Origin of the sequence: Sedimentimonas flavescens, from assembly GCF_019264375.1 — a bacterium.
Classification (GTDB): domain Bacteria; phylum Pseudomonadota; class Alphaproteobacteria; order Rhodobacterales; family Rhodobacteraceae; genus Rhodobacter; species Rhodobacter flavescens.
Window position 1 is genome coordinate 1 of the sequence record NZ_JAHVAI010000008.1, and the last position, 112,298, is coordinate 112,298.

Annotated in this window: 108 protein-coding genes, 1 tRNA gene, 1 pseudogene and 1 riboswitch (1 of these 111 running past the window's edge); of the genes and pseudogenes, 50 read left to right on the forward strand and 60 right to left on the reverse strand. The window is 64.4% G+C overall.

What is annotated here, in order from left to right; all coding sequences use genetic code 11:
* The first annotated feature begins 350 nt into the window (after nt 1–350).
* The 5 genes from cysD (at nt 351) to KTQ37_RS09135 (ending at nt 6,224) form a co-directional block, all read left to right on the forward strand.
* Nucleotides 351–1,268 (forward strand): sulfate adenylyltransferase subunit CysD, encoded by a 918-nt coding sequence (gene cysD, locus KTQ37_RS09115; protein ID WP_218630205.1) that lies wholly within the window; start codon nt 351–353, stop codon nt 1,266–1,268.
* Between the two features lie 46 nt (nt 1,269–1,314).
* Nucleotides 1,315–3,216, forward strand: coding sequence for a sulfate adenylyltransferase subunit CysN (gene cysN / locus KTQ37_RS09120; RefSeq protein WP_218630206.1), 1,902 nt, complete (start codon nt 1,315–1,317; stop codon nt 3,214–3,216).
* A 102-nt stretch (nt 3,217–3,318) separates the two neighbouring features.
* Entirely contained in the window at nt 3,319–4,440 is a 1,122-nt protein-coding gene (gene gmd, locus KTQ37_RS09125) for a GDP-mannose 4,6-dehydratase (RefSeq protein ID WP_218630207.1), read from the forward strand.
* A 7-nt stretch (nt 4,441–4,447) separates the two neighbouring features.
* Nucleotides 4,448–5,404 carry a GDP-L-fucose synthase family protein gene (locus KTQ37_RS09130; RefSeq protein ID WP_218630208.1) on the forward strand — a complete coding sequence of 319 codons (957 nt, stop codon included), beginning with the start codon at nt 4,448–4,450 and terminating at the stop codon, nt 5,402–5,404.
* 58 nt (nt 5,405–5,462) lie between these two features.
* A complete protein-coding gene (locus tag KTQ37_RS09135; protein ID WP_218630209.1) occupies nt 5,463–6,224 on the forward strand; it encodes a hypothetical protein in 762 nt (253 codons plus the stop codon).
* A gap of 5 nt (nt 6,225–6,229) precedes the next feature.
* Here KTQ37_RS09135 and KTQ37_RS09140 read toward each other — a convergent pair whose 3' ends face one another.
* Nucleotides 6,230–7,309: a PLP-dependent cysteine synthase family protein gene (locus tag KTQ37_RS09140; protein ID WP_218630210.1), complete on the reverse strand. Its 1,080-nt coding sequence runs from the start codon at nt 7,307–7,309 to the stop codon at nt 6,230–6,232.
* Nucleotides 7,310–7,595: 286 nt separating this feature from the next.
* Here KTQ37_RS09140 and KTQ37_RS09145 point away from each other — a divergent pair, with 286 nt between their 5' ends.
* A complete protein-coding gene (locus KTQ37_RS09145; RefSeq protein WP_218630211.1) occupies nt 7,596–9,263 on the forward strand; it encodes an AMP-binding protein in 1,668 nt (555 codons plus the stop codon).
* 115 nt (nt 9,264–9,378) lie between these two features.
* Here KTQ37_RS09145 and KTQ37_RS09150 read toward each other — a convergent pair whose 3' ends face one another.
* From KTQ37_RS09150 to KTQ37_RS09165, 4 genes are read right to left on the reverse strand one after another with little or no spacing between them, the layout of a single operon-like run.
* On the reverse strand, nt 9,379–11,535 hold the full coding sequence (locus tag KTQ37_RS09150) for a serine/threonine protein kinase (protein WP_218630212.1): 2,157 nt from the start codon (nt 11,533–11,535) through the stop codon (nt 9,379–9,381).
* A gap of 28 nt (nt 11,536–11,563) precedes the next feature.
* A complete protein-coding gene (locus KTQ37_RS09155) occupies nt 11,564–12,598 on the reverse strand; it encodes a TAXI family TRAP transporter solute-binding subunit (protein WP_218630213.1) in 1,035 nt (344 codons plus the stop codon).
* 34 nt (nt 12,599–12,632) lie between these two features.
* On the reverse strand, nt 12,633–13,580 hold the full coding sequence (locus tag KTQ37_RS09160) for a TAXI family TRAP transporter solute-binding subunit (RefSeq protein WP_268921070.1): 948 nt from the start codon (nt 13,578–13,580) through the stop codon (nt 12,633–12,635).
* A gap of 10 nt (nt 13,581–13,590) precedes the next feature.
* The gene (locus KTQ37_RS09165) at nt 13,591–14,931 is read right to left on the reverse strand and encodes a CmpA/NrtA family ABC transporter substrate-binding protein (protein ID WP_218630215.1); all 1,341 of its coding nucleotides are present in this window, start codon (nt 14,929–14,931) and stop codon (nt 13,591–13,593) included.
* 40 nt (nt 14,932–14,971) lie between these two features.
* Here KTQ37_RS09165 and KTQ37_RS09170 point away from each other — a divergent pair, with 40 nt between their 5' ends.
* The gene (locus KTQ37_RS09170) at nt 14,972–15,277 is read left to right on the forward strand and encodes a hypothetical protein (protein WP_218630216.1); all 306 of its coding nucleotides are present in this window, start codon (nt 14,972–14,974) and stop codon (nt 15,275–15,277) included.
* Between the two features lie 316 nt (nt 15,278–15,593).
* Nucleotides 15,594–16,025: an RrF2 family transcriptional regulator gene (locus tag KTQ37_RS09175; RefSeq protein WP_218630217.1), complete on the forward strand. Its 432-nt coding sequence runs from the start codon at nt 15,594–15,596 to the stop codon at nt 16,023–16,025.
* Nucleotides 16,026–16,031: 6 nt separating this feature from the next.
* Here the strand turns inward: KTQ37_RS09175 and rpe are convergent, their stop codons facing one another.
* The 10 genes from rpe to KTQ37_RS09225 are packed head-to-tail and all read right to left on the reverse strand — an operon-like array spanning nt 16,032 to nt 26,861.
* Nucleotides 16,032–16,706 carry a ribulose-phosphate 3-epimerase gene (gene rpe, locus KTQ37_RS09180; RefSeq protein WP_218630218.1) on the reverse strand — a complete coding sequence of 225 codons (675 nt, stop codon included), beginning with the start codon at nt 16,704–16,706 and terminating at the stop codon, nt 16,032–16,034.
* Between the two features lie 11 nt (nt 16,707–16,717).
* Entirely contained in the window at nt 16,718–17,650 is a 933-nt protein-coding gene (gene cbbX, locus KTQ37_RS09185) for a CbbX protein (protein ID WP_218630219.1), read from the reverse strand.
* Between the two features lie 58 nt (nt 17,651–17,708).
* Complete coding sequence (locus KTQ37_RS09190; RefSeq protein WP_218630220.1) at nt 17,709–18,128, reverse strand: ribulose bisphosphate carboxylase small subunit; 420 nt, start codon at nt 18,126–18,128, stop codon at nt 17,709–17,711.
* A 24-nt stretch (nt 18,129–18,152) separates the two neighbouring features.
* Nucleotides 18,153–19,610, reverse strand: a complete 1,458-nt coding sequence (locus KTQ37_RS09195; RefSeq protein ID WP_413243720.1) for a form I ribulose bisphosphate carboxylase large subunit — start codon at nt 19,608–19,610, stop codon at nt 18,153–18,155.
* A gap of 33 nt (nt 19,611–19,643) precedes the next feature.
* The gene (gene fba, locus KTQ37_RS09200; RefSeq protein WP_218630222.1) at nt 19,644–20,723 is read right to left on the reverse strand and encodes a class II fructose-bisphosphate aldolase; all 1,080 of its coding nucleotides are present in this window, start codon (nt 20,721–20,723) and stop codon (nt 19,644–19,646) included.
* Between the two features lie 11 nt (nt 20,724–20,734).
* Nucleotides 20,735–21,943: a phosphoglycerate kinase gene (locus tag KTQ37_RS09205; protein ID WP_218630223.1), complete on the reverse strand. Its 1,209-nt coding sequence runs from the start codon at nt 21,941–21,943 to the stop codon at nt 20,735–20,737.
* Nucleotides 21,943–22,944, reverse strand: coding sequence for a type I glyceraldehyde-3-phosphate dehydrogenase (gap, locus tag KTQ37_RS09210; protein ID WP_218630224.1), 1,002 nt, complete (start codon nt 22,942–22,944; stop codon nt 21,943–21,945). The genes KTQ37_RS09205 and gap overlap by 1 nt, the downstream gene beginning before the upstream one ends.
* Nucleotides 22,941–24,959 carry a transketolase gene (tkt, locus tag KTQ37_RS09215; protein ID WP_218630225.1) on the reverse strand — a complete coding sequence of 673 codons (2,019 nt, stop codon included), beginning with the start codon at nt 24,957–24,959 and terminating at the stop codon, nt 22,941–22,943. The genes gap and tkt overlap by 4 nt, the downstream gene beginning before the upstream one ends.
* 10 nt (nt 24,960–24,969) lie before the next feature.
* The gene (locus KTQ37_RS09220; protein ID WP_218630226.1) at nt 24,970–25,842 is read right to left on the reverse strand and encodes a phosphoribulokinase; all 873 of its coding nucleotides are present in this window, start codon (nt 25,840–25,842) and stop codon (nt 24,970–24,972) included.
* Between the two features lie 11 nt (nt 25,843–25,853).
* Nucleotides 25,854–26,861, reverse strand: coding sequence for a class 1 fructose-bisphosphatase (locus KTQ37_RS09225; RefSeq protein WP_218630227.1), 1,008 nt, complete (start codon nt 26,859–26,861; stop codon nt 25,854–25,856).
* A gap of 103 nt (nt 26,862–26,964) precedes the next feature.
* Between KTQ37_RS09225 and KTQ37_RS09230 the strand changes: the two genes are divergently transcribed.
* A complete protein-coding gene (locus tag KTQ37_RS09230; protein WP_218630228.1) occupies nt 26,965–27,891 on the forward strand; it encodes a LysR family transcriptional regulator in 927 nt (308 codons plus the stop codon).
* A 7-nt stretch (nt 27,892–27,898) separates the two neighbouring features.
* Here KTQ37_RS09230 and KTQ37_RS09235 read toward each other — a convergent pair whose 3' ends face one another.
* The gene (locus KTQ37_RS09235; RefSeq protein ID WP_218630229.1) at nt 27,899–28,630 is read right to left on the reverse strand and encodes a heparan-alpha-glucosaminide N-acetyltransferase; all 732 of its coding nucleotides are present in this window, start codon (nt 28,628–28,630) and stop codon (nt 27,899–27,901) included.
* 179 nt (nt 28,631–28,809) lie between these two features.
* Here KTQ37_RS09235 and KTQ37_RS09240 point away from each other — a divergent pair, with 179 nt between their 5' ends.
* The 4 genes from KTQ37_RS09240 to KTQ37_RS17000 all read left to right on the forward strand — a co-directional run bounded on the left by KTQ37_RS09240 (nt 28,810) and on the right by KTQ37_RS17000 (nt 33,236).
* Nucleotides 28,810–29,844 (forward strand): SH3 domain-containing protein, encoded by a 1,035-nt coding sequence (locus tag KTQ37_RS09240; protein WP_218630230.1) that lies wholly within the window; start codon nt 28,810–28,812, stop codon nt 29,842–29,844.
* Nucleotides 29,845–30,148: 304 nt separating this feature from the next.
* Complete coding sequence (gene nirB / locus KTQ37_RS09245) at nt 30,149–32,596, forward strand: nitrite reductase large subunit NirB (RefSeq protein ID WP_218630231.1); 2,448 nt, start codon at nt 30,149–30,151, stop codon at nt 32,594–32,596.
* On the forward strand, nt 32,593–32,913 hold the full coding sequence (nirD, locus tag KTQ37_RS09250; protein ID WP_218630232.1) for a nitrite reductase small subunit NirD: 321 nt from the start codon (nt 32,593–32,595) through the stop codon (nt 32,911–32,913). The genes nirB and nirD overlap by 4 nt, the downstream gene beginning before the upstream one ends.
* Before the next feature lie 59 nt (nt 32,914–32,972).
* Nucleotides 32,973–33,236, forward strand: coding sequence for a hypothetical protein (locus KTQ37_RS17000; RefSeq protein ID WP_236021160.1), 264 nt, complete (start codon nt 32,973–32,975; stop codon nt 33,234–33,236).
* 52 nt (nt 33,237–33,288) lie between these two features.
* On the opposite strand, the gene aroQ is transcribed toward KTQ37_RS17000, so the two are convergent.
* Entirely contained in the window at nt 33,289–33,732 is a 444-nt protein-coding gene (gene aroQ, locus KTQ37_RS09260; protein ID WP_218630233.1) for a type II 3-dehydroquinate dehydratase, read from the reverse strand.
* A 148-nt stretch (nt 33,733–33,880) separates the two neighbouring features.
* On the reverse strand, nt 33,881–34,192 hold the full coding sequence (locus KTQ37_RS09265) for an ETC complex I subunit (RefSeq protein ID WP_218630234.1): 312 nt from the start codon (nt 34,190–34,192) through the stop codon (nt 33,881–33,883).
* Between the two features lie 167 nt (nt 34,193–34,359).
* Here KTQ37_RS09265 and uvrB point away from each other — a divergent pair, with 167 nt between their 5' ends.
* Together uvrB and KTQ37_RS09275 are read left to right on the forward strand one after the other, a co-directional pair.
* Nucleotides 34,360–36,543 carry an excinuclease ABC subunit UvrB gene (gene uvrB / locus KTQ37_RS09270; RefSeq protein WP_218630235.1) on the forward strand — a complete coding sequence of 728 codons (2,184 nt, stop codon included), beginning with the start codon at nt 34,360–34,362 and terminating at the stop codon, nt 36,541–36,543.
* Nucleotides 36,544–36,605: 62 nt separating this feature from the next.
* A complete protein-coding gene (locus KTQ37_RS09275) occupies nt 36,606–37,289 on the forward strand; it encodes a DUF6782 family putative metallopeptidase (RefSeq protein WP_328799711.1) in 684 nt (227 codons plus the stop codon).
* A gap of 12 nt (nt 37,290–37,301) precedes the next feature.
* Here KTQ37_RS09275 and KTQ37_RS09280 read toward each other — a convergent pair whose 3' ends face one another.
* The 6 genes from KTQ37_RS09280 to KTQ37_RS09305 all read right to left on the reverse strand — a co-directional run bounded on the left by KTQ37_RS09280 (nt 37,302) and on the right by KTQ37_RS09305 (nt 41,893).
* A complete protein-coding gene (locus tag KTQ37_RS09280) occupies nt 37,302–37,901 on the reverse strand; it encodes a rhodanese-like domain-containing protein (protein WP_218630237.1) in 600 nt (199 codons plus the stop codon).
* Nucleotides 37,902–37,967: 66 nt separating this feature from the next.
* Nucleotides 37,968–38,591, reverse strand: coding sequence for a ParA family partition ATPase (parA, locus tag KTQ37_RS09285; RefSeq protein ID WP_218630238.1), 624 nt, complete (start codon nt 38,589–38,591; stop codon nt 37,968–37,970).
* A gap of 63 nt (nt 38,592–38,654) precedes the next feature.
* Entirely contained in the window at nt 38,655–38,972 is a 318-nt protein-coding gene (locus KTQ37_RS09290) for an antibiotic biosynthesis monooxygenase (RefSeq protein WP_218630239.1), read from the reverse strand.
* 63 nt (nt 38,973–39,035) lie between these two features.
* On the reverse strand, nt 39,036–40,340 hold the full coding sequence (locus KTQ37_RS09295) for a TRAP transporter large permease (RefSeq protein ID WP_218630240.1): 1,305 nt from the start codon (nt 40,338–40,340) through the stop codon (nt 39,036–39,038).
* Nucleotides 40,337–40,876: a TRAP transporter small permease gene (locus KTQ37_RS16750; protein ID WP_218630241.1), complete on the reverse strand. Its 540-nt coding sequence runs from the start codon at nt 40,874–40,876 to the stop codon at nt 40,337–40,339. The genes KTQ37_RS09295 and KTQ37_RS16750 overlap by 4 nt, the downstream gene beginning before the upstream one ends.
* Nucleotides 40,877–41,893: a TRAP transporter substrate-binding protein gene (locus KTQ37_RS09305; RefSeq protein ID WP_218630242.1), complete on the reverse strand. Its 1,017-nt coding sequence runs from the start codon at nt 41,891–41,893 to the stop codon at nt 40,877–40,879. It lies immediately after the preceding gene.
* Nucleotides 41,894–42,231: 338 nt separating this feature from the next.
* On the opposite strand from KTQ37_RS09305, the gene KTQ37_RS09310 reads away from it, so the two are divergent.
* From KTQ37_RS09310 to KTQ37_RS09325, 4 genes are all read left to right on the forward strand, one after another.
* Nucleotides 42,232–43,335 carry an ABC transporter substrate-binding protein gene (locus tag KTQ37_RS09310; RefSeq protein WP_218630243.1) on the forward strand — a complete coding sequence of 368 codons (1,104 nt, stop codon included), beginning with the start codon at nt 42,232–42,234 and terminating at the stop codon, nt 43,333–43,335.
* Between the two features lie 89 nt (nt 43,336–43,424).
* Nucleotides 43,425–44,300, forward strand: coding sequence for an ABC transporter permease (locus tag KTQ37_RS09315; protein ID WP_218630244.1), 876 nt, complete (start codon nt 43,425–43,427; stop codon nt 44,298–44,300).
* Nucleotides 44,297–45,079 (forward strand): ABC transporter permease, encoded by a 783-nt coding sequence (locus tag KTQ37_RS09320; protein ID WP_218630245.1) that lies wholly within the window; start codon nt 44,297–44,299, stop codon nt 45,077–45,079. Before KTQ37_RS09315 ends, KTQ37_RS09320 begins: the two co-directional genes overlap by 4 nt.
* Entirely contained in the window at nt 45,076–46,122 is a 1,047-nt protein-coding gene (locus KTQ37_RS09325; protein WP_218630246.1) for an ABC transporter ATP-binding protein, read from the forward strand. The genes KTQ37_RS09320 and KTQ37_RS09325 overlap by 4 nt, the downstream gene beginning before the upstream one ends.
* Before the next feature lie 68 nt (nt 46,123–46,190).
* Here KTQ37_RS09325 and KTQ37_RS09330 read toward each other — a convergent pair whose 3' ends face one another.
* Complete coding sequence (locus KTQ37_RS09330) at nt 46,191–47,075, reverse strand: MurR/RpiR family transcriptional regulator (RefSeq protein WP_218630247.1); 885 nt, start codon at nt 47,073–47,075, stop codon at nt 46,191–46,193.
* Nucleotides 47,076–47,204: 129 nt separating this feature from the next.
* Here KTQ37_RS09330 and KTQ37_RS09335 point away from each other — a divergent pair, with 129 nt between their 5' ends.
* The 9 genes from KTQ37_RS09335 to KTQ37_RS09375 all read left to right on the forward strand — a co-directional run bounded on the left by KTQ37_RS09335 (nt 47,205) and on the right by KTQ37_RS09375 (nt 57,926).
* Nucleotides 47,205–47,969, forward strand: coding sequence for an N-formylglutamate amidohydrolase (locus KTQ37_RS09335; protein WP_218630248.1), 765 nt, complete (start codon nt 47,205–47,207; stop codon nt 47,967–47,969).
* A complete protein-coding gene (locus KTQ37_RS09340; protein ID WP_218630249.1) occupies nt 47,969–48,475 on the forward strand; it encodes a TRAP transporter small permease subunit in 507 nt (168 codons plus the stop codon). The genes KTQ37_RS09335 and KTQ37_RS09340 overlap by 1 nt, the downstream gene beginning before the upstream one ends.
* Nucleotides 48,475–49,800: a TRAP transporter large permease gene (locus KTQ37_RS09345; protein WP_218630250.1), complete on the forward strand. Its 1,326-nt coding sequence runs from the start codon at nt 48,475–48,477 to the stop codon at nt 49,798–49,800. The genes KTQ37_RS09340 and KTQ37_RS09345 overlap by 1 nt, the downstream gene beginning before the upstream one ends.
* 50 nt (nt 49,801–49,850) lie before the next feature.
* Nucleotides 49,851–50,888 (forward strand): TRAP transporter substrate-binding protein, encoded by a 1,038-nt coding sequence (locus KTQ37_RS09350; protein ID WP_218630251.1) that lies wholly within the window; start codon nt 49,851–49,853, stop codon nt 50,886–50,888.
* Between the two features lie 80 nt (nt 50,889–50,968).
* Nucleotides 50,969–52,333, forward strand: coding sequence for a glutamine synthetase family protein (locus KTQ37_RS09355; protein WP_218630252.1), 1,365 nt, complete (start codon nt 50,969–50,971; stop codon nt 52,331–52,333).
* A 73-nt stretch (nt 52,334–52,406) separates the two neighbouring features.
* A complete protein-coding gene (locus KTQ37_RS09360) occupies nt 52,407–53,795 on the forward strand; it encodes an aldehyde dehydrogenase family protein (protein ID WP_218630253.1) in 1,389 nt (462 codons plus the stop codon).
* Nucleotides 53,792–54,946, forward strand: a complete 1,155-nt coding sequence (locus KTQ37_RS09365; RefSeq protein ID WP_218630254.1) for an iron-containing alcohol dehydrogenase — start codon at nt 53,792–53,794, stop codon at nt 54,944–54,946. The genes KTQ37_RS09360 and KTQ37_RS09365 overlap by 4 nt, the downstream gene beginning before the upstream one ends.
* A 182-nt stretch (nt 54,947–55,128) precedes the next feature.
* The gene (locus tag KTQ37_RS09370) at nt 55,129–57,240 is read left to right on the forward strand and encodes a YjbH domain-containing protein (protein WP_218630255.1); all 2,112 of its coding nucleotides are present in this window, start codon (nt 55,129–55,131) and stop codon (nt 57,238–57,240) included.
* Nucleotides 57,237–57,926, forward strand: coding sequence for a YjbF family lipoprotein (locus KTQ37_RS09375; RefSeq protein ID WP_218630256.1), 690 nt, complete (start codon nt 57,237–57,239; stop codon nt 57,924–57,926). Before KTQ37_RS09370 ends, KTQ37_RS09375 begins: the two co-directional genes overlap by 4 nt.
* Before the next feature lie 98 nt (nt 57,927–58,024).
* Here the strand turns inward: KTQ37_RS09375 and KTQ37_RS09380 are convergent, their stop codons facing one another.
* Nucleotides 58,025–58,210 (reverse strand): hypothetical protein, encoded by a 186-nt coding sequence (locus tag KTQ37_RS09380; protein ID WP_218630257.1) that lies wholly within the window; start codon nt 58,208–58,210, stop codon nt 58,025–58,027.
* Nucleotides 58,211–58,507: 297 nt separating this feature from the next.
* On the opposite strand from KTQ37_RS09380, the gene KTQ37_RS09385 reads away from it, so the two are divergent.
* The gene (locus KTQ37_RS09385; protein ID WP_218630258.1) at nt 58,508–59,812 is read left to right on the forward strand and encodes a UDP-glucose dehydrogenase family protein; all 1,305 of its coding nucleotides are present in this window, start codon (nt 58,508–58,510) and stop codon (nt 59,810–59,812) included.
* A 6-nt stretch (nt 59,813–59,818) separates the two neighbouring features.
* Here KTQ37_RS09385 and KTQ37_RS09390 read toward each other — a convergent pair whose 3' ends face one another.
* From KTQ37_RS09390 to KTQ37_RS09400, 3 genes are read right to left on the reverse strand one after another with little or no spacing between them, the layout of a single operon-like run.
* Nucleotides 59,819–60,604, reverse strand: a complete 786-nt coding sequence (locus tag KTQ37_RS09390; RefSeq protein WP_218630259.1) for a metal ABC transporter permease — start codon at nt 60,602–60,604, stop codon at nt 59,819–59,821.
* On the reverse strand, nt 60,597–61,397 hold the full coding sequence (locus KTQ37_RS09395) for a metal ABC transporter ATP-binding protein (protein WP_218630260.1): 801 nt from the start codon (nt 61,395–61,397) through the stop codon (nt 60,597–60,599). The genes KTQ37_RS09390 and KTQ37_RS09395 overlap by 8 nt, the downstream gene beginning before the upstream one ends.
* Nucleotides 61,394–61,888, reverse strand: coding sequence for a Fur family transcriptional regulator (locus tag KTQ37_RS09400; protein ID WP_218630261.1), 495 nt, complete (start codon nt 61,886–61,888; stop codon nt 61,394–61,396). The genes KTQ37_RS09395 and KTQ37_RS09400 overlap by 4 nt, the downstream gene beginning before the upstream one ends.
* A gap of 80 nt (nt 61,889–61,968) precedes the next feature.
* Here KTQ37_RS09400 and KTQ37_RS09405 point away from each other — a divergent pair, with 80 nt between their 5' ends.
* The 3 genes from KTQ37_RS09405 to KTQ37_RS09415 are packed head-to-tail and all read left to right on the forward strand — an operon-like array spanning nt 61,969 to nt 64,642.
* The gene (locus tag KTQ37_RS09405; protein ID WP_218630262.1) at nt 61,969–62,889 is read left to right on the forward strand and encodes a zinc ABC transporter substrate-binding protein; all 921 of its coding nucleotides are present in this window, start codon (nt 61,969–61,971) and stop codon (nt 62,887–62,889) included.
* 47 nt (nt 62,890–62,936) lie between these two features.
* Nucleotides 62,937–63,656, forward strand: coding sequence for a 2-dehydro-3-deoxygalactonokinase (locus tag KTQ37_RS09410; protein ID WP_218630263.1), 720 nt, complete (start codon nt 62,937–62,939; stop codon nt 63,654–63,656).
* A complete protein-coding gene (locus KTQ37_RS09415; RefSeq protein WP_218630264.1) occupies nt 63,653–64,642 on the forward strand; it encodes an aldose epimerase family protein in 990 nt (329 codons plus the stop codon). Before KTQ37_RS09410 ends, KTQ37_RS09415 begins: the two co-directional genes overlap by 4 nt.
* Here the strand turns inward: KTQ37_RS09415 and KTQ37_RS09420 are convergent.
* The 21 genes from KTQ37_RS09420 to miaB form a co-directional block, all read right to left on the reverse strand.
* Nucleotides 64,628–65,149: a helix-turn-helix transcriptional regulator gene (locus KTQ37_RS09420; RefSeq protein WP_328799712.1), complete on the reverse strand. Its 522-nt coding sequence runs from the start codon at nt 65,147–65,149 to the stop codon at nt 64,628–64,630. The genes KTQ37_RS09415 and KTQ37_RS09420 overlap by 15 nt on opposite strands.
* 33 nt (nt 65,150–65,182) lie before the next feature.
* Entirely contained in the window at nt 65,183–65,695 is a 513-nt protein-coding gene (locus tag KTQ37_RS09425; protein WP_218630266.1) for a PepSY domain-containing protein, read from the reverse strand.
* Between the two features lie 35 nt (nt 65,696–65,730).
* Nucleotides 65,731–66,210, reverse strand: a complete 480-nt coding sequence (locus KTQ37_RS09430) for a PepSY domain-containing protein (RefSeq protein ID WP_218630267.1) — start codon at nt 66,208–66,210, stop codon at nt 65,731–65,733.
* A 192-nt stretch (nt 66,211–66,402) separates the two neighbouring features.
* Complete coding sequence (gene trpB, locus KTQ37_RS09435; protein ID WP_218630268.1) at nt 66,403–67,635, reverse strand: tryptophan synthase subunit beta; 1,233 nt, start codon at nt 67,633–67,635, stop codon at nt 66,403–66,405.
* 94 nt (nt 67,636–67,729) lie between these two features.
* Nucleotides 67,730–68,404 (reverse strand): phosphoribosylanthranilate isomerase, encoded by a 675-nt coding sequence (locus tag KTQ37_RS09440; protein ID WP_218630269.1) that lies wholly within the window; start codon nt 68,402–68,404, stop codon nt 67,730–67,732.
* A gap of 1 nt (nt 68,405) precedes the next feature.
* Nucleotides 68,406–68,762 (reverse strand): LapA family protein, encoded by a 357-nt coding sequence (locus tag KTQ37_RS09445; protein ID WP_218630270.1) that lies wholly within the window; start codon nt 68,760–68,762, stop codon nt 68,406–68,408.
* A gap of 3 nt (nt 68,763–68,765) precedes the next feature.
* Entirely contained in the window at nt 68,766–69,053 is a 288-nt protein-coding gene (gene ihfB, locus KTQ37_RS09450) for an integration host factor subunit beta (RefSeq protein ID WP_218630271.1), read from the reverse strand.
* A 265-nt stretch (nt 69,054–69,318) separates the two neighbouring features.
* The gene (gene rpsA, locus KTQ37_RS09455) at nt 69,319–71,001 is read right to left on the reverse strand and encodes a 30S ribosomal protein S1 (protein ID WP_218630272.1); all 1,683 of its coding nucleotides are present in this window, start codon (nt 70,999–71,001) and stop codon (nt 69,319–69,321) included.
* Nucleotides 71,002–71,191: 190 nt separating this feature from the next.
* Entirely contained in the window at nt 71,192–71,743 is a 552-nt protein-coding gene (locus KTQ37_RS09460) for a hypothetical protein (RefSeq protein WP_218630273.1), read from the reverse strand.
* A gap of 50 nt (nt 71,744–71,793) precedes the next feature.
* Nucleotides 71,794–72,741, reverse strand: a complete 948-nt coding sequence (locus KTQ37_RS09465) for a hypothetical protein (protein ID WP_218630274.1) — start codon at nt 72,739–72,741, stop codon at nt 71,794–71,796.
* Nucleotides 72,738–73,346 carry a (d)CMP kinase gene (locus KTQ37_RS09470; protein WP_218630275.1) on the reverse strand — a complete coding sequence of 203 codons (609 nt, stop codon included), beginning with the start codon at nt 73,344–73,346 and terminating at the stop codon, nt 72,738–72,740. Before KTQ37_RS09470 ends, KTQ37_RS09465 begins: the two co-directional genes overlap by 4 nt.
* Before the next feature lie 3 nt (nt 73,347–73,349).
* Nucleotides 73,350–74,693: a 3-phosphoshikimate 1-carboxyvinyltransferase gene (aroA, locus tag KTQ37_RS09475; RefSeq protein ID WP_218630276.1), complete on the reverse strand. Its 1,344-nt coding sequence runs from the start codon at nt 74,691–74,693 to the stop codon at nt 73,350–73,352.
* Nucleotides 74,694–74,761: 68 nt separating this feature from the next.
* Nucleotides 74,762–75,490 carry a tRNA (guanine(46)-N(7))-methyltransferase TrmB gene (gene trmB, locus KTQ37_RS09480; RefSeq protein ID WP_218630277.1) on the reverse strand — a complete coding sequence of 243 codons (729 nt, stop codon included), beginning with the start codon at nt 75,488–75,490 and terminating at the stop codon, nt 74,762–74,764.
* 42 nt (nt 75,491–75,532) lie between these two features.
* Nucleotides 75,533–75,979: a DMT family transporter gene (locus KTQ37_RS09485; protein WP_218630278.1), complete on the reverse strand. Its 447-nt coding sequence runs from the start codon at nt 75,977–75,979 to the stop codon at nt 75,533–75,535.
* 79 nt (nt 75,980–76,058) lie between these two features.
* Nucleotides 76,059–76,523, reverse strand: a complete 465-nt coding sequence (gene queF / locus KTQ37_RS09490; RefSeq protein ID WP_218630279.1) for a preQ(1) synthase — start codon at nt 76,521–76,523, stop codon at nt 76,059–76,061.
* A gap of 159 nt (nt 76,524–76,682) precedes the next feature.
* Nucleotides 76,683–77,849 (reverse strand): methionine adenosyltransferase, encoded by a 1,167-nt coding sequence (metK, locus tag KTQ37_RS09495; protein WP_218630280.1) that lies wholly within the window; start codon nt 77,847–77,849, stop codon nt 76,683–76,685.
* Between the two features lie 7 nt (nt 77,850–77,856).
* Nucleotides 77,857–77,905, reverse strand: a riboswitch (SAM-SAH riboswitch).
* A gap of 11 nt (nt 77,906–77,916) precedes the next feature.
* Entirely contained in the window at nt 77,917–79,458 is a 1,542-nt protein-coding gene (gene lnt / locus KTQ37_RS09500) for an apolipoprotein N-acyltransferase (RefSeq protein ID WP_218630281.1), read from the reverse strand.
* A 2-nt stretch (nt 79,459–79,460) separates the two neighbouring features.
* Complete coding sequence (locus KTQ37_RS09505) at nt 79,461–80,351, reverse strand: hemolysin family protein (RefSeq protein ID WP_218630282.1); 891 nt, start codon at nt 80,349–80,351, stop codon at nt 79,461–79,463.
* Between the two features lie 35 nt (nt 80,352–80,386).
* Nucleotides 80,387–80,899, reverse strand: coding sequence for an rRNA maturation RNase YbeY (ybeY, locus tag KTQ37_RS09510; protein WP_218630283.1), 513 nt, complete (start codon nt 80,897–80,899; stop codon nt 80,387–80,389).
* Entirely contained in the window at nt 80,880–81,899 is a 1,020-nt protein-coding gene (locus KTQ37_RS09515; protein ID WP_218630284.1) for a PhoH family protein, read from the reverse strand. Before KTQ37_RS09515 ends, ybeY begins: the two co-directional genes overlap by 20 nt.
* A gap of 212 nt (nt 81,900–82,111) precedes the next feature.
* Nucleotides 82,112–83,437 (reverse strand): tRNA (N6-isopentenyl adenosine(37)-C2)-methylthiotransferase MiaB, encoded by a 1,326-nt coding sequence (miaB, locus tag KTQ37_RS09520; RefSeq protein ID WP_218630285.1) that lies wholly within the window; start codon nt 83,435–83,437, stop codon nt 82,112–82,114.
* A gap of 116 nt (nt 83,438–83,553) precedes the next feature.
* Between miaB and KTQ37_RS09525 the strand changes: the two genes are divergently transcribed.
* Entirely contained in the window at nt 83,554–84,426 is an 873-nt protein-coding gene (locus tag KTQ37_RS09525) for a glycosyltransferase family 2 protein (RefSeq protein ID WP_218630286.1), read from the forward strand.
* Between the two features lie 119 nt (nt 84,427–84,545).
* Here KTQ37_RS09525 and KTQ37_RS09530 read toward each other — a convergent pair.
* A tRNA-Gly gene (locus KTQ37_RS09530) sits at nt 84,546–84,619 on the reverse strand.
* 327 nt (nt 84,620–84,946) lie between these two features.
* Here KTQ37_RS09530 and KTQ37_RS09535 point away from each other — a divergent pair.
* Nucleotides 84,947–87,202: a sulfatase-like hydrolase/transferase gene (locus KTQ37_RS09535; RefSeq protein ID WP_218630287.1), complete on the forward strand. Its 2,256-nt coding sequence runs from the start codon at nt 84,947–84,949 to the stop codon at nt 87,200–87,202.
* Here KTQ37_RS09535 and ppsA read toward each other — a convergent pair.
* Entirely contained in the window at nt 87,199–89,589 is a 2,391-nt protein-coding gene (gene ppsA / locus KTQ37_RS09540; RefSeq protein WP_218630288.1) for a phosphoenolpyruvate synthase, read from the reverse strand. The genes KTQ37_RS09535 and ppsA overlap by 4 nt on opposite strands.
* A gap of 305 nt (nt 89,590–89,894) precedes the next feature.
* Here ppsA and KTQ37_RS09545 point away from each other — a divergent pair, with 305 nt between their 5' ends.
* From KTQ37_RS09545 to KTQ37_RS09595, 11 genes are all read left to right on the forward strand, one after another.
* Nucleotides 89,895–91,217 (forward strand): serine/threonine-protein kinase, encoded by a 1,323-nt coding sequence (locus KTQ37_RS09545; RefSeq protein WP_218630289.1) that lies wholly within the window; start codon nt 89,895–89,897, stop codon nt 91,215–91,217.
* 24 nt (nt 91,218–91,241) lie between these two features.
* Entirely contained in the window at nt 91,242–92,456 is a 1,215-nt protein-coding gene (locus KTQ37_RS16755) for an FHA domain-containing protein (RefSeq protein WP_236021161.1), read from the forward strand.
* A complete protein-coding gene (locus tag KTQ37_RS09555) occupies nt 92,446–93,378 on the forward strand; it encodes a PP2C family protein-serine/threonine phosphatase (RefSeq protein ID WP_218630290.1) in 933 nt (310 codons plus the stop codon). Before KTQ37_RS16755 ends, KTQ37_RS09555 begins: the two co-directional genes overlap by 11 nt.
* 5 nt (nt 93,379–93,383) lie before the next feature.
* On the forward strand, nt 93,384–94,670 hold the full coding sequence (locus KTQ37_RS09560; RefSeq protein WP_218630291.1) for a P-loop NTPase family protein: 1,287 nt from the start codon (nt 93,384–93,386) through the stop codon (nt 94,668–94,670).
* A gap of 149 nt (nt 94,671–94,819) precedes the next feature.
* A complete protein-coding gene (locus KTQ37_RS09565; protein WP_218630292.1) occupies nt 94,820–96,910 on the forward strand; it encodes a dynamin family protein in 2,091 nt (696 codons plus the stop codon).
* Nucleotides 96,907–97,785 carry a dynamin family protein gene (locus tag KTQ37_RS09570; RefSeq protein WP_218630293.1) on the forward strand — a complete coding sequence of 293 codons (879 nt, stop codon included), beginning with the start codon at nt 96,907–96,909 and terminating at the stop codon, nt 97,783–97,785. Before KTQ37_RS09565 ends, KTQ37_RS09570 begins: the two co-directional genes overlap by 4 nt.
* Nucleotides 97,786–97,810: 25 nt before the next feature.
* A complete protein-coding gene (locus tag KTQ37_RS09575; RefSeq protein WP_218630294.1) occupies nt 97,811–98,191 on the forward strand; it encodes a hypothetical protein in 381 nt (126 codons plus the stop codon).
* Nucleotides 98,188–98,961: a hypothetical protein gene (locus KTQ37_RS09580; protein WP_218630295.1), complete on the forward strand. Its 774-nt coding sequence runs from the start codon at nt 98,188–98,190 to the stop codon at nt 98,959–98,961. Before KTQ37_RS09575 ends, KTQ37_RS09580 begins: the two co-directional genes overlap by 4 nt.
* A gap of 75 nt (nt 98,962–99,036) precedes the next feature.
* The gene (gene acuR, locus KTQ37_RS09585; protein WP_218630296.1) at nt 99,037–99,669 is read left to right on the forward strand and encodes an acrylate utilization transcriptional regulator AcuR; all 633 of its coding nucleotides are present in this window, start codon (nt 99,037–99,039) and stop codon (nt 99,667–99,669) included.
* 25 nt (nt 99,670–99,694) lie between these two features.
* Complete coding sequence (gene acuI / locus KTQ37_RS09590) at nt 99,695–100,687, forward strand: acrylyl-CoA reductase (NADPH) (RefSeq protein WP_218630297.1); 993 nt, start codon at nt 99,695–99,697, stop codon at nt 100,685–100,687.
* Between the two features lie 30 nt (nt 100,688–100,717).
* Nucleotides 100,718–101,293 carry a peroxidase-related enzyme gene (locus KTQ37_RS09595; RefSeq protein WP_218630298.1) on the forward strand — a complete coding sequence of 192 codons (576 nt, stop codon included), beginning with the start codon at nt 100,718–100,720 and terminating at the stop codon, nt 101,291–101,293.
* Between the two features lie 58 nt (nt 101,294–101,351).
* Here the strand turns inward: KTQ37_RS09595 and KTQ37_RS09600 are convergent, their stop codons facing one another.
* From KTQ37_RS09600 to KTQ37_RS09620, 5 genes are all read right to left on the reverse strand, one after another.
* Nucleotides 101,352–102,347, reverse strand: coding sequence for an ABC transporter ATP-binding protein (locus KTQ37_RS09600; protein ID WP_218630299.1), 996 nt, complete (start codon nt 102,345–102,347; stop codon nt 101,352–101,354).
* A 103-nt stretch (nt 102,348–102,450) separates the two neighbouring features.
* Complete coding sequence (locus KTQ37_RS09605) at nt 102,451–103,290, reverse strand: carbohydrate ABC transporter permease (RefSeq protein WP_218630300.1); 840 nt, start codon at nt 103,288–103,290, stop codon at nt 102,451–102,453.
* 11 nt (nt 103,291–103,301) lie between these two features.
* Nucleotides 103,302–104,216 (reverse strand): carbohydrate ABC transporter permease, encoded by a 915-nt coding sequence (locus tag KTQ37_RS09610; RefSeq protein WP_218630301.1) that lies wholly within the window; start codon nt 104,214–104,216, stop codon nt 103,302–103,304.
* 65 nt (nt 104,217–104,281) lie between these two features.
* Nucleotides 104,282–105,535, reverse strand: coding sequence for an ABC transporter substrate-binding protein (locus KTQ37_RS09615; protein WP_218630302.1), 1,254 nt, complete (start codon nt 105,533–105,535; stop codon nt 104,282–104,284).
* Between the two features lie 30 nt (nt 105,536–105,565).
* A complete protein-coding gene (locus KTQ37_RS09620) occupies nt 105,566–106,453 on the reverse strand; it encodes an N-acetylmuramic acid 6-phosphate etherase (RefSeq protein WP_218630303.1) in 888 nt (295 codons plus the stop codon).
* A 159-nt stretch (nt 106,454–106,612) separates the two neighbouring features.
* On the opposite strand from KTQ37_RS09620, the gene KTQ37_RS09625 reads away from it, so the two are divergent.
* From KTQ37_RS09625 to nagA, 4 genes are read left to right on the forward strand one after another with little or no spacing between them, the layout of a single operon-like run.
* Nucleotides 106,613–107,500, forward strand: a complete 888-nt coding sequence (locus tag KTQ37_RS09625; protein ID WP_218630304.1) for a glucosamine kinase nucleotide-binding domain-containing protein — start codon at nt 106,613–106,615, stop codon at nt 107,498–107,500.
* Nucleotides 107,487–108,236 carry a GntR family transcriptional regulator gene (locus KTQ37_RS09630; RefSeq protein WP_218630305.1) on the forward strand — a complete coding sequence of 250 codons (750 nt, stop codon included), beginning with the start codon at nt 107,487–107,489 and terminating at the stop codon, nt 108,234–108,236. The genes KTQ37_RS09625 and KTQ37_RS09630 overlap by 14 nt, the downstream gene beginning before the upstream one ends.
* A gap of 20 nt (nt 108,237–108,256) precedes the next feature.
* Nucleotides 108,257–109,285 carry an SIS domain-containing protein gene (locus KTQ37_RS09635; RefSeq protein WP_218630306.1) on the forward strand — a complete coding sequence of 343 codons (1,029 nt, stop codon included), beginning with the start codon at nt 108,257–108,259 and terminating at the stop codon, nt 109,283–109,285.
* Complete coding sequence (nagA, locus tag KTQ37_RS09640) at nt 109,282–110,421, forward strand: N-acetylglucosamine-6-phosphate deacetylase (protein WP_218630307.1); 1,140 nt, start codon at nt 109,282–109,284, stop codon at nt 110,419–110,421. The genes KTQ37_RS09635 and nagA overlap by 4 nt, the downstream gene beginning before the upstream one ends.
* Before the next feature lie 132 nt (nt 110,422–110,553).
* On the opposite strand, the pseudogene KTQ37_RS09645 reads toward nagA, so the two are convergent.
* The 3 genes and pseudogenes from KTQ37_RS09645 to KTQ37_RS09655 all read right to left on the reverse strand — a co-directional run.
* Nucleotides 110,554–110,664: pseudogene (locus KTQ37_RS09645) on the reverse strand (IS6 family transposase); the annotation flags it as partial.
* 114 nt (nt 110,665–110,778) lie between these two features.
* Complete coding sequence (locus KTQ37_RS17005) at nt 110,779–110,868, reverse strand: hypothetical protein (RefSeq protein WP_218630308.1); 90 nt, start codon at nt 110,866–110,868, stop codon at nt 110,779–110,781.
* Nucleotides 110,865–111,605, reverse strand: a complete 741-nt coding sequence (locus KTQ37_RS09655; RefSeq protein ID WP_218630309.1) for a hypothetical protein — start codon at nt 111,603–111,605, stop codon at nt 110,865–110,867. Before KTQ37_RS09655 ends, KTQ37_RS17005 begins: the two co-directional genes overlap by 4 nt.
* 75 nt (nt 111,606–111,680) lie before the next feature.
* Here KTQ37_RS09655 and KTQ37_RS09660 point away from each other — a divergent pair, with 75 nt between their 5' ends.
* On the forward strand, nt 111,681–112,298 hold the 5' portion of the coding sequence (locus KTQ37_RS09660; protein ID WP_218630310.1) for an IS5 family transposase. The gene runs 315 nt beyond the window's last position; the window shows 618 of its 933 coding nt (coding positions 1–618); it begins with the start codon at nt 111,681–111,683; its stop codon lies off the right edge, out of view.

The following is a 112,298-nucleotide window of genomic DNA, read 5'->3' on the forward strand; positions in this document are numbered from 1 at the left end:
GAAATTGCCTTTGCCCATCTCGGCCTCCTTGCCTCAAAATTAGGGAAGAAGGCGTCTACAGATCTAGGGGCTATTCAAAGCACTGATACGAGGCGAACATAGCTGAGGCGCTTGCTGCAGCGCAACCTTTCAATTCACGAAATCGTATGTGTCGATACAATTTTTCCGAGTGCACCCTTTACCGCCGAGTCAAACGCGCACAAAAATCGGGCAGGAACGACCTTCCGAAGTTTCGGATGCAAAGGCGGCCATTATCCCGACGTTAACGGCTAATCTTGAAAACTCTCCCCCCAAACAGAGGTGCGTTCCGCCGCGACCGCTGATAGAAAAGCGCCAGACGAACCCGAGGGATGCAAAGCGCCGCCATGACAAAGAACCTCACCCATCTGCAACGCCTCGAAGCCGAGAGCATCCACATCCTGCGCGAGGTGGTGGCCGAGGCCGAGAACCCCGTCATGCTCTATAGCGTGGGCAAGGACAGCGCGGTGATGCTGCATCTGGCGAAAAAGGCCTTCTACCCGGCCCCGCCGCCCTTCCCGCTCCTGCATGTCGATACGACGTGGAAGTTCCGCGACATGTATGCGCTGCGCGACCGCGCGGCGAAGGCGGCCGGGATGGAGCTTTTGGTCTATCAGAACCCCGAGGCGAAGGCGAAGGGCATCAACCCGTTCGACCACGGCTCGCTGCACACCGACATGTGGAAGACCGAAGGGTTGAAGCAGGCGCTCGATCACTACGGGTTTGACGTGGCCTTCGGTGGCGCCCGCCGCGACGAGGAAAAAAGCCGCGCGAAAGAGCGCGTGTTCTCGTTCCGCTCGGCCAATCACCGGTGGGACCCCAAGAACCAGCGCCCCGAGCTTTGGCGGCTTTACAATGCGCGCAAGGCCAAGGGCGAAAGCGTGCGCGTCTTCCCGATCTCGAACTGGACCGAGTTGGACATCTGGCAATACATCCACCTTGAGGGGATCGAGATCGTGCCGCTTTACTTCTCGGCCCCGCGCCCGACCGTGGTGCGCGACGGGCTGATCCTGATGGTCGATGATGCGCGTTTCCCGCTGCGCGAGGGCGAAGAGCCCGTGATGCGCTCGGTCCGCTTCCGCACCCTTGGCTGCTACCCGCTGACCGGCGCCGTCGAAAGCGAAGCGCAGACCCTGCCCGAGGTCATTCAGGAGATGCTCCTGACCACCACATCCGAGCGCCAGGGACGCGCGATCGACCACGATCAGGCCGCGTCGATGGAGAAGAAGAAACAGGAAGGCTATTTCTGAGCCCCTCCCCCCATCCGGCCCCGGCCGCTTGCGAGAAGACACGACCATGACCGACCCCGTTTACAAGACCGACGCGCTGATCGCCCAGGATATCGACGCCTATCTTGAGGCGCATCAGCACAAGACCATGCTGCGCTTCATCACCTGCGGCTCGGTCGATGACGGCAAATCGACGCTGATCGGGCGGCTGCTTTACGACAGCAAGATGATCTTCGAGGACCAGCTGGCGGCGCTTGAGGCCGACAGCAAGCGCGTGGGCACGCAGGGGCAAGAGATCGACTTTGCGCTGCTGGTGGATGGCCTTGCGGCCGAGCGCGAACAGGGCATCACCATCGACGTGGCCTACCGCTTCTTCGCGACCGAAAAGCGCAAGTTCATCGTTGCCGACACCCCCGGCCATGAGCAATACACCCGCAACATGGTGACTGGCGCCTCGACCGCCGATCTGGCCGTGATCCTGATCGACGCGCGCAAGGGCGTGCTGACGCAGACCCGCCGCCACAGCTACCTTGTGCATCAGCTCGGCATCCGCAACATCGTGCTGGCGGTCAACAAGATGGACCTCGTGGGCTACGATCAGGCGACCTTTGACGCCATCGTCGCCGATTATCGCGCCTTTGCCACCAGCATCGGGATCGAAGATTTCGTGGCCATGCCGATCTCGGGCTTCAAGGGCGACAACATCACCGCGCTCAGCGAGAACACGCCGTGGTACGCCGGCCCCGCGCTGCTGCCGCATCTTGAAACGGTCGAGCTGGACGCGACCTCGGATCAGGCACGCCCCTTCCGGATGCCGGTGCAATGGGTCAACCGCCCCAATCTCGACTTCCGCGGCTTTGCGGGGCTGATCGCCAGCGGCTCGGTCCGCCCTGGGGACGAGGTGCGCGTGCTGCCCTCGGGCAAGACCTCTACGGTCGCGCGGATCGTCAGCCTCGGCGGCGACCGTGACGAGGCCGTTGCGGGCGAATCCGTCACCATCACGCTCGCGGATGAGATCGACTGCTCGCGCGGGCAGGTGATCGTCGCCGCCAAGGAGCCGCTTGAGGTCGCCGACCAGTTCGAGGCCACCGTGGTCTGGATGGACGAGACCGAGATGGTTCCGGGCCGCGCCTATTGGCTCAAGATCGGCACGCAGACCGTCTCGGCGACGGTTCAGCACCCGAAATTCCAGATCAACGTCAACACGATGGAGCATCTGGCCGCGAAAACGCTGGATTTGAACGCGATCGGCGTGGCGAATATCACCACCGACCGCGCCATCCCCTTCGCGCCTTATGCCGAGAACCGAGATCTGGGCGGCTTCATCCTGATCGACAAGATGACCAACCACACGGTCGCCGCCGGGATGATCCACTTCGCGCTGCGCCGCGCGCAGAACATCCACTGGCAGGCAACCGATCTTGGCCGTGATCACCATGCCGGGATGAAGAACCAAAAGCCCGCCGTACTGTGGATGACCGGCCTTTCGGGCTCGGGCAAGTCCACGATCGCGAACATCGTCGAGAAGAAATTGGCGCGGATGAATCGCCACACCTTCCTGCTGGATGGCGATAACGTGCGCCACGGGCTGAACAAGGATCTGGGCTTTACCGACGCCGACCGGGTAGAGAACATCCGCCGCGTGGGTGAGGTGGCCAAGTTGATGACCGACGCGGGCCTGATCGTGATCACCGCCTTCATCTCGCCCTTCCGGGCCGAGCGCGACATGGTGCGCGCGATGATGCAGCCGGGCGAATTCGTCGAGGTCTTCATCGACACCCCGCTTTCCGTCGCCGAAGGGCGCGACGTGAAGGGGCTTTACGCCAAGGCCCGCTCGGGCGCGCTGAAGAACTTCACCGGAATCGACTCGCCCTACGAGGCGCCGGACAGCCCCGAGATCCGCATCGATACCACGCAGATGACGCCCGAAGAGGCGGCCGATCTGATCATCGCCAAGCTGATCCCCTAAGGGACGAAGCGGCGGGGCCCCGGCCCCGCCGTTTTCACTCCAAGGGCCTTGCCCAAATTCGTCAAACACGTAAAGGTTGCATTAACGCAACCGAGGGATGTGATGGCGAAGAAAGCCCTGATCACCGGCATCACCGGACAGGACGGCTCCTATCTGGCCGAATTCCTGCTGGCCAAGGGCTACGAGGTGCACGGCCTCAAGCGCCGCGCCTCGTCATTCAACACGCAGCGCATCGACCATATCTACCAGGACCCGCATGAGGACGCGCGCCGCCTGCACCTGCATTACGGCGATCTGACCGACAGTTCCAACCTGACCCGCATCCTGGCGGCGGTGGAGCCCGACGAGGTCTATAACCTTGGCGCGCAAAGTCATGTAGCGGTCAGCTTCGAGGCGCCCGAATACACCGCAGATGTCGATGCCATGGGCACTCTGCGACTGCTTGAGGCGATCCGATTTCTGGGGCTGGAGCGCAAGACGCGCTTCTATCAGGCCTCGACCTCCGAGCTATACGGGCAGGTCCAGCACAGCCCGCAGAGTGAGTCGACGCCCTTCCACCCTCGCTCGCCCTATGCGGTGGCCAAGCTTTATGCCTATTGGATCACGGTGAACTACCGCGAGGCCTATGGCCTCTTTGCCTGCAACGGCATCCTCTTCAATCACGAATCCCCGCGCCGGGGCGAGACTTTCGTGACCCGCAAGATCACGCGTGGGCTGACGAATATCGCGCAGGGGATCGAGGATTGCCTCTTCATGGGAAATATCGACGCCCGGCGTGATTGGGGCCACGCACGCGACTATGTGCGGGCGCAGTGGCTGATGCTGCAACAGGATGCGCCCGAGGATTTCGTGATCGCGACCGGGCAGCAGCACTCCGTGCGCGACTTCATCCGCTGGTCGGCCGCCGAACTGGGCGTGGCGCTGCGCTTTGAGGGCGATGGCGTGGACGAGGTCGCGGTTGTCGAGCGCGTGACAAGCAACATGGCCCCGGCGCTGCGGCCCGGCCATGTGGTGATGCGCATCGACCCGCGTTACTTCCGCCCCGCCGAGGTCGAGACGCTGCTCGGCGATGCCTCGAAAGCCCGCGAAAAGCTTGAGTGGCAGCCCGAGGTCTCGGCCCGGCAGATCTGCGCCGAAATGGTGGCCGAGGATCTGCGCGCGGCACGGCGCCAGCGCCTGCTGATGGAGAACGGCCTTGGGCTGCCGGTCTCGATTGCAAGCTGAGGCCGGAATGCGGATTTTCCTTGCGGGTCATCGGGGCATGGTGGGCAGCGCGATATTGCGGCGACTGTCGGCCGACGGGGCCGATGTCATCACCCGCGAACGCGCCGCGCTCAACCTGACAGATCAGGCCGCAGTGCGCCGCTTCATGCAGTCCGAACGCCCCGATCAGGTCATCCTGGCCGCCGCACGGGTCGGCGGCATTCATGCCAACGCCACGCGCCCGGCCGAGTTCCTCTATGAGAACCTGATGATCGAAGCGAATGTCATCCATCAGGCCCATGCGGCGGGGGTGAGGCGGCTTTTGTTCCTCGGATCATCCTGCATCTATCCGCGCGCGGCTGCGCAGCCCATGCCCGAGGAGGCACTGCTGAGCGGCGCGCTCGAACCCACGAACGAGCCCTACGCCATCGCGAAAATCGCCGGGATCAAGCTCTGCGAAAGCTACAATCGCCAGCACGGCACCGACTTTCGCGCGCTGATGCCCACCAATCTTTATGGCCCGGGCGACAACTTCCACCCCGAGAACAGCCATGTCCTGCCCGCCCTGCTGCGCCGCTTCCATGAGGCCGTGCTGCGCGGCGAGGATGAGGTCACAATCTGGGGCAGCGGCACCCCCCTGCGTGAGTTCCTGCATGTAGACGATCTGGCCGAGGCCGCCCTGTTCGCGATGGCCGTGCCGGCCGAGGTCTGGCGCGCGCAGACACAACCCATGTGCAGCCATATCAATGTTGGCACAGGGTCCGAGATCAGCATCGCGGATCTGGCGCGGATGATCGCGGGGGTCAGCAGTTTCGCGGGCCGGATCGTGTTCGATCCCACGCGCACCGATGGCGCGCCGCGCAAGCTGCTGGATGTCAGCCGCCTCGCCGGGATGGGCTGGCGCGCCCGCATCGCCCTGCCCGATGGCCTAGCGCAAACCTACCGCTGGTATTGCGACAATCAGCACGGCCTGCGGCAGTCCTGAAGCAGCCCGTCCAGCTTGCACCCGCGCGGGCGCTCGGGTCATATTGCCCGACCGCGACATGACAGGACCGCCCATGACCGAGATGACCACCTTCGCCGAAGAGCTTCTGGCCGCCTATCGCGCGGGAACCCGGATCGCACCGCAGGGGGCGCTGCCGACCTCGGCGGCACAGGCCTATGTGGTGCAGTCGCATATGCTGGCAGCGCTTGGCCCGGCGGGCGGCTTCAAGGTGGGGCTGAAACCCGACGCGCCGCCGATCATGGCGCCGATCATGGCCGCGCGCTGTCAGCCCTCTGGCAGCCGCTACCCGGTCGCGGACCGTATCGGGGTCGAGCTTGAGGTCGGCTGGAAGATCATCGCCCCCCTGCCCGATCCCGCGCAGCCCGACTACCTGCGCGCGGTGACGTCCTGCATCGTCCCCCTGCCGGTGATCGAGTTGGTCGATACGCGCATCAGCGGCCCGGCGGCGGCCGACCCGCTGGTGAAACTCGCGGATTTCCAGATCAATTCCGGGCTGATTCTAGGCGCCCCGCTGGCCGATTGGGATGGTGGCGATTTCACCCACCTGACGGGCCGGATGCAGGCAGGCGCGCAGGTTTTGCTGGACGGCACGACCGAGGTGCCCGGCGGCTCGGCCCTTGGCACCCTGCACGCGCTGCACCGCGCGATCGGCGATCACTGCGGCGGGCTGCAACCCGGCCAGATCGTCATCACCGGCACGATCCACCCGCTCACCTATGTCCCCGGCAATATCGAGGTCAGGGGCGAGATTTCGGGTCTCGGGACTGTTTCGGTCAGCCTCGAGACCCTCTCCGCCTAAGCGGTTCAGCCCATCTGGAAGCCGGGCGTCGAGAGCGAGATCGACTGCTCTTCCGCGTCCATGTCATCGACGATCCCGTCAAACAGTGGCGTGGTCATGTAACGCTCGCCGGTGTCGGGCAGCATCGCCAGGATGACCGAGCCGGGCGCGGCGCGCTCGGCCACCTGCATCGCGACGGCAAAGCTCGACCCGCCGGAAATCCCGGTCAGAATACCTTCCTGCGCCGCCAGCTTGCGGGCCCAGGCCACGCCCTCGGCGCCGGCAACCGGGATCAGCTCGTCATAGCCGCCGTTGTCGAGCGCCTCTTGCAACACGAGCGGGATGAAATCCGGGGTCCAGCCCTGAATCGGGTGCGGCTCGAACGCGGGATGGCTGACCGCGGGCGAGCCATCCGAACCGCGCTCCTGCGCGATATCGCTGGCCACCAGTGCCGCGTTGGCAGGCTCGGACAGCACGATCTTGGTTTCGGGCCGCTCGCGCCGCAGAACGCGGGCAAGGCCCGTCACGGTGCCGCCGGTGCCATAGCCCGTGACGAAGTAATCAAGCCGGTCCCCCGCGAAATCGGCGAGGATCTCGCGCGCGGTGGTGCTTTCGTGAATATCGGCATTGGCGTCGGTCTCGAACTGCCGCGCCAGAAACCAGCCATGCTGCTCGGCCAGTTCAACCGCCTTGCGATACATGCCGGTGCCCTTCTGGGCACGCGGGGTCAGGATCACCTTGGCACCCAGCATCCGCATCAGCTTGCGCCGCTCGATCGAGAAGCTGTCGGCCATGGTCACCACAAGCGGGTAGCCCTTCTGCGCGCAGACCATCGCTAGGCCGATCCCGGTATTGCCGCTGGTGGCCTCGACCACCGTCTGGCCGGGCTTGAGCGCGCCCGAACGCTCGGCCGCCTCGATGATGTTCAGCGCAAGGCGATCCTTGACCGAACTGGCCGGGTTGAAGAACTCGGCCTTCACATACATGCGTACGCCTTCGGGCGCGAGGTTGTTGATGCGAATGACGGGCGTATCCCCGACCGCATCCAGAATGCTGTCGTAAAGCCGCCCGCGCCCATGCGTCGTGCGAATACCCTGTTCGGCCATTGTGCAGTCCCCCCTGTCTTTTTCCGACCGCGAAAACGCGTGGGCAAAGTGTAGCGCGTCGGCGCGCGCAAGACACAGGGAAACGCGTCTAACCCACCTATAAAGACAGGTTTTCCGCCAGCGGCACATTGCGCGAACCGACTGCCCAAACTCGGCTTTCCGGCTGGACAGATTGTCCATGCGACCCTGCGTCACCTTCATGCCCGGTGGACAGCGAAGGCCACGCGCGCTTTTCTGTGAGCGGAGGAGGCGAGCCTGGTTTCCGGGCCTCGCAGGGGAGATCATCATGCTGTCGGCCAAGGGCAGTTATGCCGCCACACGCGCCGCGTTTCAGTGGGATATTCCCGCGCGCTACAATATCGGCGTCGATGTCTGCGACCGTTGGGCCGCGACCGAACCCGACCGCGTCGCGTTGATCGAGGTCGCGGATGACGGCTACGGCGCGATGCGCGAAACCAGCTACGCCGAGTTGCGCGATGCCTCGAACCGCTTTGCCAATGTGCTGCGGGGTCTCGGGTTGGGCGCGAATGGGGAGGAGGCCGGTGACCGGGTGGCGATCTTGCTGCCCCAACAGCGCGAGACCGCCATCGCGCATATCGCGGCCTTCAAGGCGGGCTGCGTGTCGCTTCCGCTCTTCACGCTCTTTGGCCCCGACGCGCTCTTGCTGCGGCTGCGCGACAGCGGCGCGCGGGTTCTGGTGACCGACAGCGCAAGTCTGCCGATGATCCGGGCCATCCACGACGCGCTGCCGGAATTGCAGACGATCTTCACCGTCGATGGTGCCAATGCGGGAACACAGGATTTCGCGGCCGCCTGCGCCAACGCCTCGCCCCTATTCACGCCGGTGGACAGTGGGGCCGAAGCGCCAGCCATCCTGATCTATACCTCGGGAACGACGGGCAACCCCAAGGGCGCGCTCCATGCGCACCGTGTCTTGCTCGGCCATCTGCCGGGGATCGAGATGAGCCACGACTTCCTGCCCCAGCCCGGCGATCGGATCTGGACCCCTGCGGACTGGGCCTGGATCGGCGGGCTCCTCGATGTGCTTCTGCCCGCGCTGCATCACGGTGTGCCGGTGGTCGCCTGCCGCTTTCGCAAGTTCTCGGCCAGAGCGGCGGCGGACCTGATCCGGCGGCTGGATATCCGCAACGCCTTCCTGCCGCCGACCGCGCTCAAGATGATGAAGGCCGACCCGGAGAGCCTGAACTGGGGCATCCGGATGCGCTCGGTCGCAAGCGGGGGCGAGCCACTAGGCGCCCAGTTGCTTGAATGGGGCCGCGCGGCACTCGGCGTCACGATCAACGAGTTCTACGGGCAAACCGAGTGCAACATGGTGGTTTCCAGCTGTGCGGCCCTTGCCCCTTCGGCAGCGAGCGTCATGGGCTGGCCCGTCCCCGGCCATGAGGTCGACGTTATCGACGAGAAGACCGGGCTGCGCCTTGCCCCCGGTGTGGAAGGCGCGATCGCCATCCTGTCGCCCGACCCGGTGATGTTCCTTGGCTATTGGCGCCAACCCGCTGCCACGGAAGCAAAATTCGTAACCGGACCCAAGGGGCGCTGGCTCGTGACGGGCGACCGGGGCGAGCGCTGCGCCGACGGGCGGCTGCGCTTCAAGGGGCGTGACGACGATATCATCTCAACCGGCGGGTATCGCGTCGGTCCGGCAGAAATCGAGGACTGCCTGATTGCGCATCCGGCCATCGCCATGGCGGGCGTCGTTGGTCAACCCGATCCGCTGCGCGGCGAGATCGTCGCGGCCTTCATCACCCTGCGTCCCGGCTTCGCCCCCACCGAAGCGCTGCGGGCTGAAATCGCCGCCCATGTCCGCGACCGGTTGGCCGCCTATGAATACCCGCGCGCGATCTACTTCACGGCCGATCTGCCCGTTACGACGACAGGCAAGATCATCCGCAACGCATTGCGCCAGCGCCTGATCGACGGGCAGCCCGAGTGACCGAGCACCCCGCTCGAACGTGAGCCGTCCCCGCGCATCGCCATTGTGAATGGCGCCAGGGAACCGATGGCCCCTGGCGCCTGCAGAGAAGAGAGAAACTCTGCCGGGAACGTCGTTACGGCGTGCTCAGGCCAACGCCGATGATCTTGGTGGCGCCGTTGCGCTGGACGATCAGCTCGTAGGACGGCTGGCCCAGACGGCTGAAGCCTTCGAGGACACCGGACAGGTCCGAGGCACGCTCGATCCGGCGGCCGGACTGGCGCTCGGACAGCAGGATGTCGCCCGCGATCAGGCCGCTGGCCTCCGAGGCCGCGCTGACCCGCACGCGCCATGCGTCGCGGTCGCGCTCCTGCACCACATCAAAGATCCCCATGCTCACCTCGCGCGTGACCTGCACGGGTAATTCGGCTTCGGTCGTGGTGCCAAAGAGCGGGTTGGTGACCTCAATCGGAAGCCCGGCAGAGGCCGGGTCGCTCAGCGCGAAATAGCTCGCCGCAAGCGCTGCGACACCAGCCGGGTCTCCGCCCACGGGCGCACCACCAACGGCGGCCAGGATCGTGCCAGCCGGATAGGGGCTATGCTCGCCGCCCGAAAAGACGACCGCGGGCTTGCCCGCTGCATCGGCACCCTGCGTCAGGGCGAGTTCGATATCGATATGCCAGCCACCCTGCCCCGCATCCGGCGCGGCCGCAGCGGGTTTAGCCGGAGTAAAGAGCGCCGCCGGGGATGCGGGTTCCGCCGCAGGGGCGGCTGCGGGCGCGGGTGTCGTGATCTGCTCGGGCGCGGGTTCTTGCGCTGCGGGGGCCGGGGCCTGCGCCACGGCAGCAGGCGCCTGCGCGGCGGGTTCCACCACGGCAGGTTCACTCACCGCGACCTCCTCCCCCTTGTTTGCAAAAGCAAAATACCCACCCGCCGCACCGATCGCGATCGCTGCCGCAGCAAGGATCATCCCGAGGTTCGACTTGCCCCCCGTTTTCGGACGCAAAGCCGAGATGTCATCAGGGCCGGCGCTGACCAATGGCGGCAGCACCTCGGCCCCCGCGCGTTTGGCCCGGGCACTGGCCTCGGCGGACGCCGGGTCATGCACGGCGGTTGCGGTGCGCTCGACCTGGCGCGTCGCGGGCTTGGTGACCGGTCGACCCGGGGCGCAGGCCGCTTTTTGCGCGGGCGCACAGGCCGGGCGCGTTACCGGTTTGCAGGCCTGTCCGGGCCGCTCGGTCGTGCGCGCACCTGCGGGCACCGCCGGACGGGTCGGCACAGGAATGCGCGGCTCGCTTGCAGGATTTCGCCGCGCGGGGGCGGAATTCGCCTCTTGCCCGACGACATGCAGATGCGGCTTGCGCGGGCTGACCGGTTGGCCGTCGGCGTCATAGGTGGTCTGCATCAGTTCCAGCAACTCCGAGGCGCGCTGCGGCCGATCCTCGGGAGAAAGCGCCATGGCCTTGTCGATGGCGCGCAGGAACCCCTCGGGGAAACCGCGCACCGCGCCGACCAGAGGGGCCAGCGGATCAGCCTGATCGTTCTGTTGCGCAACCACGCGGCGCTGCGCATCGACCGGAACGTGCCCGGTGACAAGCGTGTAGAGCGTTGCGCCGAAGGAATAGATATCACTTGCGGCTGAATGCTTCTCGCCCGGCTGGTAGAATTCGGGCGGAGAAAAGCCGTCCTTCACCGCGAAGATCGACTGTGCCAGCGCGGCATCCACGTTGCGCGCGGCGCCAAAGTCGATCAGCACCGGCGTGTCATCCTTCGACACGATGATATTGTCGGGCGCGATGTCCCGGTGCAGCACGCCATGGCGATGCACATAATCCAGCGCGCCGACCAATTGCCGGGCCAGATCCATGATCCGGCGCGGCGTCAGGTAGCCGGATTTCTCATCGACATGGGTCGTCAGATCGACGCCATCGACATATTCCAGCGCCATATAGGCGGTGTCATTCTCTTCGAAGAAATGCAGCACCGGCACCACGTTTTCGTGCTTGAGCTTGGCCAGCTGGCGCGCCTCGCCCACGAAATTCTGGATCAGCTTTTCGAAATCATCCTCGTGCGAGCGGGTCTGCGGGCGCACCTGCTTGGAGCGGCGCAGACACACGCTGGCGGGGAAGCATTCCTTGAGCACCACCTTGCGGCCGATCTGGTCGCCCGCAAGATAGGTCAGCCCGAAACCACCCGACCCAAGATGGTCGGTAATCGCATAGGTGCCATTCAGAAGCGTGGTCCCGACAGGCAGGAAATCGTCACCGGGTTCAAGGCTTTCAGCGTAGTTCATTGGTCTCCCCCCTCTTCGAGGCAAACGCTCATTCTTCGTTCAACGTCTTCATCACATCAAAGATGTTCGGGCCGTCGGCTTCGGCTTTCGGGGCGCCTTCCAGCACCTCGGCCACCAGCGATGCGCGTTCCCAATGCGGAACTTCGACGTCAAAGCTGAACTCGGCCCATTTCGGGTGGTGTCCCGGACCGCTGCGCAGAACCTGCTCGTTCGCCTTGATCTCGCGCACGAAGTTCCCGATCTTCTCGCGATCGTCGAGGCCCATGCGCTGGCCCTCTTCGATGGCGAAGACGACGTCGACGGCCAGGCTCTGGGTCAGCTTGTCCGACACCAGCGCCGGGTAGTCATCGCCGGTGAACTCGGCCGGGCGGTAGATCGCGCCAAGCTCCTCGCTCAGCGGCACTTCCAGCAAACGCAGGCCGTCTTCGGGCTTGAGGCTGCGCAGAAAGCCGTTGGGCTTGCCGTAGAGCATGAAGACCGCGTCCAGTTCGCCGCGCTTGAGCGCCTGGATACTGTCGGTCATCGGCAGTTCGACGGCGCGCGGGCTGACCTTGAGCGCGCGCATCACCAGCCGCGAGGTCAGCGAGGTGCCCGAGCCGGTCTCTCCGATCGCGACGTTGCGGCCCGACAGGTCGTAGACCGTGTCGAAGGTGCTGTCTTCGCGCACCAGCACATGCAGCTCGCTGGTGAAGGCGCGGGCGATGAATTTCACATTCTTCAGCCGCTCATCATCGGGATGACGCAGGCGTTCGGAAATAAGCACGTCCGAGTTGATCACCGCGACGTCGGCAAAGCGGAAGTTCATCAGGTCGCGCAGGTTCTTCTGGCTACCCGTCGAGAGATATTGCACCACGCGCAGCTTCGAGCGGCCGTCGAGCGTGCGGGCGATCTGGTCGCCGATCTGAACCGCCGTGCCGACCGAGCTTTCCGAGACGAGGCCGAGCCGCCCCGCATTCGCATCGCGCACCGCCGCGCCCTGGGCGTTGACCGGAGTGACGCCGCTTGAGGCCATCATCAATCCCACGCAGGCCGACCGGACAAACTTGGAGAAAGTAAGTTTCATTGTCTGAGTCCTTATCAATGTCGGATGCCACGCATCAGTTGGACGGGCGCGTGACGGCGTTGCGGAAGTATTCGAACTGGGTCCAGCCATCGACTTTCGCGGTCAGGTCGATCTCACGCCATTTCGGGTGACGCGGCGGCTGACCAAGGCGCGGAACCGTTGCCAGGAAGGCGTCGGTGAACCGCGTGAGGTTCTGGTAGCGCGCGCTCGACGGCGGGAACTTGTTATAAACCGCGAGGATCGTCGGCACCGAGATCGTCTCGACGAACTTGTCGTCCACGAGGTCGGGATAGGTCTCGGCCGAGATCTCGGCAGGGTTGTAGATGCCCTTGAAGGCGTCCGAATAGCCCACGTTGGCCAGCTTCAGCGCGTCTTCCTGTAGGATCTGGGTCAGGATCGGCGAGGGCGCCGGGCCGACGTAGAACATCCCGTCGATCTCGCCCCGCTTGAGCGCGTCGATGCTCGCTTCGGTCGAGAGGAACACGGCGTTGACCTTGACGCCGAGCATCCGCAGCACGAGGCGCGAGGTCAGCGCGGTATCGCTGGTGGTCGTGCCGACCGAGATGCGCTTGCCGTTCATGTCCTGCAGCGAGTCCGCGCCACCATCCTTACGAACGATCAGGTGCAATTCGCTGTCGAACACCTTGGCAAGGTAGGCCAGACGGGTCAGCGCCGGGTGGTTCGGCTCGGTGAACTGAAGGTTGGCCATCTGGTCGGCGTTGACGAAGCCTAGGTCCACGCCGCGCAGATAGAGCAGATCGTCGATCGTCTGACGCGAGCTTTTGCCAAGCATCGTGCGGACCTCGGTGCCCGACCAGCCGTTCAGTGCCTGGCCCAGTTCTTCACCCAGTGTCGCGAACGAGCTGCCGTATTCGCCTGCCATGACGCCGATCGACGGCAGTTCCTCTTCGGCCTTCGCGGTTCCGCTTAGTGCGGCGGTGACCGCGAGGGCTGCAAACATTCCTTTAAAGAAGTGACGCATGTTCCTGCCCTCAGTTCGTGTTGCCGATGGCCATCCGCGAGAGATAGCCGAGCGGATCGTGACCGTCGTATTCCACCCCGTCGATGAACTCGGCCGTGGGCGCGCGGTAGCCGTCGGTGCCTGCCGGGACTTCATCCTCGGTCAGATGACCCTCGGAGATCAGCGCCTTGGCGGCTTCCATGTAGATGTCGGGGCGATAGGTCGCCTTGGCGATGTCGTGATACCACTCGGCCGACTTGGCTTCGGTGATCTGGCCCCAACGGCGCATCTGGGTCAGGTACCAGATAGCGTCCGAATAGTAGGGATAGGTCGCATAATCCGCGAAGAAGGTGTTGAATTCCGGGATGATACGCTTGTCGCCGGGCTCAAACTCGAAGGTGCCGGTCATCGAGTTGATGATCACGTTGGCATCGGCTCCGACATATTCGGGGCGCGCCAGCATGTCGGCGGCCTCGGGGCGGTTGAAAGTGCCGCCATCATCAAGCCATTTCGCCGCGCGGATCATCGCCTTGACGATGGCAACCGTGGTCTTGGGGTTGGCCGAGATGAACTCCTCGGTCATGCCGAAGACTTTCTCGGGGTTGTTCTTCCAGATCTGGTGATCCGAGATCACCGGAACGCCCACGCCGCGGAACAGCGCCTCCTGGTTCCAGGGTTCGCCCACGCAGTAGCCCGCGATCGCCCCCGAAGCCATCGTCTCGGGCATTTTCGGCGGCGGGGTCACCGACAGCTCCACATCGGCGTTTTCGGTGCCGCCGGTGATGCCGGTGAGATCCTCGGCCTTGTACATGCCGGGGTTCAGCCCGCCAGCGGCCAGCCAGTAACGCAGTTCGTAGTTATGGGTCGAGACCGGGTAAACCATGCCCATCTGCAAGGGCTTGCCCTCGGCCTTCATCTTGGCGGCCACATCCTTGAGGACCGAGGCCGAGATCGGGTGCTTGGGGCGGCCGTAATCGTCGCGCGGCACGATACCCGCGATCTGCGCCCAGAGGTCGTTCGACACGGTAATGCCGTTGCCGTTCAGATCCATCGACAGGGGCGTGACGAAATTCGCCTGTACGCCGATCCCGATGCGCCCCGCCAGCGGCTGACCCGCGAGCATGTGCGACCCGTCGAGCGAGCCATCCGCGACGCCCTCGGACACCGCCGTCCAGTTCGGCATCGCCTTGAGCGTGACGTTCAGCCCTTCGTCGGCGAAATAGCCGTTCTCCAGCGCGACGGCGAGCGGAGCCATGTCAGTCAGCTTGATGAAGCCGAAGACGAGATCCGGCTTTTCGACATCGGCAGCCATCGCAGAAGATGCGAACGGAAGAGCAACCGTAAGGAGAGTTGAGAAGAAACCAGATTTCATCCGTGTAACCTTCGAGATTGTGTCAAATCGGCTGGCGCACATGGCTAACCACTGCTGTATTGTTAACAGCGACAATCTGGTCAAATTGGGGCGTCACCGTGGAGTATTTGGCCAATCTTCGGGCGTAAAGGTGACGACACCCTCCCTAGGAACACTTGGAAAAATCAGGGAAATTGCCGTTTCGAAGCGCTTTGGTCAGGCAATTTACGGTCACGTGACGCAACCGGCACCTCGTTCCGAAAGCCACATCGTTTCAAATTTTATGTTTATCTTTCAATTTGCTACGAACATTTCGCTGAACACGCGGCTGTGCGCGTTGATCATCAGTGCTGCGCAAGCCAACTAAATGCGGCCACTTCGTGACCGCTCAGCGCGGCACCCAACCAGCGGATGAATCGATCATTCTCGCCGTTCGTGATTCTCGGATCGAAAAGCTTCCTCAACGGTGAATTGTTTCTGAGTGCCCTGACGACAAGCCATCGACCGAGAAGGTCCGGAAGCGGCCCCCAAAACGTATCCAAAAGGATATGCCAGCCCCCCAATCCGTACAGCTTACCCAAGGTAATCGGAAAAAATATCGTGTTTTTAGCACTTTACAGGCGACACCTACAGCAACAGTAATGTGCCATCCGAAATGTAACAATAAGACGACGAGTACTATCGTGAATGTTTCCAAGTTTACCGACTACGCCCTGCGACTCTGCCTCTACCTGGTGGCGAACCAAGACAAGGTTGTCCCGGTTTCGGAGATTGCCGAAGCGCATCAGTTGCCGCAGAGCAGCCTGCTGAAGGTCGTCTTGCGCCTTGTCGAAGGAGAGTTTCTGGTCAGCACCCGTGGGCGCGCTGGCGGAGTTCAGCTATCCCGCCCCGCCGCCGAGATCCGGATCGGCGATCTGGTTCAGTTCATGGAGGGCGATGGAGAGATGGTGGATTGCACGGGCTGCCTGTTGCAGGGTTCGTGCGGGCTGACGAAAACGCTGCGCGAGGCAAAGCGCGATTTCTACAAGAGCCTGAACCGCTCCAGCCTTGCCGATGCGGCGCTCTCGCATCCGCGCACGCTTGCGCTGCTGCTGGCGGCCAGCCCCAAGGGCTGAGGCCCCTCAGCCGCCCCGGATCGCGCGGATATTCGTGCCATAAGGCGACGGGTCATCGACCGAACCGCCCCGAAAGACCGCCGATCCGGCCACCAGAACATCGGCGCCTGCTGCCGCGACAAGCGGCGCGGTCGTGGCATCCACCCCGCCATCGACCTCAACATGGATCGGGCGATCTCCGATCATCTCGCGCAGTCGTGCGATCTGGCTGACCTGCGAATGGATAAACCTTTGCCCGCCGAAACCCGGGTTCACGGTCATCACGCAAACCAGATCGCACAGATCCAGAAGCGGTGCCGCGACCTCGACCGAGGTGCCGGGGTTGAGCGCCAGCCCAGCCCGCATCCCCGCCCTGCGGATCGCTTGCAGCGTGCGATGAATATGCGGCCCGGCCTCGAAATGCGCGGTCAGGATATCGGCCCCTGCGTCGGCATAGGCGTCGATATAGGGATCGACCGGGGCGATCATCAGATGCACGTCCATCACCGTGCGCACATGGCGGCGCAACGCCTTAACCATGGGCGGGCCGAAGGTGAGGTTCGGCACGAAATGGCCATCCATCACGTCGATATGGATCCAGTCGGCCCCCTCGGCCTCGACGGCGCGGACCTCGCGCCCGAAATCGGCGAAATCGGCGGCCAGGATCGAGGGCGCGATCTTCAGCGAGCGATCGAAGCTCATCGCATCCTCCGTCATTCCGCAGCCTGTGCGCGGCGTACCCGGTCAACGTCCAGCCCGCCGCGGAACACGCGGCTTGTGCGCAGGTCGGCCTCGGTCAGTGTGGACAGGTCTGCGGCCGTCAGCGGCCCCTTGGCCTCGGAGAACAAACGGTTCGCCTGACGCAAGCGCGCTCGGTCAAGCGCATTGCGGATCGAGCGGGCATTGGCGAAATGCGGCTGGCCACGACGCAGCGCGATATATTCCTCCATCGCCGCGCGGGCAGCCGGGTCGAAGGTGTAGTTCTGCTGGCCAAGCATGATGTCGGCGATCTTGAGCAACTCGGGGTCGCTATAGTCGGGAAATTCGATGTGATGCGCGATGCGAGAGCGGAAACCGGGGTTCGATTCAAAGAAGCGATCCATCCGGTCGGCATAGCCCGCCAGGATCACCACCAGATCGTCGCGATTGTTCTCCATCACCTGAAGCAGGATCTCGATGGCTTCCTGACCGTAGTCGCGCTCATTCTCGGGGCGATAGAGGTAATAGGCCTCATCGATGAACAGCACCCCGCCCATCGCTTTCTTGAGCACTTCCTTGGTCTTCGGCGCGGTATGGCCGATGTATTGCCCGACCAGATCGTCGCGCGTCACCGTCACCAGATGCCCCTTGCGCACATAGCCAAGCTTGCGCAGCAGTTCGGCCATCTTGAGCGCGACGGTCGTCTTGCCGGTGCCGGGGTTGCCGGTAAAGCTCATGTGCAAGGTCGGCGTTTCGCTGGCCAGACCCAACTCGCGCCGGGCCTTGTCCACCAGCAACAGCGCCGCCGTCTCGCGGATGCGCTGTTTGACCGGACCAAGGCCGATCATCTCTCGGTCCAACTCTTCCAGAACCTCGCGCACACCGCTTTCCGCATAGGCGGCGGCAAGGTCCACGGTCGCGGGGCGGGTCGGGGCGTCTTCGGTCATGGCGGATCCCTTCGGGTGGCATGGGCGGCCCAAGGGAAGCCCCCGGGCCGCGTATCTGTCAGGCGTAACGCTGGCCTTCGGGTTCGCGCACCGCGTAGCTTTCGATCGTGTAGCGCACCACGCGGCCCTCGCCCTCTTGCCGCACGACGCGGAAGCCCGGCTCGGTCTTCGGGCGGTTGACGATGAAGCTCATGCGGATCGACTCCCAGCCGGGGCTGGCGTCGAAGGCGATGACGCGGATGTATTTCCCGCCGTGCAGCTTGCGGCACTCGTTGACCTCGTAGACCACGGCGGCGGCGTCCGGGTTGTCGAACATCGGGTGGCCCCACATCTCCCAGTAGGTATTGCGGGGGTGCGGGTCGTCGGTGAACTCGACTGACACCGCCCACCCCTTGTCGATGGCATATTGGGCCTGAACGCGGATATCCTCATCCGTCAAATCCGGCAGGTAGCTGAACTGTCCTTGCGTAAGACGCATGTCTTTTCTCCTTTTCCCAATCGGTTACATCGACACGCCGGGCGTCGGCGCAAAGTCCGGCGCGTCGGTCGAGGCATAGTCGAAGCTGACGTTCTTCCAGGTATCGAGGGCCTGCTTGAGCGGCGTGCAGGTCTTGGCGGCATCGCGCAGGATGTCCTCACCCTCGTTCCAGATGTCGCGTCCTGAGTTGCGGGCATAAAGCATCGCCTCCAGCGCGACGCGGTTGGCAGTCGCGCCCGCCGCGATGCCATGCGGGTGGCCGATGGTGCCGCCACCGAATTGCAGCACGACATCCTCGCCCAGATAAGTCAGCAGCTGGTGCATCTGCCCTGCGTGGATCCCGCCCGAGGCAACCGGCATCATCTTGTTGAGCGAGGCCCAGTCCTGATCGAAGAAGATCCCGTTCTCCAGCGCCATCGGGTTATATTCCTCGCGGAAGATGTCGTAGTAGCCCTTGGTGGTGGCCGGGTCGCCTTCGAGCTTGCCGACGACGGTGCCCGCATGCAGGTGATCGACGCCCGCAAGGCGCATCCATTTGGCGATGACGCGGAAGCTGACGCCATGGCTGCGCTGGCGCGTGTAGGTCGAGTGCCCCGCGCGGTGCAGGTGCAGGATCATGTCGTTGTCGCGCGCCCATTTGGCCATCGACTGGATCGCCGTGTAACCGATCACCAGGTCGATCATGATGATGACCGAGCCAAGCGACTTGGCGAATTCGGCGCGGGCATACATCTCTTCCATCGTGCCGGCGGTGACGTTCAGGTAGGTGCCCTTCACCTCGCCCGTCGCGGCCGAGGCGCGGTTGACGGCCTCCATGCAGTAGAGAAACCGGTCGCGCCAGTGCATGAAGGGCTGCGAGTTGATGTTCTCGTCATCCTTGGTGAAGTCGAGCCCGCCCTTGAGCGCCTCATAGACTACGCGGCCATAGTTGCGCCCCGAAAGGCCCAGCTTGGGCTTCACGGTCGCGCCCAGAAGCGGGCGGCCATAGCAGTTCAGGCGCTCGCGTTCGACCACGATACCGGTCGCGGGGCCCTGGAACGTCTTCACATAGGCCACCGGCAGGCGCATGTCCTCAAGGCGCAGCGCCTTGAGTGGCTTGAAGCCGAAGACGTTGCCGATGATCGAGGCGGTCAGGTTCGCGATCGAGCCGCCCTCGAACAGGTCGAGGTCATAGGCGATATAGGCAAAGAACTCGCCGGGCGAATTCGGCACCGGGTCCACGCGGTACGCCTTGGCGCGGTATTTCTCGCAAGCCGTCAGGCGGTCTGTCCAGACCACCGTCCAGGTCGCGGTCGAGCTTTCGCCCGCGACGGCGGCTGCGGCCTCGACCGCGTCCACCCCGTCTTGCGGCGTGATGCGAAAGAGCGCGATCACATCGGTATCCTTGGGGGTGTAGTCAGGCTCCCAATAGCCCATCTGGGCGTATTTCATGACGCCGGCCGAGTAGCGCTTGGCTCCGGTGACGGTCTTGGATTCGGACATGTCGTTCATCTGGTTTCTCCTCCCATTGGTGTTTCAGGCGGCGCGCGCGGCCGCGATCCGGGGATCGAGCGCGCCCGAGGCGTAGCGTTTGGCCATTTCGTCCAGCGATACCGGCTTGATCTTTCCGGCTTGCCCGGCTGTGCCGAAGCGCTCGAACCGGTCGCGGCAGAGGGCTTCGAGTTCCTTCATCGCCGGGATCAGGAACTTGCGCGGGTCGAACTCGCGCGGCTTTTCGGTGGCGACCTTGCGGAACTGGCCGGTCATCGCCATACGGCAGTCGGTGTCGATATTGACCTTGCGCACGCCCATGCGAATCCCGCGCTCGATCTCTTCCACCGGAACGCCATAGGTCTGGGGCATCTCTCCGCCATAGGCGTTGATCAGGTCCTGCAACTCCTGCGGCACCGAGGAGGAGCCATGCATGACCAGATGCGTGTCAGGGAGCTTTTCGTGGATCGCGGCGATGGTCTTCATCGACAGGATCTCGCCATCGGGCTTGCGCGAGAATTTGTAGGCCCCGTGCGAGGTGCCGCAGGCAATCGCCAGCGCATCGCATTTCGTGGCCATCACGAAATCCACGGCCTGATCGGGATCGGTCAGCAGCTGATCGTGGCTCAGCTTGCCTTCCGCGCCTGAGCCATCCTCGGCTGCCGCCTCGCCGGTCTCAAGGCTGCCCAGAACGCCCAGTTCCCCCTCGACCGAGGCGCCGACCGCATGGGCGGCCTGCGTCACGCGGCGGGTGATGGCGACGTTGTAGTCATAGCTCGCCGGGGTCTTCATATCCTCTTCGAGCGAGCCATCCATCATCACGCTGGTAAAGCCGTGGCGAATGGCCGAAAGGCAGGTGGCCTCGTTATTGCCGTGGTCCTGATGCAGGACGACAGGGATATCGGGATAGGTCTCGGCCAGCGCCTGCACCATGTGGCGCAGCATGATGTCGCCGGCGTAAGAGCGCGCACCGCGGCTGGCTTGCAGGATCACGGGCGCGTCGCAAGCGGCGGCAGCGGCCATGATCGCCAGCCCCTGTTCCATGTTGTTGATGTTGAACGCCGGGACGCCGTAGCCCTGCTCGGCGGCGTGATCCAGAAGCTGGCGCAAGGTAATCAGTGCCATCGTGTCCTCCCTCAGGCAGCACATTCGGCGGCGTGAAGTGCCGCGATACCGGGAAGCTCCCTGCCCTCGATCCATTCGAGGAAGGCGCCCCCGGCGGTGGAGACGTAGGTGAAATCCTGGGCCGCCCCGGCCGCGTTCAGCGCGGCGACGGTATCGCCCCCGCCCGCAACCGAGACAGCACGGCCCGCGCGGGTCAGCTCGGCGGCCTTTTGTGCCAGCGCGACGGTGGCCGCGTCGAAGGGCTGCATCTCGAAGGCGCCAAGCGGGCCGTTCCACAGGATCGTGCGGCAATCCTCCAGCACGGCTGCGAACTCGGCCACGGCCTCGGGGCCAGCGTCCAGGATCATCGCATCCTGTGGGCAGGCATCGGCGGGCACCACCTCATGGGCGGCATGCGCCTTGAATTCGCGGGCGACCACCACATCGCGTGGCAGGTGCAGGCAACAGCCATGCGCCCGGGCGAGAGCTTCGATCTCCCTGACGGTCCCGACCTGGTCGGCCTCGTGAAGCGACCGGCCCATGGCCGCCCCAGAAGCGAAGAGAAAAGTATTGGCCATGCCCCCGCCGATGATGACGTGATCAAGCTTGCGCACGAGGTTCTTGAGCACGGCGATCTTCGAGGACACCTTGGCGCCCCCTACGATGGCGACGGCAGGCTTTTGTGGCGCTTCAAGGGCCGCCGACAGCGCGTCGATCTCTTCGATCAGCAGCGGCCCGGCATAGGCCTGAAGCAGGCGCGCCAGCGCATCGGTCGAGGCATGGGCGCGATGCGCGCAGGAAAAGGCATCGTTGACGTAGATATCCCCGAGCTTGGCCAGTTCGGCGGCAAAGGCGGGCTCGTTATCCGTCTCACCCTCATTATAGCGCAGGTTCTCGCACAGCAGCGCCTCGCCATCGCGCAGGGCATTCGACAGGATCACCGCCGAGTTGTCCGCGCAGACATCCGAAAAGCGCACATCGACCCCAAGCGCACGGCTGAGCGCCGGGCGCAGCTTGTCCACCGAATAGGCCGGGTTCATCTCGCTGCGCTTGGGGCGGCCGAAATGCGTCAGGATGACCAGCCGCGCGCCCCGTGCCAAGAGCGGGCGCATCCCGGCGGCGAAACGGTCGATGCGCGTGGTGTCGGTGACGCGCCCATTCTCGACCGGCACGTTCAGGTCGGCCCGCACCAGCACGCGCTTGCCGCGCACATCAGCCCGGAGGATCGAGGGAAGCGCCATCAGTTCAGCCTCCCCATCGCCACGGCGGTATCGGCCATGCGGTTCGAGAAACCCCACTCGTTGTCATACCAGCTCAGGATACGCACGAGGCGGCGATCCATGACCTTGGTCTGATCCATGTGGAAGATGGACGAGCGGCTGTCATGGTTGAAATCCATGCTGACATTGGCCGCCTCGGTATAGCCAAGCACGCCCTTCAGCGGCCCGTCGGCAGCGGCGCGGATGGCCGCGTTCACCTCTTCGATCGTGGTGTCGCGGGAGGCCTCGAACAGCAGATCGATGACCGAGACATTGGGCGTCGGCACCCGGATCGCCACCCCGTCAAGCTTGCCGTTCAGCTCGGGCAGCACAAGACCCACGGCCTTGGCGGCCCCGGTCGAGGTCGGGATCATCGACAGACCTGCGGCGCGGGCGCGGTAAAGATCCTTGTGCATCGTGTCCAGCGTGGGCTGGTCGCCCGTGTAGCTGTGGATCGTGGTCATGAAGCCCTTGTTGATGCCGATGGCATCGTTCAGCGCCTTGGCCACGGGCGAGAGGCAATTGGTGGTGCAGGACGCGTTCGAGACGATCCGGTCCTCATGCGTCAGGCTGCGGTGGTTCACCCCGAAGACGATGGTCTTGTCGGCGCCGCTCGCGGGGGCGGAAACCAGCACCCGGCGCGATCCGTTCTCAAGGTGCAGCGCGGCCTTGGCTCGGTCGGTAAAGATGCCGGTGCATTCCAGTGCAACGTCGACGCCCTGCCAGGGCAGCTCACGCGGGTCGCGCAGGGCGGTGACCTTGATCGGGCCGCGGCCGACATCCATCATGTCGCCTTCGACGGTGATCTCACCCGGAAAGCGGCCATGCACACTGTCGAAGCGCAGCAGATGCGCGTTAGTCTCGACCGGACCCAGATCGTTGATAGCGACGACCTCGATATCGTCGCGCGCCGCCTCCGAGATCGCGCGCAGAACGTTGCGCCCGATGCGGCCAAAGCCGTTGATGGCAACTGTAACGGTCATGCCAGTTCCTCTTGCTTGCGGTTGTTTGCGATGGCCCGTTCAGCCGCCTCGGCGACGGCGTCGGGCGTGATGCCGAAATGTTCGTAAAGCCGGGCCGCCGGGGCCGAGGCACCAAAGCCCGTCATGCCGACAAAGGCGTCATTGCGTTCGAGGAACAGATCCCAGCCCTGGCGGATCGCAGCCTCGATACCCACACGCGGGGCCGAGCCGCGCACCCGCAGCCGATAGGCGGGGCCTTGCTCGGCGAAAAGCTCGAAACACGGGGCCGAGACGACGGCGGCACGGAGGCCACGCGCTTCGAGCAGGCGGGCGGCAGCAACAGCGATCTGCACCTCCGAACCCGTGGCGATCAGGGTGACGTCGCGCCCCTCGACCGGGTCACGCAGCAGATAGGCGCCGCGCGCGGTCAGGTTCTCGTCGATATGGCGGCCCCGGATCATCGGCAGGTTCTGGCGTGACAGGATCAGCGCGGTCGGCCTGCCCTCGGCGGCGGCGGCGATCTGCCAGGCCTCGGCAGCCTCAACCGCATCGGCGGGGCGGATCACGTTGAGGTTCGGCATCGCCCGCAGCGAGGCCAGATGCTCGACCGGCTGATGGGTCGGTCCGTCTTCGCCAAGCCCGATGCTGTCATGCGTCAGCACATAGGTGACCGGCACGCCCATCAGCGCCGAAAGCCGGATTGCCCCGCGGGCATAGTCGGCAAACGCGAGGAAGGTGCCGCCATAGGGGCGCAGCCCCCCGTGCAGCGCGATCCCGTTCATCGCGGCGGCCATGCCGTGTTCACGGATGCCATAGTGGATGTAGCGCCCGCTGAAATCGCCGGGGCGGACCGAGATCATCCCCTTGCTGCGGGTATTGTTCGAGCCGGTCAGATCGGCCGAGCCGCCAACGGTATTGGGCAGGGTCTCATTCAGCACCTCCAGCGCCATCTCGCTGGATTTGCGGGTGGCGACTTTGGGCGCGCTCTGGATCAGGCTGTGCTTGTAGGCGCCGATGGCGGCATCAAGCGCGCGGGCGTCCGGGGCGGCGTGGAAGGCTGTGAATTCGTCGCGCAGGGGCGACTTGGCCAGACGTGCGGCCCAAGCTGCATGGGCCTCACGGCCCCGTTCGGCTACGGCGCGCCATTCCGCATAAACCGCCTCGGGGATCTCGAACGGGGCGCTCGTCCAGCCAAGGGCCTCGCGCGCCGCCGCGATCTCGGGCGCGCCGAGGGGGGCGCCATGCACGTCGTGGCTGCCCTGCTTGGTCGGCGCGCCGTAGCCGATTACCGTGCGGCAGGCGATCAGGCTGGGGCGCGCGTCGGCGCGAGCGGCCTCGATCGCAGCAGCGATTTCCTCGGCGGCGTGGCCATCGACGCGCTGCACATGCCAGCCGCTTGCGGCGAACCGAGCAAGCTGGTCGGTCGAGGTCGAAAGCTCGGTCCCGCCGTCAATGGTGATACCGTTGTCGTCCCACAGAACGATCAGGCGGCCCAGACCCAGATGCCCGGCCATGTCGATCGCCTCATGGCTGATCCCCTCCATCAGGCAGCCATCGCCCGCGATGACATAGGTGAAATGGTCCACCAGTTCGTCGCCAAAGCGGGCGTTCAGCATCCGCTCGGCCAGCGCCATGCCGGTGGCGGTCGCGATCCCCTGCCCCAGCGGCCCGGTCGTGACCTCGATCCCGGCGGCGTGCCCGTATTCCGGATGCCCCGCCGTGCGGCTGCCGAACTGCCGGAAGGCGCGCAACTGGCCCATGGGCATATCGGCATAGCCCAGCAGATGATGCACCGCGTAAAGCAGCATCGAGCCATGCCCCGCCGACAGTACGAAGCGGTCGCGATCCGCCCAACCGGGCGCCGAGGGGTCGAGCTTGACGAAACGCTTGAACAGCACCGCCGCAACATCGGCCATGCCCATCGGCATCCCCGGATGGCCCGATTTCGCGGCCTCCACCGCATCCATCGTCAGCGCGCGGATGGCATTGGCCATCATCGTCTCGGCAGGGGTCGAAAGCTGGGCGATCTCGTTCATGGCTGTCTCCTCAGGCGCGCCGCGCGTCATTGACGAGGCGGTGGATCATCGGCGTGAAGATCAATTGCATGGCGAGGTCGAGCTTGCCGCCGGGGATCACGATGGAATTTGCCCGGCTCATCCAGCTGCCCTGGATCATCGAGGTCAGGTAGGGAAAGTCGATGCCGCGCGGGTTGCGAAAGCGGATCACCACAAGGCTTTCATCCGCCGTCGGGATCCAGCGCGCGATGAACGGGTTCGAGGTATCAACGACCGGCACGCGCTGAAAATTTACATCCGTTTCAGTGAATTGCGGGCAGATGCAGTGCACATAGGCGTGCATCCGGCGCAGGATCGTGTCGGTCACGGCCTCGGTCGAGTAGCCCCGGCTGGCCTTGTCACGATGGATCTTCTGAATCCATTCGAGGTTGATGACCGGCACGACCCCGATCTTGAGATCGGCATGCGAGGCGATGTTCACATCGTCATTGACGACGGCGCCATGAAGGCCCTCGTAGAACAAGAGGTCCGAGCCATCCTCGAACGCCTCCCATTTGGTGAACTTGCCCGGCGCGGTGCCCCTGCGTTCGGCCTCGCGGTCGTCATGGACGTAATGGCGGGTTTCGCCCCGGCCCGTCTCGCCATAGGTACGAAAAACCTCTTCGAGCTTGGCCAGTTCATTGGCCTCGTAGGAAAAATGGCTGAAGGTTGCGTCGCCGGCAGCCGTGCGGGCCTCAAGCTCGGCCTTCATCGCGGCGCGGTCGTAGCGGTGGAAGGCGTCGCCCTCGATGGAAACCGCCTTGATCCCCTCGCGGCGAAAGATCTGGTCGAAGGTCGATTTGACCGTCGTGGTGCCAGCCCCCGACGAGCCGGTCACCGAGATGACAGGGTGTTTCTTGCTCACTTTGTTGATCCTCAGACTCGGAAAAGGCTGCGTTCAGAGAAGAGCGCCGATGTCTCGGCGGGGGGCAGATCGTGGTAGACGGTGACCCGGTCCATCTGGGCGGGCGACCCGAAGATCAGCGGCACACGCTCGTGCAGGTCCTCGACGCGCTGATCCATGATGGCCAGCAACCCGTCGCTGGCCTTGCCCCCGGCCTGTTCGATGACAAAGGCGATGGGGGCGCATTCGTAAAGCATCCGCAGGCGGCCCCGCGTATAGCCACGCCGCGCGTCACCGGGGTAGAGGAACAACCCGCCACGGGTCAGGATGCGGTGCGTCTCGGCCACCAGCGAGGCGATCCAGCGCATGTTGTAATTGCGCGCATGCGGCCCCTCTTCGCCCGCCAGGCAGTCGTCGATATAGGCGCGGATCGGCACCGGCCAGTGGCGGTAGTTCGAGGCATTGATGGCGAACTCACCCGATTGCTCGGGCAGGCACAGATGGTCTTGCGCCAGTTCGAAGACCTGCGTTTCGGGGTCGAGCGTGTAGTAGCGCACGCCCTGCCCGAAAGTGACGATCAGCGAGGTCTGCGGCCCGTAGATGATATAGCCCGCCGCGATCTGGTCGCGGACCCGGCGCAGAAAGCTGGCCTCGGCGCCCCCACAGGCTTCGTAGATCGAAAAGATCGTACCGATCGAGACGTTGACGTCGATGTTCGACGAGCCATCAAGCGGGTCGATGGCCAGCGCAAGGTGGCCCGTGGGCTCAAGCTCGACGATCTCCTCGCGCTCTTCCGAAGCGAAGTAGCGCACGCCCGTCCCGCTCAGCGCCGCGGCGAAGGCGGTATCGGCCAGCACATCCAGCGCCTTTTGCCCGTCGCCACCGGTGTTGGTGCCCACGTTGCGCCCAAGCGAGGCACCAAGCGGGCCGCGGGCAATCTGCCGCGACAGGCTGCGCCCGACCGAGCAGAGCGCGCTGATCGCAGGCAGCAATGCGGTGGGTATCCCCTCGGGGGAAATCGGCGCGATCGTCGAACCCATGGCTTCCTCCCAAGCTGATTTCGGCGTTTCGTTGAGCTGACGCTTGCATGGGGTTTGTTTTTATGAAATTTAAAAGAAAGGAATTCCTCTTAAATAAAATCTAATGATAGACCCTGACCGCATAAAGCTCAGCCAGTTGCGCGCCCTTGTGGCGGTGGTCTCGGATGGCTCGATCACCGGGGCGGCCGAGCGGCTGAACCTGACCGCACCAGCCATCCATACCCAGTTGAAATTGCTTGAAGATACCGTCGGAACGGCGCTGCTGAACCGCACCAGGGGCCAAGCAATGACGCTGACCGAGGCCGGGCAGGTTCTGTTCGACGCCGCCGCGCGGATCGAGGGGGAGCTGACGCGCGCCCTGCGCGACATTGTCGCAGTTCAGGAGGGGCACGAGGGCCGCGTGCATCTGGGCGTCGTGTCCACCGGCAAGTATTTTGCACCGGGAATCGTGGCTGCGATGCGCAAGTGCTGCCCCGGCATCGACGTGCGCCTGTCGATCGGCAACCGGCAAGAGATCATCCACGCGCTCGACACCCGCACCCTGCACCTGGCGATCATGGGGCGGCCGCCGCGCACGCCCTCGGTCATCGCCGAGCGGCTGGGCAACCACCCCCATGTCATCATCGCCGCGCCGGACCACCCCTTGGCCGGGATCGGCGAAGTGCCCGACGCCGCGCTGCTGCGCGAAACCTTCATCATGCGCGAGGAAGGCTCGGGCACACGCATTCTGGCGAACCGGTATCTTGACCGGATCGGCAGCGGTCAAGGCTACGGCAGCATCGTCATGGACAGTAACGAGACGATCAAGCAGGCGGTGATCGCCGGCCTCGGGATCGCGCTAATCTCAGAGCATACCGTGATCGAGGAGTTGCGCAGCCGCAGGCTGGTCCGCCTGCCCGCCAAGGGGCTGCCATTGATCCGCGAATGGTACATCCTGCACACGAGCGACACGCCCCTGACCCCGGCCGCCACACGCATTCAGGACGAGATCCTCGCCATGAATGGCTCTTACCTGCCGCATCTGGATTAAGTGCCGTTCAGGCAAGCACCCGCGCCGCCAGATAGGCCAGGCCGAACAGGATCGGCTGGTGCACCAGATAGATCGCAAGGCTGTGCCTTCCGGGCCAGGCTAGCCAGCGCAGGCTTTCACCCCGCCCGCGCAATCCCTGCCAAAGGCCCGCGGCATCCGCCGCCTTGGCCAGCGCAAGACCCAGCAGGAACGGCCCGGCCCAGGGGAAGATCGGCTCATAATCCATCGAGGGCGGGTGCTGCGCGCCAAGCCCGAGCCAGACCAGCGCGGGATGGTCGAACACCCCGCCGATAACGTACTGCGGCACCACAAAGAACACCGCCGCGCCGATCAGGATCGCGACCGTGGGCAGGCGCAAGAATGCCAGCCCGATCAGGCTACTGACCGCGATCGAGTGCAGGATACCGAAGTAAACGAACCGACTGGGGTCAGCGACATAGGTGGCCAGCGACACGCCCGCCGCCGCCAATGCAATTACACCGAGGCGGCGCCAATACGCCCGCGACCGGAACTGATGCCCATGCGCCAGATAGAGGCTGACCCCCGCGAGCAACACGAAACTGCCCGCGACCATGCGCGCGAAGTAGGACCAGAAGCCCGTCGTCGCAAGCCCCGCCGGAAGCAGCCCGAACCACGTCAGGTCATAGACCGAATGGTAGATCACCATCCCGACAAGCGCGAAGCTTCGCGCCAGATCAAGGGCATGGATACGCGCGGTCTGGGGTTGGGGGGCGCTCATGCGGCACTCACGGCTGGTGACGGGTCTGGCCCGGCTTTAGCACGGCGCGTAAACCTTGACCGCGAAAATCGCCCGCCTCACGCAATCGCTATGGCCCGAAGGCTTAACGTGAGAATTCGCGGGGCGCATCGTCACAAGCCCATGCTAGGATGTGCCCGTCCAGCACCGGAGGGAACGCCATGAAGCTCAAGATCGCCGCCCTGTTGTGCGCCCTGCTTGCCGCTGCGAGCGGCGCGCAGGCGCAAGATCAGATCCGCGAGGAAAGCGTGGCCTTTCCCGCAGGTCAGACAGGAACGCGCCAGAGCGGCACGATCACCGGATACGATGCGGTCTCTTACATGATCGGTGCGGAAGCCGGGCAGCGCATGGTGCTTGGCCTCGAAGCCTCCAACAACCAGACCTTTTTCACGGTATTCGGCCCCGGTCAGGCGCCGGGGGGCGCGGGGCTTGCCGCAAGCGACCTGACCGGCCCCATGGTGCCCGAGATTAATCGTTTCGACGTGACGCTGGACACCTCGGGCTATTACCGTGTGCTTGTCTATCAGATGCGCAATGCGGCGCGGCAGGGGCTGAGCGCGTCCTATACGCTCGATATCGCCGTGACCGGCACGACAGGCGCGATTGTCGAAGGCGACTTTGCCGACGGGCTGGCGGGTGGCCCGGATTACTACGCCGTGCGCACCGCAATGCCGGGCGGCTCGCTGAATATACGGCAGAGCGCCAGCGCGGGTGCCGCGATTCTGGGTCAGGCGGCGAACGGGGCGCAACTGCGCAACCTCGGCTGCCGGATGGCCGAGGGGCGGCGCTGGTGCCGTGTCGCGACGCTTTCCGACCCCCGGCTGGAGGGGTGGGCCGCAGGCGAGTTCCTGATCGAAGGCAGCGGCCCGATCGAGCCCGACATGACGCCCCTGCCCGCCGAACAGGACGCCATGGTCCCCGGCACCGCGTTCCACGCCACCGGGCCGCTCCCCTGCCAGCGCGACGGAATGGCGGCCGAGTGCACCTTCGGCGTAATCCGCGCAGGCAATGGCAATGGGCGCGTTGTCATCTCATGGCCCGACGGCAGCAGCCGGGAGATCACCTTCGAGGGCGGTCTCCCCACCGCATCGAACGCCGACGCCCCCATGATCGTGACGCGTGAGAGCGACAGGACAATCCTCACCATCGGGCCCGAGTTCTACGACATCCGCGATGCGGTGATCTGGGGCGGCTGAGCGCCGCACTCAGATCCAACGCCGAAGCCCTGCGCCAACCGCTTCGCGGCCACGTCCGACACAAGAACGCGCTCAACTTCATCAGCGTGGCGCCCAAGTGATCGAAAATTGTGCAGCACCGACTTTTTCGCGCAGGCAGCATTTTGCTGCGATTGCACGGTATGCATCTTCATATGAAATAAAAGGCGAACGGGTCCGGCAACGGTGTCGGCCCAACTGATCGCCCGAAAGGGCCCGCAGCAACGGCGCTGCATCTTTTCCCGAACCCGGCCGGTTTCCGGCCCTGGCGAAGATGGAGTGCCACATGTCCAAGCAGCGACTCGTCATCATCGGCAATGGTATGGCCCCCGGCCGTATGCTCGAACATCTCTTCGAGGTGAGCGACGCCTTCGAGGTGACGATTTTCAACGCAGAGCCCCGCGTGAACTACGACCGCATCATGCTGTCGCCGGTTCTGTCGGGCGAGAAAACCTATACCGACATCATCATCCACGGCGAAGGCTGGTACGCAGAGCGCGGCATCACCCTGCACAAGGGCGAGAAAATCGTGCAGATCGACCGCGACGAGCGCAAGGTCGTCTCGGACAAGGGCACTGTCGCGCATTATGACCGGCTGGTGATCGCCACCGGCTCGTCCCCCTTCATCATCCCGGTGCCCGGCTCTGACCTGCCCGGCGTACTGGCCTATCGCGATCTCGACGATACCGAGGGCATGATTGCCGCCTCGACGAAAGGCGGGCGCGCCGTGGTTATCGGTGGCGGCCTCCTGGGCCTTGAAGCCGCCGCAGGCCTGAAGCTGCGGGGCATGGAGGTGACCGTCATCCACCTGATGCCGACGCTGATGGAGCGCCAGCTGGACAGCGCCGCAGGCTACCTGCTGCAACGCGAGCTTGAAGGCCGCGGCATCGAGGTGCTCTGCCAGGCCAACACCAAGCGCATCATCGGCACCGACCGAGTCGAAGGCGTGGAGCTGGCCGACGGCCGCATCATCGACGCCTCGCTGGTCGTGATGGCCGTGGGTATCCGTCCGAACGTCAAACTGGCGCAAGAGGCCGGGCTGGCCGTCAACCGTGGCATCATGACCGATGCGACCATGCGCACCTCGGACCACTCGATCTACGCGGTGGGCGAATGCGTCGAGGTCGGCGGGATGGTCTATGGCCTCGTCGCCCCCCTCTACCGCATGGCCAAGGTCGCCGCCGAGCATCTGGCCGGCCCGTCGAAGGCCGAGTTTGCCCATGCCGAGACCCCGACAAAGCTCAAGGTCACCGGCGTGAACCTCTATTCGGTGGGCGATTTCGCCGAAGGCCCCGACCGCGAGGATATCGTGCTGCGCGATGCAGCACGCGGCAGCTACAAGCGCGTAATCCTCAAGGATAACAAGATCATCGGCGCTGTTCTTTACGGCGATGTCGCCGATGGCGGCTGGTATAACGAGATGCTGAAATCCGGCGAGGACGTCGAAGGAATGCGCGAGACGCTGATCTTCGGGCAGGCCTATCAGGGCGGCGGTAATGCTGACCCGCTGGCCGCCGTGGCGAGCCTGCCCGACGATGCCGAGATCTGCGGTTGCAACGGCATCACCAAGGGCCAGATCATGGCCGCGATCCGCGACAAGGGCCTGACCTCGCTGGCCGAGGTGCGCGCGCATACCAAGGCCTCGGCCTCCTGCGGTACCTGCACGGGGCTCGTCGAGAATGTCATGGGCCTGACGCTTGGCGATACCTTCGTCATCCCACAGGCTGCCGGCATGTGCCCCTGCACCACGCATGGCCATGGCGAGGCGCGCCGCCTGATCCGCGCCAAGGGGCTGAAATCCATCCCCGCCGTGATGCAGGAGCTGGAGTGGTCCACCCCCGAGGGCTGCGCCAAGTGCCGCCCCGCGCTGAACTATTACCTCGTGTGCGACTGGCCGGGAGAATACACGGATGATCAGCAATCGCGCTTCATCAACGAGCGTGTGCACGCCAACATCCAGAAGGACGGCACCTATTCGGTCGTGCCGCGCATGTTCGGCGGCCTGACCACCGCCGATGAGCTGCGCGCCATCGCGGATGTGGCCGATCGCTACAGCATCCCCACGATCAAGGTCACCGGCGGCCAGCGCATCGACCTTCTGGGCGTGAAGAAGGAAGACCTGATCCCGGTCTGGAAGGATCTCAACGACGCCGGGATGATCTCGGGCGCGGCCTATTCCAAGGGTCTGCGCACGGTCAAGACCTGCGTCGGCAAGGATTTCTGCCGCTTCGGCACGCAGGACTCGATGGGCCTGGGCGTCAAGCTTGAGAAGTTCCTCTGGGGTTCGTGGTCGCCCGCCAAGCTCAAGCTCGCAGTCACCGGCTGCCCGCGCAACTGCGCCGAGGCGACCTGCAAGGACATCGGAGTGATCTGCGTCGATAGCGGCTACGAGATCGTCTATGGCGGCGCGGCGGGCCTGCATATCCAGGGCACCACCAAGCTTGGCAACGTCAAGACCGAGGCTGAGGTGATCGAGGTCATCGGCGCCATGACCCAGATGTATCGCGAGCAGGGCTTCTACCTGGAGCGCATCTACAAATGGGCCGAGCGCGTGGGCTACGAGCACATCAAGGACGTGATCCTGAACGACCTTGAGGCGCGCAAGGCCTTTTACGACCGCTTCGTCTATTCGCAGCAATTCGCGCAGACCGACCCCTGGGCCGAGCGCGTCGCGGGCGCCGAAGCGCATGAATTCAGCAACATGGCAGAAATCAAACTGGAGGCCGCGGAATGAACGCCCCGCTCAGAAACTGGGTCGCGATCGGCTCGATCAACGACATTCCGCGCCAGGGCGCGCGTTGCGTGAAGAACGGCGAGATGACCATCGCGGTTTTCCGCACCTCGGACGACCAGGTCTTCGCGCTCGAAGACAAATGCCCGCACAAGAATGGGCCGCTCAGCCAGGGGATCGTGCATGGCGGATGCGTCACCTGCCCCCTGCACAACTGGGTGATCTCGCTCGAAACCGGCGCCGCGCAGGGTGCCGACGAAGGCCAGACCGCCTCCTTCCCCGTCAAACTCGACGGTCAGACCGTACTGCTTGGTCTCTGACCTCTCCAACAAAGGGACAGATTACGGCTTACGTCCAGCCTGCCGAATTCGCCGCCAAGATGATCGAGGCCGGTGAATCCAAGACCCTGATGTCGACCAAGGGCACGCTGATCCGCGCCTATATGGCAGGCGCGATCCTCGCGCTGGCCGTGCTCTGCATCGTGCTGGCGGGCTTCGCCTGTCGCCGACCCATAGCAGCCAACAGGATGAAGCCGCGCCGATCCTGTCAGAAGACACGCCGAGAAATCCGGCGACGGCATCATTCGGCTATCGACTTCGACAGACCGTCACCCGCGTTTTCAACGCCAAGGGCGACCGCGTGAAGATCGAGATGCGCGCGGCCAGTACCTGCAGTATCGCGCCAGGTAAGGCCGCTCAGCCCGCCAAAAGCGAACACACCCGGCGCACGCAAAGCGCGTAGCCCTCGACGCCGAAGCCCGCCATCACCCCGTCCGCGCGCAACGAGACATAGGAGTGGTGGCGAAAGCTTTCGCGCTTGTGCACGTTCGAGATATGGCACTCGAAGACCGGCCCCTCGAAGGTATTCAGCGCATCGAGGATCGCGACCGAAGTATGGGTATAGGCGCCGGGGTTGATCACGATCGCGCAGGCCTCGTCGCGCGCGCGGTGGATCAGCTCGACCAGACCGCCTTCGTAGTTTGACTGGAACAGCTGAACCTCGAACCCCTTCTCGGCCGCGACGGCGGCGCAGGCCCGCTCAACGTCGTCCAGCGTGTCATGGCCATAGATCTCGGGCTGCCGCTTGCCGAGCAGGTTCAGGTTGGGTCCGTTCAGAATAAAGATCGGCTTGCGGCTCATGGGGTTCTCTCCGGTCGTGCTGCGCCACTCCTTGTTAGCCCAGCATTCGCCCTGTGGCGAGTGTTTGCGCAACCTCCGAGGCGCAAAGCAAAAAAGCGCGCCATTCGGCGCGCTTTGGTTCTGGTCCCCTGAAACGGGAAACGTTCGCTCAGTGCGTCCAGTTCGCGCGGCGATCCGAGGCGAAGTTTTCGCCATAACCACGGGTGCGGATGTTGGCGGCGCGCTTGTGCGGTTCGGTCACGGTGTACTCGAGGCCCTGCTCCTTGGCATAGGTCTCGGCGGCCTCGCGGCTTTCGAACTTGAGGCGCACCTGCGACTGCGTGTCGTCCGAGCTGGTCCAGCCCATCAGCGGGTCGATATCGCGCGCTGTCGCCGGAGCGAAGTCCAGATACCAGATCTTGGTCTTGGCTTGGCCGGATTGCATGGCATTGCGGGCCGGCTGATAAATACGCGCGCGCATGGCTTATCTCCTCGGATGCTTGGCCTTTCTTAGTCAATCGGGCCAAAAGCGCAAGCCCTTTGGGCGCCTTGGCCTGTCAATTGCCGCCGATTGCCGCGCTGCGGCCATAGCAGACCTTGCAAGAGAACAAAAATAGATCAAATTAGGCAGGCCCCGGAGGTTTCGCCATGCCGCACAACAATTCCAACATGCCGATGCACCGCCCCGAAGTGCTGACCCGCCCCAAGCTCGAGGGCGGCAAACGCTTTGTGATGAAGACCGAATTCGACCCGGCGGGCGACCAGCCGACGGCCATCGCGGAACTCGCGGGCGGCGTTCTGGGGGGCGAGCATGACCAGGTTCTGCTTGGCGCCACCGGCACCGGCAAGACCTTCACCATGGCCAAGGTGATCGAGCAAACGCAGCGCCCCGCCATCATCCTGGCGCCAAACAAGACGCTGGCCGCGCAATTGTATGGGGAATTCAAGGGCTTCTTCCCCGACAACTCGGTCGAATATTTCGTATCCTACTACGACTATTACCAGCCCGAGGCCTATGTGCCGCGCTCGGACACCTATATCGAGAAGGAATCGCAGATCAACGAGCAGATCGACCGGATGCGCCACTCGGCCACCCGCGCGCTCTTGGAGCGGGACGATGTGATCATCGTGGCCTCGGTCAGCTGCATCTACGGTATCGGCTCGGTCGAGACCTATTCGGCGATGACGCTCGATCTGACGGTGGGTGACCTGATCGATCAGCGCAAGTTCCTGTCGGATCTGGTCGCGCAGCAATACAAGCGCCTCGACGCCGCCTTCCAGCGCGGCTCGTTCCGGGTCAAGGGCGATACGGTGGATCTGTGGCCCGCGCACCTCGAAGACCGCGCCTGGCGCTTCAGCTTCTTCGGAGAAGAGCTTGAATCCATTATCGAGTTCGACCCGCTGACCGGGCAGAAGTCCGACAGTTTCAAGCAGATCCGCATCTACGCCAACAGCCACTACGTCACCCCGCGTCCGACGCTTCAGCAGGCGATCAAACAGATCCGGGTCGAACTGGCGCAGCGGCTCAAGCAATTCAACGATGAGGGCAAGCTGCTGGAAGCGCAGCGGCTGGAGCAGCGCACAAACTTCGACCTGGAAATGCTTGAAGCGACCGGCGTTTGCAACGGGATCGAGAATTATTCGCGCTACCTGACCGGCCGTGCACCCGGCGAGCCGCCGCCGACGCTGTTCGAATTCATCCCCGATCACGCCATCGTCTTCGCCGACGAATCCCACGTCACCGTGCCGCAGATCGGCGGCATGTATCGCGGCGACTTCCGGCGCAAGTCCACCCTGGCCGAGCACGGATTCCGCCTGCCGTCCTGCATGGACAACCGTCCGCTCAAGTTCGAGGAATGGGACGCGATGCGCCCGCAATCGGTCTTCGTTTCGGCCACTCCGGCGGCGTGGGAGATGGAGCAGGCTGGTGGCGTCTTCGCCGAGCAGGTGATCCGTCCCACGGGCCTTCTCGATCCGGTGGTCGAGATCCGCCCGGTCGAAACCCAGGTCGATGACGTCCTTGACGAAATCCGCCTTGTCGCGGCGCGCGGGATGCGCACGCTGGTCACCACGCTGACCAAGCGCATGGCCGAGGACTTGACCGAATACCTGCACGAACAGGGCGTGCGGGTGCGCTACATGCACTCGGACATCGACACGATCGAGCGGATCGAGATCCTGCGCGATCTGCGCCTTGGGGCCTTCGACGTGCTGGTCGGCATCAACCTGCTGCGCGAGGGGCTCGACATCCCCGAATGCGGGCTGGTCGCGATTCTCGATGCCGACAAGGAGGGCTTCCTGCGCTCGGAGACCTCATTGATCCAGACCATCGGCCGCGCCGCGCGCAACGCCGAAGGGCGCGTGATCATGTATGCTGACAGGATCACCGGCAGCATGCAGCGCGCACTTGATGAGACGAACCGCCGCCGCGCCAAGCAAATGGCCTATAACGAGGAACACGGCATCACGCCCCAAACCGTGCGCAAGAACGTCGAGGACGTGCTCGCGGGCCTGTGGCAGGGCGACACCGATATGTCGCGCGTCACCGCCACGATCGAGAAGCCGATGCTGGGCGCCAACCTCGCCGCCCATATCGACGGCCTGCGCGAGACCATGCGCAAGGCCGCCGAGAACCTCGAATTCGAGGAAGCCGCCCGCCTGCGCGACGAAATCAAGCGACTCGAAGCCGTCGATCTGGCCGTGCATGACGACCCGATGGCCCGCCAATCCGCCGTCGAAGAGGCCGCTGAGGCCGCGATCAAGGTCAAGGGCCGCTCGACCGCAGGCCGACCGGGACAACGCGGCGGGGTGAAGAGAAGGAAGGGGCTGTGAGATTTGCGACGCCGATACTCGCTGCCTTGCTAGCCTGCGCACTCCCGGCTCAGGCACAGCGGATGGATTGCGCCCCGCCCCCTTTCCAATCGCACCAAGGCGTCGCGGATCTGGCTGCGGCGGTCGAGCCGGTCCTGGCGCGCTTCCCCGCTCTACGCGCGACACTTTTCCAGGAGGCGCGCTCGCTTTGTCTGGCCGACACCTTGCACGACGCGCGCGGATATCTTGAGGCAGACGCTCTACGCATCGTGATCGCAGCCGACCTGCCACCACGGCTGCAACAAGCCATCCTGATCCATGAACTGCGCCACCTGCAGCAGCAATCGGCGGGCACCTGCCCCGCCCCCGACCTGTCGATGCGAGAAAACGCGCGGGCAATCTTTGCGATGGAGGCCGATTCCAGCGCCTACAGCCTTACCGTCGCTTGGGAACTATGGCAGGACGGCCTGCCCGATCTGTGGGAGGCTCTCTCACTCTGGCCAATGCAGGCGGATATCGCGCGGACTTACCGGCAGGCATTCACGCAAAACGGTAACGCGGCATACGCTGCCAGCGCGGCGTTCACGCAATGGTATGCGAACCCGATCCGGCGCGAGAGCTATTACATCGCGGCATGTTCCGATTATCTCGAACAGCTCGACCGCAACCATCTCCCGCCCGGCAGCGGGCGCCTGCCACCCGACTTCTTTCGCCAACTCTGCAAATTGCCAGACGGCTCGCCCTATCCCTGCGAAGAGGCGGGATAGGGCGTCGCAAACTCAGCTTTGCGGCGTCACCGTCAGCCCCAGCATCCGCCAGGCCTGCATACCGCCGCGATAATAATAGATTTTCTCGGCAGGGAAACCCGCTTCGATCATGCGCCGGGCGGCGGTGGGCGACTGGCCGCACCAGGGACCGTTGCAATAGAGCGCGGCGGATTTCACGCCCTCGACCGAGCAGTCAAACCCGTCGAAATCAGGCTCGCAGCCCAGTTCACCCAAGCGGTCGGCGGCCTCGGTATAGGGAACGCTGATCGCTCCGGGGATGGCGCCCGCCTCGAAATCGGCGCGCACGCGGCCATCGATGACCACCACACTCGGGTCTTGCAGGAACTGCAGCATCTCAAGCTCGCCGATCGGTGTAACGCCCGGCGCCGGGATCATCGGCTGAAGGCAGAAATTCGGGCAGGGACGCGAGGTGCGCGCCCATTCGCCGCTTAGCTCATTCGCGTTGTCCTGAATGCGCGCGATCTCGACCGGACCGGAGTCGGTCTCGACCGTGACGCTCATGATATCTGGGGTGATGCCCACCGGGGCGTTCTCGGCCAGAACCGGGGCCGAAAGGGCCAGAATTGAAACAAGACCCAAAGCAATGCGCATTACATCCTCCCTGATTGTAACGCGCGAACACTAACATGCGAATTATTGAATATCTATAGCTTCCGTTCAGTCTCTCAGCTCAGCCAACAGGGCCAGAACCTCGGTATGGGCCGGGCCCTTACGCGCGGCCTCAAGCGCGCCAAGCCCCTGCCCGAGCGTTTCGGCATAGACCACGCGATGGGCCAGAACCGTGTCGAGCAGATCGGCATCAAGCTGTTCGGCGGATTCGCGCACCTCGGCGTCAAGCCGGGTGCCGCGCTTGACGCGGTTGAGGACAACCTTGGGCCGTTTATTCTCGCGTTTGGCGAGGTCAATCACGCCCTCGGTCGCCCAGAGGTCCACATGGCTGGCCGCGACCGGAACAAGGATTACATCGGCCTCGCGCAGCGCGGGGCGCAGGTCGCTGTCGACCTTGGGCGGCGTGTCGATGATCACCACGTCCACGCTGCGCTTGAGCTTTTCGACTTCATAGCTGACGCCCCAGGCCGAGGAGGTCGAGAACTCCAGCCCGGGCTCGCCCAGCACATCGCGGCGCGCCAGAAACCAGCGCCCGAGCGACCCCTGCGGATCGGTATCGAGCAGCGCCACGCTCAGACCTTGTTGCAGGAAGCCGACTGCCAGGTTCACCGCCAGCGTCGTCTTGCCAGCACCGCCTTTTTGCTGCGCAACCGTAATGACCAGTCCAGACATCCCCACCTCCTATGCCGCAGCGCAGCATAGGCTGAGTCGTCATGGAATGCACGTCCTTTGGCGTCAATAGTCGCCGAAGACCTCATACATCACAGGTTCGAAGCTGCGGCACAGCGTAGCGATATGCCGGTTGCGGGTGATCATCTCGGCCGAGCGCAGCATGGCCTGGTAGTCGCCGCGCTTCTCCCATTTGGAATAGGTCGCAATGCGGGTATGGGCGTCGTTCATGTGAACACCGGCCCCGATGAAGCCGGGCTGGTGGCGGATGCAATTCTCATAGGCATCCGTCAGTGCCTCCATCAGCTCCATCGCGGTGGCGGGCGTCATCTCGAACGTGCAGATGACGGTTTGTCCGGTGAAATCCTTGGTGATCTCGGTCATGGCGGGTCCTCCTGCGGTCATGCTTGCACAGCGACGCAGGAAAATCACCCGTTTTCAAAGACCTCAGAGCATCACAAGCGCGATCCCCGGCACTGCAAAGATCAGCGCTGTGCGCAGCAGGTCGCTCGCCACGAACCAGATCACGGTGCGCCAGGTGGCCGACATCGGCGTCGTCTCGTCGATGGCGTTGATGACAAAGAGATTGAGTCCCACCGGCGGGGTGATGAGGCCAACCTCCACCACGATCAGCACGAGAATGCCGAACCAGATCGCGGTCGCCTCGGCCTCCATGCCGAAATCAAGGCCCGCGACGATGGGCCAAAAGGTCGGGATTGTCAGCAGAATCATCGAAAGGCTGTCCATGAAACAGCCCAGCACGAGATAGAGGATCAGGATCAGCGCAAGAATCGCATGAGGGGTCAGACCCCACGCGCCGATCACGTCGGCCAGTTCCTGCGGCACCCGCGTAATGCCCAGAAACCCGTTATAGACAGCGGCACCCAGGATGATGAAGAAGATCATCCCCGTGGTTTCGACTGTGGCCAGCAGCGCGCGGCGCAATCCACCGGCTCCAAGCGAAACCCAGGCCATCAACCCGACGCCCGCCGCACCGACCGCCGCACCCTCGGTGGGCGAGAAGAGCCCGCCATAGATCCCGCCGACGACCAGCATGAAGATCGCCACCACTTGCCAGATTTGTGCAACCGCGCGCAAACGCGCAGGCCAAGGCTGCGCGGCACGCGTGCCGGCGGCCTGTGGATGGCGCCGCAGGTAAAGCGCCACGACAAGCATATAGCCCAGCATCGCCAGCAGCCCCGGAACGATGGCGGCGGCGAAAAGCCGGGCGATGTTCTGTTCTGTCAGAATCGCGAAGATCACCAGCACGACCGAGGGCGGGATCAGGATGCCAAGCGTCCCGCCCGCCGCCAGCGCGGCGGTCGAAAGCCCACCTGCATAACCCGCCGCGCGCATCTCGGGCAGGGCCACGCGGCCCATCGTCGCCGCCGTGGCCAGCGACGAGCCGCAGATCGCCCCGAACCCCGCGCAAGCGCCGATCGCCGCCATCGCCAGCCCCCCCTTGCGATGACCAATGAGCGCATCGGCCGCACGAAAGAGCGCGCGGCTCATACCTCCCTGCGTGGCGAACTGGCCCATCAGCAGGAAAAACGGCACGACTGACAGGTCGTAATTGGCGAAGGTCGAGAAGGCCTCGTTCTTGATCTTTGCAAGCCACATGTCGGGGCTGCCGGTGACCAGCCACAGCCCCCCTGCCCCGACCGCCAGCATCGCCAGACCGATGGGCGCGCGCAGCGCGATCAGCACCAGCAGCAGCGGGAACGAGACCAGACCAAGCGCCAGATCGCTCATCGCGCGCTCCGTCCGGGGCGGGCCAGCGCCGCACCGGTCTGCGCGGCAGCGACCAGCGCGGTCAACCACGCGCCGGGAAGGCAGGCCGCGTAGAACCACCAGAGCGGCCAGCCCAGCAGAAACGTCGTCGTGCCAGAGCGCATCTTGCCCAGCATCCCCGCCCCCAATCGCCATGCGATGACCGCCATCAGAAGTGCGGTGAGCGCGGGCCAAGCGATGGCCAGTACCCGCCGTGCAGGGTGCGGTAAACGCTCGGCCAGAAAATCGACGCGGGCATGGGCATGGTTATGCTGAACCAAGGGCAGCGCCGCGAAGACGATCATCGGCAGGCTGGCCTCGATCAGCTCAAAGCTGGCCTTGAGCGGCCCAAGCCCCGCAAGCACACCCGTCACGGTCTCTCCCAGCCACGCCGCGTGCGAGAGCTTCTGCGCCGCCGAGCCAAGCGCACTCAGCCCGACCATCGCGATCAGCCCCAGCAGCGCCAGCCCACCGGCCAACGCCAGCGCTCGTACAGCGAAATCGAGCGCGCGGGCCACTTACCGCGAATGCGCGGAGATGCCCGCGCGGGCTTTCTCAAGAAGCGCCTGACCGTCGATGCCCTGCGCTGAAATCTCGGCAACCCAGGCGTCGATCGCGGGCGCGGCGGCAGCCTCCCATACCGGTGTCTCGACTGCGGGAATGGTGACGATCGCATTGCCGAGCTTTTCGGCCACCGCGCGCGAGGGGACATCCTCGGCCTGTTGCAGCTTGCCCGCCTGAGCCGAGAATGCCGCGCCCGAGGCCGAGTCGATTGCGGCTTTCAGATCATCGGGCAGACCTTCGTAGGCGTCCCTGTTCATCGCCAGAATGAAGGTCGCGGTATAGATCGATGGCCCGGCAAACTCGGTATGGTTATGCACGATCTCGCCGACCTTGAGCGAGGCTGAGACCTCCCAGGGCAGGAGCGCCCCGTCAATCGTGCCTTTCGACAGGGCCTCGGGCACGGCCGGAACCGGCATTCCAACGGCGGTCGCGCCCAACTGTTCCAGCAGTTTCGTTGTCACACGCGACGGACCGCGCAGCTTCAACCCGGCCAGATCCTCAACCTTCGCGACGGGTTTGCTGGCGTGAATCACCCCCGGCCCATGGACCCAGGCGCCCAACAGGTGCAGATCGGCGAAGTCGGTCGCCACCATATCCGACTGAGCGAGATCCCAGAAAGCGGCAGACGCGGCCTCGGCATCGGCGACCATGAAGGGCAGTTCGAACACCTCGGTGCGCGGGAAGCGGCCCGGCGTGTAGCCCGGCAGCGTCCAGATGATGTCCACCACACCATCGACCACCTGATCGACCAGATCGCCCGGTTTTCCGCCAAGCTGCATCGCCGGATAGTGCTGCACCTCGATCCGTCCGCCCGAGGCCGCCTCGACCGAATCGATCCACGGGTTGAGGATTTGCGCGGGCACGAAGCTTGTTTCGGGCAGGAACTGGTGCAGACGCAGGGTAACCTCCTGCGCGGCCAACGGGCCAGCAAGCCCAAGGCAAAGGGCGGCAAGCGTAAGGGTACGGATCATGGCGGCTCCTCCTGTCCGGGTCAGTTTATTGCGGCCCGTCCCCGGCCTGTCCAGTGCCAGCCGCGACACCCGGGCCGCGCGGCGCGACACGCCCGCCGTCGCGCGAGCGGTTCGCCCCATGGCGAAGCATCGCGGATAGCGCTCAAAATTTCAGCAATCATGACAGGGAAGTAACGGAAATGTTGCAAGCCACGCGTTTTCAAGCAAGTCTTTCCCAGTCGGTCAAAGTTTGACGACCAATGAGCGCCCGCGTCGCAAGACTGTCACAGAAGGCGCCTAGCTGCTAGTCGGCGCCCATTCCGGGCCCGAGAGATCCGATTGACGGGGAGAGATCCGAAATGACGACGAAACCGATGCACTGGCTGGTAGGCGCCGCTGCGCTTCTGGCATCGACCGCTCTGGTCCATGCCGAGGACATGGCCGCGCTCGAAGCCGCCGCCAAGGCGGAAGGCATGCTGACCACGATCGCACTGCCGCACAGCTGGTGCGGCTACGGCGACGTGATCGCCGGCTTCAAGGCCAAGTATCCTGAAATCAGCGTGAATGAGCTGAACCCGGATGCGGGTTCGGCGGACGAGCTTGAGGCGATCCGCGCCAACAAGGGCAACACCGGCCCGCAGGCGCCCGACGTGATCGACGTGGGCCTGGCTTTCGGCCCGCAGTCGAAGGAAGAAGGGCTGATCCAGCCCTACAAGGTCTCGACCTGGGACGAGATCCCGGACAGCGCGAAAGACCCGGATGGCTACTGGTATGCCGACTACTACGGCGTGATGTCGTTCATGGTGAACAAGGACCTCGTGGACAACACCCCCACCGACTGGGCCGACCTGCTCAAGCCGGAATACGCGGGCCAGGTGGCGCTTGCAGGCGATCCGCGCGCCTCGAACCAGGCGATTCTTGCGGTGCTGGCGGCTGGCATGGCCAATGGCGGCGCGGCCGGCAAGGAAGCCGGCGAGAAGGGTCTTGAGTACTTCAAGGCGATGAACGAGGCGGGCAACTTCGTCCCGGTCATCGGCAAGGCCGGCACGCTCGCGCAGGGCGCGACCCCGATCGTGGTGATGTGGGACTATAACGCCCTTGCCGCGCGCGACACCCTTGCGGGTAACCCGCCGGTGGACGTCGTCGTGCCGAAAACCGGCGTTCTCGCCGGCGTCTATGTTCAGGCGATCTCGGCCCACGCGCCCCATCCGAACGCCGCCAAGCTGTGGATGGAGTACCTCTATTCGGACGAAGGCCAGAACCTCTGGCTCAAGGGCTACTGCCACCCGGCGCGCTTCAACGCGATGGCCGCCGCCGGCAAGATCCCGCAAGAGCTGATGGACGCCCTGCCCCCGGCCGAATCCTATGAGGCCGCCTACTTCCCGACCATCGAGGAGCAAGGCACCAACAAGGAAGCCGTCGTGGGCGGCTGGGATGCCGTCGTCGGCGCCAACGTTCAGTAAACGCGATCTATCGTGCCAGACTGCCGCCTCCGGTTTCCACCGGGGGCGGCTCCTGCGCCCCTTGGGGCCAAGAAACGAGCGGAGAAAGCGTGAGCGAGACGCAATTGCCCCCACCGCGCCGGCGGATCAATCTGAACTGGCTGGGCCTTGTGCCCTTCGCGCTGTTCGTCGGATTGTTCCTGATCGCGCCGACGATGAAGATCGTGATCGGCGCCTTCCAGCGCGCCGACGGTTCTTTCACCTTCGAGAATATCGCGGGTCTCTTCACCCCCTCGATCATCGCGAGCTACTGGATCTCGATCAAGATCTCGGTCGCCTCGTCGGCGATCGGTTGCCTTGTCGGCTTCCTGATGGCGGCGGCGATGGTGCTGGGCGGGCTGCCCAACACGATCCGCTCGCCGCTGATGACGTTTTCGGGCGTCGCCTCGAACTTCGCGGGCGTGCCGCTGGCTTTTGCCTTCCTCGCCACGCTCGGGCCGCTTGGCCTCGTGACGATGTTCCTCAAGACGCAGTTCGGGATCAACCTGCGCGCCATGGGGTTCAACATCCTCAGCTTCTGGGGCCTGACGATCACCTATCTGTTCTTCCAGATCCCGCTGATGATCCTGATCATCACCCCCGCGCTTGACGGGCTGAAGCGCGAATGGCGCGAGGCCGCCTCGTGCCTTGGCGCGACGGGCACGCAATACTGGCGCATGGTCGCGCTGCCGATCCTGTTCCCGACGATCCTGGGCACCTTCGCGCTCCTGTTCGCCAATGCCTTCGGCGCCGTCGCCACCGCCATCGCACTGACCGGTTCCAGCCTGAACATCGTACCGATCATGCTGTTCGCGCAGATCCGCGGCGACGTTCTGGGCAACCCGCATCTGGGCTATGCCATGGCCTTCGGCATGATCCTCGTGACCGGCATCGCCAACGTGATCTACATCTGGCTGCGGATGCGCTCCGAGAGGTGGCTGAAATGAAGAAAGCCGCCGCCTGGGCCATCCTCTTTCTCGGAATTACCTATTTCGTCCTGCCGCTGATCGGCATGGTCGAGTTCTCGCTGTCGATGCGCCGGGGGGTCTATTCCTTCGACGCTTACGCCAAGGTACTGGCCGATCCGCAATTCCGCCAGACCTTCTCCTATTCGGTGTTCATGGCGCTGCTGACCATCGTCTTCGGCATGTTCCTTGTTGTTCCCACGGCTTTCTGGGTGCGCCTCAAGATGCCGCGCATGCGCCCGGTGGTCGAGTTCGTGACCCTGCTGCCGCTGGTAATCCCGGCGATCGTCGTGGTCTTCGGCTATATCCGGCTGTTCAACACCTCCAGCTGGCTGCCGCTGACCGGCACCACTTTCGGCACCAACATGCTTCTGATGTTCGGCTACGCGACGCTCTCGCTGCCCTACATGTATCGCGCCGTGGACACCGGCCTGCGCACCATCGATGTCGCAACGCTGACCGAGGCCGCCCAGTCCCTTGGCGCGGGCTGGTTCACGGTGCTCGCACGCGTGATCCTGCCCAACGTGCTGGTCGCGGTGCTCTCGGGCGCGTTTGTCACCTTCGCCATTGTCATGGGCGAATTCACCATGGCCGCGCTGCTGAACCGCCCCGCCTTCGGCCCCTATCTTCAGCTGATGGGCGCCAACAAGGCCTATGAGCCCTTCGCTCTGGCGACCATCGCCTTCGTGATCACCTGGGCCTGCATGGGCCTGATCCAACTTGTCACCCGCTTCTCGAAACATACCAAGGCTGCCCGATGAGCTTTCTGACCATCTCCCATCTGGAAAAGAGCTTCGGCCCGAACCGCGTGGTGAAAGACTTCAATCTCACCGTCGATCAGGGTGAGTTCATCTCGCTCCTCGGCCCCTCCGGCTGCGGCAAGACCACGGTCCTGCGCATGGTCGCGGGGTTCGAGTCCCCCTCGGCCGGCCAGATCACCATCGATGGCGCCGACGTCGTCCGCCTCCGCCCCAACCAGCGCAACATCGGCATGGTGTTCCAGGCCTATGCGCTGTTTCCCAACCTGACGGTCGCGCAAAACGTGGGCTTCGGCCTCAAGGTCAAGGGCGCGCCCACCAAGGAGATCGCGGCGCGGGTCGAGGAGATGCTCTCCCTCATCGGTCTGTCCGAACTCGGAAACCGCTACCCGTTCCAGCTTTCGGGCGGGCAGCAACAGCGCGTGGCACTCGCCCGTGCACTGGCACCCAAACCGCAGGTGCTGCTCCTCGACGAGCCGCTCTCGGCACTTGACGCCAAGGTTCGCGTCAGCCTGCGCAACGAGATCCGCACCATCCAGCGTGAGCTAGGCATCACTACGATCTTCGTCACCCACGATCAGGAAGAGGCGCTCTCGATGTCCGACCGCGTGGTCGTGATGCACCAGGGCATCGCCGATCAGGTCGGCACCCCGTTCGAGATCTACAATCGCCCCGCCACCCGCTTCGTCGCGGGCTTCGTCGGCACGCTGAACACGCTCGAGGCGAAGGTACTCGACCCGGCCACCGGACGCGTCGATGTGGCGGGAACCGAGATCTTGCTGCATCGCGCCCTGACCGGCAGCAACGCGACCCTCGGCCTGCGGCCCGAGATGGTAAGCTTGGGACAAGGCGCACATGACACGGGCCTGCAAGGCACGATCACCGATGTCGACTTCCTCGGCTCGGTGATCCGGCTGCGTGCCGATGTCGGTGGCCAAAGCATCGCCTTCGACACGTTCAACACCACGCAAAGCTCCCCCCCGCGCATCGGCGAAAAGGTCGTGCTCGGGCTGAACGCCACCGACCTGCTGGTGATCGGAGACTGATCCGCCCTTTCTTCTTGGCCAAAATACCTCGGGGGTGAGGGCCATCTGGCCCGAGGGGGCAGCGCCCCCTACCCCTTGCGCCCCCGGAAGAAGCGCGCCCTTGCGTAAAGCTCCTCAAGCCGCTTCATCCGTGCGGCCGTCTGCTCCCAGGTCAGCGATTGCACCGCCGCCATCAGGGTCTCGACCAGAACCTGGATCGCCACCGTCGAATCCCAGGCCGAGGGCACCTCGACCTGCGCCGACAGCCGATAGCGCGCATGGCTCGCGGCAGGGCTGACCCAGGGATCGGTGATCAGCACCACCTCGGCCCCCTGCTCGGCCGCCATCTCGACCAGTTGCAGCACGTTGTTCTCGTAGCGGCGAATGTCGAAGGCCAGCAGCACATCGCCGCGACGCATCTCGATCAACGCGGGCGGCCAGGCGTTCGACACCGGCGCAAGCAGCTCCACCTCCGGCCGGATCACCTTCATATGGGTCACGAAATACTCGGCCATCGCCATGGTGATCCGCCCACCCGTGGCAAAGACCTTGCGCTCGGGGTCCGCCAGAAGGCGCGCGATCGCGTCGAACTCGGCATGGTCGATCTGCTTGAGCGTCGCTTGCAGATTGCTCAGCACGGCATCGGCGAAACGGTTGAGGATATGCGCCTCGGGTGCGGTCTCGGCCCAACGGTCATGCTTGGCCAGCGGGCTTTCCAGCCGCGCCTCCAACTCCTCCTTCACGGCGGCCTGCAAGCCGGGATAGCCGCCGAACCCCATCTTCTGGGCTAGGCGAACGACCGTTGGCGAGCTCACCTCGGCGGCCTTGGCTAGTTGGGTCACCGACCCAAGCAGCGCCACCGGATAGTGGCGCAGGATATGGCTCACCAGTTGCTTCTCGGCGCGGGTCATCGCCTCGATCCCGCCGCGCAGCTGCTCTTCGATGGTTTGCGTCACTGCCGCCAAATTGGGCATTCCCCCCATGATGGGCCGACTCGGCCTTAGAACAGATTGTAACAGAAATTCTATTTTTGAAATGATGTTGACAGAACCGGTCTGCGCGAGAGAGCCTGACCAAAAGATAAAAAGAGAATCGACGGGAAAATGACCGATCAGATTGCGGAAATCGCCGTATCTGTCGAAGGGCCGGATACCCCCGGCCGCTTCGTGGTGGTGTGCGAACATGCGTCCAACGCCTTCCCGGCGCCCTGGGGCGATCTCGGGCTGAGCGCTGCGCAGCGCGAGGCCCATATCGCCTGGGATCCGGGCGCGCTTGGGCTGGCGCGGGGTCTGGCGGCGCGGCTGAACGCGGCTCTCGTGCATGCCAACAGCTCGCGCCTGATCTATGATCTCAACCGCCCCCCGCATTCGGCAGGCGCGATGCCCGCGCGCTCCGAGATCCACGACATTCCCGGCAATCGCAACATCACCCCGCAAGAGCGCCTGACGCGGACCGAGGCGCTTTATCTGCCCTTCCACGCCACGCTGCGCGCTCAGATCGCGCGCAAACTGGCCTTGGGGCACGCGCCGGTGATGGTCACCGTGCACAGCTTCACCCCCGTCTTCAACGGCAAGGCCCGTGCCGTCGAACTGGGCGTGATCCATGACGCCGACCCCGCGCTTGCCGTGGCCTTCCATGCCGAGGCCCGCGCCGCGACCCAGATGGATGCCCGCCTGAACGAGCCCTACTCGGCCGCCGACGAGGTCACCCACACCCTTGCCCTGCAAGCGACGCCTCTTGGCATCCCCAACGTCATGATAGAGTTGCGCAACGACCTGATCGCCACGCCCGCCCAGCAAGACACGATGGCCGAGCGCCTCGCCCCGCTGCTGCTCGCGGCCGTCGCCAAGATCGAGGAGGCGCGCTAATGCCCGGCTGGTGTCACGCCTATGTTCGCTTTGTCGAAGGCATGAACCGCCGCGTGGGGCGCTTCGCCATGTATCTGCTCTATGTGATAATGGCGATCTTGCTGTGGTCCTCGGTGACCAAGATCATGCATGTGCCCGCGCTCTGGACGCTTGAGATGGCCCAGTTCACTCTGGTCGCCTATTACATGCTCGGCGCGCCCTACTCGTTTCAGCTCGGCACGAACGTGCGCATGGACCTGTTCTATTCCCGCTTCACCACCAAGGGGCAGGCGATGTGGGACGTGTTCACCGTCTTCGTCCTGATGTTCTACCTTGGCGTGATGCTTTGGGGGGCGTTTGACTCGACCGTCTATTCCTTCTCGGTGAATGAGCGTAACCCGACCGCCTGGCGCCCGCCGCTCTGGCCGATCAAATCCATCATCACGATCAGCTTCGCGCTGATGCTGTTGCAGGCCGGGGTCCATCTGATCCGCGACATAGCGACCGTCCGCGGGGAGAAAATCTGATGGATCACAACACGATCGCCCTTCTGATGTTCTCGACCATGCTGCTGATGATGCTCACCGGGCAGCGGGTTTTCGGCGCCATCGGCTTTGTCGCCGTAGCCGCCGCGCTGATGCTCTGGGGGCCGGGCGGGACGGACATGGGCTTTTCGGCGGTCATGAAGCTGATGAAGTGGACGCCACTGCTGACGCTGCCGATGTTCGTTTTCATGGGCTATGTGATGTCGGAAAGCCGTCTGGCCGATGACCTCTACCGGATGTTCCACGTCTGGTTCGGCCCGGTGCCGGGCGGCCTTGCCATCGGGACAATCCTATTGATGGTGATGATCTCGGTGATGAACGGTCTCTCGGTCGCGGGCATGGCCATCGGCGCCACCATCGCGCTGCCCGAACTGATGCGGCGCGGCTATGACAAGCTGATGATATCGGGCGTGATCCAGGCCGGGTCGAGCCTTGGCATCCTGATTCCGCCCTCGGTCGTGCTGGTGCTGTTCTCGCTGATCGCGCGTCAGCCGGTGTCGAACCTGTGGCTGGCGGGCGCGGTGCCGGGCCTGTTGATGGCGACGCTCTTCATCCTCTACATTCTGATCCGCACCAAGCTGAACCCGGCCCTCGCCCCGCCGATGTCGGAGGAAGAACTTGCCTCGGTCAGTCGCGCCGAGAAGTTCCGCCTGCTGCGCGCCGGGCTGCTGCCGGTCTTCATCTTCGTCGCGATGATGGTGCCCTTCCTCAATGGCTGGGCCAGCCTGACCGAGGCCTCGGTCATCGGCGCGCTGGCAGCCGTGCTGGCCGCCATCGTCAAACGCCGTTTCACCCGCGAGGTATTCGAGACCGCGACGCGCCAGACGCTGGCGATCACCGTGATGTTCATGCTGATCATCACCGCCGCGCTGTCTTTCGGCGCCGTGTTCGACGGGCTTGGCGCGGGTCGCGCGATCAACAACTTCTTCCTCAACAGCCTGGGGCTCGAACCCTGGCAGATCCTGGTGCTGATGCAGGTCAGCTTCCTCGTGATGGGGATGTTTCTCGACGACACCGCCATGCTGGTCATCGTGGCGCCCGTCTATGTCAGCCTTGCCAAGACCCTGGGCTTCGATCTGATCTGGTATGGCGTGCTTTACACGATCACCTGTCAGATTGCCTATCTCACGCCGCCCTTCGGGTATAATCTGTTCCTGATGAAAGCGATGGCACCGCCCGAGTTCACGCTGCCCGTCATCTACCGCTCGGTCGCGCCTTTCGTGCTGTTGATGCTGCTGACACTGATCCTCGTGATGATCTTCCCCGAACTTGCGCTCTGGCTGCCGCGCGAGGTTCTGGGCCGCTGATGATAACGAACGACCCCGAAACGGGGCGCTGAACCAACAAGGAGAGAGAAATGACGACGACAAGACGTAAGTTCCTCACGACCGGTGCGGTGGGTGCTGCCGCGGCGGGCCTCGCGGCTCCGGCACGCGCGCAAAGCACGATCAAGTGGCGCCTGCAGACCTATGCGGGCCCCGCACTGGCCGAAGAGGTGGTCAAGCCCGCAATCGATGCGTTCAACGCCATCGCCAACGGCCAGATGGAGATCGAACTTTACACTTCGGACCAGCTGGTGCCGACGTCGGAGTTGTTCCGGGCCATGCAGAACGGCACGATCGACGCCGTGCAGTCGGATGACGACTCGATGGCCTCGCCGACCGAGGTGACCGTGTTCGGCGGCTACTTCCCCTTTGCGTTGCGCTACTCGCTTGACGTGCCCGCGCTGTTCAACACCTGGGGCCTCGATGAGATCTGGAAGGAAGAATACGCCAAGGTGGGCATCAAGCACATCTCGGCCGGGTCGTGGGATCCATGCAACTTCAACATGAAAGAGCCGGTCAGCTCGCTCGCCGACCTTAACGGCAAGCGCGTCTTCACCTTCCCGACGGCGGGCCGGTTCCTCGCGCAGTTCGGCGTCGTGCCGGTCACTCTGCCCTGGGAAGATGTCGAGGTCGCTCTGCAAACCGGCGAGCTTGACGGCCTGGCCTGGTCGGGCATCACCGAGGACTACACCTCGGGCTGGTCGAAGGTCGCGCCCTATTTCCTCGTGAACAATATCTCGGGCGCGTGGATCGGGCATTTCTTCGCCAACATGGATCGCTGGAACGAGATTCCGCCGCATCTGCAGCAATTGATGACGACCTGTTTCGAGCAGTCGCACTACCGCCGCCAGTGGTGGTACTGGGCTGGCGAGGCCAAGCTGCGCGTCGAAGGCCCGGACATGAAGCTCACCAGCCTGCCCGACGAGGACTATGCCAAGCTTGAAGAAGCCGCGCACAAGTTCTGGGATGAGATCGCCGCCGAAAGCCCGCTCAAGGCGAAGGTTGTCGAGATTATCCGCAAGTATAACGATACCATGGTCAAGGCTGGCGCGCCCTATCGCTACAGCTGATCCGGCCGGGGCCACGCGCCCCGCCGCGCAATACCCGAGCCCCGCCCGCAAGAAGGCGGGGCCGTTCACAGGAGGAAAGAATGCCCGCCAACCTCTCGCTTGAGGCTCTGAAATCCGCCGTAGCTTCCGGCGACATCGATACTGTAATCGTGTGCATCTGCGACATGCAGGGCCGCCTTCAGGGCAAGCGCTTCCACGCGCAGCACTTCCTCGAAAGCGCGGTCGAGGAAACCCATTGCTGCAACTACCTGCTGGCCACCGACATGGAGATGGTCACCGTGCCGGGCTACGAGGCCTCGTCCTGGTCGCGCGGCTATGGCGATTACATCATGAAACCCGATCTGGCCACGCTGCGCCTGATCCCCTGGGCCGATGGCACGGCGCTGGTGATGGCCGATCTGTACGATCACCACACGCATGAGCTTGTCCCCCACGCCCCGCGCACCATCCTGAAAAAGCAGGTCGAGCGCGCCCGCGCGATGGGCTTTGAGCCGATGATGGCGACCGAGCTTGAGTTCTTCCTGTTCGAGGAAAGCTTCGCCGAGCTGTTCGATACCGGCTACCCCACCCCCACGCCGATGGCGCGCTACAACGTCGATTACTCGATCATGGGCTCGACCCGCGACGAGCCGATCATGCGCGCGATCCGCAACAGTCTTTACGGTGCGGGCATCCCGATCGAATGTTCGAAAGGCGAAGCCGACGCCGGTCAGGAAGAGGTCAACGCCAAGTATTCCGACGCCATCGACACCGCTGACATGCACAGCCTGATCAAGCTTGGCACCAAGCAGATCGCGCAGGACTACGGCGCGAGTGTCACCTTCATGGCGAAATACGACGACAAGCGCGCGGGCTCGTCGAGCCATATCCACCAGTCGCTCTGGCAGGGTGGCGCCAATATCTTCTACGACGCGGACGCGGCCTATGGCATGTCGGACACGATGCGCCACTACCTTGCCGGGCAGCTGGCCTATACGCGCGACATCGCCGTGTTCCTCGCGCCCTATATCAACAGCTACAAGCGTTTCTGCGTCGGCATGTTCGCCCCCACCAAGGCGGTCTGGTCGCTGGACAACCGCACCGCGGGCTACCGGATCTGCGGCGAAAGCACCAAGTCGGTGCGCGTTGAATGCCGGATCGGCGGGGCCGACCTGAACCCCTATCTGGCCTGCGCGGCGCTGCTGGCGGCGGGGCTAGAGGGGATCGAGCGCAAGCTGGACCCCGGCACGCCGATCTCGGGCGATCTTTATCAGAACGACACCGCGCCGCAGGTGCCGCGCTCGCTGCTTGAGGCGGCCGAGGCGCTGAACGGCTCGGAATTCCTGCGCAAGGCCTTCGGCGATGACGTTGTGTCACACTACCATCGCGCCGCGCGTTGGGAGATCGAAGAGGCAATGCGCGTGGTGACCGATTGGGAACGCACGCGCGGGTTTGAGCGGGCCTGAGGCCCCGTAGATGGCTGCGTCCGGCCAGTCGGACGCAAGGAACGGTGCCCCTTGGGGCGCAAGGAAGGTCGATATGACGAAGATGATCCAATGCATCTCGCCCGTGGACGGGCAGGTCTATGCGGAAAGGCCCGCTCTGAGCCTGTCCGAGGCACAGATGGTTGCCGAGCGCGCCCGCGCGGCGCAGGCCGAATGGGCCGCGCGCCCGCTGGAAGAGCGCATCGCGCTGGTCAAGGCCGGTGTCGCCAAGCTCAGCGAGATGAAAGAGCAGATCGTCGAGGAACTGGCCTGGCAGATGGGCCGCCCGACGCGCTATGGCGGCGAATTCGGCGGGGTGAATGACCGCACCGAGTATATGTCCTCGATCGCGGCGCAGTCGCTGGCGCCGATGGTGGTGGAAGACAGCGACCGCTTCCTGCGTCAGATCGCGCGCGAGCCGGTGGGTGTGGTCTTCATCATCGCGCCCTGGAACTACCCCTACCTCACCACGATCAACACGCTTGCGCCCGCCCTGATCGCGGGCAACACGGTCGTGCTGAAACACGCCTCGCAAACCCTTCTGGTGGGCGAGCGCCTGGCCGAGGCCTTCCACGCGGCGGGCGTGCCCGAGGATGTGTTCCAGAACGTATATCTGACCCATGACGTGACCGAGGCGCTGATCCAGTCGCGCGCCTTCGGCTTCATCAACTTCACCGGCTCGGTCGGTGGCGGCGCGGCGATCGAGCGCGCGGCGGCAGGCACCTTCACCGGGCTCGGGCTTGAGCTTGGCGGCAAGGATCCGGGCTATGTGATGGACGACGCCGATCTCGACGCCGCCGTGGACAGCCTGATGGATGGCGCGATGTATAACGCGGGCCAGTGCTGCTGCGGGATCGAGCGGGTCTACGTTCACGAAAGCCTCTATGACGCCTTCGTCGAGAAGGCCGTGGCCTGGGTGAAGAACCTCAAGCTCGGCAATCCCTTCGATGCCGAAACCACCATCGGCCCGATGGCGAACAAGCGTTTTGCCTATACCGTGCGCGAGCAGATCGCCGAGGCCGTGGCCGAGGGCGCGACCGCGCTGATCGACCCCGCGCTCTTCCCCGAGGATGACGGCGGCGCCTATCTGGCCCCGCAGATCCTTGTGAACGTGAACCACGAGATGCGCGTCATGCGTGAGGAAAGCTTCGGCCCCGTGGTCGGCATCATGTCGGTCGCGAACGACGCCGAGGCGATCGCCGCGATGAACGACAGCCCCTATGGCCTGACCTGCTCGCTCTGGACCTCGGACCCTGGGCGCGCGGCCGAGGTGGGCGCACAGGTGCAGACCGGCACGGTCTTCATGAACCGCTGCGACTATCTTGACCCGGCACTGTGCTGGACGGGCTGCAAGGACACGGGCCGGGGCGGATCGCTCTCGGTTCTCGGTTTCTACTCGGTCACCCGGCCGAAATCCTACCATCTCAAGAAGGTGACGAAATGACCGCCCCGACCGTCAACTGGTCCTACCCCACCGCCATCAAGTTCGGCCCCGGTCGGATCAAGGAACTGGCCGATCACTGCACGGCCGTTGGGATCAAGAAGCCCCTGCTGGTGACCGACAAGGCGCTGGCGGGCCTGCCGATCACGGCGGGCGCGCTGGATGTGCTGGAGGCGGCGGGCCTTGGCCGCGCGCTGTTTTCAGAGGTCGATCCGAACCCGAACGAAAAGAACATGACCGACGGCATCGCCGTTTACAAAGCGGGCGGCCATGATGGCGTGATCTGCTTTGGCGGCGGCTCAGCGCTGGATCTGGGCAAGATGATCGCGCTGATGGCCCGTCAGGCGGCCTCGCTCAGCGTCTGGGATCTGGAGGACATCGGTGACTGGTGGACCCGCGCCGATGCCGCGAAGATCGCGCCGATCATCGCCGTGCCGACCACCGCAGGCACGGGGTCCGAGGTCGGGCGCGCGGGCGTGCTGACCAACTCGGACACCCACAAGAAGAAGATCATCTTCCACCCCAAGCTCATGCCTGCGGTCACGATCTGCGACCCCGAGCTGACCGTGGGGATGCCCGCCTTCATCACCGCTGGCACCGGGATGGACGCGCTTGCCCATTGCCTTGAGGCCTATTGCTCGCCCTTCTACCACCCGATGAGCCAGGGCATCGCGCTGGAAGGCATGCGTCTGGTGTTCGAGAACCTGCCAAAGGCCTACGCGAACCCGACCGATCTTGAGGCCCGTGCCAACATGATGTCGGCCGCGGCTATGGGGGCGGTTGCCTTCCAGAAAGGGCTTGGGGCGATCCACTCGCTCTCGCACCCCGTCGGCGCGGTCTATGGCACGCACCATGGCACGACCAATGCCGTCGTGATGCCGATGGTGCTCGATTACAACCGCGCAGCCATCGAAGACCGGATCAAGGCGGCCGCCGCTTACCTCGGCATCGAGGGCGGGTTTGACGGCTTCCGCGCCCGGGTCATGACCCTGCGCAGCGAGCTTGGCATCCCCGAGAACCTCTCGGCCATGGGCGTCAAACCCGAAGACCTCGACATGCTGACCGAGATGGCGCTGGAGGACCCCTCCTGCGGCGGCAACCCGATCGAGATGACGCGCGAAAACACCCGCGCCCTCTTCGACAGCTGCATGTAACCGATCAGGCCGGGGCGCGTATCGCCGCGCCCCGGCCCCACAGGAAGACCCCGCGCCGCAGCCTTCCGCAAATTCTTGCGAAAAAAGTGTCGCTTCGCGCCCATAGTGGCGGATGAATCGCGTGCTTCCTCTCGCGTTGTGCGCGCGTGCGCGATAAACAGGGAAAAATCCTGGAGGGACACGTGGCGCGCAAAGTCTCGAAGATCGCTCAGATCAGCACTCTTGCCCTGATCGCGGGCAGCCTGCCCATGGCATTCGAAACCCCGGCTCATGCCGAAACCACCATCGGCTGGAGCCTTGGCACCTACGGCGCCCCGGGCCTGATCGACATGCCCACCGCCGAAGTCATCAAGGATGGCGAGCTGGTCACCTCGGTCTATGGCTATGGCAAGACCGCGCGCGGCAATTTCAGTTTCCAGATCGCCCCGCAGCTGACCGCCGTTCTGCGCGTCTCGACCGAGGACGGGATGGCCGACGATGGCACCGCGCTGCGCGACCGGGGCTTTGACCTGCACTGGCAGGTGCTGAACGAAAACGGGATGCGCCCGGCACTGGCCATCGGCCTGCGCGACCTGATGGGCGGCGGCATCCACGGCTCGGAATATATCGTTGCGACCAAGACGCTGAACCCCTCACTGCGTGGCACCGTGGGCCTTGGCTGGGGACGACTGGGTTCCGAAGGCAGTTTTGGCGGCGGCACGCGGCCGGTGAGCGACCCCACCGGCGGCCTGAATTCAGAGGCATGGTTCCGTGGTCCGGCGGCGGTTTTCGCGGGTCTTGCCTGGCAGGCCAACGACAAGCTGACGCTGAAGGCGGAATACAGCTCGGACGCCTATGAAGCCGAAACCGCAGCGGTCGGGTTCGACCGCAAGTCCTCGCTGAACTTCGGTGCGGATTACAAGATCAACAGCATGGTGAAGCTGTCGGGTTACTACCTGGCCGGTTCCGAGGTCGGGCTGCAACTGACCGTCGCGCTTGATCCGCGCCACCCGCCAGCACCCTCGGGGCTTGAGAAAGCACCGCTGCCGGTGCGTCCGCGCCCCGCCCCCGCCGCCGACCCGGACGGCTGGTCGGGCGCCTGGACCGCCGACCCCACCGCGCAACCCGCGATTCAGACAGCCGTTGCCGATGCGCTTCGCAAGGACGGGCAAATCCTCGATTCGATGCGACTGTCGGCTGACAGCGTCAACGTGCGCGTGCGCAACCAGATCTACGCCGCTCCGCCGCAGGCCATCGGCCATACCGCCCGCGTCCTGACGCGCGCCCTGCCCCCCTCGGTCGAGACGATCACCGTCACGCAGGTCTCCAACGGGATGCCGACCTCATCGGTCACCTTCCGCCGGTCTGATCTGGAGCGCCTCGAAAACACCCAGGCGGGTGAGATCCTTGCCGCAACGCAGATCGGCGAGGCCGAGACCGCTGGCGCCTATGTGCCCACCGAAGGCCTTTATCCGCGCCTGCAGTTCGGCCTGCGCCCCTATGCCGAGTTCTCGACCTACGAGAAAGACGCCGATCTTTACGCCGACATGGGCGTCGAGCTGAGCGCGCGTTACGAGATCACGCCGGGCCTGATCCTGTCGGGCGCGATCAACCAGAAGATCTTCGGCAACCTCGACGAACAAACCAAGGTCTCGACCTCGACCGCGCCGCATGTCCGCTCGGATATCGCCGAGTATCAGAAGCATGGCGATCTGGCGCTGCAACGCCTGACGCTGGCCTGGTATAGCCGCCCCGCCGAGAACCTCTACAGCCGCGTCACCGTCGGTTATCTCGAGCAGATGTATGGCGGGGTCTCGGGCGAGATCCTGTGGAAACCCGTGGACAGCCGTCTGGCCTTCGGCGGCGAGTTAAACTGGGTCAAGCAGCGCGCCTATGACCAGCGCTTCGAATTCCTCGATTACGACACCGTTTCGGGCCACCTGTCGGCCTATTACGACTTCGGCGCGGGCGTCACCGGCTCGGTCGATGTCGGTCGTTACCTGGCCGAGGACTGGGGCGCGACCTTCTCGGTCGATCGCGAACTGGCGAACGGCTGGAGCGTGAGCGCCTTCGCGACGATCACCGACATGAGCTCGGACGAGTTCGGCCCAGGCGCCTTCGACAAGGGCGTCAAGCTGCGCATCCCGCTGTCCTGGGCAACCGGCAAGCCTTCGCTCGCGACCTTCACGCCCACGATCCGCCCCTATGTCGGCGATGGCGGTGCGCGCGTCGAGGTCGATGGCCGCCTCTATCAATCCGTGCGCAACACCCATATGGGCGCCCTTTATGAGGATTGGGGGAGATTCTGGCGATGAGCCGCCCCCTCCTGACGGCTCTGGCCGCCGCCGTGGCGCTTAGCGCCTGCGCCAGCGACACTGCCGGGGTGGCCCAAGGCGGCGCCTCCGCCAGCAGCACTCTGAAAGCGGGCCTCGCGCTGGTCATGCCGGGCAGCGAAGCCGCGCAGACCGCTCCGCAGAACCCCGAAGCGCTGGCGCAGGCCGCGCTCTCCTCGGTCAAGGGGCCGGTCATGCTGGCAACTTTCGAGGCATCGGGCGCCACGATGGTTTTCGGCATGGTCGGCGAGAATGGCGCGATGCGCAGCTACAACAGCCCCGATCAGCGCGGCATCGTGTTGCGCAACGGAATGCTGGCGGCAACGCGCGGCTTTGGCGAAGACCTGATGTCAGCCGACACCGAGGGCGTCGCCAAACTGGTGACGTCGCGGAGCGCAGGCACCGCCGAGCGGGTGCAACGCTATCTTGACGGCGATGGCACCGAGCGCCCCGTACCGATGCGCTGCGCCGTGAGCATCGGCCAGCCGGTCAGCCAGACCCTGTCGGGCATCGCCTATAGCGGCATGCAGGTGGTCGAGCATTGCGAAGGCTCGGGCGCGGTGGTGGATAACGGATATCTGGTCAGCACCAAGGGGCGCGTGCTCGTCTCGAGCCAATGGGCGGGTCCGAGCCTGGGCTACGTAATGTTCCAGTCCCTACGGGACTGATCGCGCAGTTCACGTTCCAGCAAACACCGCGCAACGCAAAATAAAAAAGATCGGAAAGCTTGCGCTTCCCGATCTTTCAAATTCAACCGAAGTCGAAATCAGTCGTTCGCGGCAACCGCGATGCCGACGATCAGCAGGGCCGGGATCAGCCAAGCAGCGTTCGACGACGACGAACCTTCGACGACGACCGGTTCGGCTTCCACGACCGGAGCGGTGTAGCCGCCAGCAAAAGCGGTCGAAGCCGACAGGCCGAGGGCCAGAGCGATGGTAGCGATTTTTTTCATAGTAATCTCCGTAATTACCGTTGACAGCCGCCACGCTGGCAGCCTCGGAGCGAGACTCTCACATGCGCAACAGATTGCAAAGGGGTAAATTGGCACCTGTCGCATCAGCCGCAGCCAAGTGTTGCAGTTTAGCAAGAGCGCCGGCGACCGTCGGCGCTAACGGCTTCAAATCTTGTACATCATGCCATTGCGCGGCTGGAATTCCTATCTGATTTCGTGCATTTGCACCCTTTGCCGCGTTGACATCCCGCTTCGCCGAAACAACGCTTCGACCAGAGCAAGACTGAGGAGAGAACCATGAAGATTGCCATGATCGGCACCGGCTATGTCGGCCTTGTCTCGGGGGTCTGCTTCTCGGATTTCGGCCATGAGGTGATCTGCGTGGACAAGGACCCGCGCAAGATCGAGATGCTCGAACGCGGCGAGATCCCGATTTACGAGCCGGGCCTCGACACGCTTCTGGCCAAGAACGTTGCGGCGGGGCGATTGTCGTTCACCGGCGACCTGAAAGCCGCCGTGGATGGCGCCGACGCGGTTTTCATCGCCGTGGGCACCCCCACCCGGCGTGGCGACGGACATGCCGACCTGACCTATGTGATGGCCGCCGCCGAAGAAATCGCCGAGGCGATGACCGGCTACACGGTCGTGGTGACGAAATCGACCGTCCCGGTCGGCACCAACAAGGCCGTTCATGACGTCATCAGCCGCGTCCGGCCCGGTTTCGCCTTCGACGTTGCCTCGAACCCCGAATTCCTGCGCGAGGGGGCGGCGATCGACGATTTCATGCGCCCCGACCGTGTCGTTGTCGGTGTGACCTCCGAACAGGCGCGCCGCGTGATGGGCGATATCTATCGCCCCCTCTTCCTGCGCGAATTCCCGATCCTCTACACCGATCTCGAAACCGCCGAGATGATCAAATACGCGGCCAACGCCTTCCTGGCGACCAAGATCACCTTCATCAACGAGATCGCGCGCCTGTGCGAAAAGGTCGGCGCGGATGTGAAGCAGGTCTCGCGCGGGATGGGCCTCGACAACCGGATCGGCAACAAGTTCCTGCATGCCGGGCCGGGCTATGGCGGCTCGTGCTTCCCCAAGGATACGCAGGCGCTGGCGCGGATGGGCCAGGACCACGCAGCGCCGATGCAGATCGTCGAGACGGTCATCAAGGTCAATGACGAGGTCAAGCGCCGCATGATCGAGAAGATCGTCGATCTGTGCGGCGGCTCGGTCAACGGCAAGACAATCGCGGTGCTTGGGGTGACGTTCAAACCCAATACCGACGACATGCGCGACGCGCCCTCGCTGACCATCGTTCCGGCGCTGGTCGGGGCGGGGGCGAATGTCCGCGCCGTGGACCCGCAGGGCGAGCGTGAAGGCGCCCATCTGCTGCCGCATGTTCATTGGCTGAGCGATGCCTATGGCGCCGCCGACAAGGCCGATTGCGTTGTCATCCTGACCGAGTGGAACGAGTTCCGCGCGCTTGATCTGCAAAAGCTTGCCGCCAGCATGGCGGTGCCGCGCATGGCCGACCTGCGCAATATCTACAACGCGCAGGACGCGAAGGCCGCGGGCTTTGCCGCCTATACCAGCGTGGGGCGCTAAGCCGCTTCAGCCCCGCCGCCGCAAGGGCAGCGACAGTGCGAACAGCACCGCCGCGCTTGCGACGATCGAGGGGCCAGCAGGCGTGTCATAACCAAGCGAGGCCCAAAGCCCGCACAGCACCGACACCGCACCAAGCCCCGTGGCAAGGGCCGCCATCCCCTCCGGCCCGCGCGCGAACTGACGTGCGGTGGCGGCCGGGACGATCAGCAAGGCCGCGATCAGCAGCGCGCCGACGATCTTGATCGACACGGCAACCGTGAGCGCAAGCGCCAGCGTCAGCACAAGGCGCTCCACCCGCGGATTGAGGCCCGAGGCTTGGGCCAGTTCCTCATTCACCGTCGCGGTCAAGAGCCCCTGCCAGCGCCAGACCAAGAGCCCTGCAACAGCCAGCGAACCCGCCCAGATCACGCCGAGGTCGCCTCGGCTGACCGCCAGGATATCGCCGAACAGGAAGGCCGAGAGGTCTACCCGCAGCCCCGAGAAGAACGACGCCGCGACAAGGCCGAAGGCCAGCGCCGAATGCGCCAGAACGCCAAGGATCGTGTCGCTCGCGTGACCCCTGCCCGACAGCATCGCGACCGTGATCGCCATGGCCAGCGCCACGAAAAGCGTGCCGATATAAACCGGCAGCCCGAGTCCGAAGCTGATCGCCACGCCAAGGATCGCGGCATGCGCGGTCGCATCGCCGAAATAGGCCATCCGGCGCCAGACAACGAAGGCCCCAAGCGGGCCGGTCGCCAGCGTCAGCCCGATCCCGGCAAGTGCGGCGCGGATCAGAAAATCGTCAAGCATGGTCGTGCTCGCAGTCGTGGCTATGGGAATGGGCGGCATGCGGGTGGCTGTGGTCGTGGCCATGCCCCTCGTCATGATCGTGGTCATGATCGTGGACGTGCTGGTAGAGCGCGAAGGCCCCGCCGGTTCCCAGACCGAACAGCGCGCGATACTCGGGCGCCGCCGAGACGACGCGCGGCGTTCCCTCACAGCAGACATGGCCGTTGAGGCAGATCACCCGGTCGGAGGAGGACATCACCACGTGCAGATCGTGGCTGACCATAAGGACGGCGCAGCCGGTTTCGCGACGGACCTCTTCGATCAGCTTGTAGAAACCCGCGGTGCCGGGCTGATCGAGGCCCTGTGTCGGCTCGTCGAGGATCAGGATCTGCGGCTTGGCCAGCAGGGCGCGCGCCAGTAGCACGCGCTGGAACTGCCCACCCGAAAGCCCCGCCAGCGGGCGCAACTCGATCCCGGAAACGCCAGTGCGGGCCAGCGCCTCGGCGGCCTGTGCGTCACTGACACGGCGCGGCAGCGACAGGAAGCGGCGTACCGTCATCGGCAGGCTCGCGTCGATATGCAGCTTCTGCGGGACATAGCCGATCACCAGCCCCGCTGCGCGGCTGACGCGGCCGCTGGCGGCGGGCTCTAGCCCGATCAGCGCGCGGATCAGGGTGGATTTGCCCGAGCCGTTGGGGCCCACGACGGTCACGATTTCACCCGGCACAATGCGGAAATCGACATGGGTCAGCACCGTCGTCTCGCCATGGCGTACACCGAGATTACTGGCCTCAATCAGTGCGTTATCGCTCATTCTTGATGTTCCGCACAGGTCGGGCAAAGGCCGAGCGCCTCGATATTGGCGCGCTCGATGGCAAAGCCAAGATCCTGCGCCACGCTGTCAAGCGCCGCGCGCACCGGGGCCGCGGCCGCCTCGGCCACGGCGTCGCATTCGCGACAAATCAGGAAAACCGGCGCGTGCTCCTCGCCCGGATGCATGCAGGCGGCGAAGGCGTTCAGCCGACGCACCCGATGCGCCAGACCGTGCTCGACCAGAAACTCCAGCGCGCGATAGGCGACGGGGGGTTGGTTGCCGAAGCCCTCGGCGGCCAGCCGGTCAAGCACCTCATAGGCGCCCATGGCACGATGCGCCTCCAGCAGGATCTCAAGCGTCCGTTTGCGCACGGGCGTCAGGCGCAACCCAAGCCGGAACGCCTCGGCCTCGGCGCGCGCAAGGGTATCGCCTGCGCAATGGCTGTGGTCATGCGCCGCAAAGGCGCGCGCTTCGGGCAAGATCTCAGTCATGTTACTCTATCACCTTCCACTTGACGCGTTATGCTATAACATACATACATCGCCAGCGAACCACAAGCAGGAGACCCGCGATGCGCGCATTCATCATAAGCCTTTCCCTCAGCGCCCTGCCCGGCATCGCTCTGGCCGAACCGCCGCGCGTGGTGACCGATATTCCGGCCGTGCATTCGCTGGTCTCGCAGGTCATGGGCGAGCTTGCGGCGCCCGAGGTGCTTCTGGATCGCGGCGCCGATGCGCATAACTACCAGCTGCGCCCCTCGCAGGCCCGCGCACTGCAAGAGGCGGATCTGGTGGTCTGGATCGGCCCCGAGATGACACCCTGGCTCGCGCGCGCGATCGAGGGCATGGCAAGCGGCGCCGAGTTGGAGCTTCTCGACGCGCCGCAAACCTTCCGGCGCGAGTTCGAGGAGACCGGGCATGATCACGATCACCCCGCCCCCGAAGCAGATGCTGAAGACCACGATCACGAGGGCATCGACCCCCATGCGTGGCTCGACCCGTCCAATGCCCGTGCCTGGCTGGATCTGATCGCTGGCCGTCTGGGTGAACTCGACCCGGAGAATGCGGCAACCTACACGGCGAATGCCTTGGCGGCCCAGGCACGGATCGATCGAATGGAAGCCGATATTTCCGCGCAACTCCAAGATGTTGCAGGTCGTCCTTTCGTTGCGGCCCACGATGCTTATGGCTATTTCTCGGGGCATTTCGGGCTGAGCAACGCTGGCTCTGTCGCCATGGGCGACGCGGCGGAACCGGGTGCCGCGCATCTAGCCGAGCTGCGCGCGCATATCGCCGAAGATGGTATCCTCTGCGTCTTTCCAGAGGCACAGCACGACCCGCGCCTGATCGAGCGGTTGATTGAGGGCACGCCCGCCCGGCTCGGCGCGGCGCTTGACCCTTCGGGCTCCAGCCTCGGCTATGGTCCGGATCTTTACGATGCCCTGATGCGCGGCCTTGCGGAGAACATCGCGGGGTGCTTGGGCGCACAGTGACTTGCGCGCCCACCCCTTGCGTGCTTTCTGACGGCAAAGGGGGCGCCATGAACAACGCAAACTGGCTGGCGATCATCGAGGAGCCGGGGCTGAGCCGAACGCTCTGCCTGGACGGATCGGGCGCGCTATTGGCCGCGCGCGCGATCGAAGAGAGCGACCGGGCGAACGCGGCACTGATCGTCCGCGCCGATGCCCTGCACCGCCCCCTGCCCGCGCCACCATTGCCCGAGGGGCCTGTGCGCGAGGTTCCGGGCCTTGCGCAGGCGTCGCCCCCGGTCAGCATTCACCCCGCCGAGGCGCTGCGCCTTGCCGGGCTCTTGGCTGCACAACCGCAGTTCGACGGGGCCGTCTGGCTCTGCGGTCAGAACAACCTATGGGCGCATCTGAGCGCCGGCGAAGTTGTCAGCGTCAGCCGACTTGCCTCGGCGCGGCTTCTCCTCGCCCTGAATGAGCCGCTCAGCGCGCCCGAAGGCCCAGCCTTCGACCGCGCGCTGGACGACTGCCGCAGCCGCCCCGAAAGGGTGCTGCGCTACCTCGATGGCACAGCCGAGCCGGGTGCCGCCGCCGGGGCGATCCTGGGGGCCGAGCTTGCCGCAGCCAGGCCCTGGTGGCTAGGGCAGCGCGTCATCGCGCTCGACAGCGCCGCCGCGCCCGGTTGGGCCGAAACCTGCGCCCGCGCATTGGCGGCACAGGGTGGCGAAGTCATTACCGGCGACGGCGAAGCCGCCCTGATCGCGGGGCTCCAACGTGCACGGGGTGCAAAATGAGCGCGGATATTCGCGAGTTCGGAAAGCTGGCAGACGGGCGCGTCGTTCGCGCGACAACGCTGCGCGCGGGAGAATTGAGCGCACGCATCCTGACATTGGGGGCCACGCTACAGGATCTGCGGCTGGCGGGCACGCCCTGGCCGCTGGTGCTCGGCTCGGACCTGCCCGGCGCTTATATGAGCAGCCTGAACTGGTGCGGCGCGGTCGTGGGACCGGTCGCGAACCGGATCGGCGGTGCGCGGGCGCGGATTGATGGGCGGGACCACCGCTTCACTCCGAATGAAGGGCCAAACCTGCTGCATTCCGGCGATGATGGCATCTCAGGGCTGATCTGGGAGCTCACCGAGGCCGCAGGCGACGCAGTTACATTGCAATGCGATCTGGCGCACGGGTTCGGCGGTTTTCCGGGGCATCGCATGATCCGCGTGACCTACCGGATCGCGTCCCCCGCGACGCTGGAGATCACCCTGAGCGCGCAGTCAGACCGCGAGACGCTGATGAACCTCGCGCATCACCCCTATTGGAACCTCGATGGCACCGGCACAACCTCGGGGCACAGCCTGAGCGTCGCAGCAAGCCGCGTCCTGCCGACGCGCGAGAGCCTGCCGCTTGGGCCCGTCCCGGTCGAGGGCACCCCTTACGACCTGCGTCAGGCGCGGGCGCTGCCCGACCTGCCGCCGCTGGATCATAACTACTGCCTCGACGCGGCTGACACCCCGCGCCCGGTCGCGCGCCTGACGGGTGAGCGCGGCGTGACGCTTGTGCTGGAAACCGATGCGCCGGGATTGCAGGTCTATGACGGGCGGGGGCTGGACTCGACCCCCTATCCGGGCCTGACGGGCCAGCCTTACAAGGCCCGCGCCGGCCTCGCGCTGGAGCCGCAGCTTTGGCCCGACGCACCGAACCACCCGGATTTTCCATCGATTGCCCTGCGCCCCGGGCAGGAGTGGCGCCAGAAGACGCGCTATACCCTAAGCCGCGCCTGAGGCACCGCTGGCGGGCGCGGCCCCGAGCGGCTCTTCGTGCATCATGTCCTCGATGAACAGGCTGAGCAACTGGCCACGGCCGTTCACCCCGGCCTTGCGATAGATCGCCGCCGTCTGCGCCTTCACCGTGCCCTCGGATGTGGCGCGCAGCCGGGCGATGTCGGGCGTGCTCAGCCCCTTGATGGCGAACAGGGCCACCTCGCGCTCGGCCGGGGTCAGGCCCCATTCGCCAAAACGCTCCTCAAGCAATTCATTGAAGGCCGTCGCGGCGCGGCGCAGCCGCTCGCGCGCCTGACGCGATTCCCGCAAGGCGCGCAGGATCAGAACGCCACCCAAGCCCAACCCAAGCAACAGGCCAAGCGCGGCCGAGATTTCCAGAATCTCACGGCTTTCCCAGCTGAGCGGAGGCACATAGATGCCAAGCACCGACAAGATGATGTCGGACACGAAAAACAGCGCACAGATTCCCTGTAACGCAAACACTGCGACAAGGACGGCCAGTCGCATCATACGCGGTTGGCCCGTCCCCGCGCACAGCCCTCAATCGTCATCGTCGCTTCCCCCGCTGCTGTCGTCGCTGCTGTCATCGTCATCATCGTCGTCATCGTCATCATCCGACCCGGGCCCGGAATTGTCATCCTTGTCGTCGTCGTCCTTGTCGTCGTCGTTCGATCCGCCAGAGCTTCCCGAGCCCGACGAGCCGGAGTTACCGCTACTCCACCCGAAGCCGCTGTTCACCTTGACGGTCAGGTCGCGCAAGATCTCGCCCGTGCGGGGGTCGAAGACAATCTCGCGCTTGAAGCCGCCACGCTCACCAATCACGCGCGTACGCCCCAGCAGCGTGCGGCTGACGCGGATATCCTTATAGCCAGCGGCCTTCAACTCCGCCGAGAACTGATCGGCGAGCCCCGCCGCAAGGAGCGGCACAGCCGACACCAGCAGCGTGAACGCCGCAGCCCCGTATTTCAGCAACTCGCGTCTGTGCATTTCCGTGTCACACGCCTCATAACGCGTCACGGTCGCGCCCCGAGCATTCGAGGCACGACCTTTCATTTCATCAAACCCGTCTTTCCGATCAGGCGAAAGCCTCAATCGTCGTCCGAGTCGTCGCTGTCGTCGTCATCCGAGTCATCGCTGTCATCATCGTCCGAGTCATCGTCATCGTCGTCATCATCCGAATCGTCGTCGTCATCGTCATCATGGTCGTCATCATGATCATCATCGTCGTCACGACCGTCATGATCGTCATCATCGTCGTCGTCATCATCATCGAGGAAGTCGCCATCACGCTCGCGGATGCTGACGCCCTGCGTCATGTCTTCGCCAGCGCGCATACGCTCCTGCTCTTGCTTCAGGATCTCGCCGGTCGAGGAATCGTAGATCACCTCGATCTTGCCTGCGCTGCCGTAGGCTTCGACCTTGACCTGGGTCGTGCCGCGCGTGATCTCGATCCGGGTAAAGCCTTTCGAGGTCAGATCGTCGATAATCGACTGGGTATTGATTTCTGCGAAAGCCGAACCGGCCATGAACATGGCGGCGGCGACTGACAGGATGAAAGTTCGTTTCATTGTGGGTCTCCCGATTTGCGGCGGAACCAATTGCCGTCGAGGGGATGACACCATGCAAATCCGCCGAGCGATATAGGGCTGAGGGTATAAACCGGCCCATTAATCCCCTGCGATAGGCGCATAAACCTGAGTTTATGCGGAAAATTCAATGAAAAGGCCCGGCGCTGGCCGGGCCTTCGGATCTGGGGTGGTTCAGATCTTCATGTCAAAGCCAAGGTGCTTCGCCACCGTGAAGATATCCTTGTCGCCACGCCCCGAGAGGTTCACCACGATGATGTGGTCCTTGGGCAGCGTCGGCGCGAGCTTGGTCACATGTGCCAGCGCGTGCGAGGGCTCAAGCGCGGGGATGATCCCCTCGGTCGCGCACAGCAGCTGGAACGCGGCGAGCGCCTCCTGGTCGGTGACCGAGACATATTCCGCGCGGCCGATGTCGTGCAGCCAGGCGTGTTCCGGGCCGATGCCGGGATAATCTAGCCCTGCCGAGATCGAATGCCCTTCGAGGATCTGACCGTCTTCGTCCTGCAACAGGTAGGTGCGGTTGCCGTGCAGAACACCCGGGCGCCCGCCAGTGAGCGAGGCGCAATGCTCCATCCGCTCATCCACGCCATGGCCGCCCGCCTCGACGCCGATGATGCGCACCGACTTGTCATCGAGGAACGGGTAGAACAGGCCCATGGCGTTCGAGCCACCACCGATCGCCGCGATCACCGTGTCGGGCAGACGCCCCTCGCCTTCCTGCTCTTCAAGCTGCCAGCGGGTTTCCTTGCCGATGATCGCCTGGAAGTCGCGCACCATGGCCGGATAGGGGTGCGGGCCCGCGACGGTGCCGATGCAGTAGAACGTGTCGCGCACATTCGTCACCCAGTCGCGCAGCGCGTCGTTCATCGCGTCCTTCAGCGTGCCGCGGCCCGAGGTAACCGGCACGACTTCCGCACCCAGAAGGCGCATACGGAAGACGTTGGGCGCCTGACGCTCGACATCGGTCGCGCCCATGTAGACCACGCATTTCAGACCAAAGCGCGCACAGACGGTAGCGGTGGCCACGCCGTGCTGGCCTGCGCCCGTCTCGGCGATGATCCGGGTCTTGCCCATGCGACGCGCCAGCAGGATCTGGCCAAGCACGTTGTTGATCTTATGCGCACCGGTGTGGTTGAGATCTTCGCGCTTGAGATAGATCTTGGCGCCGCCAAGCTCTTCGGTCAGGCGGGGCGCGTAGTAAAGCGCCGAGGGGCGGCCGACGTAATGCTTCCACAGGTCTTCCATCTCGGCCCAGAAGGTCGGATCGGTCTTGGCGTGCTCATACTGCGCCTCAAGTTCGAGGATCAGCGGCATCAGCGTCTCCGACACGAAACGCCCACCAAAGATGCCGAAGCGCCCGTTATCATCCGGGCCGGTCATGTAGCTGTTGGGAAGGTCTTCGGCCATCGTCTCACCTCGCGCAAAGTCATCAAAGCGACTTAGCGCGATTGCCCCTGCGGGTAAAGCGCCGGCCCCGCATGGCGCGACAAATATCGCGGCCTCAGCCGGGCTGAACCGCCGCGATGAAGGCCCGGATCAGGGCCTCGTCCTTCTCGCCCGGCGCGCACTCGACGCCCGAGGAGACATCGACCTGCTTCGCGCCGGTCAGGCGGATTGCCTCGGCGACGTTGTCGGGCGTCAGGCCACCAGCCAGCATCCAGGGCTTGGCCCATTCACGCCCGGCGATCAGGCGCCAGTCGAACGAGAGCCCGTTGCCGCCCGGCAGCGCCGCGTCCTTGGGGGCCTTGGCATCGACGAGGATCTGGTCCGCCACAGCCTCATAGGCCGGGATCGCCGCCAGATCGGCGGCCTCGGCCACGCCCACCGCCTTCATCACCGGCAACCCGGCGCGAGCCCGGATCTCGGCCACGCGCGCGGGGCTTTCCTTGCCGTGAAGCTGCAGCATATCGAGCGGAACGTCGGCGAGGATCGCATCGATCTCGGCGTCGGTTGCATCGACCAGAAGCGCCACCTTGGCCACGCCCATCGGCGCCTCAAGCGCAAGATCGCGCGCCTGCGCGATCGAGACATTGCGCGGGCTCTTGGGAAAGAACACGAACCCCAGATAGGCCGCGCCAGCCTCGGCGGCGGCGCGTACATGCTCGGGCCGGGTCAGGCCGCAGATCTTGACGCGAACCCCGCCGGGGCGCCCGCGATTGACCGCAATCGTCACCATCTCAGCGCGCCGGCTTTTCCAGCAGGGCCAGAACGTCGTCCTGCGGGCCATGCGTCTTCTCGCGCAGGCGATCCACCTCGCCCTCGAGATAGGCCGCCTTGCGCGTTGCCTTCACCGCGGTCGAGCGGATCCGGTATTCGCGCATCCATTCCCAGACGAACCCCACCAGAAGCCCCAGCAGAATGCCTGCGAAGATCACAAGGAAGAGCGGGACCTGCATGCCCCAGGTGAGACCCAGGAATTCGCCCGCCTCGGGCGGCAGCAGGCGCAGGGTCACCACCTCGCGGTTGGCCAGTGCCAGCACGATCAGAACCAGCGCCAGAGAGGCGAGAAACAGCAGGCGCAGTATGCGGAACATGATTTATTCCTCGTTCCCGTTCAGACGGTCACGCAGCAGCTTGCCGGTCTTGAAGAACGGCACGTGCTTTTCATCGACATCGACCGAATCCCCGGTGCGCGGGTTGCGCCCGGTGCGGGCGTCGCGTTTCTTCACCGAAAAGGCGCCGAAGCCGCGCAACTCGACGCGGTCTCCTCGCGCCATTGCCTCGATGATCTCATCGAAAATCGTGTTCACGATCTTCTCAACGTCGCGCTGGAAGAGATGCGGGTTCTCTTCGGCGATCTTTGCGATCAGTTCCGAGCGGATCATTCTGTTGTTCCCCCCACGGGCTTCCCGGTTCGTGCCGGGTTGATTAATCAATGCGACTATAAGGTCAAATTTCGGCGGCACAAACAGCAAAGGCTTGGAATAGCACCCGATTTGCGGCTTCCCGCGCATATCGACTGCACCGTTCCGCCCTCGCTCGTGCAGAAACGCCCAATGATCGGGCAGCCTGCCTGACCCGAATCCGAATCGCCAAAACGAAAGCGGCCCCGCCCGAAGGCGAGGCCGCGTAAGCCAGTCAGGGCAAGGATTACTCCTTGTTGCCCTTCAGAGCGGCGCCGAGGATGTCGCCGAGCGAAGCGCCCGAGTCCGACGAGCCGTACTGTTCCACGGCTTCTTTCTCTTCGGCGATTTCGCGGGCCTTGATCGACACGCCCAGCTTGCGGGTCTTGCTGTCCACGTTCACGACGCGCACGTCGACGTGGTCACCAACCTGGAAGCGCTCGGGGCGCTGGTCGGCGCGGTCACGGGCCAGGTCCGAACGGCGGATGAAGGACTTCATGCCGTTGTACTCGACCTCGATGCCACCATCTTCGATCGCGGTGACGGTCACGGTGATGACCGAGCCACGCTTCACGCCGTCAACGGCGTCCGAGAAGGTGTCGGCGTCCAGAGCCTTGATCGAGAGCGAGATACGCTCTTTCTCGATGTCCACTTCGGTGACAGCGGCCTTGACCATGTCGCCCTTGCGGTAGTTCTGGATCGCGTCTTCGCCGCGCTGTTCCCACGACAGATCCGACAGGTGGACCATGCCGTCGATGTCGTTGTCGAGGCCGACGAACAGACCGAATTCGGTGATGTTCTTGACTTCGCCTTCGATGACGGTGCCGACCGGGTGGGTCTCGGCGAACACTTCCCACGGGTTGCGCATGCACTGCTTGAGGCCGAGCGAAACGCGACGCTTCGCGGTGTCGATCTCGAGCACCATGACGTCAACCTCTTGCGAGGTCGAAACGATCTTGCCGGGGTGAACGTTCTTCTTGGTCCACGACATTTCCGAAACGTGCACCAGACCTTCGACACCGGCTTCCAGCTCGACGAACGCGCCGTAGTCGGTGATGTTGGTCACGCGGCCCTTGTGGACCGAACCGATCGGGAACTTCGACTCGACCGAATCCCACGGATCGTTCTGGAGCTGCTTCATGCCCAGCGAGATGCGGTGGGTGTCCTTGTTGATCTTGACGACCTGGACCTTGACGGTCTCGCCGATCGACAGGATCTCGGACGGGTGGTTCACGCGGCGCCACGCCATGTCGGTGACGTGCAGCAGGCCGTCAACGCCGCCGAGGTCAACGAACGCGCCGTATTCGGTGATGTTCTTGACGACGCCATCGACCACCTGGCCTTCCGAGAGGTTGCCGATAACTTCGGCGCGCTGCTCGGCGCGGGACTCTTCGAGGATCGCGCGGCGCGAGACAACGATGTTGCCACGGCGACGGTCCATCTTGAGGATCTGGAACGGCTGCTTGAGACCCATGAGCGGGCCGGCATCGCGCACCGGACGGACATCGACCTGCGAGCCCGGCAGGAAGGCAACGGCGCCGCCGAGGTCGACGGTGAAGCCGCCCTTGACGCGACCGAAGATGGCGCCTTCGACGCGCTCTTCCGAAGCGTAGGCTTTTTCCAGGCGATCCCAGGCTTCTTCACGGCGAGCTTTCTCGCGCGAGATGACGGCTTCGCCACGGGCGTTTTCAACGCGGTCGAGGTACACTTCCACTTCGTCGCCGACGGCGATCGAGGGGGCCTCACCCGGGTTGGCGAATTCTTTCAGATCAACGCGGCCTTCCATCTTGTAGCCGACGTCGATGATGGCCTGGCCCGCCTCGATGGCGATGACCTTGCCGCGGACAACCGAACCTTCGTTCGGAGTGTCGATCTCGAGGCTCTCGCTCAGGAGGGCTTCGAATTCTTCCATGGTTGCTTTAGCGCACATGCGTCTGAGTTTCCTTTACATGGGTTTTCTGGCCATGCGGTTGGCTCCGCCGGTCTTTTGTGAAGACGCCCAAGCGGCCCACGGAGCAATCCGGGGCCTCTGGACCGCGCCGATATAGGCGCGAATCCCCCATGCAGCAAGCCATAATTGCCCCGCCACGCCTTGTTTTACTGTGCTTAGCCTGCCTGGATCAGTCGCAGATACGGCTGCGCAGCGTGTATTCCGGCGCGGTGAACGGGTCTTCGCGCGGATCGGGCGGGCTGCCCGCCTGCGGATCGAATGGCTCGGGCTTCAGCGCGAACCGCTGGCACAGCGCGATGGGCTTGGTGCTGACATCGCCCAGATCGCGCAGATCGACGATATTGCCCCTCTTGCGCCCCACACCCTCGACCCCGAAATGCAGCGGCGGATCAAGCACGAAGCGCCGGGTCTGTTCACCAAACAGCGCCTGCTCGCCCTGCCACTCGGTCCCGGCGGCGAATTGCAACCTGTAGCTGCCGGGTGGGACAAGCACCCGGAAGAACGCCCCGCCCCGGATATAGGCGCCCAGAACATCTTGCCCTGTGGCCGGGTCGCGCAGCACCAGAAGGTAATCCCCTCCGGGGGCCGTCTGCACCACCAGCGGAAAGGTGCGCGGAAGATCCGTTTCGCTCCAAAGCAGCCCTTGCGGGCGTGCCTCCTCGGCTCGTATCGCGACGGGCGAAAGGACAAGAACAAGCATGAGGGCGATGCGACGAGTCATGATGCTGATATGGTGCGGCCCCTCGGGGCATCAATAGGCGCAGACCGCTATTAAAGCGTCAGGCCAAGCCGTTCGGCATCGAAGCCAGCCTCGGCGAAGATCGCCAGCACCTTGCGATCCAAATCCGGATCGTCGAGCCACAGGCACTGCGTGCCAAAATACCAGTAGATGAAGCGCTCATAGGGCCGCGCTGTCGCCAGTGCGCGCACAAGCGCGGGCGCGAAATCCTCGGGGTTGCGCACGGTCTCGACCATCTGCGCGAAATCACTTTGGCCGAAGAGGATCGCGGGCTTGCCATGCAAGAACCCCTCCATCGCCGCGCCGGAATTGACCGAGACGGTAACCGAGGCTGCGGCCAGAATGTCATGCACATTGGCGAGGCTTTCGATCAGCGGCAGACCATCGGCCCGCAATGCGGCGATCAGGGCACGCCCGTCCTCGACGAAAAGCGGATGCGGCTTGACGACGACGGGCCGCATCCCTGCCCCGGCGGCCACCACGCGAAGCATCGTGTCGGCATCCAGAAAGGCCTGCCCCGCGACATAGGGCGCGGGGCCTTGCAGGAAGACGGCAATCGCGCCGTCCGGAACCGCCTGCACCGCGCGCGGCTGGTTGTAGCGCGAGATCCTCGGCACCACGAACCGCTCGCGCAGCGCCTTGTAGTAAAGGCGCGCTTTGCGGGGGGGGACGGACTCGGCGTCGAACACCCGGTTGCGGATACGCGAATGCGCCAGCACGCCCTCGGGGTCGAGGTGCCAGAACTTATCGAGATAGGCGGTGGCGGCGGTCAACTGGCCGGGGCCGGGGATTTGCGCGTTGTCGATCACATGCAGATCGCCGTCAGGCTCGCGCATCCAGCGCGGCGGGCCGAAGCCGACCGTGCCACCGCGCCGGGAGATCAGGTCGTGAATGTGAGTATAGAGCGAGGGCACGCGCCCTTCGGTCACTTGGGCCTGCAGGCGTGGCGTCAGGTTCAGGATGACGCGGGCCGGGCTCATGCCCGGGCGGCCTCGATCGCCGCCACGGCGCGGGCAACGGCCTCGTCGATGCTAAGTTCGGAGGTGTCGAGGATCAGAGCGTCCGTAGCAGGCCGAAGCGGCGCATCGGCGCGGTTCATGTCGCGCTCGTCGCGCTCTTTCACCTCGGCCAGAACGGCCTCGAAGGGTTGATCGGCCGCCTCGCCACCCAGTTCGAGCCAACGGCGGCGCGCCCGCACCTCGGCGCTGGCGGTAACGAACAGCTTCACCTCGGCCTCGGGGCAGATCACCGTGCCGATGTCGCGCCCGTCCAGAACCGCGCCACCGTCCTGCCGAGCAAAGCGGCGCTGGAATTCGACCAATGCCGCGCGCACCTCGGGGATGGCAGCGACCTTGGAGGCCGCCTGCCCTGCCGCCAGCGTCCGCAGATCATCACGCGCCAGATCGTCAGTGCTCAGGCTTTTCGCTGCCGCAATCGCCTCGGCCCCGTCGCCCACCTTGGCGCCCACGGCGCGGTAAAGCAGCCCGGTGTCGAGATGCGCAAAGCCAAAGCGCGCGGCCACGGCCTTGCTGATCGTGCCCTTGCCCGCCGCCGCAGGCCCGTCGATAGCCACCGTGAAGGCCATGGCTCAGGCCCGCTCGATCTGGGCACCAAGCCCGCGCATGAGATCCTCGAACACCGGGAACGAGGTCGCGATGGGCGAGCCGTCATCGACCGAGATCGACTGCTGCGCGGCAAGACCAAGCACGAGGAAGCTCATGGCAATCCGGTGGTCGATATGGGTGGCGCAGGTCGCGCCGCCAGGCACATTGCCAGCACCAAGGCCGTGGACGATCAGCGTATCCTGATCTTCCTCGATCGACACGCCGCAGGCCTCAAGGCCGCGCGCCATCGCGTCGATCCGGTCGGATTCCTTCACGCGCAACTCCTTGACGCCGCGCATCACGGTGGTGCCGGTGGCGCAGGCGGCCACGACCGATAGCACCGGATATTCGTCGATCATCGAGGCCGCGCGCTCGGGCGGCACCTCGATGCCCTTGAGGGCCGAGTAGCGCACGCGCAGGTCGGCCACCGGCTCGCCACCCTCTTCGCGCGGGTTTTCAAAGGCGATGTCGGCGCCCATCTCGACCAGCGTGGTAAAGAGGCCGTTGCGGGTCGGGTTCTGGCTCACGCCGGGCACGAAAATCTCGGAGCCCGGAACGATCAGCGCGGCACAGACCGGGAAGGCGGCCGAGCTTGGGTCACGCGGCACGGCCACGGTCTGGCCGGTCAGCTCGGGCTGGCCCTGAAGGGTGATAACGCGCCCCTCGGGCGTTTCCTCGACGCTGATCTCGGCGCCGAAGCCGCGCAGCATCCGCTCGGTATGGTCGCGGGTGGCCTCTTTCTCGATCACCACGGTCTGGCCGGGGGCATTCAGACCCGCCAGCAGCACCGCCGATTTCACCTGCGCCGAGGGCATCGGCACCGTGTAGGTCACCGGCACCGGATCGGGCGCACCGACGATGGTCATCGGCAGGCGGCCACCGCGACGGCCATAGGAATGCGCGCCGAAGAGCGCGATCGGATCGGTCACGCGGCCCATCGGGCGCTTGCGCAGGCTGGCGTCACCCGTGAAGGTCGCGGTGATCGGCGAGGTCGCCATGCAGCCCATGATCAGGCGCACGCCGGTGCCCGAGTTGCCGCAGTCGATGACTTGCTCGGGCTCGGCGAAACCGCCAACGCCCACGCCCTCGACCGTCCAGGCGCCAGGGCCGTGCTGGGTGACCGTCGCACCGAAGGCGCGCATCGCCTTGGCGGTGTCCAGGACGTCCTGACCTTCCAGCAGCCCGGTGATCTCGGTCTTGCCGACCGACAGCGCGCCAAGGATCAGCGCGCGATGCGAGATCGACTTGTCGCCCGGCACCTCGGCCACGCCTTTCAGCGCCGCGCTCTTGCGCGCAATCATCGGAACAGGATCGCCATGGCCGGACATGCTTGCCTCCCTCGTCTGGTCGGCCCCTGTTAGCGCATGTGCGGGCGGGCCGGAAGCCCCGACGGACCTCAGGGTTTGCGGAAGGTGGCGTAATCAGGCGTGCGGCCCTCGCGCAAGGCCTTCTGCTCGTAACGGGTCGAGATCCAGTCATCCCAGGCGGTGCCGGAATGGGCGGTCAGCTCGAACCCGGCCTTCGGCGCCTCGCGCAGGGCCTGGGTCATATAGCTGGGGATGTCGGTGGCCACGCGGAACTCGGCGCCGGGCTGCAGGCAGCGCGCCAGCGGCACGAGGTGATCTTGCGTCACGAAGCGGCGCCGGTGGTGGCGGCGCTTGGGCCAGGGATCTGGGTAGTTCAGGAAGGCCTTGGCGATCGAGCCCTCGGGCAGCACATCCATCAGGTCGCGCGCATCGCCCGGATGCACGGCGATATTGGTCACGCCTGCCTCGCGGATCTTGCCAAGCAGCATTGCGACGCCATTGATGAAAGGCTCGCAGCCGATGATGTTCACCTGCGGATAGCGCGCGCACATATGCACCAGATGCTCGCCCCCGCCAAAGCCGACCTCAAGCCAGATCGGGTTGTCATTGCCGAAGATCGAGGCAGGGTCGATGATCTCGCGCTCGGGGTTGTCCTCGCGGGTGATGCCGCGGGGGGTGAGCGAGTCGAGATCCTCGGACAGGTAGGTCTTCTGGCTTGGGCGCATGGTCTTGCCCGCGCGGCGGCCATAGAAATTGCGCCACTCGGGGCGCGCGGCCTCGGGCTCGGGGGTCTCGGGGGTCTGGGTTTCATCGCTCATGGGGCGGGCCTCTAGCGCCCCGATGCGCGCAAGGTCAAGCCCTCAGCCCTTCTGGATCAGGAAAAGCCCCAGCCCCATGAAGCCGATGCCCGCCGCGCGCAGGGCAGTGATCGGGCGCACCATGGCGCCGAAAAGCCCGAACTGGTCGATCATCGCGGCGGATATCATCTGCCCGAGCAGCACGAAAAAGACCGCATTGCCGACGCCGAACTTGGGCGCAACGAAGGTAACCGAGAGAACGTAGAAGCACACCAGAAGCCCCGCGATGAACAGATGGCGCGGCTGCGCGGGCACTTTGGCGAAGGCAGAGGGACCGTGGCTGACGAGCATGACCAACACCGCGCCGCAGAGCGCCACGCAGAACAGCACCACCGCCGCAACGACCGGCGAGCCGATCCGCGCGCCAAGCTGCGCATTCAGCGCTGCAAGGACCGGAATCCCGATCCCGGCAGCCAGCATGATCGCCGCATAGCGAATCCCGTCACCCATGAATGCCTCCCTCTCTCCCGAGGGCAGGCTGCAACGCATTACACCGCTGTGCAAGGCCGGGGTTGTGCGGAGAACAATCTCAGCCGCGGCCGCGATAGGGAGCGACGCCCTGATCGGGGATCCAGGCGCCCTCGGGCGGGGTGCCGGTTTGCCAGAAGACATCGATCGGGATGCCACCGCGCGGATACCAATAGGCGCCGATGCGCAGCCATTTCGGGTTCAAGAGATCGACGAGACGCTTGGCGATCTCGACCGAGCAGGTCTCGTGGAAGGCGCCATGGTTGCGGAACGAGCCAAGAAAGAGCTTGAGCGATTTCGACTCCACCAGCCAGTCAGTCGGGATGTAGTCGATCACGATATGGGCGAAATCGGGCTGGCCGGTCATCGGGCAGATCGAGGTGAACTCGGGCGCGGTGAAGCGCACGCAGTAATCGGCGCCGGGATGCGAGGCGGGAACGCGCTCGAGCACGGCCTCTTCGGGCGATTGCGGGGTGGAGACATTCTGACCGAGTTGGGTCAGGCCTGTGACATCGGTTTTTTCCATCGGGGTCTCGGTTCGTGTTGTGGGGGCGTCAGGGGGCTGTCTGCCCCCTCTGGCCTTCGGCCATTCACCCCCGAGGATATTTGCGCCACGTTGAATGGCATAGTTGCATAAAAAGGGGAGCCCGGAGGCTCCCCCAATCATTGTGTTGCTTGAGCGAAGTCAGAGGGCGTTTTTCAGCGCCTCGGTCAGGTCGGTTTTTTCCCAGCTGAAGCCGCCGTCGGCCTCGGGGGCGCGGCCGAAATGGCCGTAGGCCGCAGTGCGCGCGTAGATCGGCTTGCACAGGTCGAGATGCGTGCGGATGCCCTTGGGCGTCAGGTCCATGCATTTGGCGACGATGCGCTCGATTTCCTCATCCGAGACCTCGCCGGTGCCGTAGGTATCGGCATAGATCGAGAGCGGCTTGGCCACGCCGATGGCATAGGAGACCTGGATGAGACATTTCTGTGCAAGACCCGCGGCGACCACGTTCTTGGCCAGGTAGCGCGCGGCATAGGCAGCCGAGCGGTCGACCTTGGTCGGATCCTTGCCCGAGAAGGCCCCGCCGCCATGAGGTGCCGCACCGCCATAGGTATCCACGATGATCTTGCGCCCGGTCAGGCCCGCGTCGCCATCGGGGCCACCGATCACGAAGGTGCCGGTGGGGTTGACCCACCATTCGGTCGCCTCGGTGATCCAGCCTTCGGGAAGCACTTCGCGGATATAGGGCTCGACGATCTGGCGGATATCATCCGAGGTCTGGGATTCGTATTTGTGCTGGGTCGAGAGCACGATCGAGGTGACGCCGACCGGCTTGCCGTTTTCGTAGCGCACCGAGAGCTGCGACTTGGCATCGGGGCCGAGCGTGGGCTCTGCGCCCGATTTGCGGGCCTCGGCCAGGCGGCGCAGGATCCCATGGGCATACTGGATCGGCGCGGGCATCAGCTCGGGGGTCTCGTCGGTGGCGTAACCGAACATGATGCCCTGATCCCCTGCCCCGTCCTTGTCGACGCCCTGGCTGATATGGGCCGACTGCGGGTGCAGGTAGTTGGCGAATTGCAGCGTCGCCCAGTGGAACTTGTCCTGCTCGTAGCCGATGTCCTTCACGCAATCGCGGGCGATGCCGTCGATCTTGCTCATGAACTCGGCCAGCCGCGCCTTGTCCGACAGGCCTACCTCCCCGCCGACGACCACCTGGTTGGTGGTGGCGAAGGTCTCGCAAGCGACGCGGGCGCGGGGCTCTTCGGCGAGGAAAGCGTCGAGGATCGCGTCAGAGATGCGGTCGCAGACCTTGTCGGGGTGACCTTCCGAGACCGACTCGGAGGTGAACACATAATTTTGTCGTGCCATGGGGAAGTGCTCCATTGATAAAACCCCGCCACGCCAGGAAGCCGTTGTGACGGTTCGATGCGACTGCCTAGACCCGCTGCGCGCCGGGGTCAACGCGGTATCTTTGTCGCAGGCGGTAAATAATGATTGAAAGCGTCAGGATCAGCACAATCACAGGCACATCGCCAAACCGCGCATAAGGTGTCGGTGCAAGGGCAGCCGGAAGCGGCACGTCAAGCACGCCCTCGCGCCCCAGGCCAAGTTCCGCCAGCACGCGCCCTTTCGCGTCAATCATGCCCGAAACACCGGTATTCGCCGCGCGCGCAAGCGGCAGGCCGAACTCGATTGCGCGCAGGCGGGCTTGCGCAAAATGCTGCCACGGTCCCGAGAGTTCGCCAAACCAGGCGTCGTTGGTGACCTGCAACAGCCAATCCGGTCGGGTCGGCGCGCGGCGGATGTCTTGCGGAAAGACGGCCTCGTAGCAGATCAACGGCTGCGCAAGGCCCAGACCGCCCAGATCGAGTACCTGCGCCGAGGGCCCGGCAGAATAGCCGTTACCCTCTTGTGCGGCGAAGGCCGCGATACCGAAGCGCGCGAAGATATCGCCAAAGGGGATGTATTCGCCGAAGGGCACCAGATGCGCCTTGTCATAGACCTGTGTGACCTGCGCATCGGGGGCAATCACGGCCAGACTGTTGAAGTAGCGCCGCCCCTCGGCGCGCTGCACCCCGATCGCAACCGGCACGCCCGAGGCGGCCTCGGCGATCATCTTAAGCCCGTCGCCCGGACGCTCCAGCAAGAAGGGCACGGCGGTTTCGGGCCAGATGATCAGGTCGGGGCGCGGCTGGCCCTGTTCGGACGGTGTCGCGGTCAGTGCCAGATGGCGCAGAAAGAACTCCATCCGGTATTCGGGCAGCCATTTGAGATGCTGCGGCGCGTTGGGCTGGACAAGACGCAAGGTGAGTGGTTCGGCCCGCACAGGATCGGGCGCGGCCAGCCGCTGAACCCCGCCCCACCAGAGCGCGCCCAGAAGCGCAGCGGCAATGCCGATGCGCGCGACCTGCGGCCTTTGCCCCGCAACGGGCAGCGCCGCCAGAACGGCCGTGATCAGGCTCAGCCCCAGGGGGCCGATATAGGCCGCGGCTTGGGCGACCGGCGTATCGATCCAGATATGGCCCAGAAGCACCCAAGGGAAGCCGGTGAAGACGTAGGACCGCAGCGCATCCCCCGCGACCAGCCCAAGCGCCACGCCAAGCGCGCGCGTTGCAGGCCCGGCGCCGAGTCGGGCGCCTAGCCCCACAGACAGCGCCCAGAACACGCCCATCCCCGCTGCCATCAGGACAAGGGCGAAAGGCGCCATCCAGCCGTAGCGCTCGGCCTCAACGAAGAAGGGTTCGACGATCCAAAACATCGCGGCCAGCGCATAGCCGAAGCCCGCTGCAAAGCCGATCCAGCCGGGGCTGGCCGAGCGCACCGCCAGATAGATCAGCGCGCTGAGTGCCGGCAAAGCCGCGAACCACCAGTAAAGAGGGGCCTGCCCCGAAGCAACGCCCGCACCCAAGAGAACAGCGATGCCCAGCTGTCGCCAGCCGGGCCGCTTGGGCGGCAGCAGGAAACGCGGCAGGCGCATGATCACTCGGCCGGGGCCACGCCCGGCAGCCGCACGCGCAGGCGCTTGATGCGGCGCGGGTCGGCATCGACGATCTCGTATTCGATGCCGTTCTCGCCCACTACGACCTCGCCACGCGCGGGCACGCGACCGATCTGCATGAACACAAGCCCGCCCATCGAGTCGATGTCCTGATCCTCGCCGGGGTCCGCAAGCGACATGCCGATCTCGGCCTCGAAATCCTTCAGCGGAGCGCGTGCCTGCACCAGCCACTGGCCGGGCTTTTCCAGCTTCCAGTAGCCGTCCTCGGCCTCGTCATGCTCATCCTCGATCTCGCCGATGACCTGTTCGATGAGGTCTTCAAGCGTCACCAGCCCGTCCACCCCGCCATATTCGTCGATCACCAGCGCCATATGGATGCGCTGCACCTGCATCTTCTGCAACAGCACCCCGATCGGCATCGAGGGCGGCACATAGAGCAACGGCCGCAGCAACTTGCGCAGCGAGAACCGCCCGCCCGAGGCACCAAAGCCGTATTCCAGCGCAAGGTCCTTCAGGTGGATCAGCCCAAGCGGCGTGTCGAGCGTGTCCTTGAACACCGGCAGGCGCGAGTAGCCCTGCGCGCGGAACACCTCGACCAGCTCGTCGCGAGCGACGGTGACGGGAACGGCGACGATCTCGACCTTGGGAATGGCAACATCGCCCACCCGCATCCGGCGCAGGTTGCCCATGCCGGGCAAAACCGCAGGCACGACCGGAACCGCCATCGGCGTCGGCTCAGCCTCAGAGCTGGAAAATACTTCGAATATGCGTCCCAGAAATCCGCGCGACGGCGGTTCTGTACTACTGTCGCCCGCGTCAGATTCTGACACGGACGCGTTGGCGGAGGCTCCTCCGTCAGCGACTTGTCCCATCGGTCCTTTCCAAACAACCGGCCATAGTGGCGGCCTTACTCTCCATATGGGTTGAGAATCCCCATCCGATCAAGCACCCGCACCTCGATTTCTTCCATCAGGGCGGCATCGCCTTCGCGAATGTGATCGAAACCCAGCAGGTGCAGCGTTCCATGCACGAGAAGATGCAGCACATGATCGCGCAGCGCCTTGCCCTGATCGCCCGCCTCGCGCACGCAGGTTTCATAGGCGATGGCGATATCTCCCAGAGCTTCGGGGATGCCCGGCGCGAAGGGCTCGGGCAGGTCGGGCTCGCCGCCGTCGTCCTCGGCCGCGCGCTCGTCGGACGGCCAACTGAGCACGTTGGTAGGGCTGGCCTTACCTCGGAAGTCGGCATTCAGAACGGCGATGCGGGCATCATCGCAGCCCAGAAGGCTGATCTCGAAATCCTCGGGGTCGAGGCCACGGTCGGCCAGAACGGCCCGCGCGGCATGTTCGGCCAGCGCCGAAAGGTCAATTTCCTCCCAGCGCGGGTCTTCGATCAGAATGTCAACCAGCGGCTCCAACATCGTCGCGGTCATAGGCGTCAATGATGCGCGCCACAAGGGGGTGGCGCACCACGTCAGACGCGGTGAAGTAGTTGAACGAGATGCCCTTGACGCCATCGAGGATCCGCTCGGCATCTTGCAGCCCCGAGGCCACTCCGCGCGGCAGGTCGATCTGGCTGCGGTCGCCCGTGATCACCATGCGCGAGCCCTGCCCCAGGCGGGTCAGGAACATCTTCATCTGCATGGTCGTGGCGTTCTGCGCCTCGTCGAGCACCACAAATGCGTTCGAGAGGGTGCGGCCGCGCATGAAGGCCAGCGGCGCTATCTCGATGCGCTTTTCCTCCATCAGCTTTTGCATCTGCTTGCCGGGAAGGAAGTCGTTCAGCGCGTCGTAGAGCGGCTGCATGTAGGGATCGACCTTCTCCTTCATGTCGCCGGGCAGGAAGCCCAGGCGCTCGCCTGCCTCGACGGCGGGGCGCGACAGGATGATCTTGTCCACATGGCCGCCGATCAGCATGGTCACGCCCACGGCGACCGCCAGATAGGTCTTGCCGGTGCCCGCCGGGCCGATACCGAAGGCCAGCTCGTTTTCAAACAGCGCCTTCACATAGGCTTTCTGTGCCTCGGTCCGCGGCTCGACCTGTTTCTTGCGGGTGCGGATCTCGTATTTGCCGGCGGCGAACATCTCAAGCTGCTCGTCCATCGTCACGCCGGCATGGCCAAAGTCGCCCATGCGGATCGTCGCGTCGATTTCACCGGCGTCGATCGGACGCCCTGCCTCGAGCTTCTGATAAAGCTGGTTCAGCACTCCGGCAGCCTGCTCCTGCGACTCTGGCGTTCCGACGATGGCAAGCTGGTTGCCACGCCGCAGGATATGCACCGAAAGCTTGTGTTCGATCTGGGCGAGGTTGCGGTCAAATTCTCCGCACAGGTCGATCAACAGCCGGTTGTCAGGGAACTCAAGAAGCGTCTCGTGTGCATCCTGAGAGCGAGGCGGGGGTGTGATCGCACTAAAGCCCAAGAACGTCTCCCTGTCCGAGGTTGGTGAAGATATGGTGCCCCCAACCCCTGAGTCACGCAAGCATTGGTTTATCCGGTCGGCAAGGAATCCGCAGATTTCACAAAGCTGCAACAAATCAGGCGCCTTGACGAAGCCCAGAGCGGATGCGTGCAGCGTTTGGGCGACTCCCATGCTGTCTTAGGGCGTCGAACCGATTCTGTTCGCGCGGAACTTCAGTCCGCCAGCAATTCGCCCGCCAGCGAGTTCGGCCCCGCCGCCGTGATCCGCACACGGCGCAGTGTGCCCGGCGCCAACCCCTCGGCCTTGACATGGACGGCGTGCAGGTAGTCCGACTTGCCGACCCACTGGCCTTCCAGCCGCCCGGGCTTTTCGAACAGCACGCCCACATCGCGCCCGACCATGGCCTGCTGCGTCGCGCGCTGTTGTTCAGTGATCAGCGCCTGGATCTCTTGCAGCCGCGCGTCGGCCACGTCCGAGGGCACGCCCTCGCGCCCTGCGGCTGGCGTGCCGGGGCGCGACGAATATTTGAACGAGAAGGCCATGCCGTAGCCGATCTCGCGGATCAGATCGAGGCTGGCGCGGTGATCCTCGTCGCTCTCGCCGGGGAAGCCCGCGATGAAATCCGACGACATCATCATGTCAGGGCGGGCCGCGCGGATCCGCTCGACCAGCCGAATATATTCCTCGGCGGTGTGCTTGCGGTTCATCAGCTTGAGGATCCGGTCCGAGCCCGACTGCACCGGCAGATGCAGATAGGGCATCAGCTTGGGCTCTTCGCCATGTGCCGCGATCAGATCCTCGGTCATGTCGTTGGGGTGCGAGGTCGTGTAGCGGATACGCTCCAGCCCGTCGATGCGCGCCAGTGCCCGCACGAGCTTGCCCAAGCCCCAATCGCCATCCGGCCCCTCGCCGTGGTAGCCGTTGACGTTCTGACCGAGCAGCGTGATCTCGCGCACGCCCTTGCCCACCAGCTTCTGCGCCTCGGTCAGGATGCGCGAGACGGGGCGGCTGATCTCGGCGCCGCGGGTGTAGGGCACCACGCAGAAGGCGCAGAACTTGTCGCAGCCCTCCTGCACGGTCAGGAATGCGGTCGGGCGCGCACTTAGCGGACGCTCGGGCAGCAGGTCGAACTTGTCCTCGGTCGGGAATTCGGTGTCGACGGGCTTTTCGCCCCGGTCGGTCGCGGCGACCATTTCAGGCAGCCGGTGGTAATTCTGCGAGCCCACGACCAGATCGACAAGCGGCATCCGGCGCATGATCTCTTCGCCCTCGGCCTGCGCGACACAGCCCGCCACGCCGATCTTCAGATCCGGCTTGGCCTCTTTGAACGGACGCAGGCGGCCAAGGTCGGAATAGACCTTCTCGGCGGCTTTCTCACGGATATGGCAGGTGTTGAGCAGCACCATATCCGCCTCGGCCGGATCGTCGGTAAGCACATAGCCCTTGGTGCCCATGGCCTCGGCCATGCGCTCGCTGTCATAGACGTTCATCTGACAGCCATAGGTCTTGATATGCAGCTTCTTCGGCGTATCCGACATGAGGCCCTCCGGGCTAAAACAGATGCGCCCTTTAGCCAAAACCCGCGCGCGCCGCAACCTTTCCACGCTTGCAATCGGGGCACTCATGGTCAATCTGGGCGCCAAAAGGGGCAGGCATGAACCACGCATCGCTCGCGGCATTTCTGGAACGGGATAGGGCGGCACTGGCCAAGGGGCCGGTCGCTATCATCGTGGTCGAAGACCCGGTCGAGGTGGAAAGCACGCTCGACCACCACCTTAAGCTTGGCTTTCGCACCCTCATCGCCTTCATGCCCGACGGGCTAGAGCTGCCCGCTGCGCTGGCCGATCAGGTCCACCGCATCCCGTCTACATCGCGCGGCCCCGAGGCCCTGCCCGGCCTGATCAATCCGCTGATCGCGGCCGCCCCCGCAGGGACGTGGTTCTATTACGGCTTCAACGCCGAGTACCTCTTTTACCCGTTCAGCGAGACCCGAAATGTGCGCGAGCTGCTGGCCTTCCATACCGAGGAACGCCGCGACGCGATGCTGTGCTATGCGATCGATCTTTACGCACCCGACCTGAGCACGCACCCGAACGGCGTGGATCGCGGCAGCGCGATGCTCGACCGCTCGGGCTATTACGCGCTGGCGCGCCTCGATCCGGCGAACCACTACCACCCGAAAGACCGCCAGTTGGACTTCTTCGGCGGGCTGCGCTGGCGCTTTGACGAGCACATCCCGTACAACCGGCGCAAAATTGACCGTATCGCGCTGTTTCGTACCCGCAAGGGGTTGGAGTTGCGCGCCAACCACACGTTCAACGACGAGGAATACAACACCTACGCCTGCCCCTGGCACCATAACCTGACGGCGGCCGTGATGTCCTTCCGGGTTGCCAAAGCGTTGAAATACAATCCGGGCTCCCGCTTTGACTTGCAGAATTTCGCCTGGCACAACTCGGTCCGGTTCGAGTGGTCGAGCCAGCAGCTAATGGATCTCGGCCTGATCGAACCCGGCCAGTGGTTCTGATCTGCGGCACGTCCCCTTCCTTCGACAGACCCGCCATGGCGATCTTGTACAACGGTTCCACGGCGGCGTGACCCTTCGGCGCGCAGAGGGGCTGACGACACTTCTATTATGAGGGTTTCTGGAGCGGGCGGCGGGAATCGAACCCGCGTCATTAGCTTGGAAGGCTAAGGTCTTACCATTACACAACGCCCGCGACGCCCTTCTGATACCGTCCCGCGCAGAGGGCTGCAAGTGGACTGCGCCACGCGCCACGCATTTTTTCCTGCGCCGCACCCGAAGGTTTCCGGGCAATTGACCGCACCCGCCGGGCGTGTCCAGCCATTGCGGGGCCGGTGACGCTGCCGATAGGCTGGCGACGAAGAAACGGCAGGAGCGCGCGATGACGGCGCCGGCAAGGCAACCAGTTCCCCCGGGGCACCGCCCCCCCGACCGAGCAAACGCACGGACCTTCGTGCTGTGGTGCGGCGCATTGCTGGGTTTGATCCTGATTGGCGCGCGGGCAACGATTCTGGCCGTCCCGATGGCGAATTCCACTCTGCCCGAGGCGCTTGGCCTGATGGCCCGCGGCCTCTGGCAGGATCTGGGGCTGACATTGCTGCTGACCTTCGCGACTCTGTCGGCGCTGCGCTCACTGCCGCGCGGGCGCAACGCGGCACGGGCCACCCGTCTGTTCACCTTCCTTGCCAGCACCGTGATGCTCTGGTCGCTGATCAATATCGTGGCGGTACGCATGCTCGGCTCTCCGGTGACCGCCGACTGGCTCGCGTTTTCGGACATCGAACGCGCGGGCACCGTTCCCAATGCGCTGCGCAGGCTGTTTGGGCTGCGCGAGGCGCTGCTGGCACTGGCGGCCCTGACCGTCCTGCTGGGCGGAGCGCGCATCCTGTCGCGCCATCCCGGCAAGCGCGCGATTGCAGGGGCTCTCATGGCGGCCTATGCGTTGATCACGATCTGGGGGCTGGCGCTGAGCGACGGGCCCGCGCCGGTCTCGCGGGGGCGGCTGGTCAATCCGGTGATCGCCTTTCTGGGGTCTTTTGGCGATGACGGCGGGCTTGTCGGCCTGTCCGAGCTGGGTGCCGGAACGCTGCGCACCCAGATGCCCTTCGGCCCCGCCACACCGCTCGCGCGCCCGCCGATCCCCGAAAAGCCGCTGCGCAACGTGATCCTTTTCGCGCTGGAATCCGTGCCCGCCCGCCAGGCGCAGGGCTGGGAAGGAACCCACCCCGTCACGCCGAACCTCGCCGCAAGCCTCGACCAGGCGCTGGCCTTCGACCGGGCCTACGCGCATGTCCCCGCCTCGAATTACTTCCTCGTCTCGGCCTTCGGCGCGCTTATCCCCGAGCTTTCCACCGATCTGATGACGGCCAGCCGCCCCGGCCTTGACCTGACCACCCTGCCCGAGGTCCTGGGCGCAGCGGGGCTGCGAACCGCCTATTTCGAATCCGCCGACACCCGGTTTCAGGATGCCGAGACCTTCCTGAACGCCGAAGGCTTCAGCGTCGTGCGCGACTATCGCGACTGGGACTGCGCGGGCGGCATCTACGAGGTCGAAAGCGTTACCGACCGCTTCCTGACAACCTCGAACGATCTGTGCACCGTCCGCGAGGTCGAGCGCTGGATCGCGCAGGAGCCCGACCAGCCCTTCTTTCTGGCGATGCGGACCGGGATGACACATTACCCCTATTTCCCCGGCGCCGAACCGCAGGCTTATGTCGAGGATCAGACGCATAACGACTATCTCAACGCGCTGCGCGTCGGCGATCAGGCCTTCGGCACGCTGATGGATTACCTCGACCGCTCGGAGCTGAGCGCGCAGACGCTCGTCATCGTTCTAGGCGATCACGGCGAGGCCTTTGGCGAGCACGGCACCTATGTCCATGCTGCGGCGGTGCATGAGGAAAACATCCGTATCCCCCTCGCCCTGATCAACCCGCAGCTATTCTCGGGGCAGCGCAGCGATCTGCTGGTGGGAATGATGGATGTGGCGCCGACGATCACCGACCTGCTTGGCATCGTCGCCCCCGCAAGCTGGCAGGGCCGCTCGGTCTTCGCACAGGAACGGCAAGACGGGGTGTTCTTCTACGCGCCCTGGAACGGGTTCCAGGTCGGCTACCGCGAGGGCGACCGCAAATACATCTTCAACGGCAACACCGGGGAAGAGCAACTATTCGATCTGCAGGCCGACCCCGACGAACAGCACAACCTTGCTCCGGACAACCCGGCACTGGCCGCCGCAGCGCGCGACAAACTGGGCGATGCCATCGCGGCGCAGAACGCCTACACCGACCGGCTTTTGTCGGCGGGCGCGGTGGCGCCACGTGCGCCGGCGCGCGCCGATGAGATCGTCCTGGAGGTCAGCGGCACCCGGTATCAAAGCGCACCGCGCGCCTGGATCACCCTTGATGGCGCGCATGTCGCCGTGATCGAGGTGACCGACGCCCCAAGCAACGCGGAACGCGACGCGCGGCAGGACGAGATCGACCGCGCCCTGATGACGTTCCGCCTGCCGGTAAGCGCTCCGCCCTGCCCACGCCAGATCGGGGTCTATTTCCTCAATGACGAATGGGAGGGCGACGGGCAGACCGGCGACACGGATCTGCTGGTCCGCTCGGTCCAGTTCGCCGGGCGAAGCTATTATTTCAACAGCTTCACCCTCTTGACCGAGGGCGCGGGCAAGAACGCGGGCGAGTATTTTCGCATGTCGCGCAGCGGCGAATTCCGGGTCGAACTGGCACTCGACAAAGCCTGCCTCAGCGCGGGGCTTGCGCAGCCCTAACTACCCTCCCTCTCTGCCGCCGCAACGTGCTGCTTGACCGCAAGGAAGCTGTCGGGCGTGACCGAGATCGCGTGAATCCCGGCCTTGACCAGAAGGCGCGCAAACTCGGGATCGTTGCTTGGCGCCTGACCGCAGAGGCCAATATGCCGCCCGTTGGCGCGGGCGCGGGCGATCACCGTCTCGATCATCCACAGCACCGCCGGGTCGCGCTCGCGGAACAGGCCCGCCAGTTGCGCCGAGTCGCGGTCCACCCCAAGGGTCAGCTGCGTCAGGTCGTTCGACCCAATCGAGAAGCCGTCGAAGCGCTTGGCGAATTCGTCGGCCAGGATCACGTTCGACGGGATCTCGCACATCACATAGACCTGCAATCCGGCCTCGCCGCGTGTCAGCCCGTTGGCGGCCATGACCTCAAGCACCCGGTCGGCCTCTTCGGGCGACCGGCAGAAGGGGATCATCACGACGACATTGTCAAAGCCCATCTCCTCGCGCAGCCGCTTGATCGCACGGCATTCCAGCGCGAACCCGTCGCGATAGGCGTCAGCGTAGTAGCGCGAGGCCCCGCGAAAGCCGATCATCGGGTTTTCCTCGGCGGGCTCGAACTGGCGCCCGCCCAGAAGATCGGCATATTCGTTGGTCTTGAAGTCGCTCATCCGCACGATGGCCGGGTGCGGATACCAGGTCGCCGCAATGCGCGAGAGGCCCATCGCCAGCTTGTCCACGAAGTAGTCGGCCTTGTCGGGATAGCCCCGCGTCATCCGCGCAATCTGATCGCGCGCCTCGGGGTCGGTCAACTGATCGAAGCGCGTCAGTGCCAGCGGGTGCACCTTGACGACGTTCGAGATCACGAATTCCATCCGCGCGAGGCCGACCCCATCGGCCGGTAGCCGCCACCAGCGCGCCGCCGCCGCCGGGTTGGCGAGGTTCAGCATGACCTCGGTGCGGGTCTTGGGCACGGCGTCCAGATGCAGCTCCTCAACCTCATATTCCGCGATCCCGGCATAGACGAAGCCATGATCGCCCTCGGCGCATGAAACGGTGACCTCTTGCCCGTCATGCAGCAGATGCGTCGCGTTGCCGGTGCCGACGATGGCGGGCAGCCCAAGTTCGCGGCTGACAATGGCGGCATGGCTGGTGCGCCCGCCGTGGTCGGTGATGATGGCGCGGGCGCGTTTCATCACCGGCACCCAGTCGGGATCGGTGGTCGAGGTCACCAGCACCGCGCCATCGACGAAACGGTCGATATCGGCGGCGCTCTCGATCATGCAGACCTCGCCTGCGGCGATCGCGTCGCCCACGCTCAGGCCGGTCAGCAGCTTCGCGCCCTTGTCCTTGATCTTGTAGGAGCGCAGTGCCCCCACATCGGCGCGAGACTGAACGGTTTCGGGGCGCGCCTGCACGATATACAGCTCGCCGCTCTCGCCATCGCGGGCCCATTCCATGTCCATGGGCTGGCCATAGTGCCGCTCGATCGCGCAGGCCTGCCGCGCAAGGGCGAGGATCTCGGCATCGCTCAGCACAAAGGTCTCGCGTTCTGCCTTCGAGGTGGGCACGTTGCGCGTCGAGCCGCCCGCCTCTCCGGCATAGACCAGCTTGCGCTCCTTCTCGCCCAGAGATTTTTCAAGGATCGGGCTAAGGGCGGGGTTGTCGAGGAAGGGTTTGTAGACCTGGTACTCATCGGGGTTGACGGTGCCCTGCACCACGTTTTCCCCAAGCCCCCAGGCCGCGTTGATCAGCACGACCTTGTCGAAGCCCGACTCGGTGTCGATGCTGAACATCACCCCCGAGCCGCCGATATCCGAGCGCACCATCAGCTGGATGCCGATGGAAAGCGCAACCTTCTGATGCTCGAACCCCTTGAGCTGACGATAGGAAATCGCGCGGTCGGTGAAGAGCGACGCGTAACATTTGCGGCACGCGGCGAGCAGCGCAGCCTCGCCGCGCACGTTCAGGAAGGTTTCCTGCTGGCCCGCGAAACTCGCGTCGGGCAGGTCTTCGGCGGTCGCGCTGGAGCGCACGGCCACCGCCGGATCGTCGCGCCCGACGCGCGCGCCGAGCGCGCGATAGGCCGCTACGATCTCATCTCGGATCGCCGCGGGCCAGGTGCCGCCCACAATCGCCGCGCGAATGCTGGCGCCGGTCTGCTGCAGGCTCGCGCGCCCGTCGGCCAGTTCGGCCAGCCGTGCGCCTAGCCCCTCATCAAGCCCGTTTTCGGTCAGATAGCTGCGATAGGCATCAGCCGTGGTGGCAAATCCGGGGGGCACTTTGATGCCCTGCGCATCCATCGCGCGCACCATCTCCCCCAGCGAGGCATTCTTGCCGCCGACGACGCCGACATCGGTGCGTGCGATCTCTTCGAACCACGCCAGATAACGCGATTTCTTCACCATGGCTTCCTCCTCCCGATGCGGCAGGACAGCCCTTTGGGGCCGATCAGCGCACCCTCTGAGGCAATCCTGCACCCACCCGCGCGCAAGGCAAAGCCATTTCCGCCCTTACGCGGCGGGACATTAGCGCGCACCGCGCCACGGCACGGATCAACCGCAGCGTGCGCCCGGGAAAATCGGCACACCGCCATCTGCTGGTCCCAGCCTTGCCATGATCTGATCACAATTCGGGAGGACGATGGAATCGTATCATTCTCGCTTGTTGTGTATTCCATCCGCCCCCTCTCGACCCCTGACCGGAAAAAATGATGAACCAGATGGTTGCAGTCCCGAGTGAAATCCACGTTGAGTTGCCTGTCGGCACTCAGCTTCTGAATGGGCAGTATCAGCTGTTGAACCACCTCCAGCAGGGCGGGTTCGGCATCACCTATGTCGCGCGCGACAGCCTTGAGCGTCAGGTGGTCATCAAGGAATGCTTCCCCGCGGGTTACTGCAAGCGCGAGGGCAATGAGGTTCACGCGAACTCCGAGCAGGCCGACAAGCAGTTCCAGTCGCTCAAGCGCCAGTTCCTGCGCGAGGCGCGCCGGATGGCCAAACTGCGCCATCCCCATATCGTCGCCATCCACCAGGTCTTCGAGGAAAACAACAGCGCCTATATGGCCCTTGATTACGTCGAGGGCACCGATCTGATCACCGTGCTGGAGGAAAACCCCGAGCGCCTGTCGCCCCGCTTCCTGGAATCGGCGCTGATGCAGACGCTGGAGGCAGTGCAATACATCCATTCGCACGGGCTCTTGCACCGCGACATCGCCCCCGACAACATCCGCGTCAACGACCAGGACGAGATCACGCTGATCGACTTCGGCGCCGCGCGCGAGCATCAGCCCACCGGCGGCGCGCCGATGGTGACCACGCTGGTCGCGGTAAAAGACGGCTATTCGCCGCACGAATTCTATCTGGCCAGCAACATGCACGACTTTTCGAGCGATCTTTATTCGCTCGGAGCGACCTTCTACCACCTGATCACCGGGATCGTTCCGCCCAACTGCCAGCAACGCCTGTCGGCGGTGTCCTCGGGCATGACCGACCCCTATGTGCCGCTTGCGGATGGCGATTGGGATATCGGCTACAACCTGCTGGCCACCATCGACCGCTCACTTGAGGTGCTGCGCGAGAACCGCTTCCTCAACACCAAGCAATGGCTCAAGGCGCTGGAAGAAACGCCCAAGGTGCGCCCTGCCCGCCCCAAGCCGGTTGTGTTCGACACCAAGCTGGATGCCGCCGTGTCGATGCTGGTGCAGGAGACCAACATGACGCTGCCCTCGAAGGCGGCCAAGCAGCCGGCTGGTCCCACGCTGGAGGCACGCCAGGAGCCGGAGCACAGCGAGCTTTCGGATCTGCCGAGCAAGCAGTGGGTCGATATCCTTGGGAACCCGATCGACGACCTCTCGGCCTGGCATGAGGAACAAAGCGACGACCTGCGGGCTGATGAGCACCGGGGCAACATGCACGACAGACACCACGACAGCGCCGCGCGCGGCAAGGGCGGGACCGGCTATGAAGGAAAATCGGTCATCGTCGGCCTGCTCATGCGCTGTCTCGCCCGCAACCCCGCCTCGCGCGCGGCCTGATTCCGAAAACACGGAGCCCCTGTTATGAAATTCATTCGCGATCTTATTTCTGAAAAGCGTAGCGGCAAGCAGTCGGACGTTTCAATTCCGCCGGCAGTCTGGGACGAGGAAACCTCGGTTGTACCCGAACCGGTCGAGATCCTCCCGACCGAAGCCCCCGACGTGCTGGCACTGACCCCGCAGGACGCGGTCGCCGAGGACTTCGCGCCACTCGACGAGGAGCTGGACGGCGAGGAGGCTTTCGCCGAAGACGCCGCGCTGGAAGAAGAGATCGACGAGGAGTTCGAGCAGGATCTCGAGGACGCCGCCTTTGCCGAGGATGAAGACGGCTACGAATTGCCCGCACCCGAGTTCGACGCGTTGGAAGACGAAGCGCTGGATGACGAGACGCTGGCCGATGAGGCCGCACTTGACGCCTTCGCCGAGGAGCCTTTCGAGGACGCTCTGGATGAGGTCGAGGAAATGGTCGAAGCCGGGATGCCGGAGGAGGAAACGGTCGAGCCCTTCGAACGCCGCAAGCTCTGGACCAGCCTGCGCGACGAAGCCTATGCAACCGAGGCCGAAGAGCCGTTCATCGCCGCCCCGGAGCCGATGGACGAGACCGCGCGGGCGATTGCTGCGCTCGATCTTGCCAAGCCCACGGCCCCCGCGGTCGAGACCGATGACTCGCTCGATCTGAGCGGTCTGCCCTTCATTCATGTCGGCGGCGCAGCCCCGGCGGCGGATCTCGGCCTTGAGGTCCCGACCCCTTCGGTCGGGCGTGGCTCCGGTCGTTCGGGCCGGGTCAAGACGCGCCTTCTGGGCTTCAACCCCGGCGGCCTTGCCCCGGCGAGCCCCTTCGAGAAAGCCGCAGCCCCGGCCGATACCAACTTCCCGGTGGGCTGGATGGTCGTTGTGTCGGGCCCTGGTCGCGGCGCCTCCTTCCCGCTCTATGATGGCGTCGCCAAGATCGGCCGCGGTGAGGATCAGGCGATCGCACTGAACTTCGGCGACAGCGCCATCTCGCGCGAGAACCACGCCGCGGTGGCCTACGATTCCGAGCAGAACGCCTTCTACATCGGCCAGAGCGGCAAGGCGAACCTTGTGCGCCTCAACAACAAGCCGCTGCTGAGTACCGAGCAGATCCGCTCGGGCGATCAGGTCCGGCTGGGCGAGACGACCCTGCGCTTCGTCGCACTGTGCGGAGAGGATTTCTCCTGGGATGCAGCCTCGCAAAATGATGTGAAACATGCTGGATGAGTTCGAGTTTCATTATGATGCCGCCACCGCGCTGGCACAGGGACAACGCGACCAGCAGGAAGATGCGGTCGCGACGAACTTCCCCGATGGCTCGGGGCTAGGGTTCATCGTCCTTGCCGACGGTATGGGCGGCTATGCCGCGGGCGAGCTGGCCAGCCAGATCGTCGTGGCCGAGTTGTGCGACCATCTGCGCGCGCACTCAGCCGACCCTACACATCTTGAAAGCAACATCGGCCCGATCCTGCGCGATGCGCTGGAGCGTGCAAACGATCTGGTCGCCCGCTACACGACCATGCGCCCCGACCTCTACGGCATGGGGGCGACGGTTGTCGCGCCGATCATCGTCAGCAACCGGCTCTACTGGATTTCGGTGGGCGATTCGCCGCTGTACCTGCTGCGCGGCAACCGCATGTTCCGCCTCAACCAGGAACATTCGATGGCCCGCCAGATGGAGATGATGGTGGCCACCGGCGAGTTGACGCGCTTTGAGGCCGACCAGAACCCCGACCGGTTCTGCCTGACCTCGGTTCTGATCGGCGAGAGCATCCCCGAGATTGACTGCCGCGACGTTCCGGTCGAGTTGCAGGACGGCGATATCGTCATCGCTGCCAGCGACGGGCTCCAGTTCCTCGATGAGGCGCAAATCGCCAAACTCGTGCATGAGCACCGGGACAGCACCAGCGCCGAGATCAACGCGCGGCTGATGCAGGAGATCCTCGATCTGGACGACCCCGATCAGGACAATGTCTCGATCTGTGTGCTCAAGATCAGCAAGCAGGCCAAGGCGGCGATGCCACCGCGCAACCCGCCGCCTGACCACCGCTCTTCGCGTTGGTCGACCCTGCGCAAGACCGTCCTGCTTCGGGTGCATCGCCCCGAGAAGCGGGTCGCCTTCAGCGCAACGGCGGCATACGAGGGCTGAAGGCCATGGCACCGCTCGAACAGATCGCAACTCAGCTGCAGCGGGCGCTGGACCGGGGCGCTCTTCCCCCCGAAGGGCAATCGATCGGTCAGCGCCTTCTGACGCATCTGAACAGCCCGACCCGGATAGCCGTGATCGGCCACCCCGGATCGGGCAAATCCAGCCTTGTAAACATGCTTCTGGGCGAGCAACTGATGCCCGATCTGGGCCGTGTGGCAGCGCTAGAGTTGTGGTATGGCCCGGCTCCGCGCGCGCTGTTCGAATTGCCCGATGGAAGCGTGCGCGCCAAGGACGGGCTGGTTGATCCCGCGCATATCCCCGCAGGTACTTTCCGCATCCGCCAGGAACTGCCCGACCCGCGGCTGCGCAAGCGCCGCTTTCTGGAACTGACGCTGAGCGAGGGGGGGGCGGACAGGCCCGCCCTGCTTGAGTGGATGGCCAAGCGCACCGATATCGCGATCTGGTGCACTCAGCAGTTCAACGATCTTGAGCGCGCAGCCTGGGCCGGAGTTCCCGATCATCTCAAGGACCATAGCTTCCTTGCGCTGACCATGGCGGACAGGCTGCACATGCGCGGGGAGCTTGGCGGCCGGATTGCCGCGCTGCAGCCTGTCGTCGCCGAGGAGTTCCTGCGGCTCTACCCGGTTGCCACCCGGCAGGCGATCGCCGCGCGCGAGGCCGCCGAGCAGACCAATGAAAAGCTCTGGTCGGCGAGCGGCGGCAAAGCCCTGTTCGACGGCATCCAGCAACAGATCGACGTGGCCCGCTCGGCCGATCTGGACCACGTTCACATCCTGCTCGACCGCTACAAGGTCGCGCTTGATGAGCCTAAGCCGGAACCCGCTCCCAAGGCAGAGGCCGCACCCGCGCCCAATGCGCAAGCCGCGCCCGAGCGCCCGGCCGCCCCGCCGAAGCCCCGTGTCGATATTGCCGATGCCGTCCGCCGCGCCACCCAGCACGATCCGAAGCCCGAGCCTGCCCGCGTCATCGACCGCGCTCTGGCGCTGCTGCAGGGCTGCGCACAGGAACTGATCGAGACCCCCGAGGCCACCGCAGGCGCGTCAAGCGACGCGATTCTCGAGCGGTGTTCGCAGGCTGCGGAAGAGCTGGTCACGCTGCTGTCGTCCTCCGATGACCGCTCGGAAGAGATCGAGGCCTTCCGTGAGGACGCTATCGAGGGAGAGCAGATGCTGATGCTGCTCCGGCTCGAACGCTCTGAAAACGCGGCAGCGGATGCACTGACGGTGCTGGTGCAGATGAAGAAGGAGATGTCCGAACGGCGGGCGCGATGAAATGCGCCAATACCGCCGCCTGACACAGCCACGTCAAGCTTTGACCACATTCCGAGTCAAGAATGCGGGGAAGTCAGAAAAGTATTTTTCATGAATGCCATGCTCAAGTTCATTCCGAAGACCCAGGAAACCGCCAAGACAGGTGAGGCATGACGATAGTGCCCCAGATCACAACGGGTGACCGACTCACGTCGATTGCGCCGCGCGAATGCCTGAACGCCGGGCTGGAGCCGCTGGCCGATTTCGCCGCGCGCGTGAAAGAGGTCGAGGCGACTCTGGAGACGCTCGAACATGTCGCGGGCGACGCGGCGGCCCGGTCTGTTGCGCGTCTGCGCCACGAACTGGCCGAGTTCGAACCGGCAATCACCTTCCTCGGACAGGTCAAAGCGGGCAAAACCACGCTGGTCAACGCGCTCGCCGGCTGGTCCGATCTGCTGCCCGCCGACGTGAACCCCTGGACCTCGGTCGTCACCTCGCTGCACCTGCTGCCCGGCGCGCACCGCAAGGAGGTGGGCGCCCGCTTCCAGTTGATGAAGGAAGACGAGTGGGATCGCCTGCTCAACAAGGGCGGTCGTCTGGGTGAGTTGGCGCAGCGCGCCGATGCCGAGGGCGAACTGGCAAAGATCCGCGAACAGATCGAGGCGCTGCGCGAGAAATCCCGCCGCCGCCTGGGCAAGAAGTTCGAGCTGCTGCTGGGGCAGGAGCACGAATACGGCTATTTCGACAAGAACCTGCTGGAACGCTACATCTGCCTTGGCGACGACTTTCTGGATGAAGACGCGCCCGAGGAAGAAGAGCATCAGGGCCGCTTCGCCGATATCACCCGCGCGGCGGACCTCTACCTGCATTGCCAGACCATGCCGATGCAGATGTGCCTGCGCGACACGCCCGGCGTGAACGACACCTTCCTGATGCGCGAGCAGGTCACCATCAATGCCGTGCGCGAAAGCCGGATCTGCGTCGTGGTGCTCTCGGCCCATCAGGCGCTGACTTCCGTCGATATGGGTCTGATCCGCCTGATCTCGAACCTGCATTCGCGCGACGTGGTGATCTTCGTCAACCGCATCGACGAGCTGCGCGACCCCGCCCGGCAAGTGCCCGAGATCGAGCAAAGCATCCGCGACACGCTGGCCAAGCACAATGGCCCGCAGGACGCCGAGATCATCTTTGGCAGCGGCTACTGGGCCAACAAGGTGCTGTCCGAAAGCCTCGACGAGATGTCGAAGGCCAGTTCGGACGCGCTGGTGAACTGGGCACAGCGCGAGCTGGTGGATTCCAAGCTGGACCTGACGCCTGCCGAAATGGTCTGGCACCTGTCGGGCCTGCCCAAGCTTAACCGCACGATTGCCGATCAGATCGTCACGACCCTCGGCAATCCCAAGTTGCGCAAGATCGCCAGCGCCGCCGTAACCATCGCCAGCGGCCTGCAAGCGGCGAATATCGTGCGTATCGAGGGCGAGAGCGCCGATACTTCGGTCAGCTTCAACCAGGTGGCCGGCGAGTTCGACGAACTGGCGGCCCGGCACATCAAAGCCCTGCAAGATCAGTTGACGACGGTGACCGGCGCCTATCACGACCGCGCCGACCGGGCGCACGCGAATTTCGTCGAGCGCGCGACCCATTCGCTGATCGAGCATCTGGAGCGCAACGGCGATCACGAGGTCTGGGAATACGATCCGACCGGGCTTCGCGTGCTGCTGAAATCGGCCTATTCGGTCTATAGCTCTCGCGCGCAAACCGCCGCGAACACCTGCTACAAGGCGGCGGTGATCGACATTGCGGAACTGCTCTACAAGTCCTTCGGCAATGCGATCGAGGGCATTCAGCTTTCGATCCCCGAAGCGCCCGATCCGCCCGCGCCGGTGATGCTTGCCCAGACCATCGTGCTCGATTTCAATGACGGCTGGTGGGTCTCGTGGTGGCGCCGGACGCGCGGCTATAAGGCTTTTGCCCAGCGTTTCTACGGGATGATCTCTGCCGAGACCGCGGATTTCATGGCTCAGTTCAAGACCATCCCGCCACAGGATTTCAACGCCCAGATGGAGGCGGTGCTGAAGGGGCTGCTCGATCAATGCCATGACCTGCTGTTCGAGATCGGCAGCAGTCGCGGCAACAAGGAGCATCTGCAAAGCCTGCTGCTGAACGGCGAAGAGCGCGACCGCCGCGAAGTGATCGACAGCCTGCTCGAAACGCTTCAGGTCCATGTGGCGCGCAGCAACGAAGAGGCGCTAGCGATATGACCGACACGAGCCAGACCGGCGCACGCCGCAAACCGCGCCTTGTGCTGATGGGCGAATTCAGCGCGGGCAAGAGCACCCTGTCGAACATTTTGCTGGAGGGCGAGGCCCTGCCCATGCGCGTGACCGCAACGCGCCTGCCCCCGGTACATATCACCTACGGCGCACCCTCGGCCTTTGCCGAGCATCGCGACGGCACCCGGACCGAGATCAACCCCGCCGAACTGGGCGCGGTCAACCTCGATGAGACGCGCTGGATCCACCTGACAATGGAGGCCGACACGCTCGAGCTGTGCGACCTGATTGACATGCCCGGCATCTCGGACCCGAACATGCCTTCCGATATCTGGGACGCGGTGATGGAAAAGGCCGACCACGTCGTCTGGTGCACCCATGCGACCCAGGCCTGGCGGCAATCCGAAGCGGCGACCTGGGGCCGGATGCTGCCCTATACGCGCGGCAAGAACCTGCTACTGATCACCCAGTTCGACAAGCTGCGCAACCCGCGCGACAAGAGCCGAGTGCTGAACCGCGTGCGCAACGAGGTCGATGGGCTGTTCACCCAGATCTACCCGGTCTCACTGCTTGAGGCGCTTGAGGCGGGCGACGATTATGATGCCTGGCAAGCGAGCGGCGCGGCCGAGTTCCTTGAACACCTCGTCGAGATCCTGATGGAGACGGGCAGCGCGTTGCAGCAGCCTGTCGGCGCCAAGCCGGCGACCGAACGCCCCACCCTGCCGCCGGCGATGGAGGCGGCACCGCCTTGCGCCGAAGCTCCGACTGCCGCGCCAATCGTGCCCCGCCGCGTTCACGTCAAGACGACCACAACCGCCCGCCCTCGACCTGATGACGTGGCTGATCTAAAGCTAGAGACATAAGGACCCCGCCCAAGGAAAGACGGAGATGCAGATCCAGGACCATCTCGACCAGTTGCTCAACGACGCGCCCGGCTGCCGCCTCGCGACGTTCGGTGACTTGTCGTCTGGTCTGATCCTGAAATGGAGCGCGCCGTCGCCCTGCCCGCGCGAAGTTCTCGACCAACTCTCCGAACAATCGGCAGGCTGTTTTGCGCTGCTCGACCCGGCGCTGCTGCCCGAAGGTATCCCGGCGCCGGAGTACGGGCAGGCCGTGATGGCCTTCACCGATCGCGCGACCCGCGTTTTCGCGCGCAGCGCAGACGCGCCTGACGACATTGTCGGCGCTGTATTCGCGCCGCAGACCGATGCGCATACCGCGCTGAGCCTGACCAGGGAGGCGGCTGAAAAGCTCGCAGACCCGCAATGAGCGCCTCGAAACGCAAGACACAGGGCAAAACCGTGGCGACCGAGGATCAGCTGAGCCGCCTGCTCGACCGCTTGTCGAGCGCCCCCGAGTCGCTCGCCGCAGAACGTCAGTCGCTGCCGCAATCCGCCGATTCGCGTCTGCAATTCCTGCTGCGCGAGATCGACGAGACCGTCCTGCCGCGCCACCTCGACCTGCTTGCGAGCGGGCACCGAGTTGCGCGGCTGACCGTCTCGAACCGGCGCCTGATCGATATCGACACGCCTGGCCGCGCTGCGCCCCCCGAAGACCCGCAGGCGATGGTCGAACTTTTCGCCGAAAGCCTGACCAAGCTTGCGCGCATGGCCGGGGATATGGCGTTGCAGGTGACGCGCCGCACCGCCCTGCCCTCTCACCCCGAGGCGGCCTGTTCGGTCCATACGCTCGAACAACTGCTCGGGATCGAGCCGAGCCATATTCCCTTCGAGCGACTCTGCCGCCAGATCGAGGCCAAAGCCCTTTCGCAACTGGCGTGGACTAACGGCTCGGAAGCGGCGACGGGCGCGCCGGAATGGGCACCCGCACTGCGTGACATCGCCGCGCGCTACCGCGCGATGCACTCCAAACCGCGCAAGGCCCCCCGCATCCGCCCGATGCGCACCGAGGGCATCGTCCTCCCCCTCTCCGACGATCTGATCGTCACGATCATCTCGCTTGCCGAGAACGGCCTTGCTGCCGTCTTGCCGCGCGCCGAAGGGCTTGCCCTGATCGCGGCCTGGCAACACCCCGCCTAGCTTCCCTGACACGCGGCAGATCAGTGCCGCAAAATAAGCGTTGCTATTTTTTAGACGATCGGTCTATAAATAGAAATGAGCAACTCATCCCCCCTTTCCCGCAATCGCGGTCGGCCCCGGAAGTCACCCGAGGAAATGGCGCATCTGCACAATGCGCTGATCCGTGCGGGGCTTGTCGTGCTGACCGAGAAAGGTTTTTCTGCCGTCGGAATCGATGAGATCCTGCGCCTTGCTGGCGTGCCCAAGGGATCGTTCTACGCCTATTACGACAGCAAGGAGGCTTTCGGCCGTGCGCTGATCGACGCCTATGCCGGGTATTTCGCGGCCAAGCTCGACCGCTGGTTTCTGGACGACGCATTGACGCCGCTCGCACGGCTGCACGCCTTCGTCGAGGATGCGAAAGCGGGCATGGCGCGGCACGGCTTCACGCGCGGCTGCCTTGTGGGAAACCTCGGACAAGAGATGGGCACCCTGCCCCCGTCGTTCCGCAGACAACTGACAGATGTCTTGCTCGACTGGCAGGCCCGCACCGCCTCCTGTCTGCACGCGGCGCAGGCCGCGGGCGAGATCGGCCCCGAGGCCGATTGCGACCAGTTAGCAGAGATTTTCTGGATCGGATGGGAGGGCGCGGTTCTGCGCGCCAAGCTCGAACTCTCGCCCGCACCGCTTGACACCTTCGCGGCAGGCTTTCTGGCCATGTTGCGCTGACCCGATCACCCAAAGGAGGACGACCATGTTTCGCGCAATCCTGCTCGAGAAGAATGAGAACGGCACCCAGGCCCGCATGGCCGAAGTTGACGAAAGCCAGCTTCCCGAGGGGGATGTGACCGTTCGCGTCGCCTATTCGACGCTGAACTACAAGGACGCGCTGGCCATCACCGGTAAGGGGCCCGTGGTGCGCAGCTGGCCGATGGTTCCGGGGATCGACTTTTCGGGCGTGGTCGAGGCTTCGGCCCATCCCGATTACAAGCCGGGCGACCGGGTGGTTCTGAACGGCAGGGGCGTGGGCGAAGGCCACTGGGGCGGTCTGGCCGAGAAAGCCCGCGTGAAGGGCGATTGGCTGGTGCCGCTACAGGCGCCTTTCACCGCACGCGACGCGATGGCGATCGGCACGGCGGGCTATACGGCCATGCTCTGCGTCATGGCGCTTGAGCGTTACGGCATCACCCCCGATCAGGGCGACATTCTTGTTACCGGCGCCGCGGGCGGCGTGGGCAGCGTGGCAGTCGCGCTACTGGCCAAGCTTGGCTATCGCGTCGTGGCAATGACGGGCCGCCCGGAAGAGGCCAGCTACCTGCAAGATCTGGGCGCGGCCGAGGTTATTCCGCGCGGTGACTACTCGGAACCCGGTCGTCCGCTGGCGAAAGAGCGTTGGGCTGGCGCGGTGGATGTCGCGGGCGGTCAGGTTCTGGCCAATGTCTGCGCATCGCTGAAATATCGCGGCGCCGTCGCGGCCTGCGGCCTGGCGGGCGGCATGTCTCTGCCCGCGACCGTCGCGCCCTTCATCTTGCGCGGCGTGGCGCTTTTGGGCGTGGACAGCGTGATGTGCCCGCGCGCCGAACGGCTTGAGGCATGGCGCCGCCTCGCACAAGACCTCGACCCCGGCAAACTCGCCGGCCTGACCGAGGAGATCGCCTTTGGCGATGTCATCGATACCGCCGGAAAGCTGATTGCTGGCAGCCAGCGCGGGCGCGTCGTCGTACCGATCGCCCCCAAGCTTGCCTAACCAACCGCATTACCCAGACAGGAGTTCTTCATGACCGCAACACATATCAGCCGCTTCGCCGTTCCCGAACTTGATGCAATGCCCGAAGATCTGCGCGAGCGCATTCTTGGCGTGCAGGAGAAGTCCGGCTTCATCCCCAATATCTTCCTTGCCCTTGCGCACCGGCCCGACGAGTTCCGTGCCTTCTTCGCGTATCACGACGCGCTGATGGAAAAGCCGGGCAACCTGAGCAAAGCTGAGCGCGAGATGATCGTCGTGGCGACATCGAATATCAACCAGTGCCAATATTGCGTCGTGGCGCACGGGGCGATCTTGCGCATTCGCGCGAAGAACCCGCTGATCGCCGATCAGGTAGCGATCAACTACCGCAAGGCCGACCTGACGCCGCGCCAGAAAGAGATGCTCGACTTCGCGATGAAGGTTTCGGGCCCCGCCTATGAGGTCGGCGAGGCCGACTTCGAGACGCTCGCCGAGCACGGCTTCGACAAGGAAGACATCTGGGACATCGCCGGCATCGCCGCTTTCTTCGGCCTGTCGAACCGGATGGCAAATGTCAGCAACCTTCGCCCCAATGACGAGTTCTTCGCGATGGGCCGCAATATCTGAAAAAACTGCGGGGCGACGGTATGCGTCGCCCCGCTCATTATTGTTTGCCTGCCGTCTGTCAGGCCGCGGGCAGGCCATCGGCGTCGAAGTGGAAGGTTTTCTGCGCACTGAACCCGAGGCGCAGCGATTGCCCCGCTTCGATCGAATGCTGCCCGAAGAGGCGCGCGGTGACCTGATGGCTCTGCACATTCGCAATCACGTTGGTGTCGCCCCCCAGATGCTCGACATGGATGACCTGAGCCAGCAGAGGCCCGTCATCCGAGAGGAACAGGTCCTCGGGACGCACGCCCATGGTGCGATCATCGCCCTCATTCACCAGCCCGGCCGGGAAGAAGTTCATCGAGGGTGATCCCAGGAACCCCGCGACGAACTGGTTGGCAGGGTTGTTGTACAGCTCCATCGGGCTGCCGATCTGTTCGACGCGACCGTCGCGCAGCACAACGATCTTGTCGGCAAGCGTCATCGCCTCGGTCTGGTCGTGGGTGACATAGATCATCGAGGCCGACAACTGCCGGTGCAGATTGGCGATCTCGATCCGGGTGTTCATCCGCAGCGCCGCATCGAGGTTCGAGAGCGGCTCGTCGAACAGGAAGATCTTGGGTTCACGCACGATAGCCCGCCCGATTGCCACACGCTGACGCTGGCCGCCGGAAAGCTCGGACGGGTATCTGTCCAGATAGGGATCGAGATTGAGCATGCGCGCCGCATTGGCCACGCGCTGTTCGATCACATCCTTGGGCTGCCCCTCCTGACGCAGCGCCAGCGACATGTTCTTGCGCACGCTCAGATGCGGGTAAAGTGCATAGGACTGGAACACCATCGCGATGCCGCGCTTTGACGGAGGCGTCAGGTTGACCTGCTCGCCGGCGATGCGGATTTCTCCCGAAGTGGCGTCTTCCAGTCCCGCGATCACGCGCAGCAGCGTGGACTTGCCGCAGCCCGAGGGTCCGACGAACACCACGAATTCACCATCCTCGACGGTCAGGCTGATGTCCTTCAGGACATGCACGGCCCCGAAAGACTTGTTCACATTGGTCAGCGTCAGTGCAGTCATGGCGTGGGCTCCTCAAGCGAAACGGGGTGGCCGATACGGATGGGCCAGACAATCCGGGCGCGGCGGGATGGGGCCGCGCGACGTGCATTCAGGGCGAGGGCAATCATTTCACTGCCCCCGAGGTGATCCCGCGGATCAGTTGGCGCGAGAAGATGACATAGAGAGCCAGCACCGGCAGGATCGCGAAACTCAGCGCCGAGAGAACAGCGTTCCAGTCGGTCACGAACTGGCCGATGAAGACCTGCGAGCCAAGCGTGAGCGTCTTGGTGGCCTCGGTCGGCGCCAGGATCAGCGGGAACCAAAGGTCGTTCCAGATCGGGATCATGTTGAACACGGCCACGGTCGCCATCGCCGGACGCACAAGCGGCAGCACAAGCCGGAAGAAGATCGTGTATTCCGACAGCCCGTCGATACGCCCGGCGTTCTTGAGGTCATCCGACACCTGGCGCATGAACTCTGACAGGATGAAGACGGCCAGTGGAAGGCCCTGCGCGGTATAGACCAGGATCAGCGCCCAGAGGGTATTCACAAGGCCCGTACTGACCATAAGATCCAGGATTGCCACGGTACCGATGCGGATCGGGATCATTATGCCAAGCGCAAGGTAAAGCCCCAGCAGCTTGCTGCCACGGAAGCGGTACTCCGACAGCGCATAGGCCGCCATCGCGCCAAACAGCAGGATCAGGAACAGCGACGCCACGGTGACGATCATCGAGTTCTGGAAGTAGAGGAAGAAATCCCCCTGCTTGAGCACCGTCTGATAGCCGATCAACGAGAAGCTCTCGGTGTCAGGCAGCGCCAGCGGCTCCTTGAAGATCGCTTTGCGGGTCTTGAAGCTGTTGATCAGGATCACGAAGACCGGGAACAGCGCGATCAGGGTGTAGAAGATCAGCGCGCCATGCATCGCGAAGGTATTCAGCGGGTTCGTGCGGGCCTTGTTCATTGGCTTGCTCCTCACAGCTGGTAGCGACGCATCCGGGACTGGACGCCGTAGAGATAGAGACACACACCAACCAGGATGATCGCGAACATGGCGCTGGCGATGGCCGAACCCATGTGGGGGTCGCCGAGTTGCAGCTGGAAACCGAAGAAGGTGCGATACATGAAGGTGCCGAGAATATCGGTCGAGTAATCCGGCCCTGCGAGCGCACCCTGAGAGGCGTAGATCAGGTCGAAAGCGTTGAAATTGCCCACGAAGGTCAGGATCGAGATGATGCCGATCGATGGCAGGATCAGCGGCAGCTTGATCTTCCAGAAGGCCGCCATTCCGGTGATGCCGTCCACCTCGCCCGCCTCGATCACTTCGTCGGGGATGGACAGAAGCGCCGCGTAGATCAGCATCATCGGGATGCCGACGAACTGCCAGACCGAGATCAGCGCCAGTGTGGTCAGCGCATATTCCTCTTTGCCCAGCCAGGGCGCGAACAGCGATTTCAGCCCGACCGCATCAAGCATCGAGGGCGCGATACCCCAGATCGGCGACAGGATCAGCTTCCACGCGAAGCCCACGATGACGAAGGACAGGATCGTGGGCACGAAGATAGCCGAGCGGTAAAGCGCACTGAAGCGCAGGCGCGGATGGCTCAGGATCGCTGCCAGCACGATGCCGATGGGGTTTTGCACCAGCATGTGGATCAGGAAGAACCAGAAGTTGTTGCCGAGCGCGTTCCAGAACTGCTCGGACCAGATCGGGTCGAAAAACAGGGTGCGGAAGTTGTCCAGCCCGACGAAAACGCGCTCTTGATCGATCTTGCTGAACAGCGCCAGACGTAGCGTGTTGACCAGCGGAAAGATCATGACGGCGGTGTAGATGACGACGGCGGGCGCCAGGAACACTGGGATGTGCCAGCGGATACGTGGGCGGGTCATGTGTGCCTCCGGTTCTTGGTTCCCGAGCGGATGGCTCCGCTCGGGTAGATCATCTGACGGGAGGGTCAGTTCTGCGGCTTATACCAGCTGTCGAGGCCAGCCTGCAGTTTCACGCCCAGCTCCTCGGGCGTCGAGGTGCCCTTGATCGCCGCCACCGAAGCGCCCCAGGTATCGTTCTCGAGGTTCGGGGTGCCGCGCGACAGGATCTGATAGGTCGAGCGGATGCTGCGTTCGCAGTCGTTGCGCCAGCCGACGAATTCCTTCGCAAGCGGATCGGACAGTTCGACCGGCGTATCCGACAGCGGGAAGAAGCCCGGCAGCGCGTTGCCGAAGATCTCGGCGAACTCGGGGCTGGCGACCCACGACAGGAAGGCGCGTGCCGCCTCGGGGTTGGCGCTGGCGGCGTTCATGCCGATGCCGACGTCAGTGTGGTCCGAGATGTAGCAGGTATCGCCCGCAGCTTTCACCGGCGGCTTGAAGGCGCCCATCTCGAACTCGGCCTGGGCGTTGAAGCCCGAAATCTCCCACGAGCCCGCCGGATAGATCGCCGCGCGGCCAAGCGTGAACAGGTTCTGGCTGTCGGGATAGGTCTGCGCCTCGTAGCCGTCGCCGAGGTAGGGCGCCCATTTGGCCAGCGTCGCGTAGGGCTCGACCCACTGCGGATCGGTCAGCTTCTGCTCGCCGCGGATCAGCGCCAGACGGCCCTCTTCACCCTTCCAGTAGTTCGGGCCGATGTTGTTATAGCCCATGGTCGCGGCTTCCCACTGGTCGTTGGTGCCCATCGCCATCGGGATATAGCTGCCGTCTTCCTTGATCTTCTCGAGCGCCGCGAAGAACTCCTCTTCGGTCACGGGCACTTCGATGCCCAGTTCGGCGAAGGCGTCCTTGTTGTAGATGAATCCGTGGATGACCGAGGCCATCGGCACGCAGAAGGTGGCCGCGCCGTCATCGGTCTGCCAGGCGGCTTTCGCCACGTCAGAGAAGTTCGACATCGCGTCAAGATCGCTCAGGTCGGTCAGGTGCCCGGCCTGATAGAGCGCCAGCGACGCGTCGAACGGGCGGCAGGTGATCAGATCGCCAGCCGAACCCGCATCGAGCTTGGAGTTCAGAACCGCATTGTAATCCGCGGGGGCGGTCGGCGTGAACTGGACCTTGATGCCGGGATGCTTGGCCTCGAAGGCGGGGATGATCTTGTCCTGCCACAGCGCGAGGTCATCGTTGCGCCAGCTCTCGATGGTCAGAGCGGCATCCTGTGCCTGCGCGCCGGTCGCAACCAGAGCGGTGCTGAGCAGCGCCATCTTGAGATAGGTATGTTTCATATCGTTATTCTCCTGTTTGGACGAGTTTGTTCAGCGAAGCCGCGCCAGCGCGACCCGCAGATTTCCGTTGGTCTGTTCGAGAAGGTCTTGCGCCTCGGCGGGCGAAATGCCCCCCGCGGCAATCAGTGTTGCGGGCTTGACCGCGCCCTGTGCGGCATCAAGCGCCGCCTCGGCCACCTGCGGATCGACATGCGCCGCCTGCGCGACGATACCGGCCGCACGCGCCCGAAGCTTGATGTTATCGGCGCGCAGATTGACCATCATCCCGTCGTAGACATGGCCGAGTTCGAGCGCCATCAGCGTCGAAAGCATGTTGAGCGCGATCTTCTGCGCGGTCCCCGCCCCCATCCGGGTCGAGCCCGAAAGCACCTCCGGCGGCGTGGGTAGCAAGATCGCGTGATGCGCCAGATTCAAGAGCGGCGTATCGCCGTTATTCGCGATCCCGACCACCGCTGCACCCCGCGCCCGGGCGATCTCAGCCGCCGCAACCGTGTAGGGGGTCGTACCGCTGGCAGAGACAGCGATCACCGTGTCGCACGGCCCCAGATCCGCCAGCGCGAGGGCCAGCCCCTCGGTGTCATCCTCGGTGCCGCCGGGCATCTCAACCCCGGTCGGCAAACCACCCGCCATATGAATGCGCAGCTGTTCGGAGGGGATCGAAAAGGTTCCACCAAGCTCCTGCGCATCTGCGGCAGCCATAAGCCCCGAGGAGCCGGCCGCGATATAATGCAGCCGCGCACCAGCCCCGATCGAAGCAGCCATCGCGGTAGCGCCCGACACGATCTGCGGCAGCGCCGCGCGAACCGCTACAGCGGCCGCGATCTGACCTTCGACCAGAAGCGCCGCAACTTCGGCAGGCAGCTTCTGATCCAACCCAACCGCATCGCGGTGCAAGCCCTCTGTCACGTGTCTTTTCACCTGATTCCCCCCTCAAGCTCCAACAAGAATACCTATATAATACCTTTTGTCCAGCATTTCGTTAGCGGTTCTGGATAGGTTTGTTTTATCGCAAAGATTCCACGTCATTGGTTCTCTTTTTTCTTCCATTATCTCGTAAGGTATTATAATGGTCTTCTCATGAGCGATTCATTGAACAATGCGATCATCGCCATTGATGGCGGAGGAACCCGGTGCCGGGTGGCACTGGACGATGGCCGCCTGACGCGCGCGATCGAAACTGGTTCGGCCAATGTCTCGACCGATTTCGATGGTGCGGTTGCGCAGATGATCGAGGGCATGAACCTCCTGGCGCGCAAGGTCGACCTTCCGGTACAGGCACTTTGGAGCCTTCCGGCATTTGTCGGCCTCGCGGGGGTTACCGGGGCGGAGATGCGCGCACGGCTATGCGCAGCGCTGCCCTTTACCGCCGTGCGCGTCGAAGATGACCGCCCCGCCGCACTGCGCGGTGCGCTCGGAGATCGCGATGGCGTGGTCGCACATTGCGGAACAGGTTCGTTTTTCGCCGCGCAGATCCGGGGCGTGATGCGCCTTGCCGGTGGCTGGGGGCCAGTGCTCGGGGATCGTGCCTCGGCGCAGTGGGTCGGGCGCGAAGCCCTGCGCGCGACCCTTGATTGCGTCGATGATCTGCAGGAATGTACGCCGCTCGCAAACCGTCTGCTGTCCGAGATGGGCGGCAGCCCCGGAATTGTGCGGTTTGCCAGCCGCGCGCGCCCCGTGGACTTCGGCGCGCTGGCGCCTTTGGTTACCGATTACGCCGGAAAAGGCGATGCACTTGCGCTTGGGGTCATGGCAACGGGCGCATCCGAGATTGCAGCACTTATTCCGCAAATGGGTTGGGTTCCGGGTCAGGCGATCTGCCTGACCGGCGGCATCGGCCCCCACTTCATGCAATTCCTGCCCGCTGCCATGCTGGCCGATGTGGCAGCCCCGCAAGGCTCCCCGCTTGATGGCGCCCTGACGTTGGCGCGCGAATTTGCCAAGGAGATCGCCCATGAACGCAGCTGAGTTTCTACGCCCGGAAAACTGGCTCGGCTCTAGCGAGGGTCCGCGCTATGTGCAGCTACGCCGCAGGCTAATCGAGGGTATCGAGACCGGCGCGCTGCCGCCCAACTCATCGTTGCCGCCCGAGCGCGAAATCGCAGAACTGACCGAGCTTTCGCGCGTAACCGTCCGCAAGGCTATTCAGGGGTTGGTGCGAGAAGGCCTTATCGAACAAAGGCAAGGCTCGGGTTCCTTCGTGCGCGAACCGGTCACCAGGCTGGAACAGTCGCTCTCGCATCTGACCTCGTTCACCGAGGACATGGCGCAGCGCGGGATGCAGACCACTTCGACCTGGCTTGAACGCGGCGTCTTCATGGCCTCGCCCGAAGAAATCGCGGCCTTCGGTCTGAATGCAGGCGAGAATGTCGCGCGCATCTACCGGCTACGCGAGGCGGGTGGGCGCCCGATGGCGCTGGAGCGTGCGGCGCTGCCGCTCGACATCCTGCCCAACCCGATCGAGGTGACGACGTCGCTATACGAAGTGCTCGAACGGAAGGGCAACCGTCCCGTTCGGGCGGTGCAGAAGATCTCGGCCATCAACCTCGAGGCGCGCGAGGCCGCCTTGCTGGGGGTCGCCGAGGGGGCTGCGGGCCTCAGCATCGCCCGCACATCCTACCTTGCGACCGGTCGGGTCGCGGAACTGACCCATTCGCTATATCGCGGTGACGCTTACGACTTCGTGGCCGAACTGCGCCTTTGACAAGGAAAGGCTGCCAGACCATGTCCATTACCAACACCCTGATGCGTCAGGAGATCCTCGAGATCCCTGCCGCAGTCGACCGGCTTTTGACCAACGGCGCGCAAGAGATCGCCGCGACCGCCGCCAAGGCGCGCGAACTCGATCCGCGGTTTCTTGTGTCGGTGGCGCGCGGATCGTCCGACCACGCATGCTCTTACCTGAAATACGCAAGCGAGCTGCTGCTGCGGCGGCCGATGGCCTCGGTCGGGCCGTCGGTGACCTCGATCTACGGAGCCGATCTGGAGGCCGCCAGGGCGTTGTGCATCTCGATCTCGCAATCTGGCCAAAGCCCCGACATCGTGCGTATGACCGAGTCGTTGCGTCGCTCGGGCGCACTGACGGTTGCGATCACCAATAACCCGGCCTCGCGTCTGGCAGAGGCCGCCGAGGCCACGCTGCCAATTCATGCGGGCCCCGAAATCAGCGTAGCCGCCACCAAGACCTTCGTGACCTCTGTCGTGGCGGGCCTGTGGCTGCTGGCCGCAATCAAGGACGACCGTGAACTGCTTGCCGCAATTCACGCCCTGCCCCGCCATCTTGAGGCGGCGACCGGCTGCGACTGGTCAGCCGCAGCGGACGCAATCGACGGGCGGTCGTTGTTCACCCTTGGTCGCGGGCCGTCGCTGGCGATCTCGAACGAGGCGGCGCTGAAATTCAAGGAAACCTGCCTGATCCACGCCGAAAGCTATTCCTCGGCAGAGGTGCTGCACGGCCCGGTTTCCATCGTCGAGCAGGGTTTCCCCGTGATCGCCTTCGCGGCACGCGATGCGGCCGAGGAAACACTGGCTGCAACCGCGGATGAAATGGCTGCGAAAGGGGCAAAGGTATTTGCCACCACCGACCGTGTAGAGCGCGCCACGCGCCTGCCGCATGTGCGTACCGAACACTGGATGACCGATCCGGTGGCTGCGATCGTTTCCTTCTACGGCATGGTTGAGGCTGTCGCGGTGCGCCGTGGTATCGACCCTGACAAACCGCGCCATCTGAACAAGGTGACGGAGACGGTATGACCCAGCAAACCCTGACGTTCCTGAACGGACCGATCTTCGATGGCCTACAGTTGCGCGCGGGCCTTGCCGCGCGTTTCGAGGGTGGCAAACTCGCCGCTCTGGGCCCGGAGAATGTGATCGGACGCGCCGGCAAGATCGTGGATCTCGCGGGCGACATTCTCGGCCCTGGCTACGTTGATTTGCAGGTGAATGGCGGCGACGGGGTGATGTTCAACGACGATCCCTCGGTCTCCACACTGCGCCGGATCGCGGGCGCTCACCACCGCCTCGGGGTCGCAGCCCTGCTGCCCACGCTGATCACCGACACGCGCGAAAAGACGCAAGCGGCCATCGCAGCGGCAATAGAGGCCGTGCGCGAAGCCGTTCCGGGCATTGCCGGGCTGCACCTTGAAGGTCCGCATCTGTCGCTGGCGCGTAAAGGCGCGCATGACCCGGCCCTTATCCGCCCGATGGACGATGAGGATCTGGCGATGCTGCTTGCCGCGGCGGCGGAGCTCCCGGTGCTCAAGATCACGATTGCGCCCGAGAACGTGACGCTTGAGCAGGTTCAAACCCTCGCCCGCGCAGGTGTGCTTGTTTCCCTCGGCCATAGCGACGCGAATTTTGACACCTGCCAAGCTTATTTCGCGGCCGGGGCGCGATGTGTCACGCATCTTTTCAACGCCATGAGCCAACTGGGCAATCGCAACCCGGGATTGGTCGGCGCGACGCTGGCCAATGGCGCGGTCTCTGCCGGGTTGATTGCCGATGGCATTCATGTGCACCCGCAATCGCTCCGCGCCGCCTGGGCCGCGAAAACCGGGCCGGGACGGCTGTTCCTTGTCAGCGACGCCATGGCCGTGGCGGGTAGCGATGCAACCCAGTTCACGCTGGAAGGCCGATTGATCCGACGCGAGGGCGGCCGCCTGACGCTTGAAGACGGCACACTGGCCGGAGCCGATCTCGACCTGACAACCGCGATCCGCGTGCTGGTCAACGACGTCGGCGTAGGCCTGCCAGAAGCCCTGCGCGCGGCCACCTCGGCACCTGCCGCAATCATTGGCCAAACGAACCGGGGGCAATTGGCGATCGGGTGCAAGCTGGATAGCGTAATCCGGATCGATGCGCTGCTCGGCACGGTCGCCCAGGCCGGGTGAGCACCAACTGCCGCAGTAACAATGCCGGTCTGGCACACGAAACAGCGCGCTTGAGCTTACCAACGCCCCGCATAGCGCCCGCCCGGCACCAGATCACCGGGCGGCGAGCAATCCTTGCATGTCGATCTCGGGCAGATCCTCGACACTCCGAAGCAGCAGCGAAAACCGGATATACAGCATCACCACCAAACGGATGATCTCAGGGCCAATTTTGAACCATTTGAAAGGACTGGGTTTAGTCACGAGGAAACGCTAGCCGGCGCCCTGCCCGCCGCTCAAGCCAGCTTTGTCTGACAAGACGTTCCCAAGAACTCGGGGGCTTGTTTCGGCACGGACCACTGCGAAGGTTCTTGTCGGTCAGCCGTTGCTTTGTGGCGAGTGTTGGTCTCGAACCTCCGTGGGTGTCTTCCCAGTCCATCTCTTGAACGCCCTGTCGAAGGTAGTCACATCGGAAAATCCGACCTCACAGGCGATCTCGGCGTGCTCGTGTATGACAGAAGATCAAGGGCGACTGCCCGCCGCACATCTTCTTTCAGCTCTGGGAAGGATGTTCGATTTGCCGGGGGAATGCGCTGCACACGACGTGGATGCAGGCCGACGAGGTCGGCGAAACGCGGCAGGGAGAACTCGACATGATCGATATTGTTCTCAAGCATAGACCGAAAATGCACAAGCATCGCATCGCCTTCTTCATCGCCGGTTTCTGCTCGTTGCTCGTCGCTATCCCGCCAGCCCAGTGAGAACGGAGCCCACAGCCAATCCGGAGGATAGCTAATCCTCAGTCCGTTGATGGGGGACTTCAGCAGGCTTCGTTTCGGAAGGAAATCCTTGCCCCCCCCGTCGATGACCGGCGCGATCACGACAATACGCGTGGGATCGAAAACGTCCTTTAGGCCGCGTTTGAACAGCGTCACATAGAAGGCGACACCCACCGTATCCACCTTGGTCGTGGCCCCGCGCAGATTCATTGTGCGCCGAACCTCGAAGCTGACCGCACTGGACGATACATCCAACCGGTAGCGCACACTGTCCATCTGCCTCGCGATTTCCACCACCAGCCTAGACAGGAAACCTCCGAAGGTCGCGGCGTTGATGGCAGCATCCCGAATCTTCGGAGTTCCCGGATTGGCGACCTTGATGGCGAGCTTGGCCCCGAAATAGGGATCGCCCACCTCGTTCGCCATTTCAGACCCGCCCGGCGGTGTTGCACAAATTGGGAGAGGATTCATCTCGTGAATCCAACGTGGTAGCTGGGCGGCATGAGCAGACCGACACCCGCGATCTACAAAACCACGAACTGGCCAGCGTACAATGAAGCGCTCAAGCGCCGAGGCTCGCTGACGATCTGGTTCGACCCCGAGATAAACTGGGATGCAGTGCCGAACGGCAAGCGCGGCCGACAGCAGACCTACAGCGACGCAGCCATCCAAACCTGCCTATCGATGAAGGTGCTGTTCGGCATGGCGCTCCGCCAGACGACCGGCTTCGTCGAGAGCCTACTGCGCCTGGTCGGCCTGGACTGGGCTGTGCCCGACTTCAGCACGCTATCCCGCAGGCAGAAGACCTTGGCGGTGAACATCCCCTACCGGGGCTCCAAGGGGCCGCTGCACCTGCTGATCGACAGCACGGGTATCAAGGTGGAGGGCGAAGGCGAGTGGCACGCCCGCAAACATGGCGGTCCAAAACGGCGGGTCTGGCGTAAGATCCACCTCGGGATCGACGAACAAACGTTGGAAGTTCGGGCCGTCGAGATCACCGGAAGCCACATCGGTGATGCGCCGGTGCTGCCAGATCTGCTCGACCAGATCCCGGCGGACCAGAAGATCGGCAGCGTCACCGCCGACGGTGCCTACGACACCCGAAAATGCCATGATGCA

What these genes read in the sequence shown, in the direction of transcription:
- KTQ37_RS09575 (WP_218630294.1), top strand. Translation starts at nt 97,811, where the DNA reads ATGCAGATCCAGGACCATCTCGACCAGTTGCTCAACGACGCGCCCGGC.
- cysN (WP_218630206.1), top strand. Translation starts at nt 1,315, where the DNA reads ATGACCGACCCCGTTTACAAGACCGACGCGCTGATCGCCCAGGATATC.
- KTQ37_RS09580 (WP_218630295.1), top strand. Translation starts at nt 98,188, where the DNA reads ATGAGCGCCTCGAAACGCAAGACACAGGGCAAAACCGTGGCGACCGAG.
- gmd (WP_218630207.1), top strand. Translation starts at nt 3,319, where the DNA reads ATGGCGAAGAAAGCCCTGATCACCGGCATCACCGGACAGGACGGCTCC.
- KTQ37_RS09330 (WP_218630247.1), bottom strand. Translation starts at nt 47,075, where the DNA reads ATGCCCAATTTGGCGGCAGTGACGCAAACCATCGAAGAGCAGCTGCGC.
- ybeY (WP_218630283.1), bottom strand. Translation starts at nt 80,899, where the DNA reads ATGTTGGAGCCGCTGGTTGACATTCTGATCGAAGACCCGCGCTGGGAG.
- KTQ37_RS09525 (WP_218630286.1), top strand. Translation starts at nt 83,554, where the DNA reads ATGAACCACGCATCGCTCGCGGCATTTCTGGAACGGGATAGGGCGGCA.
- KTQ37_RS09165 (WP_218630215.1), bottom strand. Translation starts at nt 14,931, where the DNA reads ATGAAATCTGGTTTCTTCTCAACTCTCCTTACGGTTGCTCTTCCGTTC.
- cbbX (WP_218630219.1), bottom strand. Translation starts at nt 17,650, where the DNA reads ATGACCGAAGACGCCCCGACCCGCCCCGCGACCGTGGACCTTGCCGCC.
- uvrB (WP_218630235.1), top strand. Translation starts at nt 34,360, where the DNA reads ATGCCGCACAACAATTCCAACATGCCGATGCACCGCCCCGAAGTGCTG.
- KTQ37_RS09595 (WP_218630298.1), top strand. Translation starts at nt 100,718, where the DNA reads ATGACCGCAACACATATCAGCCGCTTCGCCGTTCCCGAACTTGATGCA.
- KTQ37_RS09600 (WP_218630299.1), bottom strand. Translation starts at nt 102,347, where the DNA reads ATGACTGCACTGACGCTGACCAATGTGAACAAGTCTTTCGGGGCCGTG.
- rpsA (WP_218630272.1), bottom strand. Translation starts at nt 71,001, where the DNA reads ATGTGCGCTAAAGCAACCATGGAAGAATTCGAAGCCCTCCTGAGCGAG.
- KTQ37_RS09655 (WP_218630309.1), bottom strand. Translation starts at nt 111,605, where the DNA reads ATGGCGAACGAGGTGGGCGATCCCTATTTCGGGGCCAAGCTCGCCATC.
- KTQ37_RS09155 (WP_218630213.1), bottom strand. Translation starts at nt 12,598, where the DNA reads ATGAAACTTACTTTCTCCAAGTTTGTCCGGTCGGCCTGCGTGGGATTG.
- KTQ37_RS09360 (WP_218630253.1), top strand. Translation starts at nt 52,407, where the DNA reads ATGACGAAGATGATCCAATGCATCTCGCCCGTGGACGGGCAGGTCTAT.
- KTQ37_RS09505 (WP_218630282.1), bottom strand. Translation starts at nt 80,351, where the DNA reads ATGGGACAAGTCGCTGACGGAGGAGCCTCCGCCAACGCGTCCGTGTCA.
- miaB (WP_218630285.1), bottom strand. Translation starts at nt 83,437, where the DNA reads ATGTCGGATACGCCGAAGAAGCTGCATATCAAGACCTATGGCTGTCAG.
- trmB (WP_218630277.1), bottom strand. Translation starts at nt 75,490, where the DNA reads ATGAGCGATGAAACCCAGACCCCCGAGACCCCCGAGCCCGAGGCCGCG.
- acuR (WP_218630296.1), top strand. Translation starts at nt 99,037, where the DNA reads ATGAGCAACTCATCCCCCCTTTCCCGCAATCGCGGTCGGCCCCGGAAG.
- queF (WP_218630279.1), bottom strand. Translation starts at nt 76,523, where the DNA reads ATGGAAAAAACCGATGTCACAGGCCTGACCCAACTCGGTCAGAATGTC.
- KTQ37_RS09365 (WP_218630254.1), top strand. Translation starts at nt 53,792, where the DNA reads ATGACCGCCCCGACCGTCAACTGGTCCTACCCCACCGCCATCAAGTTC.
- KTQ37_RS09310 (WP_218630243.1), top strand. Translation starts at nt 42,232, where the DNA reads ATGACGACGAAACCGATGCACTGGCTGGTAGGCGCCGCTGCGCTTCTG.
- nagA (WP_218630307.1), top strand. Translation starts at nt 109,282, where the DNA reads ATGACCCAGCAAACCCTGACGTTCCTGAACGGACCGATCTTCGATGGC.
- KTQ37_RS09635 (WP_218630306.1), top strand. Translation starts at nt 108,257, where the DNA reads ATGTCCATTACCAACACCCTGATGCGTCAGGAGATCCTCGAGATCCCT.
- KTQ37_RS09305 (WP_218630242.1), bottom strand. Translation starts at nt 41,893, where the DNA reads ATGATCCGTACCCTTACGCTTGCCGCCCTTTGCCTTGGGCTTGCTGGC.
- KTQ37_RS09130 (WP_218630208.1), top strand. Translation starts at nt 4,448, where the DNA reads ATGCGGATTTTCCTTGCGGGTCATCGGGGCATGGTGGGCAGCGCGATA.
- KTQ37_RS09605 (WP_218630300.1), bottom strand. Translation starts at nt 103,290, where the DNA reads ATGAACAAGGCCCGCACGAACCCGCTGAATACCTTCGCGATGCATGGC.
- KTQ37_RS09610 (WP_218630301.1), bottom strand. Translation starts at nt 104,216, where the DNA reads ATGACCCGCCCACGTATCCGCTGGCACATCCCAGTGTTCCTGGCGCCC.
- KTQ37_RS09325 (WP_218630246.1), top strand. Translation starts at nt 45,076, where the DNA reads ATGAGCTTTCTGACCATCTCCCATCTGGAAAAGAGCTTCGGCCCGAAC.
- KTQ37_RS09230 (WP_218630228.1), top strand. Translation starts at nt 26,965, where the DNA reads ATGATAGACCCTGACCGCATAAAGCTCAGCCAGTTGCGCGCCCTTGTG.
- trpB (WP_218630268.1), bottom strand. Translation starts at nt 67,635, where the DNA reads ATGGCCGAAGACCTTCCCAACAGCTACATGACCGGCCCGGATGATAAC.
- KTQ37_RS09625 (WP_218630304.1), top strand. Translation starts at nt 106,613, where the DNA reads ATGAGCGATTCATTGAACAATGCGATCATCGCCATTGATGGCGGAGGA.
- aroA (WP_218630276.1), bottom strand. Translation starts at nt 74,693, where the DNA reads ATGTCCGGCCATGGCGATCCTGTTCCGATGATTGCGCGCAAGAGCGCG.
- KTQ37_RS09400 (WP_218630261.1), bottom strand. Translation starts at nt 61,888, where the DNA reads ATGACTGAGATCTTGCCCGAAGCGCGCGCCTTTGCGGCGCATGACCAC.
- metK (WP_218630280.1), bottom strand. Translation starts at nt 77,849, where the DNA reads ATGGCACGACAAAATTATGTGTTCACCTCCGAGTCGGTCTCGGAAGGT.
- ihfB (WP_218630271.1), bottom strand. Translation starts at nt 69,053, where the DNA reads ATGATCCGCTCGGAACTGATCGCAAAGATCGCCGAAGAGAACCCGCAT.
- KTQ37_RS09390 (WP_218630259.1), bottom strand. Translation starts at nt 60,604, where the DNA reads ATGCTTGACGATTTTCTGATCCGCGCCGCACTTGCCGGGATCGGGCTG.
- ppsA (WP_218630288.1), bottom strand. Translation starts at nt 89,589, where the DNA reads ATGGTGAAGAAATCGCGTTATCTGGCGTGGTTCGAAGAGATCGCACGC.
- KTQ37_RS09385 (WP_218630258.1), top strand. Translation starts at nt 58,508, where the DNA reads ATGAAGATTGCCATGATCGGCACCGGCTATGTCGGCCTTGTCTCGGGG.
- KTQ37_RS09150 (WP_218630212.1), bottom strand. Translation starts at nt 11,535, where the DNA reads ATGAACTACGCTGAAAGCCTTGAACCCGGTGACGATTTCCTGCCTGTC.
- KTQ37_RS09280 (WP_218630237.1), bottom strand. Translation starts at nt 37,901, where the DNA reads ATGCGCATTGCTTTGGGTCTTGTTTCAATTCTGGCCCTTTCGGCCCCG.
- acuI (WP_218630297.1), top strand. Translation starts at nt 99,695, where the DNA reads ATGTTTCGCGCAATCCTGCTCGAGAAGAATGAGAACGGCACCCAGGCC.
- KTQ37_RS09440 (WP_218630269.1), bottom strand. Translation starts at nt 68,404, where the DNA reads ATGGTGACGATTGCGGTCAATCGCGGGCGCCCCGGCGGGGTTCGCGTC.
- tkt (WP_218630225.1), bottom strand. Translation starts at nt 24,959, where the DNA reads ATGAACGAGATCGCCCAGCTTTCGACCCCTGCCGAGACGATGATGGCC.
- KTQ37_RS09570 (WP_218630293.1), top strand. Translation starts at nt 96,907, where the DNA reads ATGACCGACACGAGCCAGACCGGCGCACGCCGCAAACCGCGCCTTGTG.
- KTQ37_RS16755 (WP_236021161.1), top strand. Translation starts at nt 91,242, where the DNA reads ATGAAATTCATTCGCGATCTTATTTCTGAAAAGCGTAGCGGCAAGCAG.
- KTQ37_RS09160 (WP_268921070.1), bottom strand. Translation starts at nt 13,580, where the DNA reads ATGCGTCACTTCTTTAAAGGAATGTTTGCAGCCCTCGCGGTCACCGCC.
- KTQ37_RS09555 (WP_218630290.1), top strand. Translation starts at nt 92,446, where the DNA reads ATGCTGGATGAGTTCGAGTTTCATTATGATGCCGCCACCGCGCTGGCA.
- cysD (WP_218630205.1), top strand. Translation starts at nt 351, where the DNA reads ATGCAAAGCGCCGCCATGACAAAGAACCTCACCCATCTGCAACGCCTC.
- KTQ37_RS09430 (WP_218630267.1), bottom strand. Translation starts at nt 66,210, where the DNA reads ATGAAACGAACTTTCATCCTGTCAGTCGCCGCCGCCATGTTCATGGCC.
- KTQ37_RS17000 (WP_236021160.1), top strand. Translation starts at nt 32,973, where the DNA reads ATGATCGAGGCCGGTGAATCCAAGACCCTGATGTCGACCAAGGGCACG.
- KTQ37_RS09340 (WP_218630249.1), top strand. Translation starts at nt 47,969, where the DNA reads ATGCCCGGCTGGTGTCACGCCTATGTTCGCTTTGTCGAAGGCATGAAC.
- KTQ37_RS09170 (WP_218630216.1), top strand. Translation starts at nt 14,972, where the DNA reads ATGGCTAACCACTGCTGTATTGTTAACAGCGACAATCTGGTCAAATTG.
- KTQ37_RS09470 (WP_218630275.1), bottom strand. Translation starts at nt 73,346, where the DNA reads ATGGCCTTCACGGTGGCTATCGACGGGCCTGCGGCGGCGGGCAAGGGC.
- KTQ37_RS09135 (WP_218630209.1), top strand. Translation starts at nt 5,463, where the DNA reads ATGACAGGACCGCCCATGACCGAGATGACCACCTTCGCCGAAGAGCTT.
- parA (WP_218630238.1), bottom strand. Translation starts at nt 38,591, where the DNA reads ATGTCTGGACTGGTCATTACGGTTGCGCAGCAAAAAGGCGGTGCTGGC.
- KTQ37_RS09415 (WP_218630264.1), top strand. Translation starts at nt 63,653, where the DNA reads ATGAGCGCGGATATTCGCGAGTTCGGAAAGCTGGCAGACGGGCGCGTC.
- KTQ37_RS09615 (WP_218630302.1), bottom strand. Translation starts at nt 105,535, where the DNA reads ATGAAACATACCTATCTCAAGATGGCGCTGCTCAGCACCGCTCTGGTT.
- KTQ37_RS09345 (WP_218630250.1), top strand. Translation starts at nt 48,475, where the DNA reads ATGGATCACAACACGATCGCCCTTCTGATGTTCTCGACCATGCTGCTG.
- KTQ37_RS09235 (WP_218630229.1), bottom strand. Translation starts at nt 28,630, where the DNA reads ATGAGCGCCCCCCAACCCCAGACCGCGCGTATCCATGCCCTTGATCTG.
- KTQ37_RS09290 (WP_218630239.1), bottom strand. Translation starts at nt 38,972, where the DNA reads ATGACCGAGATCACCAAGGATTTCACCGGACAAACCGTCATCTGCACG.
- aroQ (WP_218630233.1), bottom strand. Translation starts at nt 33,732, where the DNA reads ATGAGCCGCAAGCCGATCTTTATTCTGAACGGACCCAACCTGAACCTG.
- KTQ37_RS09565 (WP_218630292.1), top strand. Translation starts at nt 94,820, where the DNA reads ATGACGATAGTGCCCCAGATCACAACGGGTGACCGACTCACGTCGATT.
- KTQ37_RS09410 (WP_218630263.1), top strand. Translation starts at nt 62,937, where the DNA reads ATGAACAACGCAAACTGGCTGGCGATCATCGAGGAGCCGGGGCTGAGC.
- KTQ37_RS09380 (WP_218630257.1), bottom strand. Translation starts at nt 58,210, where the DNA reads ATGAAAAAAATCGCTACCATCGCTCTGGCCCTCGGCCTGTCGGCTTCG.
- KTQ37_RS09465 (WP_218630274.1), bottom strand. Translation starts at nt 72,741, where the DNA reads ATGAGCCCGGCCCGCGTCATCCTGAACCTGACGCCACGCCTGCAGGCC.
- nirB (WP_218630231.1), top strand. Translation starts at nt 30,149, where the DNA reads ATGTCCAAGCAGCGACTCGTCATCATCGGCAATGGTATGGCCCCCGGC.
- KTQ37_RS09405 (WP_218630262.1), top strand. Translation starts at nt 61,969, where the DNA reads ATGCGCGCATTCATCATAAGCCTTTCCCTCAGCGCCCTGCCCGGCATC.
- KTQ37_RS09145 (WP_218630211.1), top strand. Translation starts at nt 7,596, where the DNA reads ATGCTGTCGGCCAAGGGCAGTTATGCCGCCACACGCGCCGCGTTTCAG.
- KTQ37_RS09560 (WP_218630291.1), top strand. Translation starts at nt 93,384, where the DNA reads ATGGCACCGCTCGAACAGATCGCAACTCAGCTGCAGCGGGCGCTGGAC.
- KTQ37_RS09295 (WP_218630240.1), bottom strand. Translation starts at nt 40,340, where the DNA reads ATGAGCGATCTGGCGCTTGGTCTGGTCTCGTTCCCGCTGCTGCTGGTG.
- KTQ37_RS09355 (WP_218630252.1), top strand. Translation starts at nt 50,969, where the DNA reads ATGCCCGCCAACCTCTCGCTTGAGGCTCTGAAATCCGCCGTAGCTTCC.
- KTQ37_RS09425 (WP_218630266.1), bottom strand. Translation starts at nt 65,695, where the DNA reads ATGAAAGGTCGTGCCTCGAATGCTCGGGGCGCGACCGTGACGCGTTAT.
- KTQ37_RS09545 (WP_218630289.1), top strand. Translation starts at nt 89,895, where the DNA reads ATGAACCAGATGGTTGCAGTCCCGAGTGAAATCCACGTTGAGTTGCCT.
- rpe (WP_218630218.1), bottom strand. Translation starts at nt 16,706, where the DNA reads ATGAGCTTCGATCGCTCGCTGAAGATCGCGCCCTCGATCCTGGCCGCC.
- KTQ37_RS09420 (WP_328799712.1), bottom strand. Translation starts at nt 65,149, where the DNA reads ATGCGACTGGCCGTCCTTGTCGCAGTGTTTGCGTTACAGGGAATCTGT.
- KTQ37_RS09445 (WP_218630270.1), bottom strand. Translation starts at nt 68,762, where the DNA reads ATGTTCCGCATACTGCGCCTGCTGTTTCTCGCCTCTCTGGCGCTGGTT.
- nirD (WP_218630232.1), top strand. Translation starts at nt 32,593, where the DNA reads ATGAACGCCCCGCTCAGAAACTGGGTCGCGATCGGCTCGATCAACGAC.
- KTQ37_RS09485 (WP_218630278.1), bottom strand. Translation starts at nt 75,979, where the DNA reads ATGGGTGACGGGATTCGCTATGCGGCGATCATGCTGGCTGCCGGGATC.
- KTQ37_RS09350 (WP_218630251.1), top strand. Translation starts at nt 49,851, where the DNA reads ATGACGACGACAAGACGTAAGTTCCTCACGACCGGTGCGGTGGGTGCT.
- KTQ37_RS09140 (WP_218630210.1), bottom strand. Translation starts at nt 7,309, where the DNA reads ATGGCCGAACAGGGTATTCGCACGACGCATGGGCGCGGGCGGCTTTAC.
- KTQ37_RS09535 (WP_218630287.1), top strand. Translation starts at nt 84,947, where the DNA reads ATGGCGAATTCCACTCTGCCCGAGGCGCTTGGCCTGATGGCCCGCGGC.
- KTQ37_RS09205 (WP_218630223.1), bottom strand. Translation starts at nt 21,943, where the DNA reads ATGGCGCTTCCCTCGATCCTCCGGGCTGATGTGCGCGGCAAGCGCGTG.
- KTQ37_RS09460 (WP_218630273.1), bottom strand. Translation starts at nt 71,743, where the DNA reads ATGACTCGTCGCATCGCCCTCATGCTTGTTCTTGTCCTTTCGCCCGTC.
- KTQ37_RS09395 (WP_218630260.1), bottom strand. Translation starts at nt 61,397, where the DNA reads ATGAGCGATAACGCACTGATTGAGGCCAGTAATCTCGGTGTACGCCAT.
- fba (WP_218630222.1), bottom strand. Translation starts at nt 20,723, where the DNA reads ATGGCACTGATTACCTTGCGCCAGCTTCTGGATCACGCCGCCGAGCAG.
- KTQ37_RS09265 (WP_218630234.1), bottom strand. Translation starts at nt 34,192, where the DNA reads ATGCGCGCGCGTATTTATCAGCCGGCCCGCAATGCCATGCAATCCGGC.
- KTQ37_RS09195 (WP_413243720.1), bottom strand. Translation starts at nt 19,610, where the DNA reads ATGTCCGAATCCAAGACCGTCACCGGAGCCAAGCGCTACTCGGCCGGC.
- KTQ37_RS09275 (WP_328799711.1), top strand. Translation starts at nt 36,606, where the DNA reads ATGGATTGCGCCCCGCCCCCTTTCCAATCGCACCAAGGCGTCGCGGAT.
- KTQ37_RS09335 (WP_218630248.1), top strand. Translation starts at nt 47,205, where the DNA reads ATGACCGATCAGATTGCGGAAATCGCCGTATCTGTCGAAGGGCCGGAT.
- lnt (WP_218630281.1), bottom strand. Translation starts at nt 79,458, where the DNA reads ATGCGCCTGCCGCGTTTCCTGCTGCCGCCCAAGCGGCCCGGCTGGCGA.
- KTQ37_RS09375 (WP_218630256.1), top strand. Translation starts at nt 57,237, where the DNA reads ATGAGCCGCCCCCTCCTGACGGCTCTGGCCGCCGCCGTGGCGCTTAGC.
- KTQ37_RS09225 (WP_218630227.1), bottom strand. Translation starts at nt 26,861, where the DNA reads ATGGGTTCGACGATCGCGCCGATTTCCCCCGAGGGGATACCCACCGCA.
- KTQ37_RS09190 (WP_218630220.1), bottom strand. Translation starts at nt 18,128, where the DNA reads ATGCGTCTTACGCAAGGACAGTTCAGCTACCTGCCGGATTTGACGGAT.
- KTQ37_RS09630 (WP_218630305.1), top strand. Translation starts at nt 107,487, where the DNA reads ATGAACGCAGCTGAGTTTCTACGCCCGGAAAACTGGCTCGGCTCTAGC.
- gap (WP_218630224.1), bottom strand. Translation starts at nt 22,944, where the DNA reads ATGACCGTTACAGTTGCCATCAACGGCTTTGGCCGCATCGGGCGCAAC.
- KTQ37_RS09240 (WP_218630230.1), top strand. Translation starts at nt 28,810, where the DNA reads ATGAAGCTCAAGATCGCCGCCCTGTTGTGCGCCCTGCTTGCCGCTGCG.
- KTQ37_RS09320 (WP_218630245.1), top strand. Translation starts at nt 44,297, where the DNA reads ATGAAGAAAGCCGCCGCCTGGGCCATCCTCTTTCTCGGAATTACCTAT.